The organism is Halomonas faecis, assembly GCF_010993975.1.
Classification (GTDB): domain Bacteria; phylum Pseudomonadota; class Gammaproteobacteria; order Pseudomonadales; family Halomonadaceae; genus Halomonas; species Halomonas faecis.
Window position 1 is genome coordinate 115,344 of record NZ_JAACZO010000058.1, and the last position, 89,667, is coordinate 205,010.

Annotated in this window: 84 protein-coding genes and 1 pseudogene (1 of these 85 cut by a window edge); 43 read left to right on the forward strand and 42 right to left on the reverse strand. The window is 65.9% G+C overall.

Going from position 1 to position 89,667, the window contains the following annotated elements:
• Positions 1-354, forward strand: the 3' portion of a protein-coding gene (locus GFD32_RS18540; protein WP_163578054.1) for a host attachment protein. The gene continues 75 nt to the left of window position 1, outside the view; 354 of the gene's 429 nt are visible here — the last part of the coding sequence; the start codon falls outside the window, past its left edge; the stop codon is at positions 352-354.
• A 44-nt stretch (positions 355-398) separates the two neighbouring features.
• On the opposite strand, the gene GFD32_RS18545 is transcribed toward GFD32_RS18540, so the two are convergent.
• Positions 399-1,325, reverse strand: a complete 927-nt coding sequence (locus tag GFD32_RS18545) for a LysR family transcriptional regulator (protein WP_163578055.1) — start codon at positions 1,323-1,325, stop codon at positions 399-401.
• Between the two features lie 142 nt (positions 1,326-1,467).
• On the opposite strand from GFD32_RS18545, the gene GFD32_RS18550 reads away from it, so the two are divergent.
• Positions 1,468-2,244 carry a ferredoxin--NADP reductase gene (locus GFD32_RS18550; RefSeq protein WP_163578056.1) on the forward strand — a complete coding sequence of 259 codons (777 nt, stop codon included), beginning with the start codon at positions 1,468-1,470 and terminating at the stop codon, positions 2,242-2,244.
• Between the two features lie 151 nt (positions 2,245-2,395).
• Here the strand turns inward: GFD32_RS18550 and glnK are convergent, their stop codons facing one another.
• The 3 genes from glnK to GFD32_RS18565 all read right to left on the reverse strand — a co-directional run bounded on the left by glnK (position 2,396) and on the right by GFD32_RS18565 (position 4,577).
• The gene (glnK, locus tag GFD32_RS18555) at positions 2,396-2,734 is read right to left on the reverse strand and encodes a P-II family nitrogen regulator (RefSeq protein WP_163578057.1); all 339 of its coding nucleotides are present in this window, start codon (positions 2,732-2,734) and stop codon (positions 2,396-2,398) included.
• 140 nt (positions 2,735-2,874) lie between these two features.
• Complete coding sequence (locus GFD32_RS18560; protein ID WP_163578058.1) at positions 2,875-4,200, reverse strand: ammonium transporter; 1,326 nt, start codon at positions 4,198-4,200, stop codon at positions 2,875-2,877.
• Between the two features lie 38 nt (positions 4,201-4,238).
• Entirely contained in the window at positions 4,239-4,577 is a 339-nt protein-coding gene (locus tag GFD32_RS18565; RefSeq protein WP_163578059.1) for a P-II family nitrogen regulator, read from the reverse strand.
• Positions 4,578-4,865: 288 nt separating this feature from the next.
• Here GFD32_RS18565 and GFD32_RS18570 point away from each other — a divergent pair, with 288 nt between their 5' ends.
• Together GFD32_RS18570 and GFD32_RS18575 are read left to right on the forward strand one after the other, a co-directional pair.
• Positions 4,866-5,201, forward strand: a complete 336-nt coding sequence (locus GFD32_RS18570) for an accessory factor UbiK family protein (protein ID WP_163578060.1) — start codon at positions 4,866-4,868, stop codon at positions 5,199-5,201.
• Positions 5,202-5,272: 71 nt separating this feature from the next.
• Positions 5,273-6,781 (forward strand): YifB family Mg chelatase-like AAA ATPase, encoded by a 1,509-nt coding sequence (locus GFD32_RS18575; protein WP_163578061.1) that lies wholly within the window; start codon positions 5,273-5,275, stop codon positions 6,779-6,781.
• Between the two features lie 20 nt (positions 6,782-6,801).
• Here GFD32_RS18575 and GFD32_RS18580 read toward each other — a convergent pair whose 3' ends face one another.
• Positions 6,802-7,290 (reverse strand): hypothetical protein, encoded by a 489-nt coding sequence (locus tag GFD32_RS18580; protein ID WP_240455706.1) that lies wholly within the window; start codon positions 7,288-7,290, stop codon positions 6,802-6,804.
• Positions 7,284-8,261 carry an alpha/beta hydrolase gene (locus GFD32_RS18585; protein WP_163578062.1) on the reverse strand — a complete coding sequence of 326 codons (978 nt, stop codon included), beginning with the start codon at positions 8,259-8,261 and terminating at the stop codon, positions 7,284-7,286. Before GFD32_RS18585 ends, GFD32_RS18580 begins: the two co-directional genes overlap by 7 nt.
• A gap of 264 nt (positions 8,262-8,525) precedes the next feature.
• Here GFD32_RS18585 and GFD32_RS18590 point away from each other — a divergent pair, with 264 nt between their 5' ends.
• Both GFD32_RS18590 and GFD32_RS18595 read left to right on the forward strand, forming a co-directional pair.
• Positions 8,526-10,700, forward strand: coding sequence for a malate synthase G (locus tag GFD32_RS18590; protein WP_163578063.1), 2,175 nt, complete (start codon positions 8,526-8,528; stop codon positions 10,698-10,700).
• Positions 10,701-10,849: 149 nt separating this feature from the next.
• Entirely contained in the window at positions 10,850-11,263 is a 414-nt protein-coding gene (locus tag GFD32_RS18595) for a PaaI family thioesterase (protein ID WP_163578064.1), read from the forward strand.
• 159 nt (positions 11,264-11,422) lie between these two features.
• On the opposite strand, the gene GFD32_RS18600 is transcribed toward GFD32_RS18595, so the two are convergent.
• A complete protein-coding gene (locus tag GFD32_RS18600) occupies positions 11,423-11,806 on the reverse strand; it encodes a DUF423 domain-containing protein (protein WP_163578065.1) in 384 nt (127 codons plus the stop codon).
• 97 nt (positions 11,807-11,903) lie between these two features.
• Here GFD32_RS18600 and thiS point away from each other — a divergent pair, with 97 nt between their 5' ends.
• Genes thiS through trmB form a run of 3 tightly spaced genes read left to right on the forward strand, consistent with a single transcriptional unit; the run spans position 11,904 to position 13,730 of the window.
• Positions 11,904-12,104, forward strand: coding sequence for a sulfur carrier protein ThiS (gene thiS / locus GFD32_RS18605; RefSeq protein WP_163578141.1), 201 nt, complete (start codon positions 11,904-11,906; stop codon positions 12,102-12,104).
• 54 nt (positions 12,105-12,158) lie between these two features.
• On the forward strand, positions 12,159-12,956 hold the full coding sequence (locus GFD32_RS18610; protein WP_163578066.1) for a thiazole synthase: 798 nt from the start codon (positions 12,159-12,161) through the stop codon (positions 12,954-12,956).
• Positions 12,957-12,983: 27 nt separating this feature from the next.
• Positions 12,984-13,730 (forward strand): tRNA (guanosine(46)-N7)-methyltransferase TrmB, encoded by a 747-nt coding sequence (gene trmB / locus GFD32_RS18615; RefSeq protein ID WP_163578067.1) that lies wholly within the window; start codon positions 12,984-12,986, stop codon positions 13,728-13,730.
• 281 nt (positions 13,731-14,011) lie between these two features.
• On the opposite strand, the gene GFD32_RS18620 is transcribed toward trmB, so the two are convergent.
• Entirely contained in the window at positions 14,012-14,929 is a 918-nt protein-coding gene (locus GFD32_RS18620; protein WP_163578068.1) for an AEC family transporter, read from the reverse strand.
• 123 nt (positions 14,930-15,052) lie between these two features.
• On the opposite strand from GFD32_RS18620, the gene GFD32_RS18625 reads away from it, so the two are divergent.
• Together GFD32_RS18625 and GFD32_RS18630 are read left to right on the forward strand one after the other, a co-directional pair.
• Positions 15,053-15,565: a hypothetical protein gene (locus GFD32_RS18625; protein WP_163578069.1), complete on the forward strand. Its 513-nt coding sequence runs from the start codon at positions 15,053-15,055 to the stop codon at positions 15,563-15,565.
• Positions 15,562-16,155 carry an SCO family protein gene (locus GFD32_RS18630; protein WP_163578070.1) on the forward strand — a complete coding sequence of 198 codons (594 nt, stop codon included), beginning with the start codon at positions 15,562-15,564 and terminating at the stop codon, positions 16,153-16,155. The genes GFD32_RS18625 and GFD32_RS18630 overlap by 4 nt, the downstream gene beginning before the upstream one ends.
• A 2-nt stretch (positions 16,156-16,157) precedes the next feature.
• Here GFD32_RS18630 and GFD32_RS18635 read toward each other — a convergent pair whose 3' ends face one another.
• The 7 genes from GFD32_RS18635 to GFD32_RS18665 all read right to left on the reverse strand — a co-directional run bounded on the left by GFD32_RS18635 (position 16,158) and on the right by GFD32_RS18665 (position 22,296).
• Positions 16,158-17,207, reverse strand: a complete 1,050-nt coding sequence (locus GFD32_RS18635; protein ID WP_163578071.1) for an alpha/beta hydrolase family protein — start codon at positions 17,205-17,207, stop codon at positions 16,158-16,160.
• Positions 17,208-17,214: 7 nt separating this feature from the next.
• Positions 17,215-17,898: an FKBP-type peptidyl-prolyl cis-trans isomerase gene (locus tag GFD32_RS18640; RefSeq protein ID WP_163578072.1), complete on the reverse strand. Its 684-nt coding sequence runs from the start codon at positions 17,896-17,898 to the stop codon at positions 17,215-17,217.
• Between the two features lie 150 nt (positions 17,899-18,048).
• Positions 18,049-18,492, reverse strand: a complete 444-nt coding sequence (locus GFD32_RS18645; RefSeq protein WP_163578073.1) for a universal stress protein — start codon at positions 18,490-18,492, stop codon at positions 18,049-18,051.
• A gap of 24 nt (positions 18,493-18,516) precedes the next feature.
• Positions 18,517-19,800 (reverse strand): TRAP transporter large permease, encoded by a 1,284-nt coding sequence (locus GFD32_RS18650; protein ID WP_163578074.1) that lies wholly within the window; start codon positions 19,798-19,800, stop codon positions 18,517-18,519.
• Positions 19,801-19,830: 30 nt separating this feature from the next.
• On the reverse strand, positions 19,831-20,409 hold the full coding sequence (locus GFD32_RS18655; RefSeq protein WP_163578075.1) for a TRAP transporter small permease: 579 nt from the start codon (positions 20,407-20,409) through the stop codon (positions 19,831-19,833).
• 204 nt (positions 20,410-20,613) lie between these two features.
• Positions 20,614-21,630 carry a TRAP transporter substrate-binding protein gene (locus tag GFD32_RS18660; RefSeq protein ID WP_163578076.1) on the reverse strand — a complete coding sequence of 339 codons (1,017 nt, stop codon included), beginning with the start codon at positions 21,628-21,630 and terminating at the stop codon, positions 20,614-20,616.
• A 102-nt stretch (positions 21,631-21,732) separates the two neighbouring features.
• The gene (locus GFD32_RS18665) at positions 21,733-22,296 is read right to left on the reverse strand and encodes a TIGR02444 family protein (RefSeq protein ID WP_163578077.1); all 564 of its coding nucleotides are present in this window, start codon (positions 22,294-22,296) and stop codon (positions 21,733-21,735) included.
• Positions 22,297-22,327: 31 nt separating this feature from the next.
• Between GFD32_RS18665 and GFD32_RS18670 the strand changes: the two genes are divergently transcribed.
• Positions 22,328-24,277: an ATP-binding cassette domain-containing protein gene (locus GFD32_RS18670; RefSeq protein ID WP_163578078.1), complete on the forward strand. Its 1,950-nt coding sequence runs from the start codon at positions 22,328-22,330 to the stop codon at positions 24,275-24,277.
• A gap of 210 nt (positions 24,278-24,487) precedes the next feature.
• On the opposite strand, the gene dtd is transcribed toward GFD32_RS18670, so the two are convergent.
• The 3 genes from dtd to thiD all read right to left on the reverse strand — a co-directional run bounded on the left by dtd (position 24,488) and on the right by thiD (position 26,723).
• The gene (gene dtd / locus GFD32_RS18675; protein ID WP_163578079.1) at positions 24,488-24,925 is read right to left on the reverse strand and encodes a D-aminoacyl-tRNA deacylase; all 438 of its coding nucleotides are present in this window, start codon (positions 24,923-24,925) and stop codon (positions 24,488-24,490) included.
• A 57-nt stretch (positions 24,926-24,982) separates the two neighbouring features.
• Positions 24,983-25,828 carry a universal stress protein gene (locus GFD32_RS18680; RefSeq protein ID WP_163578080.1) on the reverse strand — a complete coding sequence of 282 codons (846 nt, stop codon included), beginning with the start codon at positions 25,826-25,828 and terminating at the stop codon, positions 24,983-24,985.
• 82 nt (positions 25,829-25,910) lie between these two features.
• Entirely contained in the window at positions 25,911-26,723 is an 813-nt protein-coding gene (gene thiD, locus GFD32_RS18685; RefSeq protein WP_163578081.1) for a bifunctional hydroxymethylpyrimidine kinase/phosphomethylpyrimidine kinase, read from the reverse strand.
• Between the two features lie 45 nt (positions 26,724-26,768).
• On the opposite strand from thiD, the gene GFD32_RS18690 reads away from it, so the two are divergent.
• Positions 26,769-27,197: a YqaA family protein gene (locus GFD32_RS18690; protein WP_163578082.1), complete on the forward strand. Its 429-nt coding sequence runs from the start codon at positions 26,769-26,771 to the stop codon at positions 27,195-27,197.
• Between the two features lie 24 nt (positions 27,198-27,221).
• Here the strand turns inward: GFD32_RS18690 and GFD32_RS18695 are convergent, their stop codons facing one another.
• From GFD32_RS18695 to GFD32_RS18715, 5 genes are all read right to left on the reverse strand, one after another.
• Positions 27,222-28,625 (reverse strand): TRAP transporter large permease, encoded by a 1,404-nt coding sequence (locus GFD32_RS18695; protein ID WP_163578142.1) that lies wholly within the window; start codon positions 28,623-28,625, stop codon positions 27,222-27,224.
• Between the two features lie 10 nt (positions 28,626-28,635).
• Positions 28,636-29,202 carry a TRAP transporter small permease subunit gene (locus GFD32_RS18700; protein ID WP_163578083.1) on the reverse strand — a complete coding sequence of 189 codons (567 nt, stop codon included), beginning with the start codon at positions 29,200-29,202 and terminating at the stop codon, positions 28,636-28,638.
• Between the two features lie 64 nt (positions 29,203-29,266).
• Positions 29,267-30,130: an endonuclease/exonuclease/phosphatase family protein gene (locus GFD32_RS18705; RefSeq protein WP_163578084.1), complete on the reverse strand. Its 864-nt coding sequence runs from the start codon at positions 30,128-30,130 to the stop codon at positions 29,267-29,269.
• Positions 30,120-30,761 (reverse strand): thiol:disulfide interchange protein DsbA/DsbL, encoded by a 642-nt coding sequence (locus GFD32_RS18710; RefSeq protein WP_163578085.1) that lies wholly within the window; start codon positions 30,759-30,761, stop codon positions 30,120-30,122. Before GFD32_RS18710 ends, GFD32_RS18705 begins: the two co-directional genes overlap by 11 nt.
• Positions 30,762-30,930: 169 nt before the next feature.
• Positions 30,931-31,551: a c-type cytochrome gene (locus GFD32_RS18715; RefSeq protein WP_163578086.1), complete on the reverse strand. Its 621-nt coding sequence runs from the start codon at positions 31,549-31,551 to the stop codon at positions 30,931-30,933.
• 253 nt (positions 31,552-31,804) lie between these two features.
• Between GFD32_RS18715 and yihA the strand changes: the two genes are divergently transcribed.
• Complete coding sequence (gene yihA / locus GFD32_RS18720; protein ID WP_163578087.1) at positions 31,805-32,428, forward strand: ribosome biogenesis GTP-binding protein YihA/YsxC; 624 nt, start codon at positions 31,805-31,807, stop codon at positions 32,426-32,428.
• Positions 32,429-32,435: 7 nt separating this feature from the next.
• Here the strand turns inward: yihA and GFD32_RS18725 are convergent, their stop codons facing one another.
• The 7 genes and pseudogenes from GFD32_RS18725 to argH form a co-directional block, all read right to left on the reverse strand.
• The gene (locus GFD32_RS18725; protein ID WP_240455707.1) at positions 32,436-33,221 is read right to left on the reverse strand and encodes an HAD family hydrolase; all 786 of its coding nucleotides are present in this window, start codon (positions 33,219-33,221) and stop codon (positions 32,436-32,438) included.
• Positions 33,218-34,129 carry a tyrosine recombinase XerC gene (locus GFD32_RS18730; RefSeq protein WP_163578088.1) on the reverse strand — a complete coding sequence of 304 codons (912 nt, stop codon included), beginning with the start codon at positions 34,127-34,129 and terminating at the stop codon, positions 33,218-33,220. The genes GFD32_RS18725 and GFD32_RS18730 overlap by 4 nt, the downstream gene beginning before the upstream one ends.
• A complete protein-coding gene (locus GFD32_RS18735) occupies positions 34,122-34,841 on the reverse strand; it encodes a DUF484 family protein (protein ID WP_163578089.1) in 720 nt (239 codons plus the stop codon). The genes GFD32_RS18730 and GFD32_RS18735 overlap by 8 nt, the downstream gene beginning before the upstream one ends.
• 26 nt (positions 34,842-34,867) lie before the next feature.
• Entirely contained in the window at positions 34,868-35,701 is an 834-nt protein-coding gene (dapF, locus tag GFD32_RS18740; RefSeq protein ID WP_163578090.1) for a diaminopimelate epimerase, read from the reverse strand.
• A complete protein-coding gene (lysA, locus tag GFD32_RS18745) occupies positions 35,701-36,984 on the reverse strand; it encodes a diaminopimelate decarboxylase (RefSeq protein ID WP_163578091.1) in 1,284 nt (427 codons plus the stop codon). The genes dapF and lysA overlap by 1 nt, the downstream gene beginning before the upstream one ends.
• A 55-nt stretch (positions 36,985-37,039) precedes the next feature.
• Positions 37,040-37,150: pseudogene (gene lptM / locus GFD32_RS18750) on the reverse strand (LPS translocon maturation chaperone LptM); the annotation flags it as partial.
• On the reverse strand, positions 37,147-38,565 hold the full coding sequence (argH, locus tag GFD32_RS18755; protein WP_163578093.1) for an argininosuccinate lyase: 1,419 nt from the start codon (positions 38,563-38,565) through the stop codon (positions 37,147-37,149). The gene argH and the pseudogene lptM, both read right to left, overlap by 4 nt.
• A 406-nt stretch (positions 38,566-38,971) precedes the next feature.
• On the opposite strand from argH, the gene hemC reads away from it, so the two are divergent.
• Genes hemC through GFD32_RS18775 form a run of 4 tightly spaced genes read left to right on the forward strand, consistent with a single transcriptional unit; the run spans position 38,972 to position 43,515 of the window.
• The gene (gene hemC / locus GFD32_RS18760; protein ID WP_163578094.1) at positions 38,972-39,910 is read left to right on the forward strand and encodes a hydroxymethylbilane synthase; all 939 of its coding nucleotides are present in this window, start codon (positions 38,972-38,974) and stop codon (positions 39,908-39,910) included.
• Positions 39,910-40,701, forward strand: a complete 792-nt coding sequence (locus GFD32_RS18765) for a uroporphyrinogen-III synthase (RefSeq protein WP_163578095.1) — start codon at positions 39,910-39,912, stop codon at positions 40,699-40,701. The genes hemC and GFD32_RS18765 overlap by 1 nt, the downstream gene beginning before the upstream one ends.
• A gap of 13 nt (positions 40,702-40,714) precedes the next feature.
• On the forward strand, positions 40,715-42,265 hold the full coding sequence (locus GFD32_RS18770) for a uroporphyrinogen-III C-methyltransferase (RefSeq protein ID WP_163578096.1): 1,551 nt from the start codon (positions 40,715-40,717) through the stop codon (positions 42,263-42,265).
• Positions 42,262-43,515 (forward strand): heme biosynthesis HemY N-terminal domain-containing protein, encoded by a 1,254-nt coding sequence (locus GFD32_RS18775; protein ID WP_163578097.1) that lies wholly within the window; start codon positions 42,262-42,264, stop codon positions 43,513-43,515. The genes GFD32_RS18770 and GFD32_RS18775 overlap by 4 nt, the downstream gene beginning before the upstream one ends.
• Before the next feature lie 100 nt (positions 43,516-43,615).
• Here the strand turns inward: GFD32_RS18775 and ybiO are convergent, their stop codons facing one another.
• Positions 43,616-45,904 carry a mechanosensitive channel protein gene (gene ybiO, locus GFD32_RS18780; protein ID WP_407081086.1) on the reverse strand — a complete coding sequence of 763 codons (2,289 nt, stop codon included), beginning with the start codon at positions 45,902-45,904 and terminating at the stop codon, positions 43,616-43,618.
• A 251-nt stretch (positions 45,905-46,155) separates the two neighbouring features.
• Between ybiO and GFD32_RS18785 the strand changes: the two genes are divergently transcribed.
• Positions 46,156-46,536 (forward strand): fluoride efflux transporter FluC, encoded by a 381-nt coding sequence (locus tag GFD32_RS18785; RefSeq protein ID WP_163578099.1) that lies wholly within the window; start codon positions 46,156-46,158, stop codon positions 46,534-46,536.
• Positions 46,533-46,922: a fluoride efflux transporter CrcB gene (gene crcB / locus GFD32_RS18790; RefSeq protein WP_163578100.1), complete on the forward strand. Its 390-nt coding sequence runs from the start codon at positions 46,533-46,535 to the stop codon at positions 46,920-46,922. Before GFD32_RS18785 ends, crcB begins: the two co-directional genes overlap by 4 nt.
• 49 nt (positions 46,923-46,971) lie before the next feature.
• Here the strand turns inward: crcB and GFD32_RS18795 are convergent, their stop codons facing one another.
• A complete protein-coding gene (locus tag GFD32_RS18795) occupies positions 46,972-47,463 on the reverse strand; it encodes a methylglyoxal synthase (protein WP_163578101.1) in 492 nt (163 codons plus the stop codon).
• 354 nt (positions 47,464-47,817) lie between these two features.
• On the opposite strand from GFD32_RS18795, the gene gap reads away from it, so the two are divergent.
• Positions 47,818-48,822 (forward strand): type I glyceraldehyde-3-phosphate dehydrogenase, encoded by a 1,005-nt coding sequence (gene gap / locus GFD32_RS18800; protein ID WP_163578102.1) that lies wholly within the window; start codon positions 47,818-47,820, stop codon positions 48,820-48,822.
• Positions 48,823-48,934: 112 nt separating this feature from the next.
• Entirely contained in the window at positions 48,935-49,678 is a 744-nt protein-coding gene (locus tag GFD32_RS18805) for a sulfite exporter TauE/SafE family protein (RefSeq protein ID WP_163578103.1), read from the forward strand.
• 79 nt (positions 49,679-49,757) lie between these two features.
• Here the strand turns inward: GFD32_RS18805 and iolB are convergent, their stop codons facing one another.
• The 3 genes from iolB to GFD32_RS18820 are packed head-to-tail and all read right to left on the reverse strand — an operon-like array spanning position 49,758 to position 52,452.
• Complete coding sequence (gene iolB / locus GFD32_RS18810) at positions 49,758-50,561, reverse strand: 5-deoxy-glucuronate isomerase (RefSeq protein WP_163578104.1); 804 nt, start codon at positions 50,559-50,561, stop codon at positions 49,758-49,760.
• A gap of 16 nt (positions 50,562-50,577) precedes the next feature.
• Complete coding sequence (gene iolG / locus GFD32_RS18815) at positions 50,578-51,573, reverse strand: inositol 2-dehydrogenase (RefSeq protein WP_163578105.1); 996 nt, start codon at positions 51,571-51,573, stop codon at positions 50,578-50,580.
• Between the two features lie 15 nt (positions 51,574-51,588).
• Entirely contained in the window at positions 51,589-52,452 is an 864-nt protein-coding gene (locus GFD32_RS18820) for a MurR/RpiR family transcriptional regulator (protein ID WP_163578106.1), read from the reverse strand.
• A 207-nt stretch (positions 52,453-52,659) separates the two neighbouring features.
• Between GFD32_RS18820 and GFD32_RS18825 the strand changes: the two genes are divergently transcribed.
• From GFD32_RS18825 to GFD32_RS18855, 7 genes are all read left to right on the forward strand, one after another.
• Positions 52,660-53,598, forward strand: coding sequence for a sugar ABC transporter substrate-binding protein (locus GFD32_RS18825; protein ID WP_163578107.1), 939 nt, complete (start codon positions 52,660-52,662; stop codon positions 53,596-53,598).
• A gap of 52 nt (positions 53,599-53,650) precedes the next feature.
• Positions 53,651-54,781, forward strand: a complete 1,131-nt coding sequence (locus GFD32_RS18830; RefSeq protein ID WP_163578108.1) for an ABC transporter permease — start codon at positions 53,651-53,653, stop codon at positions 54,779-54,781.
• Between the two features lies 1 nt (position 54,782).
• Complete coding sequence (locus GFD32_RS18835) at positions 54,783-55,643, forward strand: ATP-binding cassette domain-containing protein (protein ID WP_163578109.1); 861 nt, start codon at positions 54,783-54,785, stop codon at positions 55,641-55,643.
• Between the two features lie 157 nt (positions 55,644-55,800).
• The gene (locus GFD32_RS18840) at positions 55,801-57,747 is read left to right on the forward strand and encodes a bifunctional 5-dehydro-2-deoxygluconokinase/5-dehydro-2-deoxyphosphogluconate aldolase (protein WP_163578110.1); all 1,947 of its coding nucleotides are present in this window, start codon (positions 55,801-55,803) and stop codon (positions 57,745-57,747) included.
• A 1-nt stretch (position 57,748) separates the two neighbouring features.
• Positions 57,749-59,596 (forward strand): 3D-(3,5/4)-trihydroxycyclohexane-1,2-dione acylhydrolase (decyclizing), encoded by a 1,848-nt coding sequence (gene iolD / locus GFD32_RS18845; RefSeq protein WP_163578111.1) that lies wholly within the window; start codon positions 57,749-57,751, stop codon positions 59,594-59,596.
• 71 nt (positions 59,597-59,667) lie between these two features.
• The gene (iolE, locus tag GFD32_RS18850; RefSeq protein WP_163578112.1) at positions 59,668-60,570 is read left to right on the forward strand and encodes a myo-inosose-2 dehydratase; all 903 of its coding nucleotides are present in this window, start codon (positions 59,668-59,670) and stop codon (positions 60,568-60,570) included.
• A gap of 175 nt (positions 60,571-60,745) precedes the next feature.
• The gene (locus tag GFD32_RS18855; protein ID WP_163578113.1) at positions 60,746-61,870 is read left to right on the forward strand and encodes a Gfo/Idh/MocA family protein; all 1,125 of its coding nucleotides are present in this window, start codon (positions 60,746-60,748) and stop codon (positions 61,868-61,870) included.
• Between the two features lie 20 nt (positions 61,871-61,890).
• Here GFD32_RS18855 and GFD32_RS18860 read toward each other — a convergent pair whose 3' ends face one another.
• From GFD32_RS18860 to GFD32_RS18875, 4 genes are all read right to left on the reverse strand, one after another.
• On the reverse strand, positions 61,891-63,177 hold the full coding sequence (locus tag GFD32_RS18860) for an aspartate kinase (protein WP_163578114.1): 1,287 nt from the start codon (positions 63,175-63,177) through the stop codon (positions 61,891-61,893).
• Between the two features lie 137 nt (positions 63,178-63,314).
• On the reverse strand, positions 63,315-64,481 hold the full coding sequence (gene nspC, locus GFD32_RS18865; protein WP_163578115.1) for a carboxynorspermidine decarboxylase: 1,167 nt from the start codon (positions 64,479-64,481) through the stop codon (positions 63,315-63,317).
• 3 nt (positions 64,482-64,484) lie between these two features.
• A complete protein-coding gene (locus GFD32_RS18870; RefSeq protein WP_163578116.1) occupies positions 64,485-65,684 on the reverse strand; it encodes a saccharopine dehydrogenase family protein in 1,200 nt (399 codons plus the stop codon).
• A gap of 182 nt (positions 65,685-65,866) precedes the next feature.
• The gene (locus GFD32_RS18875) at positions 65,867-66,898 is read right to left on the reverse strand and encodes a LacI family DNA-binding transcriptional regulator (protein ID WP_163578117.1); all 1,032 of its coding nucleotides are present in this window, start codon (positions 66,896-66,898) and stop codon (positions 65,867-65,869) included.
• Positions 66,899-67,099: 201 nt separating this feature from the next.
• On the opposite strand from GFD32_RS18875, the gene ltnD reads away from it, so the two are divergent.
• The 11 genes from ltnD (at position 67,100) to GFD32_RS18930 (ending at position 78,570) form a co-directional block, all read left to right on the forward strand.
• Positions 67,100-68,035 (forward strand): L-threonate dehydrogenase, encoded by a 936-nt coding sequence (gene ltnD / locus GFD32_RS18880; RefSeq protein ID WP_240455708.1) that lies wholly within the window; start codon positions 67,100-67,102, stop codon positions 68,033-68,035.
• On the forward strand, positions 68,032-69,339 hold the full coding sequence (otnK, locus tag GFD32_RS18885; protein WP_163578119.1) for a 3-oxo-tetronate kinase: 1,308 nt from the start codon (positions 68,032-68,034) through the stop codon (positions 69,337-69,339). Before ltnD ends, otnK begins: the two co-directional genes overlap by 4 nt.
• Positions 69,336-69,983: a 3-oxo-tetronate 4-phosphate decarboxylase gene (gene otnC, locus GFD32_RS18890; protein WP_163578120.1), complete on the forward strand. Its 648-nt coding sequence runs from the start codon at positions 69,336-69,338 to the stop codon at positions 69,981-69,983. Before otnK ends, otnC begins: the two co-directional genes overlap by 4 nt.
• A gap of 48 nt (positions 69,984-70,031) precedes the next feature.
• A complete protein-coding gene (gene otnI, locus GFD32_RS18895) occupies positions 70,032-70,835 on the forward strand; it encodes a 2-oxo-tetronate isomerase (RefSeq protein ID WP_089686823.1) in 804 nt (267 codons plus the stop codon).
• A 34-nt stretch (positions 70,836-70,869) separates the two neighbouring features.
• The gene (denD, locus tag GFD32_RS18900; protein WP_163578121.1) at positions 70,870-71,835 is read left to right on the forward strand and encodes a D-erythronate dehydrogenase; all 966 of its coding nucleotides are present in this window, start codon (positions 70,870-70,872) and stop codon (positions 71,833-71,835) included.
• Positions 71,836-71,998: 163 nt separating this feature from the next.
• A complete protein-coding gene (locus tag GFD32_RS18905; RefSeq protein ID WP_163578122.1) occupies positions 71,999-73,000 on the forward strand; it encodes a TRAP transporter substrate-binding protein in 1,002 nt (333 codons plus the stop codon).
• 58 nt (positions 73,001-73,058) lie between these two features.
• Positions 73,059-73,661: a TRAP transporter small permease gene (locus GFD32_RS18910; RefSeq protein WP_163578123.1), complete on the forward strand. Its 603-nt coding sequence runs from the start codon at positions 73,059-73,061 to the stop codon at positions 73,659-73,661.
• Positions 73,658-74,935, forward strand: coding sequence for a TRAP transporter large permease (locus tag GFD32_RS18915; protein ID WP_163578124.1), 1,278 nt, complete (start codon positions 73,658-73,660; stop codon positions 74,933-74,935). Before GFD32_RS18910 ends, GFD32_RS18915 begins: the two co-directional genes overlap by 4 nt.
• 23 nt (positions 74,936-74,958) lie before the next feature.
• Positions 74,959-76,419 (forward strand): aldehyde dehydrogenase family protein, encoded by a 1,461-nt coding sequence (locus GFD32_RS18920; protein ID WP_205599166.1) that lies wholly within the window; start codon positions 74,959-74,961, stop codon positions 76,417-76,419.
• A 24-nt stretch (positions 76,420-76,443) separates the two neighbouring features.
• Positions 76,444-77,520, forward strand: a complete 1,077-nt coding sequence (locus GFD32_RS18925) for a tartrate dehydrogenase (protein ID WP_163578125.1) — start codon at positions 76,444-76,446, stop codon at positions 77,518-77,520.
• 168 nt (positions 77,521-77,688) lie between these two features.
• Positions 77,689-78,570, forward strand: coding sequence for an NAD(P)-dependent oxidoreductase (locus tag GFD32_RS18930; protein WP_163578126.1), 882 nt, complete (start codon positions 77,689-77,691; stop codon positions 78,568-78,570).
• 54 nt (positions 78,571-78,624) lie between these two features.
• Here the strand turns inward: GFD32_RS18930 and GFD32_RS18935 are convergent, their stop codons facing one another.
• From GFD32_RS18935 to GFD32_RS18945, 3 genes are read right to left on the reverse strand one after another with little or no spacing between them, the layout of a single operon-like run.
• Positions 78,625-79,971: a four-carbon acid sugar kinase family protein gene (locus GFD32_RS18935; RefSeq protein ID WP_163578127.1), complete on the reverse strand. Its 1,347-nt coding sequence runs from the start codon at positions 79,969-79,971 to the stop codon at positions 78,625-78,627.
• Complete coding sequence (locus GFD32_RS18940; RefSeq protein ID WP_163578128.1) at positions 79,968-81,236, reverse strand: ribulose-bisphosphate carboxylase large subunit family protein; 1,269 nt, start codon at positions 81,234-81,236, stop codon at positions 79,968-79,970. Before GFD32_RS18940 ends, GFD32_RS18935 begins: the two co-directional genes overlap by 4 nt.
• A gap of 13 nt (positions 81,237-81,249) precedes the next feature.
• Positions 81,250-82,077, reverse strand: coding sequence for a phosphogluconate dehydrogenase C-terminal domain-containing protein (locus GFD32_RS18945; protein ID WP_163578129.1), 828 nt, complete (start codon positions 82,075-82,077; stop codon positions 81,250-81,252).
• Between the two features lie 216 nt (positions 82,078-82,293).
• Here GFD32_RS18945 and nanR point away from each other — a divergent pair, with 216 nt between their 5' ends.
• The 3 genes from nanR (at position 82,294) to GFD32_RS18960 (ending at position 89,374) form a co-directional block, all read left to right on the forward strand.
• The gene (nanR, locus tag GFD32_RS18950; RefSeq protein WP_163578130.1) at positions 82,294-83,028 is read left to right on the forward strand and encodes a transcriptional regulator NanR; all 735 of its coding nucleotides are present in this window, start codon (positions 82,294-82,296) and stop codon (positions 83,026-83,028) included.
• A 114-nt stretch (positions 83,029-83,142) separates the two neighbouring features.
• Positions 83,143-84,171, forward strand: a complete 1,029-nt coding sequence (locus tag GFD32_RS18955) for a helix-turn-helix domain-containing protein (protein WP_163578131.1) — start codon at positions 83,143-83,145, stop codon at positions 84,169-84,171.
• Positions 84,172-84,565: 394 nt separating this feature from the next.
• The gene (locus GFD32_RS18960; protein ID WP_163578132.1) at positions 84,566-89,374 is read left to right on the forward strand and encodes an autotransporter domain-containing protein; all 4,809 of its coding nucleotides are present in this window, start codon (positions 84,566-84,568) and stop codon (positions 89,372-89,374) included.
• The last annotated feature ends 293 nt before the right edge of the window (positions 89,375-89,667 follow it).

Sequence of the window (89,667 nt, forward strand, 5' to 3'; positions counted from 1 at the left end):
CGGCAGAGTCTGGTGCATGCCGAAGGGCGCCTTCATGAGGGCGACCTGGTGACGGACCGTGGCGGCGACGTGCATGAGTCGACGTCGACCACCGCCCGCTCGGCGGGTGGGGAGAGCGTGGCAACGCAGCACCATGCCGAGCTCTTCGCCAAGGAGGTTGCCGAATGCATTTACCGCGCGCGGGTGGACAACAGTCTGGAAAAGCTGATCCTGGTGGCGCCACCGCGATTTCTGGGGCTGTTGCGTGACAAGCTGGATGGTCCTTCCCGCAAATTGATCATCCACACCCTGGCCAAGGACCTTTCCAAGGCTAGCCTCGCCGATATCCAGCAAGCCGTCAGCGACATGCGCTGATCCTCTGGCCGTGGCCCGGCGTCGTCGCGTCGGGCTGCTTTCTCCTACGGTACGGACGGCAGATCGATCTCGTCGCTGCGCTTCACGCCTTCCGTCATTTGGCGGCACAGGCGGAGGAATTCGCGCATGCCGGTAGCCAGGTACTTGTGGCGGTGCCAGATGAAGGCGAACTGTCGGCTCAGGTCCAGTTCGGGGGTGTGGATGGGGACCAGGCTGCCGCGGCGAAAGGCGTCGCGCAGCGCCAGTTTCGACACGCAGCCGATGCCCAGTCCCGACTCCACGGCCCGCTTGATGCCCTCGGTATGCTCCAGCTCCAGCAAGACGTTGAAGCGCCCACGGCGATGGCGCGCCGCCTGCTCAAGGGTCAGGCGCGTCCCCGAGCCCTGCTCGCGCATGATCCACGCCTCGCGCAGTAGCCGATCGAGCTCTATCGGCCCCTGACCGGCGAGCCGGTGGCGGGGAGAGCAGAACACCGCCAGTTCGTCCTCGACCCAGGGCTGGGTGACCACGTCGTCTTCCTCGCAGCGTCCCTCGATCAGGCCGAGATCGAGCTGGTGATGACGCACGCTGTCGATGATGGCACGCGTGTTGCGCACCGAGAGGCGCACCCGGCTGCCGGGATGGCGCTGCATGAAGTCACTGATCAATAGGGTGGCCAGGTAGTTGCCGATGGTCAGAGTGGCGCCCACATCCAGCGAGCCGATGCCCTGCTGGCCATGCAGCAGCTCCTCGACTTCCTCGGCACGGTCGAGCAGAGCGACTGCCTTGGGCAGCAGCTGAAAGCCGAGGGCGTTGAGCTTGAGGCGCTTGCCGATGCGGTCGAGCAGGCGGCAGTCGAACTGGCGTTCCAGCTCGGCCAGCGCCGTGCTGGTGGCGGACTGGGAGAGTGCCAGGGCGCGTGCGGCGTGGGAGACGCTTTCGTGCTGGGCCACGGCCACGAAGACTTCCAGCTGGCGCAGAGTGAAATGCATGCCCCCTCCCGGTGGTTATCTATCTATAGTATAGATAAACGATATCCATACAATTCAATTAACAGATAAATACGGATCTCTTAGAATCCTCGATACACTTTTTAGGTGGCGTTATTCGCCAATAGAATATCGAGGAGCCGGCATGAGCAAGTTCGCCCTGGAAGATGTCCTGAGCGTCCATCACTGGAACGACACCCTGTTCAGTTTTCGCACCACGCGAGAGCGGAGCCTGCGTTTCAAGAACGGTCAGTTCGTGATGATCGGCCTCGAGGTGGAGGGCAAGCCACTGATGCGTGCCTATTCCATCGCCAGCCCCAACTACGAGGATCACCTGGAATTCTTCAGCATCAAGGTGCCGGATGGGCCGCTCACCTCTCGCTTGCAGCATCTCCAGGTCGGCGATCAGATCATGGTCAGTCGCAAGCCTACCGGAACGCTGGTCACCGACGATCTGCTGCCGGGGCGCAACCTCTACCTGCTCTCCACCGGTACCGGCCTGGCGCCCTTCATGAGCCTGATCCAGGATCCGGAAGTCTACGAGCGCTTCGAGAAGGTGGTGCTGGTGCACGGCGTACGCTCCGTGAGCGAGCTGGCCTACGCCGATTTCATCACCAAGGAGCTGCCGGCCCATGAGTACCTGGGCGAGGAGATCAGCGCCAAGCTGGTCTACTATCCGACGGTAACGCGCGAGGCGTTCCATACCCAGGGGCGGCTCACCGACCATATTCGCAGTGGCAAGCTCATCGCCGACACCGGCCTGCCGGCCATCGACCCCAAGCAGGACCGTGCCATGATCTGCGGCAGCCCGGCCATGCTCGACGACACCAGCGCCCTGCTCGACGATCTGGGCTTCACCATTTCGCCACGCATGGGCGAGCCCGGCGACTACGTCATCGAGCGCGCCTTCGTCGAAAAATGACCCGGCTTCCCCGGGAGCTGGAAGAACGCCCGCTTCGCGGGCTTAAGCTGGAAGCTTGAAGAAAAACCCTTGACCCGAATGCCGGGAGCGACTGGCTGATGTCCAGCTTCCAGCTTCCAGCTTCCAGCTTCCAGCTTCCAGCTTCCAGCTGTCAGACGGCATCCTTGCCGGTTTCGCCGGTGCGGATGCGAATGACCTGTTCGAGCGGGGTGACGAAGATCTTGCCGTCGCCGATCTTGCCAGTGTTGGCTACCTGGGTGACGGCATCGATCACCTTCTCGGCCATATCGTCGTCAACGGCAATCTCTACCTTCACCTTGGGCAGGAAGTCGACCACGTACTCGGCACCGCGGTAGAGCTCGGTATGGCCCTTCTGACGGCCGAAGCCCTTCACCTCGGTGACGGTGATGCCCTGGACGCCGATCTCGGAGAGCGACTCGCGAACGTCGTCGAGCTTGAACGGCTTGATGATGGCGGTCACCAGTTTCATGGTCTGCATCCTCATGGTCGGTCGGGGGTTCGTGACGGTGGACCCGTTAGGTATGGAATCGGGCTGGCTTCAAGCATACACCGCCCTTGGCGGGAAGAAAAAAGGCTCCCCGGGGGGAGCCTTGCTGGAGCATGGACGAGTCACTCGGTACGCGGCTGCCCTGCCGAGGTCGAGGCTGCGTATCCACCGGCCGAAGGGCGGCTGCCTCCGCCGCCATGGATCTTGGCGACGCTGAACTCGGGGTAGGCTTCCAGACCGCACTCGGCGAGGTCCACGCCTTCGTACTCTTCCTCTTCGCTGACGCGGACGCCCATGATGGCCTTGAGGATCAGCCACACGACCAGGCTCGCCGCGAAGACCCAGGCGAAGATGCCGATGATGCCGATGATCTGGGCCCCGAACGCGGCGTCACCGTTGGTGAGCGGTACCGCGAGAACGCCCCAGATGCCGACCACGCCGTGCACCGAGATGGCACCCACCGGGTCGTCGATCTTCAGCTTGTCGAGCATCACGATGGAGACCACGACGATGGCCCCGCCGATGCCGCCGATCAGGGTGGCACCCAGCGCGGAAGGCGACAGCGGATCGGCGGTGATGGCCACCAGGCCGGCCAGGGCGCCGTTGAGGGCCATGGTCAGATCGGCCTTGCGGAACCACAGCTTGGCCAGGACCAAGGCGAAGATCACCCCGCCGGCGGCGGCGGCATTGGTGTTGACCAGCACCTGAGCCACGTTGTTGGCCGAGCCGACGTCGGAGAGCTTCAGCTCCGAGCCGCCGTTGAAGCCGAACCAGCCCATCCACAGGATGAAGGTGCCCAGCGTGGCCAGCGGCAGGTTGGCGCCGGGAATGGCGTGGACGCTACCGTCTTTGCCGTATTTGCCTTTGCGCGGACCGAGAACCAGCACGCCGGCGAGTGCCGCGGCGGCACCGGCCAGGTGCACGATGCCCGAGCCGGCATAGTCGGAGTAGCCGACTTCTGCGAGCCAGCCGCCGCCCCATGTCCAGTAGCCGGACACCGGGTAGATGACGCCGGTCATCACCACGGCAAAGGCCAGAAAGGCCCACAGCTTCATGCGTTCGGCCACCGCACCCGAAACGATGGACATGGCCGTGGCCACGAACACTACCTGGAAGAAGAAGTCGGAGCGCATGGAATAGTAGGGGGCGTCATCGCCACCGGCCGTCACGGCATCCACGGTGTTCTCGCCACCGAGCAGGAAGCCGAAGCTGGGCAAAAAGCCCCCGGCGCTGCTGGAGTACATCAGGTAATAGCCCAGCAGCAGGTACATGGTGCAGGCGATGGCGAACAGGGCAATGTTCTTGGTGAGGATCTCGGCGGTGTTCTTGGAGCGTACCAGGCCGGCCTCGAGCATCGAGAAGCCGGCGGCCATCCACATCACCAGGATGCCGCAGATCAGGAAATAGAAGGTATCGAGCGCGTAGCTCAGTTCACTGAGTTCACTCATGGGGTTCTCTCCTCGGCGTCGTATCGGAAGCGGTAGGCTCAAACGGCATCGGCGCCGCGTTCACCGGTGCGAATGCGGATGACGTCCTCGAGCGGTGTGACGAAGACCTTGCCGTCGCCGATCTTGCCGCTGTTGGCGGCGCCGCAGATGGCGTCGAGCACGCTTTCCAGGCGACTGTCGTCGATGGCGACTTCGACCTTCACCTTGGGCAGGAAGTCGACCACGTACTCGGCACCGCGGTAGAGCTCGGTATGGCCCTTCTGACGGCCGAAGCCCTTCACCTCGGTAACGGTGATGCCCTGAACGCCGTTGTCGGCCAGCGCCTCACGGACGTCGTCGAGCTTGAATGGCTTGATGATGGCAGTGATCAGTTTCATCTCATCTCTCCGGCTGGCTGGGGTGGCATGGACCACCCGGACATGTCATGCCCTGCTTATGCGCAGAGCGTGCCAGTCGTGGTAAAAACAGCCTTTGATCAGTGCGTTGTGGATTGCGGGTCGAGGGATCTTCATGGCGCCGATGGAGGGTGTCGCCGGATGCTGCACCAGGCTGGTGCCGGTGTGTGGTGCAGATGCTCCAGCATGGCGCGCAACGGGAGAATGCGTGGCTGCTGCGCCTTGCGTATCCTGTAGGGATAGCCATCAGCGGTTCCAGGAGAAAACACCATGAGCAGTCAGGACCCCATCAGTCGGCTGGCCCAGCAGCTCGGCGAACGCCTGCAGGGCGCCTCCCAGGCCCCGGAAGAGTTCCAGAAAGCCGCGCAGCAGGTGGTGCGCGGCGCCTTCGATCGCCTGGAGCTGGTCTCCCGCGAGGATTTCGATATCCTCATGGACGTGCTGCAGCGCACCCGCGGGCGCGTCGAAGCGCTGGAGCAGCAGGTCGCTGCCCTTGAGGAGGCGGTAGCGGCGCAGCAAGCAGGCTCTTCGGCATTGCCGCCCGCCGAGAAGGAGAGTGCTCCGAAACCTGAAGAGGATGCCGGCGCGGGCGAGACCGGTCGCTGAGGGAGTGGCGAGCGGCCGATACCCTCGGATGCTAAGCTAGGGTCCTGGCAACCGGAACTGCGAGGGACCGCATGACGCTAGCGATCGTCGCCACGAGGGCGGGGCTGGGCCTGGAAGCGCCCGAGGTGCTCGTCGAGGTGCATCTGGCCAATGGACTTCCCGGCATGACCCTGGTCGGCCTGCCCGAGGCCGCCGTCAAAGAGAGCCGCGAACGGGTGCGCAGTGCCCTCACCAACGCCGGCTTCGATTTCCCCAATACGCGTCGCATCGTACTCAACCTGGCGCCCGCCGACCTGCCCAAGGTCGGCGGGCGTTTCGATCTGCCCATCGCTCTGGGCATTCTGGTGGCTTCCGGCCAACTGCCCGTCGAGGCGCTGGCCGGTATCGAAAGCGTCGGCGAGCTGGCACTCGACGGCCGGTTGCGTCCGATCAGCGGCGTATTGCCCCTGGCGCTGGCGGCACGCCGTGCCGGGCGCAAGCTCATCGTGCCGCGAGAGAATGCCGATGAAGCAGCCCTGGCCGGCGACCTGCCGGTGCTGCCCGCCGATCATCTGCTCGAGGTGGTGGCGCACTTGCTGGGGCAGACCCCGATCGCTACGCACCATCTTGGCAGGCCACCCATCGCCGAGAGCCGTGAGGGCGATCTGGCCGAGGTGCGCGGGCAGCATCAGGCGCGCCGTGCGCTGGAGGTTGCGGCGGCGGGGTCGCACAACCTGCTGTTCGCGGGCCCTCCCGGCACCGGCAAGACCATGCTGGCGAGCCGCCTGCCCGGCATCCTGCCGCCACTCACCGAGGAGGAAGCCTTGGAGGTGGCTGCCATTCGCTCCGTTTGCGGGTTGTCGCTGGCCGAACAGTGGGGAAGGCGGCCGTTTCGGGCTCCGCACCACACCGCCAGCGCCGTGGCGCTGGTGGGCGGCGGCTCCTGGCCGCGGCCCGGCGAGATTTCGCTGGCCCATCACGGCGTACTGTTCCTCGACGAACTCCCGGAGTTCTCGCGTCAGGTGCTGGAGGTGATGCGCGAGCCCATGGAGTCGGGGCAAATCCATATCGCCCGGGCCAGCCACGAGCGGCGTTTTCCGGCTCGTTTTCAGTTGGTGGCGGCCATGAATCCCTGCCCCTGCGGCCATCTGGGCGATCCGCGACAGTCCTGCCAGTGCACGGCGGCACAGATCCAGCGCTACCAGTCGCGTCTTTCGGGGCCGCTGCTCGATCGCATCGACCTGCAGGTGGAGGTGCCGGCCTTGCCCCCGGAGCAGCTCACTGCCCGAGAAACCGGCGAGGATTCCGCTACGGTGCGCGCACGCGTGCTGGCGGCCCGCGAGCGGCAATACGCTCGCGGCACCCTCAACGCCCACCTGAGCGGCCGGGAGCTGGAGTCGGCCTGTGGCCTGTCGAGCGCCGACCGTACCTGGCTGGCCGGCGTGCTGGAGCGACTCAGGCTCTCGGCACGGGCATACCACCGGGTGCTACGGGTAGCGCTGACGCTGTCCGATCTGGCCGGCAAGCCACATCCCGAACGCGACGAACTCATGGAAGCCATCGGTTATCGGCAGTTGGATCGGCAACTCCGTCAGACCTGAGTGGGCAGGGGGCGGCGTGGCTACAGCGCCGTGGCGTCGAAGGCGCCATCGATATGCGTCTCCCATAGCGCGGTATCGTCGTCGGGGCGCAGTAGCGTCAGTGTCAGGCGGTAGGGCAGCAGTTCGCGGTCGGAGAGCACGAGGCGTGGAGCGGAGGCCTCCAGGCGGCTCTCCAGACGCCACTGGTAGGGGTCGGTGCTGTCTGCCATGTCGGGTCGCCAGTCGAGTACCTGGGGTCCGGGGGCGGCGATGCCCAGCAGGGCGCGGGTCAGGCTCTCGCGCACGCGTTCGACGCCCAGGCCCAGTTCGGCGTCCACCTCGGGGGCGGCCAGCAGTAGCAACTGTTGCTCGAGCGGTTGCAGCGCGTCGACCGCGCCGATCTGCTGGGCGGCGCTGCTGCCGAGCCCCAGCAGCGCCTGACGGATCGGCTCGGCGCGCTCGGCCGAACCGGCACACCCGCCCAGCATGAACAGCGCCAGCAATAGTGCCGGAAGTCGCGACGTCAGCATGGCAGTTTCTCCGTTTCCAACTGAGCGATGAAGTCGTCCAGGGCGGCGAACAGTGCTCGGCGAATCGGCTCGGCCTCGTTGACCAGATGGTGACGGGCTTCGGGATGACGGTGAATATGGGCGTTGGGGAACTTGTGTGCCAGCACCGATAGGTTCCACTCCCAGTCCACGGTGAGATCCTGTTCGCCCTGCAGGATCAGGGTGGGCAACTGGCTGGGCGGCAGGGCGAGCAGTTGGGGCATCCAGCGGCGCATGGCACTGATCCAGTGCATGGAGAGACGGTCGGGCTGCAGCGGATCCTGCTCACGCAGGAAGGTGGCGAAGTCGTGATCGGTGGAGTTGGCGCGAAACTTGCGAGGCACCGAGCTCACGAAGGGGCCCACCAGGCGGTGCAGCCAGCTCGACTGGGTCCATCCCCAGGGGCGCACCAGGGGGGCCAGGAGGGCGAGTCCCGACCAGTGGCCATCGTCGGCACGGGTCAGGGCATCGGTGGCCAGAATCGCCGCACCGGTGCTCTGGCCCACGCCGAGCCAGGGGCGTGGCGCGAGGTCGCGCTCGCCGAGCTGATGCTGCAGGGCGCGCAGGCAGTCGGCATAGTCGGTGAAGTCGTCGATGCAGGCACGCCGGCCGCTGGACAACCCGTGGCCTGGCAGGTCCCACAGCACCACGCGCCAACGGTGCTCGAGCAGGCGCTCCAACAGGTGACGATAGAGCCCCAGGTGATCGAAGTAGCCGTGTACCACGAAGGCGGTTCCAACGGCTTGCGGCGGACTCCACACCTGGGTCCAGAGGCGAAATCGGAGCGTCTCCAGGTAGCCGACGTGCAATCCCACCTGCTCATTGAGCAGCGCCTCCAGGCCATAGTGGGCGAAGTAGCGAGCGAGAGAGTCACCGAGCGGGTGTGCATCGTAGGCGGTACTGTCGAAGGGCGCGATGGGCCCATGGGCCTGCAACGGGGAAAAGTCGGTCATCGCAACCTCCGGCGGGATTGGCGGGGCGTCACGCCAGGCAGCGTCGCCGAGCGGGCAGTTTACCTGGCCCACGCCACTCCTTTCGAGCGTTGCGGCGGCGTGGCCGGTCGTCATTGCGTCTCCACCCTATGTCTAGTGGCCGATCCAGGTCTTCGGGTTTACATGTGGAACGATTTTCCACAAAATCGTCGGCATAGCGTGGTCCCATCCCAACATCCGGCTGGCGAGCCATGGGCTCGCCAGCCGTGCACGAGGAGACTTCCCATGTCCCAACGCGTCACTCGCCACCGCCTGCAGGTGGCTGCCGAACTGGATCGCTTCATCAACGAACAGGCGCTGCCGGGCACCGGCGTCGATCCCGAGGCCTTCTGGTCCGGCGTGGATGCGCTCTTTCACGATCTGACCCCGAAAAATCGCGAATTGCTCGCCGAGCGCGATCGCCTGCAGGAGCGGTTGGATACCTGGCATCGCGAGAATCCCGGTCCCGTGCGCGACATGACCGCCTACCGCGGCTTTCTCGAAGAGATCGGTTATCTGGTCGAAGCCCCGGCCAGGGTCGAGGTCACTACCGCCAATGTCGACCGCGAGGTCGCCGTGCAGGCCGGCCCTCAGCTGGTGGTGCCGGTCAGCAATGCCCGCTATGCCCTGAACGCCGCCAACGCGCGTTGGGGTAGCCTCTACGACGCTCTCTACGGCACCGATGTCATCCCCGAGGACGGTGGTGCCGAGAAGACCGCCGACTACAACCCCAAGCGTGGCGAGAAAGTGATCGCCTACGCTCGCGGCGTGCTCGACCGCGCCGCCCCTCTGGCCACCGGTTCGCACCGCGATGCCGTCAAGTATGCGTTGCGCGATGGCCACCTGGTGGTGACCCTTGAGGGCGGTCGTGAGACCGGCCTCAAGGTGCCGGGCAAGCTGGTCGGCTATCGGGGCGATGCCGCCAGTCCCGAGGCGATCCTGCTGGCCAACCACGACCTGCATCTCGAGATCCAGATCGATCCGAGCCATCCCATCGGCAAGACGGACCCGGCCGGTGTCAAGGATCTACTGGTCGAGGCAGCGCTGACCGCCATCATGGACTGCGAGGATTCCGTGGCGGCGGTGGATGCCGAGGACAAGGTCGGCGTCTATGCCAATTGGCTGGGGCTGATGAAGGGCGACCTCAGCGAGGAGGTATCTAAGGGCGGCAAGACCTTCACCCGCCGCTTGCACGCCGACCGCACCTACACCACGCCCGACGGCGGCAGCCTGACCGTGCCCGGCCGGTCGCTGATGTTCGTGCGCAACGTCGGCCATCTGATGACCACCCCGGCGGTGCTCGATGCCGACGGCAACGAGCTGCCGGAGGGTATCCTCGATGGCGTGGTCACCGGTCTGCTCGCGTTGCACGACCTCAAGAAGGGGACGAAGGACCCGCGTAACTCCCGCGAGGGCTCCGTCTACATCGTCAAGCCGAAGATGCATGGCCCCAAGGAAGTCGCCTTCTCGAGTGAACTGTTCGGGCGCATCGAGGACATCCTCGGCATGGCCCGCGATACCCTCAAGATGGGCATCATGGACGAAGAGCGCCGTACCACCGTCAATCTCAAGGCGTGCATTGCCGAGGCGACCTCGCGGGTGGTGTTCATCAACACTGGCTTCCTCGACCGCACCGGCGACGAGATGCATACCGCCATGGAGGCGGGCTCGATGATCCGCAAGGGCGACATGAAGCATGCCGCCTGGATCCAGGCCTATGAGAAGAGTAACGTTCAGGTCGGGCTGGCCTGCGGCCTGCGCGGCCACGCCCAGATCGGCAAGGGCATGTGGGCCATGCCCGACCTGATGGCGGCCATGCTCGAGCAGAAGATCGGCCACCCCAAGGCTGGCGCCAACACCGCTTGGGTGCCTTCTCCCACCGCTGCGGCCCTGCACGCCTTGCACTACCACCAGGTGGACGTCAGCGAGGTGCAGCGTGAGCTGGAAGCCCAGGGCGAACCGGATTACTTGGCTGACCTGCTCAGCGTGCCGGTGGCCGAGAGCCCCGACTGGAGCGACGAAGAAATCCAGCAGGAGCTCGACAACAACTGCCAGGGCATTCTCGGCTACGTGGTACGCTGGGTCGAGCACGGTGTGGGTTGCTCCAAGGTGCCGGACATCCACGACGTGGGGCTGATGGAGGACCGCGCCACCTTGCGGATCTCCAGCCAGCACATCGCCAACTGGCTGCACCATGGCGTGGTCGACGCCGAGCGCGTGCGCGAGACTCTCGAACGCATGGCCAAGGTGGTCGACGAGCAGAACGCCGGCGATCCCGACTACACGCCGATGAGCGCCGATTATGCGGCTTCCACGGCCTTCCAGGCGGCCAGCGACCTGATCTTCAAGGGCCGCGAGCAGCCCGCTGGTTACACCGAGCCGCTGCTGCACCATTGGCGAGCCGTTCACAAGGCGAAATGATCAGCCACGGGCCACGGGCTGTGAGTGGCGAGTCATACTGACGCTCGTCGCTCGTAACGAGATGCGCCCCGGGTACCCGCCCGGGGCGTGTTGCGCTATGGTCAGCCGTCAGGCACCGATAACCACAACCCGCTGCCAGGAGCGCGCCGATGACCGTGATGACCGCCGCCGCCATCGAGGATTTTCTCGACGAGGTCTTTCCCCAGCGTATCGGCACCATCGAAGGTGTCGACGAGATGTGTGCCACCATGAGCCTGGCCATCGAGGACGAGCACCTGCGTCCCGGTGCCAGCGTCTCGGGGCCGACCCTGATGGGACTGGCCGACGTCTGCCTCTACGTGGCGATCCTGGCGCAGATCGGGCCGGAGCCCATGGCCGTGACCAGCGATCTGCATTGCCGTTTCCTGCGTCGCCCGCGCGGCGATCGCGACATCATTGCCAATGCGCGCATTCTCAAGCTGGGACGTCGCCTGGCGGTGGGCGAGGTGCAACTCTTCTCCGCCGGCCATGAAGCGCCAGTGGCGCTGGTCACCGCCACCTATGCGCTGCCGGACCCGGAGTGAGGGGAAGCACTGCACAAATGTCTGCGCGGGCAAATCGCTGCGTTGCGCGGTGCTGGTGCGCCAGCCCGGTCGGAATCCTCACCTATACCCCATAGGCTCCGTTTCCTGCGCTCCGTGCGCCTTGCGATTCACTCCGCTCGCCGATTTGTTCAGCGCTTCCTAAGGCGAGCGCCTCCGCCACACGCACACCAGTAGCGCCAACCACCCAGCGATCAGCAAGAGCCCGCCGAACGGGGTGACGAGCCCCAACCCTCCCCGCCCGCCCGTCAAGGCGAGCCCATAGAGCGAGCCGGAGAAGAGCCCGATTCCCACTGTCCAAAACAACAGCACCAGGCGCTGCCCTGTCAGAGGCGTGGCGGCACGCCACCCCAGCACGGCGAGCATTGCCAGAGTGTGCCACGCCTGGTAGCGCACGCCGGTCTCGAAGGCGGCGGCGAGGCGCGGCGCTAACTGACCCTCCAGGGCATGGGCGCCAAAGGCGCCGGCAATGACGGTCAGCGCCCCGGAAAGCGCTGCGAGGCTCCACCACAGTCGGTCGTGCATGTTCGCTCCTCGCTTGGCTTTGCCGTTACCGTACCCTGCTGCATCGCGAGCGGCTACAATGTGGGCCCGCAACAATGGTCAACGTAGAGAGGACGCCATGCAGATCCAGCTCAACGGCGAAGCCCGCGACCTGGTAGCCGGCCTCACGGTGGCGCAGCTGCTCGACGAGCTGGGCCTTGCCGGCCAGCGTATTGCCGTGGAACGCAACGAAGAGATCGTGCCCAAGAGCGAGCATGCTGCCACCCAACTGGCCGAGGGCGACCGTCTGGAGATCGTCCACGCCATCGGCGGTGGCTGAGCGTATGCCCACGGCGCTAGACCCTTGACCCTGAACCGATAGAAGGCAACTTCGATGACCGATTTCATCCAGGACCAGCCGCTGCGTATCGCCGGCCAGGCGTTCACTTCGCGGCTGCTGGTCGGCACTGGCAAATACCGGGATTTCGACGAGACCGCCGAGGCCGTGACCGCCTCCGGTGCCGAGATCGTCACTTTTGCGGTGCGTCGCACCAACCTGGGCCAGGAGGCGGGCGAACCCAACCTGCTCGACGTGGTACCGCCCTCGCGCTTCACTCTGTTGCCCAACACCGCCGGCTGCTACACAGCCAAGGATGCCGTACGCACCTGCAAGCTGGCTCGCGAGCTGCTCGACGGCCACAAGCTGGTCAAGCTGGAGGTGCTGGGCGATACGTCAACCCTCTACCCCAACGTGGTCGAGACGCTCAGCGCCGCCGAGGAGCTCATCGCCGACGGCTTCGAGGTCATGGTCTATACCAGCGACGACCCCATCGTCGCCCGCGAGCTGGAGCAGCTGGGTTGCTGTGCCATCATGCCGCTGGGCTCGCTGATCGGCTCCGGCCACGGCATCCAGAATCCGCACAATCTTGGCCTGATCATCGAGCAGGCCAAGGTGCCGGTGCTGGTGGATGCCGGCATCGGCACCGCCTCCGACGCCGCGCTCGCCATGGAGCTCGGCTGCGACGGTGTGCTGATGAACTCGGCGATCGCCCATGCCCGCCAGCCGGTGCTGATGGCCAGCGCCATGAAGAAGGCCATCGAGGCGGGCCGCGAGGCCTTCCTGGCCGGGCGCATGCCGCGCCGCCAAACGGCCGACCCCTCTTCGCCCTTCGCCGGTCGTATCAACGGCTGATCCGTCTTCCGAGCTTCGAGCCTACGCATGAATCCGTCGTCACACGACAGTCCCGAATCGACCACCGGCCCGGAAGGGCCCGACGCCCCGCTGCATCGACGCGGCATCAAGAGCTACGTGCTGCGCGCCGGGCGCATGACCCAGGCGCAGAAACGCGGCCTCGAGGAAGTCTGGCCGCGGCTCGGCTTGACGCTGGCCGACGGCCGCCAGGACCTCGACGCTCTGTTCGGGCGCGTTGCCCCGCGGGTGGTGGAGATCGGTTTCGGCATGGGGGCTTCACTGGTCGAACAGGCCGAGCGCCATCCGGAAACCGACTTCATCGGTATCGAGGTGCACATGCCGGGCGTCGGCAAGCTGCTCGACGAGGCCGACAAGCGCGGCCTGACCAACCTGCGCGTCTACCGCGAGGATGCCGTGGCTGTGTTAGAGCAGTGCCTGCCCGAGGCAAGCCTCGACTCGGTGCAGCTCTATTTCCCCGATCCCTGGCCCAAGAAGAAGCACCACAAGCGGCGCATCGTCCAGCCTGCCTTCGTGGCGCTGATTCGCACCCGCCTCAAGCCTGGCGGTACCCTGCACATGGCCACCGACTGGCAGGCCTATGCCGAGTGGATGGCCGAGGTGATGGAGGCCGCACCGGGCTTTGCCAACACGGCCACGGCCGAGACGGCGCCCTATGTACCGCGTCCCGCGTTCCGCCCGCTGACCAAGTTCGAAGCGCGCGGCGAGAAGCTGGGGCACGGCGTCTGGGATTTGATCTACCGCCGCATCGACTGACCCTCTGTCAATGAGGGGGAGAAACCAAAAAAAGCGCCCTCGGGGAGAGGGCGCAGGCAAGACCCTGACCTTGCGAAGAGCAGCAATAAGGGGGCCGTGTGCCAAGGCAAAAAAAAGCGCCTCCAGGGGAGGCGCAGGCAAGACCGTGACTAGCAATGAGGGGGAGAAACCATAGCGAGAAACGCGACGCTTCCCGCATGGGTGTGGCGCCTCATCAACGCCACACCTCTAATGTAGTGCTTCTCATTTGCGACGTCAACACAAATACGAATATTTTTTGTTTATCCGCCGGCCAGCCGTAGCCAGAGAGGCAAGGTGAACATGGCGAGCAGTGTCTGGCCGGTGATCAGCGCCGCCATCAGCTCGCTATCGCCACCCAACTGGCGAGCCAGGATGTAGGCGGAGGTAGCGGTGGGCAGCGCCGCGAAGAGCAATGCCACGTCGCGGCTGACCGGGTCGAGCCCGGCGACCCATGCCAGGAGCAGCACCATGGCGGGAAGTACGACCAGCTTGACGAGATTGGCGACCCAGACGCCCCGGTCGTGGCGTATCAACGCCTGAGGTCGCAGAGCCACGCCCACGGCCACCAGACCCAACGGCAGGGCAGCGCGCCCCAGCAGTTCCACCGTCGCTTGACTCCAGCCGGGCAGGCCGACTCCGGAGAGGTTCAGGGCGATGCCGGCCAGGCAGGCGAGAATCAGCGGATTGCGCACCAGAGCGGCCAGGCTCTTACCCAGGCTCGAGGAACCGAGGGTGCCGGCGGCAATGAAGCAGAGCACGCACAAGACGTTGATCACCGGCACCATCAGGGCCACGGCGACGGCGGCGACCGTGGCCCCGGGCGCGCCGTGAAGCGCCGCGGCGCCGGCCACACCGACATAGGTATTGAAACGGATCGCTCCCTGGAAGAGCGAGGTGAAGGTAGCGCCATCCGGGGCGAGCCGATGGCGAAGGCGCCACAGAACCACGGAGAAAACTAGAAGGGCACCCAGCAGCACGGCGGCGAGACGTCCGATGGGTACCTGCGAGACGTTGGCCGTGGCCAGGGTGGCGACCAGCATGGCGGGAAACAGCAGGTAATAGATCAGCCGCTCCAGCTGCGGCCAGAAATCGCCCCCCGGCTGCTTGAGCCGACCCAGCAGTGCGCCGAGCAGGATCAGCAGAAACAGTGGGCCCAGTGCGCCGGCCACGTCAGTCATCGCTACCTCCCTGTTGTATCGTCTGGTCGATTTCGCCTGCGACAACCGTCCGCGTTCAGCGGCCGGCCAATGCTGATAAGCTTATCGTCCATTCTCGTTCATTGAAGGGCTGCTGCCGCTGCCATGAATCTCCCCTCGTTGCCTTCGTTGCGCTCTTCGGGGTTGCCGACCTTGCGTTTACTGGCCGTGGCGACTCTGGTGGCACTGTCCACGGCGCTGTGGTATCTGGTATCGCACCAGTTGCGCGATGAGTCCGACATCCGGTGGTTTTCCGCCCCCCCGAACTGTGACTTGCATCGTGCGCCCTGCACGGTGACGCTGGGGGAGCACGGTTTCCTCGAACTCACGGCGATGGCCGACGGTCGTATCCAGGCGCTCGAGCCCTTGCCGTTGACGGTGGCCGTGGAGGGGGTGGAAGCCCGTTCCGTGCGTGTCGACCTGGTCGGCCGCGACATGGACATGGGGCTGCATCGCTTTCCCCTCGAGTGGCAGGCCGATGGACGTTTCCACGGCGAAGGACAGGTGCCGATCTGTACCGAAGCGCGGATGGACTGGCAGGCTCGAGTGGTGGTGGAAACCTCAGATGGCCGCCTGGGCGGTCGATTCGATTTCACGGTGGAGCGAAGCACGCCATGACACGTAAGGCACTCTTGGCAGCATTCGTGCTGCTGGTCGCGACCCTGGCAGTGGGGGCCTATGCCTGGTATCAGCAGCAGACCGGGCAGGGTGACGAGCCGTTGGGCGGTCCGGTGGAACTGCCTTCTACGCAGGGGGGCTTCTCGCTCGACCAGCTCGAGGCGGATCAACTGGCGGTGATCTTCTTCGGCTACACGCAGTGCCCGGACGTCTGTCCCATGAACATGGCGGTGATGCGCCAGGTGATGCAAAGCCTCGACGAGAGCCAGCGTCGACGCATCGTGCCGGTGATGATCTCGGTGGACCCGGAGCGCGACAGCCTGGAGCGCCTCGCTGAGTACGTCGGCAACTTCGGCGAGTCGTTCATCGGCGCCACCGGCTCCCTCGAGCAGCTCGAGGATATTGCCGACCGCTACGGCGTGGTGTGGCGCCGTGTCGAGACGCCGGATTCGGCGATGGGCTACACCGTCGACCATACGGCGTCGCTGTTCCTGGTCGATCGCCATGGCGAAATCCAGCGGCGCGTGCTCTACTCGCCGACCTCCGGGGCGTTGCAGGCAGCGGTGGAGGAGGCCTTGGCCAGCGGTTGACCTCACGGCGAAGCGGGCGCTTCCATCAGCCGCTCGAGCATGGCGATCAGCGCTGACACCTGAGTGCCTTGCCGGGTGTCATGCAGCGGGTGAAGCTGCCAGGTGCTCTCGGCGAACCCCCACCAGTCCCAGCATCCCTGAGGATTGGCTAGGCTGGTCTCCGCCTGGGGATAGAGCACCACACGGTCATTGGCGGCTGCCCAGGCGTTGAGCCCAGTGTGACGCACGAAGGCCTCGCCGATCTGTTCCGCCCCCATGGCACAGCCATGTAACGCCAGGGTGAGGTCGCAGCCGCCGTCTTGGCAGCTGTCCGGCACGTACAGGTACCCGGTATCGGCTAGCCCCCTGGCCCCGAACTCTGCCTGATCGAACGCCAGTAGTTCCCCAGCGTTTGCCGTCTTCTCGGTCGGCGCGGTCAGGTCGCCATGCAGCCAGCTCAGTGCCGTGCCGGCCAGGTCCGTGTCGCAGGCCAGCAGGTGGGTGCCGCCGCCGCGCTGGCAGTCGCCGAGCTGCTCCGGCGGGATGTCGCGATCCTGGGTACGTATCGGCCATCCATGGCCAGTGGCCGAGGCGTGTTGGTGGAGCAACTGCTCATCGGGATCGGCCAGCCAGTCGCTGAGCTGTGTGGCCAGGGCTTCGCCGAGCGTGGGATCGACCACGTCATCGTCGTTGCCGTGCCAGACGAAGGCGCGCAAGTCGGCGAAGGCAGCATCGCTGCCTACCAGGTCGCGGGCCTGGTAGTCGCGGCGGCGGCGCGCCAGGGCGTCCAGGTCCGGAGGGCCATCGCGGGTGTCCATGCACTGCCCCAGAGCTTGCCCCAGGCTGCCTTCGGCGCAGCTCCACGGTCCCGCGGCAAGCACGCCAAGCCCGGAGAAACGCGACGGCCAGGCCACCGCCAGTTGAGTGGCCATGTAACCGCCGGAAGAAATGCCGATCACGCTGACGGCAGTGTCGTTCAGGGCCAGCGGGGGCAGGTCGTCAGGGCGCTCATCACCCCAGGCATGGCCTACGGTGGCCACCAGGGTGGCGGCGAGGAGTGTCGCGGTTCGCATTGGCGGTTCAGTCCATGACGTCCAGCAGCTCGATCTCGAAGATCAGCGTTTCATTGGGGCCGATGGGGCCCTGTCCCTGAGCGCCGTAGCCGAGCTCGGGGGGAATGAACAGCTTCCAGGTGTCGCCGACCTGCATCATCGGCAGTGCTTCCTGCCACCCCTCGATGACCTGGTTGACACGGAAGGTGATCGCCTCGCCGCGGTCGTGGGAGCTGTCGAAGACGGTGCCGTCCACCAGCGAGCCTTCATAGTGTACCTCGACGGTAGAGGTGGTATCGGGGGAGGGGCCGTCGCCAGATTCCAGCACTTCATACTGCAGGCCGGACTGCGTGACCTGAACGCCCTCATGTTCGGCGTTTTCCTCCAGGAATGCCTCACCCTCGGCCTGGTTGCGCTCGGCGAGGACTTCCGACTCGGCCTGGCGTGCGGCCATGGCTTCCTCCTGGAAGCGGCTCAACGCCTCGCTCATCGCCTCGTTGTCCATGGCCAGTTCGTTGTCTTCGATGACGTCTCGGATGCCCTCGGCGAACGCATCGACGTCGAGGTCGGCGAAGTCCTGGGCGATGCTCTGCCCATAGGCCACGCCCAGGCTGTAGCTCAACCGCTCGTCGTCGCTTTCCGGCGCGGCGCTGGCCAATTGTCCCGTCAGCGTCAGTGCGGCCGCACAGGCAGTCGTCAGCAGTGTCTTCATGCAAGCATCCTCGTAGAGTCCAGGGGCGAGCTCGCTTTGTCTGCAGCGGCCCCGATTGCCAATCACTCGCGGCATCGGCCCGCCAATGGCGGGCCGATGCACGGTTCATCGGACTCTATCAGGGCGGATAACGTTCCGCACGCTCGGGCGTCAGACCACCAGAGTCGGGCAGTGGGCCGATCCGGCAACGCGCTGGGCGACGCTGCCCAGCAGCAGGCTCTTTTCGCCATTGGTGCCCTGGGCGCCGATCACGATAAGGTCGCACTCGCGCTTGCGGGCGAAGCGCACGATGGTTCGTGACGGTCGCCCCCCCTTGACGAAGGCACGTACCTTGCTTTGTTCGGCGCCCAGCTCTACGGCCTCGTTCTTGGAATGCACCGCGACCTCGGTGGCGTACTCTTTGAGGGCGTCGTCGGGAATGTCCAGTTTGTCCGGGCGCACCATGGAAAGCGAGGCCTCGAGCAGACTGTGGTGCTTGAACACGCACAGGATGTAGAGCTCTGCCCCGGTCAGCATCTGCAGGCCAACGGCCTTCTGCAGGGCCTTCAGTGCCCCCTTGGAACCATCCACCGGTACCAGTATGCGATTGAACATCGGCTTGCTCCTGAGGTGGCTGGGTTAGGCATAGGCGAGATCGCGCAGAAAGAGCGCAATCTGCGGGAACATGATCAACAGTGCCGCGGCCAGCACCAGGATGAAGATGAAGGGTGGCGTTCCCTTGATCACGTCCAGGTAGGGCCGTTTGAAGATGGCGATGGCGGTGAAGATATCACAGCCAAAGGGCGGCGTTGCCGAACCGATCGCCACCTGCAGGGTGATCAGGATGCCCACCAGCACCGGGTCGAGGCTAGTGGCTTCGACGGCCGGAGCGAAGATCGGCGTCAGCACCAGGATGACGACGATGGGGTCGACGAACATGCAGGCCACGAAGAAGGCGATGCAGATGGCGATCAGCACGCCCGTGGGACCGGCCTCTTGGATGCCGACCGCGGCCAGGATCTCCTGTGGAATCTGGGCGAAGGAGATGATCCAGGAGAAGCCGTTGCCGACGGCGACCAGAATGAACACCACGGCGGTGATCAAACCGGTGGACTTGGCGATGGCGTAGATGTCGGCGGCCTTCAGCGAACGGAAGATGACGAATTCCAGGACGATCGCATAGAGCACGCAGGCGGCGGCCGCCTCGGTGGGGCTGAAGATGCCGCCATAGATGCCGCCCACGATGATCACCGGAAAGCCCAGTGGCCAGAGGGCGTCGCGCACCGACAGGGCACGGGTGCGCCAGGTCGAGCGTGGCTCGGTGGGCACGTCCTTGACGATGGCGTAGATCACGCAGTAGGTGGCGAACATCAGCAGGATCAGCAGCCCGGGACCGATGCCGGCGATGAACAGTTCGCCGATGGAAGTGCCCGAGATGACGCCGTAGATGATCATGCCGATGCTTGGCGGGATCAGGAAGGCGATGTCGCTGGCGTTGATGATCAGTGCCAGGGTGAAGGAGTCGGAGTAGCCGGCCTTGAGCATCTTGGGGCGTAGCGGCGAGCCGATGGCGACCACCGTGGCCTGGGTCGAGCCGGAGACGGCACCGAACAGGGTACAGGAAGCCGCGGTACTGACCGCCAGGCCGCCCTTAACGTGGCCGATGAAGGACATGACCATGTTGATGAGGCGTTCGGCGGACTGTCCGCGGGTCATGATATCGGCGGCGAGGATGAACATGGGCACGGCGATCAGCGAGGCTGGGCGAATGCCCGCCATCATCTGCTGGATCAGGGTATCCATCTGCCCCAGACCGTTGAACATCATGAAAAAGCCGATCACTGCAGCGGTGATCAGCGGGATCATCATCGGAAAGCCCAGCAGCAGCAGGGCGATCATCGTGGTGACCATTATCGTCGTCATGGTGAGTTCCCCCGGGCGCTGTGCCCTGCGTCAGACTTCCGTTTCCGTGTCCTTGTAGCCATCCAGCACGCCCGTCGACAGATAGACGTCCCGCGATGTCAGGTTCTTGATGGCGGTCAGCAGGTACTGGATGCCGGTGATCAGAAAGCCCAAGGGCACCCAGACGTAGATGATCCAGATCGGCAGGCCCAGAGCGGGCAGTACGCGACCCTTGGAATAGAGATCGACGATGTAGACGATCGAGTAGTAGAGCAGGAAGAACATCACCAATGAGGTGAACAGCGAGATGACGATCATCAGGGCCTTGCGCCCGCCCACCGGTAGCGCATCGTAAATGGCCGACATGCGGATGTGGCGGCCGTGGCGTGCGGCGTAGCCGATGCCGGCGAAGGTGATCATGATGATCAGGATTCGGTTGATCTCACCGGAAAAGAAAATGCTGGAGCCGAACACGAAGCGGCCGACGACGTTGGCGATGGTGTTGGTGGCCATCAGCAGCACGCCCATGGCGAGTATCACTGACTCGAGCTTGCTGATGAAGGTATCGATGGTGCCGAGAAAGCCCGGGAGACCGGAGCGGTAGTGCTTTTCGGAGTCTTCTTCGGTCATGGCGAATCTTCCTGTCAGCGAATGAGCGGCCATCGAAGCCCTGGCCATCATCAGGGTATCGGGCTCTGGGATGCAGAGCGGCGTTGAGTCTCAACGCTCAATGGACGTTGAGCCACCTGCCTGCCCTGGCAGTGCGGTAGAGCACCGCTTGAAACAAGTCGGGGGCAGCGAGTGCTGCCCCCGTGTGGTGGCGAAAAGTTCGCCTTACTCTTCGGTGACCGCTTCCAGGTCGGCCTTGAACTGCTCGAGCAGCGCGGCACCGTCTTCTTCGGTCATCTCGAGGAAGCGCTCCTCGACCTGTGGCGCACGTTCACGGAAGGTCTGGATTTGTTCGTCATCGAGACGCGTCACGGTGCACTCGTCGCAGGCTTCCATGATCTTGTCCAGCGACGCTTCGGCGAGCCCTTGGATGTGCTCGATGGTGTGGTCGTAGGCGGCTTCGGAGGCTTCGCGAATCAGCGTTTGATCTTCCTCGGACAGGCCGTCGAAGAAGTCCTTGTTGGCCATCATGGCGGTGGTGAACCAGCCATGGCCGGTGAAGGTCAGGTGCGGAGACACCTCGTACAGACCGCCGGACTCGATCCAGAAGATCGGGTTTTCCTGGCCGTCGAGGATGCCGGTCTGCAGGCCGCCGTAGACCTCGCCCCAGGGCAGCGGGGTGGGCGTGGCGCCGAAGGCGTTGTAGGTCTCCGACAGCAGCGGATTGGTCATCACGCGGATCTTCTTGTTGTCGAAGTCCTCGGGTGAGGTGACCGGTTCGTCGGCGGTGACCACCATCTCCCCTTCCGGGTACATCTGGAGCAGCTCCAGACCGTGCTCGGCGTAGAGCTCGGGGAACATTTCGTTGATGGCCTTGCTCTCGTCGAAGAACTCGAGAACCGTCTCCATGTCGGTCGGCATCAGATACGGAATGAAGAAGATCTGCGCAGCCGGAATCAAGGAGCCGGTGAAGCCGGGCGACTGGTTGACGAACTGCAGGATACCGTTCTGGGTCTGCTCCATGATGTCGTCGGATTCGCCCAGTTCGCCGAAGCGGTAGACCTGAACGGAGTGATCGGAGTTGTCTTCGATGTGCTCCTTGAAGGCGTAGGCGAACACGTCCTGAACGTCACCTTCGAATTCCTCATGCGCATAGCGCCACTCGGCAGCCTGCACGGCACCGGTCATGCCGAACAGCAGGGCGCCGACACTGGCAGCGGTCAACAGCTTGGTTGCCTTCATTCTTGTGTTCTCCTTGCAGGTTGGAGCCCGAAAAACCTCAGCGTCCTCAGGCATCTTGATCAGCACGATGGCTGGACAGGTAATTTCAGGCTAGCGTGGCCCCTATGGAGGGTCAAGCCGGCTTTCCAGGGTTTGCAGGGCCATAAGTTGCGATTTTTTCTGCACTTGCCAACGCGCCGCCAACGTTGAAGACAATGATGCGGGCGGCTGGGGAAGAGGTTCGAGGTGTGTCGTGCGCTCGCTGAGGCGCTGGAGCTCGGTCAGGACGTGGCATTCGGCGGCGAGTTCGGCACGCTTGATGTTGTGGCGGACTCCCGCAACGCCGGCATCGCCGTGCGCCTGGGCCTTGAGTCTCCGGCGCAGGGTGCGCAGCGGTCGGGTGACCTCTCGCTGCCAGCGGTGCAGCTCGGCGAGTTCCGGTGTCTCGCTAGCGAGTCGTGCGCCGTGATGGTATAGCCAGGCGTGCCACAACACTTCGCAGACGTCGAGTCCGGCATCGTCCTGCAGGGTGAGGCAGGCTGCTTCGACCCCCTCGCGAGCATACAGGGCCAGGGCGAAGTCGATGAGCGGCATATCGCACAGACGGCTGCGCAGTCCCTCGCCCCATGCGGTAGAATCGTGTGCCTCGCTCGGGCGGCGGCTGCCTCGTTGGCCGTTTCCCGTCATCGCTTCATCCTTCATGACGCGCGGAGCCTGCATGATTGCACTACGCCAGGTCACCCTGCAACGCGGCACCCAGCGCCTGCTGGAGGGCGCCGACCTGACCCTGCACGCCGGCCACAAGGCGGGCATCGTCGGTGTCAACGGCACCGGCAAGTCGAGTCTGTTCCAACTGCTGCTGGGTGAGCTGGCCACGGATCGCGGTGAGATCGAAATGAGCGGCGGGCAGCGCATCGCCCACATGGCCCAGGAGGTTGCGTCTCTCGACCGCCCCATCGTCGACTACGTGCTCGACGGTGATCGCGAGCTGCGAGCCACCGAGGCTGCGCTGGCCGAGGCTCAGGCGGCGGGCAATGCTCACCGCGAGGCGGAGCTGCACGGTGCGATCGAGGCGCTGGATGGCTACAGCGCGCCAGCCCGCGCCGCTCAACTGCTGGTCGGCCTGGGTTTCACTCAGGCCGACCTCGTCCGCCCCCTATCGGACTTCTCCGGCGGCTGGCGTATGCGCGTGGGGTTGGCTCGCACGCTGTTCATGCCCTCGGATCTGCTGCTGCTCGACGAGCCTACCAACCACCTGGACCTCGATGCCCTGCTATGGCTCGAGCAGTGGCTGATTCGTTATCCGGGGACGCTGCTGCTGATCTCCCACGACCGCGACTTTCTCGATGCGGTGTGCGATCACATCGTGCATTTCGACCGCCAGTCGCTGGTCCTCTACCGTGGCAACTACTCCACCTTCGAACGCACCCGTGCCGAGAAGCTGGCGCTGCAGCAGGCCGAGGCTGCCAAGCAGCAGGCGCGGCGCGAGGAGATCGAGCGCTTCGTCGCGCGGTTCCGCTACAAGGCGACCAAGGCACGCCAGGCACAGAGCCGGCTCAAGATGCTCGAGCGCATGGGCGATATCGCCGTGGCCCATGCCGACTCGCCCTTCCATTTCACCATTCCCTCGTCGGACAAGACCTCCCATCCGCTGCTGGTGCTCGACGAGGCGCGGCTGGGTTATCGCGATGACGCAGGTCATGAGACGGTCCAGCTGGACGATGTCAAAGTGACGCTGCTGCCCGGCCAGCGCATCGGCCTGTTGGGGCCCAACGGGGCTGGCAAGTCGACGCTGATCAAGTCTCTGACCGGTGAGCTACCACTGCTTTCGGGGAAGCGCGTGGCCGGCGAGCATCTGGCCATCGGCTACTTCGCCCAGCATCAGCTCGAGAGCCTCGATCTGGCGGCGACGCCCTTTCAGCACGTGCAGCGTCTCTCGCCCACGGCAGCCGACTTGGATATCCGCAACTTCCTGGGTGGATTCGGCTTCCACGGCGATGACGCCTTCGCTGCAGTGGCTCGTTTTTCCGGCGGCGAAAAGGCGCGCCTGGCACTGGCACTGGTGGCCTGGCAGAAGCCTAACCTGCTGTTGCTCGACGAACCGACTAACCACCTCGATCTGGAGATGCGCGAGGCGCTCACCGAAGCGTTGACGAGCTTCGAGGGGACGGTGATCCTGGTCTCCCACGACCGTCACCTGCTGCGTGCCACCGTCGACGAGTTCTGGCGGGTGGCCGACCACTGCGTCGAGGCCTTCGACGGCGATCTGGAAGACTACCGTGCCTGGCTCAAGGCACGGCTGGAGGGCGAGCGCCGCGAGGCCCGTGCCGAGAAGAGCGACCGCAAGGCCGAGAGCCAAGCTCCCAAGGAGGATCGCAAGACCGCACGCCGTGCCGCCGCCGAGCTGCGCGAACGGCTGCGCCCGCTCAAGAAGGCGCGCGACCGGGCCGAACGCGCCATGGACGAGGTCCAGGCCGAACTCGCCGCCGTGGAGGAGGCGCTGGCCGACGCCGAGCTCTACACCGACACGGCGCGCAAGGGCGAGCTCACCGAGCGCCTGGCCCGCCAGGGCGAACTCAAGTCGCGGCTGGAGGCGCTGGAGGCTGACTGGCTGACCGCCGAGGAGACACTGGAGGCGATGGAGACCGAGCTGCAGGGTAACGCTTAGCCATGCTGACATCGCGGCTTTTCCGGCGACAGGTCCGCGCGGGGGCGCTGTGAATCCCTCCCTGCACGCTACTTCTTCCTTCCCTGGAAGAAGACCCCCGCTTCGACCTATCCCCGGCGCCGCTCGCGTCAGGCGTCAGCCGCTATCCTCCTGAGGTGCTCGGTGCTCGGTGCTCGGTGCTCGGTGCTCGGTGCTCGGTGCTCGGTGCTTTCAGCTTTCCAGCAGAAACGTTACCGGTCCGTCGTTGATCAGTTCGACCTGCATGTTGGCCGCGAACTCGCCGCTCGCCACCTGCGTCCAGGCGGCCCGGGCCCTCTCCAGCAGGTAGTGGAAGAGCCGTTCGCCCTCGGCGGGCGGGGCGGCGCTGGAGAAGCTGGGCCGCAGCCCCTTGCGGGTATCGGCGGCCAGAGTGAACTGCGATACCAGCAACAGGCCACCGTCCACTTGTTGCAGATTCAGGTTCATCTTGTCGTCGGCATCGGCGAACACCCGGTAGTGCAACAGCTTGTGCAGAAGCTTGTCGGCGGCGGCTTCGTCGTCGCCCTTCTCGATGCCGATAAGGGCCAGTAGGCCTCGTTCGATGCGGCCGGTCTCACGGCCATCGACCGTCACGCTGGCATGACTAACCCGTTGGATCAGGGCGCGCATGGCGGGCTTCCCTCCGTGTGGCGAAAGCGCCGAGGGTAGCACGCGGGTCGGGAGCTCTCACCAGGCGCGACACAGCATGATGTCGCAATGGGGCTCGGTGAGCAGCGCCTCGGTGATATGGCTCTGACGGCCCAACTGGCCGCGGCTGCCCAGCGCCAGCAGATCCGGGGGGTGGCGGCGCAGGCGAGTCAGCAGCACCTCGAGGGGCTCGCCCTGCTCCAGCACCAGTTCCAGTTCGGGCACGTCGTCGAGCTCGCCCATCAGTTGGTCGATCTCGCGTTCCAGCTGGTTACGCAGGCGCCCGACTTCACGATCGCGCCAGCGGGCATAGTCGCCCTGGGAGCCCAGCTCGCGTTCGCCGGGAATGTCCCAGGCATGCAGCAGGGTCAGGCGAGCGTCGGGGAATCGCTTGAGGGCCTCGCGCAGGGTGTGGCGGCAAGCCAGCGAGAAATCCACCGGCACCAGGATGTCTTCCCAGTCACGGCTGGCCGGCTGACTGACCGATAGCACGGGGCAAGGGGCACTGCGCAGCACCCTGGCCAGCGTGGTGCCGGCCACCAGGTCGGGCTGGCCGCGCTTGCGGTGGGAGCCCAGCACGATCATGTCCACCTCGCGGTCGTGTGCCTCACGAACGATCTCGGCATAGGGGGCGCCAGCCACCGTTTGCAGCAGAGTGCGCGGCTCGGGAAGGGCATAGTCTTCGCGGATGTCAGTCAGAGTGGCCTGCATGTCGGCGACCACGGCATCCTCCAGGTCGTGTAGCACGCGATGGGGCAGGTAGGGGTCGAGTACGTGGACGACATCGAGGCGCGCGCCGTTCTCGGTGGCCAGGCGAATGGCGCGGGCGAAGGCGGCACGGTTCTCGGCGGACAGGTCGCAGGCGAAGAGCAGGGTCTGGGTCATTGTGACTCCCTCCCATGTCGGATGATCCCGGCGGGACAGTCTCAGCATGGGCGGGGAGGGGCGGCACTGCAAGCTTGCGGGATCACCACCAGGCGTGGAAGTGGTGGACCGGCCCCTGGCCCTGACCCACGTCCAGGCGCGAGCTCGCCGTCAGTGCGGCTTCGAGCCATGCCTTGGCGGTGGCCACGGCATCGGGCAGGGCGTCGCCATGGGCCAGGCGAGCGGCGATTGCCGAAGAGAGCGTGCATCCCGTTCCGTGTAGGTTGGCGGTATCGACCCGTGAGCCCTCGAGCCAGATCGCATCGCCAGCGGTGATCAGGAGGTCGGGGCACTCCCTCCCGGGTAGGTGGCCTCCCTTGAGCAGGGTCGCTCCGGCACCCAGGTCGCGCAGTGGGCCGGCCAGTGCTTCCATCGCGGTACGGCTGTGTGGCGTCGGTCGATCGAGCAGCACCGCTGCTTCCGGTAGGTTGGGAGTGACCACGTCGGCGAGCGGTACCAGAAGGTCGCGCACCGCAGCGATGCCGGCATCGTCGACCAGCACGTCGCCACTCTTGGCCACCATGACCGGATCGAGGACGATCCACCGCGGCCGGCAGCGTTCGAGTGACGCACGAATCGTCTCGGCGACGTCGCGGCTGGCCACCATGCCGATCTTCACGGCGTCGATGGTGACGTCGTCGAGCAGCGTGGCGAGCTGGGCGTCGATGAAGCCGGACGGTATGGGGTGCACGCCGCTGACGCCGCGCGTGTTCTGGGCGGTCAAGGCGGTGATCACGCTGGTACCATAGACGCCGAGTGCCGAGAAGGTCTTGAGATCGGCCTGGATGCCGGCGCCGCCACTGGGATCGGAGCCGGCAATGGTCAGTGCATTGGGTATCGTTCGAGACTGTATCATGAGGTCAAGGTATCGCAAGGCGGTGTCAAAGCGTGAAAGTCACCCGTGCTGAGTCTATTCGTGGTGTCGCTGGTCAGCGCTACCCTGCTGCCGGGGGGCTCCGAGGTGTGGCTGGCCCGGCTCTGGTGCCGGGGTGAGCACGTGCTCATGCTATGGGCGGTGGCTACGTTCGGCAACACTCTGGGCAGCCTGATCAACGTCACCTTGGGGCGCTATGCCAGGCGCTTCCAGGACCGCCGCTGGTTCCCCGCCTCACGCGAAGGGCTGGTGCGCGCCGAGCGTTGGTACCGGCGCTTCGGCGAGTGGAGCCTGCTGGCTTCCTGGGCGCCGATAGTGGGTGACCCACTCACGGTTCTGGCCGGCGTGCTGCGCTTGCCCTGGTGGCGGGCTCTGCTGCTGATCGCCCTGGCCAAGGGGAGCCGCTATGCGGTCGTGCTCCTCCTGGCTCAGGCGTGGCTGGCTCCGCTCTGCTAGTAGTTCCTTGTCCGAATCCCTTTCCTACAGAACCGAAGGCAGCCAGGTGGCCAGGCCCGGGAACAGCGCCAGGGCCAGAAGCATGGTGAGCTGCAGCAGGATGAAGGGAATCACGCCTTTGTAGATCGCTGAGGTGGGTACCGATTCCGGTGTCACCCCGCGCAGGTAGAAAAGCGCGAAGCCGAACGGCGGGGTGAGGAAGGAGGTCTGCAGGTTCACCGCGATCATGATGCCCAGCCAGATGGGATCGATATCCATCATCAGCAGTACCGGGCCGACGATCGGCACCACTACGAAGGTGATTTCGATGAAATCGAGGATGAAGCCGAGCAGGAAGATCACCAGCATCACCACCAGGGTGGCGCCCACCACGCCGCCCGGCAGCGATTCGAACAGTTCGGTAACCAGCGCCTCGCCGCCGAAGGCGCGAAACACCAACGAGAAGAGCGCGGCACCGATCAGGATCATGAACACCATGCTGGTCACCTGGGCCGTGGCGTAGACCGATTCGCGCAGCATGGACAGGTCGACGCGACGGTTGGCCAGTGCCAGCAACAGCGCGCCGGTTGCGCCGACCGCCGAGGCTTCCGTGGGCGTGGCCAGGCCACCGAGTATCGAGCCCAGCACAGCGATGATGAGAAGCACTGGCGGTATGAGTCCCTTGATCAGCAGCGGCCACAGGCTGCCGGCATGGCCGAGCTCCGCCATCAGTGCGTGGCGGTCGGCTGGCGGCGCCGTCGCGGGTCGTAGCCAGGCGGTGATCGACACGTAGAGGATGTAGGCGACCACCAGCAGCAGGCCGGGAATCAGCGCACCGATGAACAGATCGCCCACCGATACCGTCTTGGGGCTCCAGACGCCCATCGCGAGCTGGGCCTGCTGGTAGGCGTTGGAGAGCACGTCGCCCAGCAGTACCAGGGCGATGGAAGGCGGGATGATCTGACCCAGAGTGCCGGTGGCGCAGATGCTGCCGGTGGCAAGCTGTGGGGAATAGCCGCGCTTGAGCATCGTGGGCAGCGAAAGCAGGCCCATGGTGACCACCGTGGCGCCGACGATACCGGTGGAGGCGGCCAGCAGCATGCCCACCAGCACCACGGCGATGCCCAGACCGCCGCGCAATGCGCCGAACAGCAGCGTCATGGCGTCGAGCAGCGTCTCGGCAACCCGCGACTTCTCCAGCAGCACCCCCATGAGCACGAACAGCGGCACGGCTAGCAGAGTCTGATTGGTCATGATGCCGTAGAGGCGGTTGGGCATGGCTTCCAGGTAGCGCGACTCGAAAGGTACCGGCACGCCCAGTTGCTGCAGCAAATGGCCGAGGCCGGCGAACAGCAGAGCGGTACCGGCCAGCGTCAGCGCCACCGGGTAGCCGAGCATGAGGACCGCGCAGACGGTAGCAAACAGCAACAGCGGCAGGAGTTCGAGCAGCACCTCCACGTCAGATTCCCTCCTGATGATCGGGGGTGTCCGGTCGAGCCGGGGGATCGTGAGGGGAGCAGCCGCGCAGGATCAGCCACTGGCGTAGCGCCTGGGCGACGCCCTGTACCAGGAGCAGGGCCACCATGACCAGGATCAGCGACTTGAGCAGAAAGACGCCGGGAATGCCACCGTCCGGCGAACGCTCGAGGATCGCCCAACTGCTCAGTACGTAGTCCAGGCTGCTGATGCCGATGAACAGCGTGACCGGCAGCAGCAGCAGCAGGGTGCCGGCGAGGTCGATGCCGGCACGGCGGCGCGCCGACAGCCTGCGGTAGAAGATGTCCACGCGCACATGGCCGTCACGGCGCAGCGTCCAGGCCGCGCCCAGCAGGAAGACGGCGGCATGCATGTACATGACCGACTCCTGCATCACGATGCTATGAATGCCGAAGACATAGCGCATGACCACGATGGCGAACTGCAGCAGCATCATGATCAGTACCAGCCAGGCGACGTAGCGCCCCACGGCCTCGGTCAGGCCATCGAGCCGCCGCAGCACAGCCCGTTCACGGTTCGTGGAGGGCATGAAGACTCTCTCGTTGCTTGATGCGGATAGCGGGAGGGCATCATCGCCGATTCGCTGCGATGAGTCATCCCTGCGCCTCAACGCCGCGTTGCCAGGCCCTATCGTGGATGAGGGCGGAAAGGGTCTCGCGGCAGTCCGGCGGCAGCTCCACATCGACGGCGATCGGCAGGTGGTCGGAGAAGAGGTGGTCCAGAACGCGCACGTGGCGTGCCGTCAGGGTCTTCGAGATCAGGATGTGGTCGAGGGCCCGTCGCGGTTGCCACGAGGGGTAGCTGAGCAGCGGGCGCACCGGATGGAGAGGCAGGGATGCGCAGAAGCGCTGGTGGCCGTGCAGTTGCTCCGGCGTGCAGTTGAGATCCCCCATCACCACGACGTGACGTAGCGGCAGAATGAGTTCGCTCAGGTAGTCGAGCTGGCGCACGCGCCCACGGTGGCTGAGTGCCAGGTGCGCAACGAACAGGTGCAGGGCATCGGGCCCCTCGCCGAAGCGTGCATGGATGGCGCCACGGCCGGGCAACGTGCCGGGCAGACGGTGCACTTCCAGGCTCGAGGGGCCCAGGCGCGAGAGCAGGCCGTTGCTGTGCTGGGCGATGCGGCCCAGGTTGCGGTTGAGCTGCTGATAATGATGTGGAAAGCCGGCATGGTTGGCCAGGTACTCGACCTGGTTGACATGGCTGGAGCGGAAGCTTCCTCCGTCGACCTCCTGAAGGCCGACGATGTCGAAGCGTCCCAGCACCTCGCTGACCATGTCCAGGCGCCGCTGGCGCCGAGGGTGAGGCAGGAGGTGCTGCCAGCTGCGCGTCAGGTAGTGGTGATAGGCCGAGGTCTGGATGCCGACCTGCAGGTTGAAGGTGAGCAGCCTGAGCCGCCCGCCTTCCAGGAGCGGTGAACGGGCCTCGGCCAAGTGTGACGAGCGCTCAGTCTGCACGTTCCTCACGAACCTTTTCGACCAGGACCGCGGCGATCTGCGGCATGTTGTCGAGACTGCCGGCGCTGCTCGGCGTGACTAAGTAGCGGCCGTCGACCATCAGAGCCGGTACGCCCCTGAGGCGCATGTCGCGCATGCGTGAATGGGCTCGATTGACATGGTTCTTGACGCCGAAGGCATTCAGGGCGTCGCGGGCTTCCTCTTCGCTCACTCCGTAGTCGCTGAACAGCTCGGCGACCTGATCCATGTCGGTGAGCGAGCGGCCCTCCTCATGGATGGCGTGAAAGATGTCGGCGTGAGCCGCTTCGCGGATGCCCAGTTCTTCGGCAGCGTAGAAGACCTGTGCATGAATGTTCCAGTCGCCACCCATGGTAGCCGGCAGGTGCACGATCTCGACGTCGTCTTCCAGGGTTGAATACCAGTCACGGACATGGCTTTGCAGGTTGTAGCAGTGGGGGCAGCCGTACCAGAAGGCTTCGGTGACCTCGATCTTGTCCTCGGCGACCTGCGTCTCGACCGGCTCGTCGAGCACCTCGTAGTGTTCGCCTTCGACCAGCGATTGAGCTGTGGCCAGGGTGGGCAGGGCGAGGGCGGCCAGCGCCATGGCCATTAAAGGGATCGTCTTGCGCATGCAGCATGTCTCCATTGGTGGGACGGTCGATGTGCCGAGTGGGCATCGCTTCCTTGGAGCCGGGAAGTGCAGCCGGGTTCCCTGCCCACGAAACGACGAAGGCGGCCGAGCGCCGCCTTGGTGAAACCTCGGCCGGAAGCGGCCCGCCGCGACACGATTACGGCATCGCTCAGTGCAGCCCCAGGATGTAGTTGGCCACGGCTTTCATGTCGTCATCGCTCATCTTGGACGCGATGTCACGCATGATGGCGTTGGGATCGTTGGCGCGCTCGCTGGCGGCGAAGTCCTGCAGCGTGCTCACCGTGTACTCGGCGAACTGACCGGAAACGGCCGGGTAGACGGCGGTGCCGATGCCCTCGCCGGTGGGCGTGTGGCAGGCCGCGCAGGCCGGGATGCCTTTGGCCATGTCGCCGGCACGGTAGAGTTCCTCGCCGCGGGCCAGCAACGCTTCGGCGTCCTCCGCCTGGCCGACGTTGGCGTCCTGCTCGGCGAAATAGGCGGCCACGTCCCAGGCATCCTGATCGGAGAAGTCGTCGACCTGACCGGCCATTTCGGCCACTTCGCGGTTGCCATCGCGAATGTCCATGATCTGCTTGGCCGTGTAGGACATCTTCTGGCCGGCGAGATGCGGGAAAGAGGGGCTGGAGCTGATGCCTTCCTGCCCATGGCAGGCAGCGCAGGGTTGCGCTTTCTCGCTTCCTGCAGCGGGATCCGCGTCCGCTGCCATATCCGCGTGGGCGGCGCCGACGGCGCCCATGGTGAATGCCAGGCTTGCCAGTAACTTTCTCATTGCTGATCCACTATGCCGTTGTGTTTGATTACCGGTACGCATCCTGGGTGCCGCCCAGATCCCGCTGGTGCCAGGCCGGGCTCGCCCTGTCGCGCTATAGCGACCCTCCCCACGGTCGCTGCCGACAAGAGCACGGTGGTACACTAGCGCGCCCAGGTCGCAGACAAAAGACACTGCATTATAACGAATCCCCTGCCTATCGGGAATGCAGGGTCACGCGCTGGGCGACGACCCTTTGCCGCATAGTGATGCCATGCCTCGACTCAACTACCAAACTGCACGTTTTCTCACCAGTTCGCCGACGCTCGACCAGTGCCCGCCCGACGCAGGGGCCGAGGTGGCTTTCGCGGGCCGTTCCAATGCCGGCAAGTCCAGCGCCATCAATGCATTGACTCAACAGAAGGCATTGGCCAGGACATCGCGCACGCCGGGACGAACGCAGCTGATAAACTTCTTTACCGTGGCCGGCGATACCGCGCTGCGGCTGGTGGATCTGCCGGGCTACGGCTATGCCAAGGTACCCGAGAAGGTCAAACTGGAGTGGCAGCGCCACCTTTCCGACTACCTGCGTGCGCGGCGCTCGCTCAGGGGCGTGGTGCTGATGATGGATGTGCGCCATCCGCTCACGGAGTTCGACCAGATGATGCTGGGCTGGGCCGACGAACAGGACATGCCGGTACGTATCCTGCTGACCAAGGCCGACAAACTGAAACCGGGTGCGGCACGCAGTGCGCTGCAGCAGGTCCGCCATCGTCTGCAGGAGTGGGAGGATTTGGTGAGCGTGCAGCTCTTCTCGGCCCTCAAGCGTCAGGGCGTGGACGAAGCGTCGGCGCAACTGGACGACTGGTTGCTGGCAGCGTCGGAGAGTGAGGCCTGAGCGTTGACTAGAGTCGCCACAGGGGCGACGTGCTCGTGTGGCGATCCAGCCGGGTGAGCAGCGTCGGCAGCTCACGGACGTGCGTCAGGTGGTGTACGCCGGACGGCAAAGGGTGTGGCGGAGCCTCGGCGGCGATCCAGGCCGTCTGCATGCCTAGGCGCCGTGCTGGCTCCACGTCGTCACGCCAGGAATCGCCGACATGCAGTGTCCGAGCCGGTGGCGTGCCCAGCCGTGCCAGGGCGGTGAGAAACGGGCGAGGATGCGGTTTGGGTGCGAGCAGCTCGCCGGCGGCAATGGCGACCGGAAAATGGGCGGCCAGTGGAAGCCGCCGGACGTCGACGTTGCCGTTGGTGATGCTGGCCAGTCGGTAGCGCCGGCCCAGCCGGGCGAGCAGATCGCCCACCTCGGGATAGGGCGTGATTTGGTGGCGCAGGGTCAGGAAGCGTTGCATGGCAGCGTCGGCCCAGCGTTCGGCATCCTCGTCGGCGAGACCGAACTCGGTCAGCAGCGCGCGTAGGGCCTGGGTGCGTAGCCAGGTGAAGTCGCCGCGGCGCAGAGGGTGTGCCTCGGCGAGTGCCTGGCGGCGTGCCACGTAGGCTGGCAACGGAAAGCGTTCGCTGAAGCGCGGCATCGTGGATCGGCCTCGCTCGCAGAGCCACCGGGCCAGGGCGGCATCGAGCCAGGCGTAATGGCCGGATTCGGTGTCGACCATCACCTGGTGGTTGTCCCACAGGGTGTCATCCAGGTCGAAGGTGAGTGCGTCGAGGCGTGGCGCGGCCGGCATGGTGCTCATTCGGGGCTCGGGTCGTGACGGCGGCGGGCACGCGGGTGGGTAGCATCGTAGCTCTCGGCCAGGTGCTGCCAGTCCAGCCGCGTGTAGACCTGGGTGGTGCTCAGGTTGGCATGGCCGAGCAGCTCCTGTACGGCACGCAGATCCTGACTCGACTCCAGCAGGTGGCTGGCGAAGGAGTGGCGCAGGCGGTGCGGATGCAGGTGCTCGGGCAAACCGCGGCGGCGTGCCAGTTCGGTGAGGCGCTTCTGGATGGCGCGATGGCCGAGACGAGAGCCTCGGGTGCCGACGAACAGCGCCGGTTCATCGTCGTCGGCCAGCTGGCTGCGTACCGTCAGCCAGGCGGCCAGGGCCTGGCGGGCTCGCCTTCCCACCGGTACCTGACGAGGTTTGCCGCCCTTACCGGTGACGCGCACACGCTGCGGTTGCAGGTCGCCGAGATCGGCCCCGGCTAGCTCGGCCAGGCGCAGGCCGCTGGAGTAGAAGAGCTCCACCATGGCTTGATCGCGTCTGGCCAGCGGGGTGTCGTCATGCGGCGCATCGAGAAAGCTCGCCAACTGGTCGGCATCCAGGGGGGTGGGCAGGTGTGCCGGCTGACGCGGCGCCGGGACGAGGCTCGCTGGGTTGTGGGTCAGCACGCCTTGGGCCACCAGGTGTGCGGCGAATCGGGAGACGGCGGCACGGCGCCTTGCCAGGCTGCGTGGCGCCAGGCCGCGGGCGCGCTCGGCACCCAGGAAACGTCGTACCCGCGCCGCATCCAGCTCGCCGGCATCATGGATCCCCTGGCTTTCCAGAAAGCCGGCCAGTGCCTCGAGGTCACGGCGATAGGCGCTTACCGTGGCGGGGCTGGCTGTGGCCGCCAATTCGGTGAGGCAGGCGGCGATCTGGCCGCGCAAGGCGCTGTCAGCCATGCAGCGGTGCACTCCGTAGCGTCAGCAAACGGGCCAGGACGTCGCTCAGGTATTCGGTGAACAGGGTATCCATGCTCGCGCGGAAGTGGTCGGGGTCGGGACTGGCCAGTATCAGATAGCCCAGCGGCTCACCGAGGGCCAGACGGGACAGGGCGCAGGAGCCGGACTGGCGCGGGGCATCGGTATGGGGCAGCAGTTGGGCCCAGTCGGTGGGAGTGAGGCGCGTGCAGCGGCTGGTGCGACCGTCGAGCAGGGCCGACAGGCGAGCGCGGGCATGATCGTCGAGCACCTGACGCGGCGGTTGTGGGGGGCGCGGTTCGCGGTCGGTGAGCGAAGGCTCGCACCACAGGGCCACCGTCGGGATCTGGAAGCGTTCGGCCATCTGGGTGGCCAGTGCCTGGCCCAGGGCGTCGTTGTCTTCGGCCTCGAGCAGCCCCAGCACCAGCTCGCGGGTACGGCGGTATTGCGCCTCGTTGTGGCGGGCCGACTCCAGCAGTTGCTCGAGGCGCCATTCGGCTTGTTCGGCGCGGTGGCGCAGGTCGTGTACCAGGCGTTCGAGCAGCGATGTGGCGCCACGCGCTTCGGGGTGCGGCACCTTGAGCTGCTGAAGCAGGCCCTCGCGTCCCACGAAGAACTCCGGGTGTCGGGCCAGCCATTCGGCCACTCGATCGGGATCCAGGGTCTTGCGTGGTTCAGGTGCGGATCGGGGCATGCTGGACTCCTTGGCTGTGGGGCGCGTTAGTAGAGAATGATGCGCCCGTCGAAGACGCGTTCGGCCGGGCCGGTCATGGTCAGCGCAGTGGCATCGCCGGACCACGCGATGCGCAGGTCGCCGCCGCGCAGATGCACGGTGACCGGGCTCTCCAGAAGCCCCTGACGAATGCCGCACGCTACGGCCGCGCAGGCGCCGGTGCCACAGGCCAGCGTCTCGCCGCTGCCGCGCTCGAAGACGCGCAGGCGTATCTCGTGGGCCGAGACGACCTGCATGAAGCCGACGTTGACGCGGCGGGGAAAGCGCGGGTGACTCTCGATGGCCGGCCCGAGGCGGGCCACCGGCGCCGTTTCGACGTCATCGACGCGGAGTACGACGTGGGGATTGCCCAGGGAGGCCACGCCGACCTGCAGGGTTTCGTGCGCCACCTCCAGCGTGTGGTGCAGCCGGTCCTGCGCCGCCTCGAAAGGTAGCGACTCGGGAGCGAAGCACGGCGTGCCCATCTCCACCGTGACCTGTTCGTCGTCCTCGACGCGCAGCGTCAGCGGCCCGCCCGCCGTCTCGACGCGGATCTCGCGCTTGTGGGTGAGACGCTGGTCGCGCACGAAACGGGCGAAACAGCGTGCGCCGTTGCCGCAGTTCTCCACTTCGCTGCCGTCGGCATTGAAGATGCGGTAGCGGAAGTCCATGTCCGGGTCGCGGGGCGGCTCGACGACGAGCAACTGGTCGAAGCCCACACCGAAGCGGCGGTCGGCGAGGCGCCGTATCTGCTCGTCGCGCAGCCGGGCGCGCTGCGTGACCAGGTCGATCACCATGAAGTCGTTGCCCAGGCCGTGCATCTTGGTGAAATGCAGCAGCATCAGCGTTCCCCCTCGCCGAGGTCGTCAGGCAGCCGCGACTCGCCGGCCCAGAGGTCGGCCAGCGATTCGCGCTGGCGGACGACATGGTAGCCGGCGCGATCCACCATGACTTCGGCGGGTCGTGGGCGGCTGTTGTAGTTGGAGGCCATCACGAAGCCGTAGGCGCCGGCCGAGCGTACCGCGAGCAGATCGCCCTCGGCGATGGCCAGCGCTCGATCCTTGCCGAGGAAGTCGCCGGTCTCGCACACCGGGCCGACCACGTCGTAGGTGGCGCTGTCGCGCACGGGGCGGGTGTCCACCGGGAGGATCGCCTGCCATGCCTGATAGAGCGAGGGACGAATCAGGTCGTTCATGCCGGCGTCGACGATGGCGAAATTCTTGCTCTCGCCTGGCTTGAGGTACTCCACCCGGGTGAGCAGCACTCCGGCGTTGGCGGCGATGGAGCGCCCGGGTTCGAAGAGCAGGGTGAGTCGCTCGCCGCCCTCCCAGCGTGCCAGGCGTTCGAGCAGCGAGGCGGCGTAGTCGAAGGGTTGCGGTGGGCGCTCGTCGCGGTAGGGCACGCCGAGCCCGCCCCCCAGGTCGAGGTGCTCGACGTCGATGCCCCGCTCGCGCAGCCGCTCGAGCAGCACCAGCAGGCGGTCCAGGGCATCGAGGAAGGGAGCGAGCTCGGTGAGCTGCGAACCGATATGGCAGTCGAGCCCGACGATGCGCAGGTGGGGCAGCGTGTCGGCGAGCTCGTAGACTGCCAGCGCCTCGTCCACCGGAATGCCGAACTTGTTGTCCTTCAGCCCGGTGGAGATGTAGGGATGGGTGCCGGCGTCGACGTCGGGATTGACGCGCAGCGATACCGGCGCCACGACGCCGTGGCGTTCGGCAACCCGGTTCAAGCGCTCGAGTTCGGGGCGCGACTCGACGTTGAAGCACTTGATGCCCACCTCCAGGGCTCGGGCCATCTCCGCTTCTTGCTTGGCCACGCCGGAGAAGACCACCTTGGCGGGGTCGCCGCCAGCGGCCAGCACGCGCTCCAGCTCGCCGACGGAGACGATGTCGAAGCCGGCGCCGAGGCGGGCTAGCAGGTCGAGCACCGCCAGGTTCGAATTGGCCTTGACCGCATAGCAGATGAGGTGCGGGTGACTGCCCAGTGCCTCGGTGTAGGCGCGGAAATGGCGGGTGAGCGTGGCCCGCGAGTAGACGTAGCAGGGCGTACCGACCTCGTCGGCGATCCGGGTCAGGGCGACCTGCTCGGCGTAGAGTACGCCGTCGCGGTAGTCGAAGTGGTCCATGTCAGTCGCTGTCCTCGTCGGCGGGCGTATCCTCAGCGGGAGCGTCGCGGTCGTAGCGCTCGGCGGCAGCCTCGTCGTCGGGCAGGTAGAGCGGCCCCTTCTGTCCGCAGCCGGCCACGAGCAATGCCGCAAGCAGGGCGGCGCTCAGTGCCAGGCGCGCCGTCATGCCGGACGCTCCAGGTTGGCCAGGGCGTCGCGGGCCCGCTGGGCGGCGGCGCGCACCTGATCCGGCGCCGTGCCGCCGATGTGGTTGCGGGCGGCCACCGAGCCCTCCAGGGTCAGGACCTCGAAGACGTCGGCCTCTATGGCATCGGAGAACTGGCGAAGCTCGGCCAGCGTCATCTCGGAGAGATCCTTGCCCTGTTCGATGCCGAACGCCACCGACTGCCCCACGATCTCATGGGCATCGCGAAAGGCCACGCCGCGGCGTACCAGATAGTCGGCCAGGTCGGTAGCGGTGGAGAAGCCGCGGCGGGCGGCTTCGGCCATGTTCCCGGACTTGGCCTCGATGGCCGGTACCATGTCGGCGAAGGCCTTGAGGCAGTCACGCACCGTGTCGACGCTGTCGAACAGCGGCTCCTTGTCCTCCTGGTTGTCCTTGTTGTAGGCCAGCGGCTGAGACTTCATCAGCGTCAGCAGGCCCATCAGGTGGCCGTAGACGCGCCCGGTCTTGCCGCGCACCAGCTCGGGCACGTCGGGGTTCTTCTTCTGCGGCATGATCGATGAGCCGGTGCAGAAGCGGTCGGGCAGGTCGATGAAGTCGAACTGGGCGCTGGTCCACAGCACCAACTCCTCGCTCATGCGCGACAGGTGCATCAGCAGGATGCTGGCGAAGCCGGTGAACTCGATGGCGAAGTCGCGATCGCTCACCGCGTCGAGCGAGTTTTCGGCCGGGCGCTCGAAGCCGAGCAGTTCGGCGGTGACGTGACGGTCGATGGGATAGGTGGTGCCGGCCAACGCAGCAGCACCCAGCGGCAGCACATTGGCGCGCTTGCGGCAATCCAGCAGCCGCTCGTGGTCACGGGCCAGCATTTCGTGCCACGCCAGCAGGTGGTGGCCGAAAGTGACCGGCTGGGCGGTCTGCAGGTGGGTGAAGCCGGGCATGATGGTGGCGGCCTCGCGTTCGGCCAGTTCGATCAGCCCCTGACGTAGACGCGTGAGCTCGGCCGCCACGCTGTCGATGGCATCGCGCAGGTAGAGGCGGATGTCCGTGGCCACTTGGTCGTTGCGCGAGCGGCCGGTGTGGAGCTTCTTGCCGGTGATGCCGATCTTCTCGGTGAGACGCGCCTCGATGTTCATGTGCACGTCTTCGAGCGGCACCGACCACTGGAAAGTGCCCGTTTCGATCTCGCTGCGGATCTCGTCGAGGCCGGCCACGATGGCGTCGCGCTCGTCGTCGGTCAGTACGCCGACCCGCGCCAGCATGGTGGCATGGGCGACGGAGCCCCGGATGTCCTGCAGGGCGAGGCGCTGGTCGAAGTCGACCGAAGCGGTGAAGCGTTCGACGAAGGCGTCGGTGGGTTCGCTGAAGCGACCGCCCCAGGACTGATTGGTGCCGGGGTTCGGGGAACTTGGGGTCATCGGCGTGAAATCCTGCGTGTTACTGGGCAACGGAAACGGGTGGTGATGTGCGGACGGGCCGGCGCGGCGGCTTCCGGTCATGGTCTCGCAGTGTACCAGAGTCGGCGTGACATCAGAGCCCTGGCGGCTCGTTTGGCGATCCATCGGCAGCGCTATGCGCAGGCGCTGGGAACCCATCCAGGGCGCTGCATTGGCCATGCTTGGCGAATGCGCTCCGCTACGACCCGTTCCCCGGCACCTCGGCGCCATGGGCGATTGTCAATGCCTTGTGTCAGGGGTGCGAGTTTTTCCTGCTCCCCCGGGTGCTTTATGATGTTGGCAATGATTCGAGATGTCCGCGGTCGCGACCGTCTGCGGCAATTACCGCTCAGTCGGGCCCGTCGGGCCCCAGCATGGGGAGAACCACGTGCGATCCATCGATACGCTGCGTATTGCCACCCGCAAGAGTCAACTGGCCATGTGGCAGGCCGAACACGTTCGTGATCGGCTCATGGCCGAACACCCCGGCCTGGAAGTGGAACTGGTCGCATTGTCCACCCGTGGCGACAAGATCCTCGACACGCCGCTGGCCAAGGTGGGCGGCAAGGGGCTGTTCGTCAAGGAGCTGGAAGAGGCGATCCTCGACGGGCGTGCCGACATTGCCGTGCACTCCATGAAGGACGTGCCCATGCACTTCCCCGAAGGGCTGGGCCTGTCGGTGATCCTCGCTGGTGCCGAGCCCACCGATGCCTTCGTTTCCAATGACTACCGCTCGCTGGACGAACTGCCCGAAGGCGCACGCATGGGAACCTCCAGCCTGCGACGCGCCCTGCAAATGCGCGAGGCGCGCCCCGACCTGGAGATTCTCAACCTGCGCGGCAACGTCCAGACCCGCCTGGGCAAGCTGGACGCCGGCGATTTCGATGCCATCCTGCTCGCCACCTCGGGGCTCAAGCGCCTGGGCCTGGAGGAGCGTATCGCCATGGAGCTGCCGCCCGAGGTATGCCTGCCGGCTTGTGGCCAAGGGGCCCTGGGCATCGAGTGCCGCATCCACGACCCCGAGCTGATCGGCTTGCTGGCGCCGCTGGATGACTCCAGCACCGCTACCCGGGTGCGTGCCGAGCGGGCCATGAATACCCGTCTCGAGGGAGGATGCCAGGTACCCATCGGCGGCTACGCGACCTTCGAGAACGACGGCCAGACCCTGTGGTTGCGCGCTCTGGTCGGCAACCCCGAAGGTACCGAGGTTCTGCGTGCCGAGGGGCGAGGCTCGATCCACGAGCCGGAGGCGCTGGGCATTCGCGTGGCCGAGGATCTGCTCGATCAAGGGGCCGGTGAGATCCTTGCCGAGGTCTACGGCGGCTGATGACCGCCTCCCGGCCGGTACTCATCTGCCGTCCGGGCGAACGGGCCCGGGCGTTGGCTGCCGCCATCCAGGCGGTGGGTTTTCCCGTGGCCCATGTCGAGGCCATGACGCTGGAGACGCTACCCGAGACACCGGCGATGCGCAGCGCCTGGCTCGATTTCGATCACTTCCAACGGGTGGTGGTGGTCAGTCCCTTCGCCGGCGAGTGCCTCGCCAAGGCACTCGATCGCTACTGGCCGCAGCTACCGGTGGGCACCGCCTGGTACGCCGTGGGCCGGGCCACCGCCGCTACGCTCAATGAACGCCTCGGGGTACGCGTCCACGTGCCGCCGGCAGACGCCGGAGAGGACACCAGTGAGGCGCTGCTGGGCCTGGGGTCGCTGCGTGCGCTCGATGGGCAGCGAGTACTGCTGGTCGCTGGCGAGGGCGGGCGTACGCTGCTCGCCGATGCGCTGTCGGCCCGCGGTGCGCATGTCACCCGACTGGCGCTCTACCGGCGCTGCCTCGTACCGCCGCCGCCATCCGTGGCGGCGCGCCTGGCGGATGGCGACTTTCGCGCGCTGGTGATCAGCAGCGGAGAATTGCTGCAACATCTGGCAAGATGGTGCACCGAGTCGACCTTGAACCAACCGCTAATCGTGTCCAGTCGTCGTTTGGCTACACTGGCCGTCAACCTGGGGTTTTGCGCCCCCGTGGTGGCGTCGGGTGCCACGCCGGCCGCACTGGCCGACGCGGTGGCCGGGGCCTGTCACCCCGAAGATGCCGATGTCGATCACGAAGATCTCGAATAAGGGCTAGCGACTGATGAGCAAACAAACCAACGAGCAGGACGAACGCAAGTCGCCATCCGGCGAGGCTCAGGGCAGCGAGCGCCGTGAAGCCACCGCCCAGGGCGGCGGCACCGAGGACAAGCGTACCGCAGCGCGTGACAAATCGTCGCAGCAGGATGGAGCCGACGACAAGGCGTCCAAGGCACCTCCCAATCGTTCGGGGTCGAGTCGTGATACGCCTGCCGCAAATCCATCGGCGGACCCGGCATCGGCAGGCAAGCAGAGCAAGCCGGCTCGCGACAGCAAGGCTTCGTCGACTGCCGATAAGTCGGCCGCCAGCAAGGCGAGTACCCAGGCCGACAAGCCACAGGCTGGCAAATCGCCAGCGAGCCAGTCGGGTGCCCAGGCCGGCAAGTCGCAACCCAGCAAGGCGGCGGACGGCAAGTCCGGCAAGACCGAGCCCCCCCGGTCAGGTGGCGGCTCGGGTGCCGGCAAGGCCGGCCATGTACCCACCGCCGCCGGCGGTGGCAACGACGGTCGTCGCCAGGGCAGCAAGAGCGGTGCCCTGGCGCTGGTGCTGGTCGTGGTGCTGGCCCTGGCCGTGGGGTTCTTCGCCCAGCGCATGTGGCAGCGCGTCGACGCCCAGCAGCAGCGCCTGGTCGAACTCGAATCGCGTGCCGACGGTGCTGCCACTCAGGATGCCCTGGCCGAACTGGAAGCCCGGCTGGAAGAGGGCGAGAGCGAGCGCAATGCCGAGTTGAGCGCCGCCCTCGACGAGCTGGAAGCGCGGTTCAACGACTACCGAGGTGAAATCGACGGCACCCTGGACCGGGTGCTCGACGAGCTTTCCAGCGAGCAGGAGCCCGATGCCCGCGAGTGGCTGCACGCCGAGGCCGCCTACCTGCTGCGCCTGGCCAGCCAGCGCTTGCAGCTCGAGCGCGACGTCGAGGGCGCCATCGCCCTGCTGGAGACCGCCGACGAGCGCCTGAGCGAGGCCGACAATCCCGCACTGCTCTCCGTCCGCCGTTCCATCGCCTCGGAGATCGCCATCCTCGAGGGTGTCCCTCAGGTCGATCGCAGCGGAATCTACCTGGCCCTCAACGCCCAGCAGGAACGCCTCGCTCAGCTGCCGCTATCCCGCGAGTTGGAGGAGATTCCGGCGCGTTCGGGCATGCAGGAGGCGCCCAGCGGCGGCTGGCAGCAGCAGCTGTCGCGCTTCGGCGAGGAGCTCAAGGACTTGGTGGTCATCCGCCACCACGACCAGGCGCTGGAGAGTCTGATCAGCCCGGAACAAGAGTCCTACCTGCGCCAGAGCGTACGCCTGGTGCTCGAGCAGGCCCAGCTGGCGCTGCTCAAGGAAGAGCAGGATCTCTATGAAGCGAGCCTCGACAAGGCGTTGGCGCTGATCGACGGTTACTATGCCACCGAGCGCGAGGAAGTGCAGGCCGTCACCGATCGCCTGGAGGCGCTCGAGAAGGAGACGATTCGCCCCGAGCTGCCCGACATCAGCGGTTCCCATGAGGCACTCGAGACCTTCATCGATCGCCGCTTCGGCTCGCGCGACGAGCAGGGAGATGACGCATGAGAAAGCTGATCCTGATCGTCGTCGTCGGCCTGGCGCTGGGTGCGCTGTTCGGCCAGCTGATGGTTTCCGTACCGGGCTATTGGCTGATACGGGTGGGCGAGACGTCCGTGCAGACCTCGTTCTGGTTCGGCCTGGTGCTGCTGCTTGCCGCCTTCCTGGCGTTGCACTTCACCCTGCGCATCCTGGCCCGTCTGTCGCGTCCGGTCAGCCGCTTCAAGGTATGGAACAGCCGGACCCGCCACCGCAACGCCATGCGGCGAACCGTGCGTGGCTTGGTCGCCTTGGCCGAGGGGCGCTGGAAGCGCGCCGAGAAGTCGCTGGTCAAGGCGGCGGACGATTCCAGCACGCCGCTGGTCAACTACCTCTCCGCGGCGCTCGCCGCCCACTATCAAGGGCGCTTCGAGCAGGCCGACACGCTGCTCAAGCGCGCTCATCTGAGCACTCAGGGTGCCGACACCGCCGTGGGGCTGATGCAGGTGCAGCTGATGCTCGACCGTCAGCAGTACGAGGAAGCGTTGGCCATCCTGACCCGGCTCGATCGACAGCTGCCCAATCACCCTCAGGTGCTCAAGCAGCTCAAACAGGCCTATCTGAGCGTCAACGACTGGGAAGGGCTGCGGCGTCTCATGCCGCGGCTGGCTGCCCGGCAGCTGGTTTCTGCCGACGAGCGCAACGAGCTGGAGCTGCGTGCCTACCGCGAGCTGTTGATTCAGGAGGCGCGCGATCCCAGTCACGTGGAGCGGGTCCGCAACCTGTGGGCCGACATGCCCGACAGCCTGCGCGGCAACGTCGAGCTGATCGCGCTATACACCGAAGCCCTGGTACGTGGCAAGGAGGAAGGGATCGCCGAGCGCCTGTTGCGCCACTCCCTCAAGGAGCACTGGGACAGTCGTCTGGTGCTGCGCTACGGACTGCTCAACGTCGACCCCGCTCGTCAGCTGGTTCACGCCGAGAAGTGGCTCCAAGAGCGTCCCAACGATCCCGATCTGCTGCTGACCCTGGGCCGCCTGTCCCTGCGCAACGCCTACTGGGGCAAGGCGCAGGAGTACTTCGAGGCCAGTCAGCGGCAGCGTCCCAGTGGCGTTGTGTGTGCCGAGCTGGCGCGCCTTTATGCCAATCTCGGCGAGCACAACAAGAGCCAGCTCTATTATCGCCAGAGCGTGGAGCTGCTCGACAAGTCGTTGCCGTCGCTGCCCCAGCCGGCAGAGACAGCCACCAACGGTGGAGACAAGGGCCGCAAGGCCAGCTGAGCCGGCCAAGCCCCCCTAAACGATGACTCATGCAGAGCGGGGCTGCCCATGGCAGCCCCGCTTGGCGTTGAAGACTCCGACCACAAGTGGTCTGCGGCAGTCAGGTCTGGTCGACGTCATCGCCGCTGGGTTTGTCGTGGTCCGAGTGGGCGGTTTCCTGAATTCCGTGCTGCGAGTCGTCGGCCCGAGCCGGGGCTGAATTCGCCGCCTTCGACCGCGATTCCAGTACTCTCACGTTGGCAGCAGGCGAGTTGCCCTGCTTGTCTTCGCCGAAGTAGAGAGTGGTGTGCGGGAAGGGGATCTCGATGCCCGCCGCGTCGAAGCGCAGCTTGACCAGGCGGTTGTAGGCGCGTCCCACGGCCCACTGATCGCCGGGCGTGGTCTTGATGATCACCCGGATGTTGACCGAGCTGTCGGCCAGCGCGGTAACGCCAGCCACGTTGAGCGGCTCCAGCAGCTTATGGCCGTGCTCGTCGCTGGCCTTGAGGTCCTCGAAGGCGTTCTTGAGCTGTTCGATGGCCTCGTCGATGCTCTCACGGTAGGCGATACCGTATTCGCCGACGTGGTTGCCGAACTCGCGCATGTAGTTGGAGACGGTATCCACGCTGGAGAATGGCACCAGATGGTAGGTGCCCGAGAGGTCGCGGATGCCCACCGAGCGGATGCTGAGCTTCTCGGCCGTGCCGGTGATGCCGCCCACCGTGACCACGTCGCCGGTGTTCATGGCGTTCTCCACCTGGATGAAGATACCGGTGATGATGTCCTGAACCAGCTTCTGGGCACCGAAGCCGATGGCCAGGCCGAGTACCCCGGCACCGGCGATCAGGGGACCGATGTTGATGCCGATCTCGGCGAGTACGATCATCGCCGTCATGGTGATCAGGGCGATGGCCAGGGCGTTGCGGAACAGGGTGAGCAGCGTTTGGGCGCGAGCCGAGGGGACTCCGCCGCCGGTCTCGGGGTTGAGTTTATGCTCGATCAGGCTGGCCAGCGCCAGCCATGCCATGACGGCGATGACCAGGATCATCGCCACGCTGACCAGCTTGCCGACCAGGCCTCGGCCGGCCTCCGAGGCGTACCAGGCCGCCAGGTCGAAAACGTTCCAGGCGTTGAGCACCACCATCACCACCAGCACCACGATGACGGTGCGTATCACCCTCAGCGCGTTGGGTACGTAGCTGTTGAGACGCGCTTCGAGTAGCGGCAGCTTGCGGCGTAGGTCGTCGGTCAGGCGGATCCGGCGACCGATGGTCTGGGTCAGGAAGTTCGAGGCCAGCAGCCCCACCACCACGGCGGCGATGGTTTTCAGCGTGGCGAACAGCACGAAAGGCAGGGCATCCACGGGTCGCGTCAGGGTTACCGTCAGCACCATGACGAAATAGGCCAGGGCGAACAGATGCCAGATACGTGCGAACAGCTGCAAACTGACCCGGCTGGCCGCCATGGTGGCCTTGTCGGCCTTGGCGTTGATGGCATCGCGCAGGCGGGCTCGGTTCTTGAGCACCACGATCACGGCGTACAGGAAGGCGCCGATCATGATCAGCGTCCCCAGCCCCTGGCCCACTGCGGGCGCTACATAGGCATTGACCAGCGGCACCACGACCATCAGGCCATAGCCCACCAGGCCGATGAGGCGAGCGATCCAGCGATTCCAGTAGGAGGCTTCGCCGGCGGTGATGGGCAGCAGGCGCAGCCCATCGTAACGCGAGGCGAACAGCATGCGTATGCCGGCCTTGAGCAGTTCGATCACCAGGAAGGCATTGAGGAACAGCGAGGCGCGGGTGGAGAGTTCGCCGGTCTCGCCGATGGCGAAGGTGGCGATGAGATTGCCGCCCAGGTAGCCGAGGGCGACGATCAGCACGTCCACCACCGCGGCCAGCGCCACGCTGATCACCAGGCGCAGGATGGGCGTCAGCCCGCTACCGTTGAGCGACCACTGGCTGATACCCGCGAACAGCGGCTTGGCAAGGCGGCGAAAGACAACGAAGAGGACGAAGGTCGCCAGTATCACCAGGCCGAGGTTGATGGCGGCCGTGGTGAAGGCGGCCACATCGAAGGTGTTGTCCAGGTCGCTCGAGAACATGCCGCCGATGGCGGAGACGACGGCCTCGAACTGACTGCCGATATCGCTGCCCACGCGGCTGGTGAGCTCGGCCAGCTGGCGGGGAAGCGAGGGTTCCTCGGCGGTCTCTTCGGCGCTTGTCGAACCGGCCACGTCGCCAGCCATGCCGCGCAGCTGGTCGATCAGTTGCTGGCGTGTTTCCTCGTTTTCCAGCAGGTCGGCCAGGGTGGCGTAGGCAGGCGGCTCGCCGCCGCTCGCATTGTCCGACTGCTGGGCTTGGGCGGGGGCGGCGAATGCCATTACGGCAATCAGCAGCCAGCCGAGCATCAGGGGTAGGGCTCGCAAGGGATTCACGCTGTGACCTCCGTCTCGTCGCGTGGGCGCGGTGATATTGGCATGCTCATGATACGGGCTTTACGACCCGACCACGAGCGATGGCATGTCATTCATGTACAGAAATTGTACGTCATGAGCTGGTTGAGTCATACCGGAGGGTGGCTCGGCCTGCCGATGCCCCGCCTGGCGTGCGATACTCGTCCGCCACTCGCTCGGCGAGGCGTTCTTGGCAGGAGTTGGCGATGCAGGTGGATGGAGTGGAGTGGCTGGCGGTGATGCTCGGCGGCGCGGTGGGCGGCATGGCCCGACTGGCGGTGGGCGACGCGGTGGGGTGTCGACTGGGCACGCGCTTTCCGTGGGGCACCCTGGCGGTCAACCTCAGCGGTGCCTGGCTGATGGGAATGCTGGCCGGTGTGTTCGGCCTGGAGGCGGGGCCGACCTGGTCGCTGCTGGCCATCGGGGTGCTGGGAGGCTACACCACCGTCTCTTCGTTCAGCCTGCAGGCCCTGACGCTATGGCAGCAGGGTAGCGAGCCGCTGGCCGTTGGTTACGTGGCGGTCACCCTGCTGGCGGGCCTGGGTGCCCTGGCGCTCGGTGCCTGGCTGACCGGAGGTCTGACATGAGCGGCTGGAGAGCTTACGCCGCCGTCGGCCTGGGCAGTGCACTGGGTTCGCTGCTGCGCTATCTGGTTTCGCTGGCGCTGGCAGGATCGTCCTTCCCCTGGGCGACGCTGGCGGTGAACGCCATTGGTTCCGGGATGATCGTGGGATTGGCCACCTATGCGGCCCGGCGCCATCGCGGCCGAGTCGCTCGCTGGCAGCCCTTCCTGATCGCCGGCTTTTGTGGTGGCTTCACCACGTTCTCGCTGTTTGGCCTGGAAACGCTGCAGCTGTGGCAGGTCGGTCGCTCCTGGCTGGCATTGAGTTACGTGCCGATCAGCGTGGCGGTATGGCTCACCGCTGCCTGGCTGGGGCATCGACTCGGGCAGCGCGCGGCGGTACGGTCCTGAGTCGCCCAGTCCCGGCGGCAGGATGCGCCCGGTGTACGTTGACGGCATGTCAGCCGGTACCTCGATCATCGGCGCGCTCGGCGGCCCAGGCTCCGGCATCCGGGATGGCCATTTCGTAGGGCTGGTCGAGCCAGGGGGAGCTGACCAGGAAGTCGGCGCTGGCGGCGTTGCAGGCCACCGGCACGTTCCACAGTGCCGCCAGGCGCAGCAGTGCCTTGACGTCCGGGTCGTGGGGTTGCGGCGCGAAGGGGTCCCAGAAGAAGATCAGTAGGTCGAGCTTCTGCTCGCTGATCAGGGCGCCGATCTGTTGGTCGCCGCCCAGAGGTCCGCTCATCAGTCCCTGCACGGGGAGGCCCAGCGTCTTCGATACCCGGCTTGCCGTGGTGCCGGTGCCGGTCAGCTCGTGTTGACAAAGGGTCTCCCGCCAGCGCGCCACCCACTCCAGCAGCTCAGCCTTCTTGCCGTCATGGGCGATCAGGGCAATGCGCTTGCGCGCCGGCAAGGAGCGTTTCACGGTGCGCCGTGGACGTGGATCGCTCATGATGTCGTTCCTCTTCGAAGTCGACTGTCGTCAGGCTACAAGGATAGTCGCCGAATGGTAACTTTACTACATTGACGAGTTGTCCTCTCCAGCCGCCGTGGTGCAGCAGCGACAGTCTTTGTGCAAGGAATTTGTTCAGGGATCGGTTCTTCAGCTATGGTGTAAAATCAGGATTTTGCCAGATATGTTGTAAAGTTACTAAAAAATCCTTGAGTCACTGATCGGATTGCGCGACATTGTGGTCCCATGCAATGAGCCGCGGGTCACCAAGCCGGTTCCCAAGACGCGCGCCGGATCTCTGCCAGCAGGCTCTGCCAACATTTCTGTAAAGACGCCACTGGAGGAGCAGAGGACATGACGCTCAAGATCGCTATCAACGGCTTCGGACGCATTGGCCGCAACGTGTTGCGCGCCCTGTACGAGAACGGCTACCGCGATCGCGTTCAGGTCGTGGCCATCAACGACCTGGGCGACCCCTCCCTCAATGCGCACCTGCTGCGCCACGATACCGTGCACGGCCACTTTCCCTTCACGGTGGAGCATGACGAGGAGAGCCTCACCGTGGATGGCAGCCGCATCGCCATCCTCTCCGAGCGCGATCCTGCCGCACTGCCCTGGCAGTCGCTGGGCGTCGACCTAGTGATGGAGTGCACGGGGCTGTTCACCAAGCGCGAGGCCGCGGCCAAGCACATCGAGGCCGGCGCCCAGCGCGTGCTCATCTCCGCACCCAGCCCGGATGCCGATGCCACCGTGGTCTTCGGGGTCAACGAGGACGTGCTCACCGCTGGGCACCAGGTGGTCTCCTGCGCTTCTTGCACCACCAACTGCCTGGCGCCGGTAGCCAAGGCGCTCAACGACAGCGTGGGCATCGAGAACGGCCTGATGACCACGGTGCATGCCTACACCAACGACCAGAACCTATCCGACGTCTACCACAAGGATCCCTACCGGGCGCGCAGTGCGACCCACTCGATGATTCCCACCAAGACCGGCGCTGCCGCCGCGGTGGGCCTGGTGCTCCCGGAGCTCGCGGGCAAGTTCGATGGCCTGGCGGTGCGCGTGCCGGTGATCAACGTCTCGCTGGTGGATCTGACCTTCACCGCCGGCCGCGAGACCACCAAGGAAGAGATCAACGAGATCGTCGCCAAGGCGGCGGAGACCTCCCCGGTACTGGCGGTCAACGCCCAGCCGCTGGTCTCCATCGACTTCAACCACGATGCCAATTCCTCCACCTTCGATGCCAACCACACTCGGGTGAACGGCCGCCTGGTGAAGATCATGGCCTGGTACGACAACGAGTGGGGCTTCTCCAACCGCATGCTCGACACCGCCCTGGCGATGCACGACGCCTGCCGCTGAGCTTGACCTGCGGGCCGAGATAGCCTGAGATCGAACGCCGGGGTGTTTCTGCGCCCCGGCGTTTCTGCGCCTGTAGCGCTTGCCATACTCACCGCCGCGCAAGGAAGCCGCCATGTTGCCCGACTACTCCTGGCTGGCCTGGACCCTGATCGTTGCCTCCACCTATCTGACCGGTGTCTCCAAGGGCGGCTTCGCCGGTGGTTTCGGGACTCTCTCGGTGCCGCTGATGGCCTTGGCCATCGGGCCCATGGAAGCCGCCGGGCTGCTGTTGCCGCTGCTATTGGCCATGGATGCCTTCACCGTCAAGGCCTGGTGGGGCCACCAGGCCGGCGCCGAAGTGCGGCGTCTGGTGCCGGGCATGGCCATCGGCGTGGTCATCGGTACCCTGCTGATCGGCAGCCTCGACGAGAACGGCGTACGTCTGCTGCTGGGTCTGGTCTCCCTGGCATTTGCCGCCTACATGTTGGCGCGCCCGGCTGCCGCCCGGCCCATCTCCGCGCGCTGGGCGTGGCCCGCCGGCCTGGGCTGTGGCTTCACCAGTTTCCTGGCCCATGCCGGCGCCCCGCCGCTCAACCTCTACCTGATCCCGCGACGCCTTTCCAAGGAGGCTTTCATCGCCACCATGGCCGTGTCCTTCGCTCTCGTGAACCTGATGAAGGTGGGGCCTTACCTGTGGCTCGGCGAGATCAACCTGACCAGTGCCTGGGCCTCATTGCTGCTGGTGCCGGTGGCTTGGGGCGGCGTGCACAGTGGCATCTGGCTGCAGCGTCGGGTCAGCGAAGTGCTGTTCTACCGGCTGGTGATCGTCGCCATGGCCGCCGTCGGCGTACAGCTGGTGGTCAAGGCCCTAGGGTGAGGCCGAGCGAAAAAGGCCCCGCCGTGGCGGGGCGAAGCGACGTCAGGACGGGGAGCCTGACGAGGCGGGGATTGCCCGCTCATTGCTTGGTGATCCAGTCGTGGTCCGGGTCGTTGGTGAATTTCCAGACACGCTGGGGGCCGGCCATCACGTTGAGGTAGTAGAGCTCGTAACCGTGGGGCGCCCCCGCTGGGTGATAGCCGTAGGGCACCATCACACAGCAGCCGTTCTCCACCGCCATGGTCTCGTCCAGGCTGCGGTCGTCGGTGTAGACCCGCTGGAAGGCGAAACCCTGAGAGGGGTTCAGGCGGTGGTAATAGGTTTCCTCGAGCTTCGATTCGTTGGGCAGGTCGTCCACGTCGTGCTTGTGGGGCGGATAGCTGGACCAATTGCCGGCCGGCGTGAATACCTCCACCACCAGCAGGCTGTCGGCCGGTTCGGTCTCCGGCAGGATGTCCTGGATGTGGCGGGTGTTGGTGCCGCTGCCGCGGGTGCTGCGCTTGATCCGGTCGGGGCCGATCAGGCGCGGCTCGTGGTTGCCGAAGCCCGGGGCGCTGCACACCGCCAGCTCCAGGTCGGTGGTGGCCTCCACCGCGAAGCTCACGCCGTCGGGCAGGTAGACGCAGTAGGGCGGCACCTTCTCGAAGACGTCCATGCGCTTGCCGATGTCCTCCCAGCGGTGCTCGCCGCAGGTGACGGTGGCGCGGCCGGAGACCAGCACCAGGCAGTGCTCGCGGCTGCCGGTATTGGCCTCGATACGCTGTCCGCGGGTCAGCCTGTGGACGCGGAAGCCGACATACTCCCAGCCCGCGGACTCGGGGGTGACCTCGAGTACCTTGCCCTGGGTGTCGGGCTCGTGGGGGCGTACCAGTAGTGAACTCATGGAGGCTCCTGTCGAATCAGTCAATGGAATCCAGCGAGATGCGGCGCCCCTTGCGCAGGGAGCGTTCGGCGGCCTCGGCCAGGCGTAGGGCCTCCAGGCCGTCATCGGCAGCGGCCAGGGGGGCGCGTCCCTGCTGCCAGGCGTCGACGAAGTCGCCGATCTCACGGCTGTAGGCCGCGGCGTAGCGCTCCAGGAAGAACCACAGTGGCTTCTCCTCGATCTGGCCGGGCTTGCCGGTGAAGCGCAGGCGCGTCTCGGTCTCGTTCTGGGCCTGGAGCATGCCGATACTGCCGAAGGCTTCGATGCGTTGGTCGTAGCCGTAACTGGCGCGGCGCGAGTTGTTGATGTGGCAGAGCCGGCCGCTGGCCGTGACCAGGGTGACCATGACGGTGTCCACGTCGCCGGCCTCGCCGATGCCCGGGGCGATCAGGCAGCTTCCCTCGGCGTTGACGGCGGCGATGGGTTCGTCGAGCAGCCAGCGGGCCATGTCGAAGTCGTGGATCGTCATGTCGCGAAAGATGCCGCCGGAGGCGCCGATGTATTCAGCGGGAGGCGGTGCCGGGTCGCGGCTGATGATGGAGAGCGTTTCCAGCTCGCCGATCCGCCCCTCCGCCAGTGCGCGCTTGAGAGCGGCGAACTGCGGGTCGTGGCGGCGGTTGAAGCCCAGTGCACAGGTCACTGGATGGGCATCCAGAACCTTTAGGGCATCGCGGGTACGGGCCAGGTCCAGGGCAATGGGCTTCTCGCAGAGCACCGCTTTGCCGGCACGGGCGGCCCGCTCCAGGTAGTCGGCGTGGGTGGGCGTGCTGGAGGCGATCAGTACGGCGTCGATCTCGGCGTCCTCGAAGACGGCATCGGCGTCGAGCACCCGAGCGCCGTAGTCGGCGGCCAGGGCCTCGGCGGCCGGGGTATGGTAGTCAGCCACGGCGGCCAGGGTCGCTTCGGGATGAGCATCGATGGCCCGGGCGTGAACCTTGCCGATGCGGCCGGCGCCGATCAGGGCGAGTCTCATAGGAGCTATCCTCGGTTATGCGTGTTCGATGCTGTCGTCCGGTGCCGGCCGGTCGCGGGCCTTGTCCTGACGAACGCCCAGGGCGATGGCTAGCGTCTGGGTCAGGCACAGTGAGGCGGTCAGGCCGCGGAAGCTCTTGACCTCTGCTTCGTGCACCACCAGCGAGACATCGGCGATGCGGGCCAGCGGGCTGAGGTTGGAGTCGGTAATCACCACCAGTGGGATGCCGCGCTCTCGAGCCTCGGTGGCAAGGTCGCGAGTCTCTTTGGCGTAGGGAGAGAAGCTCACCACTAGCAGGGCATCGTGGTTACCGATGGCTTTGACTTGCTCGCCGTACATTCCTCCCAGGCCGTTGATCAGGAACGCGCGCTTGTCGACGTGATGCAGCGCATAGGTCATGTAGCTGGCCACCACGAAGCTTCGCCTTGCCCCCATGACATGGATGGTCTCGGCTTGCTCGAAGATATCCAAGGCGCGCTCCAGCTGATAGGGATCGATGCGCCCCGGTAGCTGTTCCAGCACCTCTCGGTTGGCCTCGGCGAACTCCCACAGTAGCTGAGTGCTGTCCGGCGTTTCGCCGGTGGCACTGCGCACGGCGCGGATACGTTCCGTGTAGTTGGGCAGTTCGTCCACCAGCCGAACGCGGAACAGCTGTTGCATCTCCGAGAAACCCGAGAAGCCGAAGTTGTTGGCGAAACGGATCAACGTCGAGGGGGTAACGCCGGCCCGCTGAGCTAGCTTGGCCACCGTCGCAAAGGCGACCTCCTGGGGGTGGTCCAGCAGGAAGCGAGCCGTCTGCTGCAGTCGACGGCTCAGCGACGGGTAGTCGGTGGTGATGCGCGCTTCCAACTGACTGTAGTCCTGCGGAATCTCACTCATTGGGTCTTTTCCTTAGCCCGTGCCGTCGGGCGCAAAGGCTGGCAGTGACGTTGCTGGCAGTCTAGAAGATTTAGAACGTATGTTCTAATTATACCAAAGTAGAGAACAAAAAGTTTGAAGAAATGTCTATGTGGAATCTATATTCCATTATGTCACTGCGTTGACGCAACGATTCATACAATGATAAGCGAAAGAGGAAGTTCACCCATGGCACGTCTATCCCATTGGCTGCTGGCCTCGGCCACCGCTGCGGCGCTCATGGCCGGCACGGCACACGCACAGGAAGAGAACCGCTTCGTCATGGTGACCCATGGCGTTCCCTCCGACCCCTTCTGGTCCGTGGTCAAGAACGGAGCAGAAGCGGCTGCCGACCTCGTTGGTGCCGAGCTCGAGTATCGAGCACCCTCCTCCTTCGATATGGCCAAGATGCAGCAGCTGGTCGATGCGGCGGTGGCCTCGGACCCTGACGGGTTGATCGTCTCCTTTACCGACGAGGATGCGCTGGGCGGGGTCGTTCAGCGGGCCGCCGACAATGGCATTCCGGTGATCACCATCAACTCCGGGGGCGATGTCGCGCACCACTACGGGACCCGTCTGCATATCGGGCAGAGCGAATACGAGGCGGGCAAGCAGGCCGCCGAGCGCATGCAGGAGATGGGGGTCGAGAAGGGCCTATGCGTCAACCACGAGCAAGGTAACCAGGGGCTCGATCAGCGTTGTGACGGCTTTCTGGAGGGGTTCGACGGCAACGCCGAGCAGCTGGCGACCACCTATGATCCGACTGCGATCCGCAACGCAATCGTTGCCTATCTCAACGAAAACAGCGATGTGCGCGGCATCTTGACCCTGGGGGCTCTGGCTGCCGAACCCATGATTCAGGCCATGCGCGAGCAGGGTGCTACCGACATGTTCACTCTCGGCACCTTCGATCTCTCACCCGGCATCCTGGAGAGCCTGGAGAAGGGCGAGCTGGACTTTGCCATCGACCAGCAGCAGTACCTTCAGGGCTACTTGCCGGTCATGTTCCTCGATCAGTACGCCAGGAACGGCCTGCTTCCTGCCGGCGATGTACCCACCGGCCCGGGGTTCGTGACCCAGGAAAATGCGGCCCAGGTCATCGAACTGAGCGAGCAGGGCATCCGCTGAGATCCACGTAACCGAACGGGCTCGGTCGTCCGGGCCCCAGGAGTCGGCCGTCATGAATTCCAACTCATCCTCCCATTCTGCCACTGCGGTGGTGGAGCCACGGGACGAGCGCCTCCAAAAGGTGTCGTTCTGGAAAAAGGCCCTGAGTCGCCCCGAGCTGGGTGCCTTGGCTGGGACCGTTCTGGTGCTCGCTTTCTTCATCGTTGCAGCCAGCGGCACCGGCATGTTCACGCCGGCCGGCATTATCAACTTTCTCGAAGTGTCGGCGCAGTTGGGCATCATCGCGACCGCCGCCGCACTGTTGATGATCGGCGGTGAGTTCGATCTTTCCATCGGTTCGATGATCGGACTGGCGGGTATCCTGATTGCCATTCCCGCCGTGGAGTATGGTTGGCCCCTGTGGGCGGCGATCCTTCTGGCCTTCTCTTGTGCGGCTCTGGTGGGCTGGATCAATGGCAACCTGGTCAACAAGACGGGCCTGCCGTCGTTCATCGTGACCTTGGGGTTTCTGTTCATTCTGCGTGGCCTGGCCATCGGCATCAGCCGCCTGCTGACCGGGCGTACCCAAGTGGGCGGCGTGCACGATCACATTCCGGGGGACTGGTTCGCTGGCCTGTTCTCCGGGGAAGTGGCCACCGGGCTGTTTGCGTGGATGGCCTCTCAGGGTTGGATTGACACCAACTTCGCCGGCAATCCGGTGGTCACCGGCATTCCGGTTTCCATCGTCTGGTGGCTTGGCCTCACCGCCGTGGCGACCTGGATCCTGCTCTTCACTCCCTACGGCAACTGGATATTCGCCAGCGGCGGCGATGCCAGTGCCGCGCGTAACTCCGGTGTGCCGGTGCATCGCGTCAAGATCTCGCTGTTCATGTTCACGGCTCTCTCCGCGACCATTTTCGCTTGTCTTCAGGTGATGGACACCGGCTCGGCGGACACCATTCGCGGCCTGCTCAAGGAGCTCGAGGCGATCATCGCGGTGGTCATCGGTGGTGCCCTGCTCACCGGCGGGTATGGCTCGGCCATCGGGGCCGCCCTCGGCGCGCTGATATTCGGCATGGTGCAGATGGGCATCTTCTACACCGGCGTCAATACCGATTGGTTCCAGGTCTTTCTTGGCGCGATGTTGTTGGTGGCCGTGCTGTTCAACAATTACATGCGCAAGAAGGCGATGGAGGCCAAGTGAGATGAGCGATCGCATGCCCATGATCGAGATGCGCAACGTCAGCAAGCACTTCGGCAGCGTCATCGCCCTGAGTGACATCTCGATGAAAGTCTATTCCGGTGAAGTCATGTGCCTGTTGGGGGACAACGGCGCCGGCAAGTCGACCCTGATCAAGACCCTCTCGGGTGTTCATCGTCCGACCCATGGCGAGATGTTGCTGGGCGGTGTGCCGACGCGCTTCAAGTCACCGGCCTATGCTCTGGACGCCGGTATCGCTACCGTTTTCCAGGATCTGGCGATGATTCCCCTGATGTCCATCACTCGCAATTTCTTCATGGGGCGCGAGCCGACCGTTGGCTGGGGCCCTTTGAAGCGCATCGACTGGAAGTATGCCGACCATGTCGCCAAGCAGGAGATGGCCAAGATCGGCATCGACGTGCGCGACCCCAGTCAGCCGGTCGGCACTCTTTCCGGCGGGGAACGTCAGTGCGTGGCCATTGCCCGGGCGGTCTACTTCGGTGCCAAGGTGCTGATCCTGGACGAGCCGACCTCGGCGCTGGGGGTCAAGCAGGCCTCGGTAGTGCTGCGCTATATCGCCAAGGCGCGGGCCGATGGCCTGGCGGTGATCTTCATCACCCACAATGTTCATCACGCCTTTCCGGTCGCCGATGCCTTCACCCTTCTGGCGCGCGGCGGCAGCCTGGGCACCTTCCGCAAGGAAGACATCTCCCGCGAGGAAGTGCTCAACATGATGGCTGGTGGTGCCGAGATGGAAAGCCTCGATGCCGAACTGGCCGAGTTCCAGCACAGCGACAGAGAACGTAAAGCGAATCGTGAGAGTGCTGCGGCCCTGCAGGGAGCGTCGAGCGCCTCCGGCGCATAGGGTGAGCACGCAACGTTTCCCTGGAGCTGGGCGATGAACCAAGGCGCTGGATACGCTCCCTTCACCCTTCAACACTTTTCTAATGGAATGGCGTCGTAGCGCTAGCCGGAACGCCGGCCCGATGGGCGCCGCATGACGAGCGACGCGGAGAATCACTATGCAAGAGATGAATGCCGACAACGGACCTCTGGATCTGATCTGCTTAGGCCGCGTCGCTGTCGACCTCTATGCACAGCAGATCGGCTGCCGCCTGGAGGACGTCTCGAGTTTCTCCAAGTACCTGGGTGGCAGCTCCGGCAACATGGCCTATGGCACCGCACGGCTGGGACTCAAGTCTGCCATGCTCTCGCGCGTCGGCAACGAACAGATGGGAAACTTCGTGCGCGAGGAGCTCGAGCGCGCGGGCGTCGATACCACGGCACTGCAAACCGATCCGGAGCGCCATACCGGCCTGGTGCTGCTGGCGCTCAAGGATCGTGACACCTTTCCGCTGCTCTTCTACCGCCGCGACTGTGCCGACATGGCCATCGACCATGAGGCCATCGACCCCACTTTCATCGGCCGAGCCCGTGCCTTGGCCATAACGGGGACCCATCTTTCCACCGAGATCACCCGTCGTGCCTGTCGCAAGGCGCTGGACGCGGCCGCCGAGCATGGCGTCAAGCGGGTACTGGACATCGACTATCGCCCGGTGTTGTGGGGGCTGACCACGCCCGGCGACGGTGAGACGCGTTTCATCGCCGATGAGACGGTCACTACCGACCTACAGGCGTGGCTTCCCGACTTCGACCTGATCGTCGGCACCGAGGAAGAATTTCATATCGCCGGTGGCAGCACCGACACTCTCGAAGCCTTGCGTGCAGTGCGCCGGGTCACCGGGGCGACTCTGGTGTGCAAGCTCGGCGCCCAGGGCTGCGTGGTCGTCGAGGGCGAGATCCCTGAGCGCATCGAGGACGGCATCCTGGTGGAGGGCGTCGAGGTCGAGGTGCTCAACGTGCTGGGCGCCGGCGACGCCTTCATGAGCGGTCTCTTGAGAGGATGGCTGCGTGGGGAGCGCTGGGAGGTCAGTGCCGGCTATGCCAATGCCTGCGGGGCCCTTGTCGTCTCGCGCCACGGCTGCGCACCGGCGATGCCCACCGAGGAGGAGCTGTTCGATTACTTGGCGCGTCGCGGTGAGGTGCCGCGTCCCGACAAGGACGTTCGTCTCAACCACCTGCATCGCGTGACAACCCGTGTGCCAGCCGAGTGGCCCGAGGTATGCGGGCTGGCCTTCGATCACCGCCGCCAGCTCACCGACATGGCTCGCGACGAGCATGCCGATCCTGTGCGCCTATCGGCCCTCAAGCGGTTGCTGGTTCGAGCCGCCGAGGCGGGCGCTCAGCGCGGCGGACTGGACAAGCCGGCGATTCTGGTGGACGACGTGCTGGGCCAGGAGGCTCTCAACGCGGCCAGCGGTCGCGGTTGGTGGATCGGCCGCCCGGTTGAGCAGCCGGGCTCACGCCCACTGCGCTTCCAGTACGGTGACGACCTGGGTAGCCGACTGCAGCACTGGCCGGCCGAGCACATCATCAAGTGCCTGGTGTTCTATCATCCGGACGATGCCATCGAACTGCGCTTAGAGCAGGAAGCACGCCTGCGTCAGCTCTACGAAGCGGCCTGCGCCAATGGCCTGGAGCTGCTGGTGGAGGTGATTCCGCCGGCTGGTATGGCGGTGGATGACACCACCCTGCCACGCAGCCTTCAGCGCCTCTACAACCTGGGGATTCGTCCCGACTGGTGGAAGCTTCCGGCGCTTTCCGATACTGCCTGGCACGCCGTGGGATGCATCCTCGACGTGGAGGACCCTCACTGCCGTGGCGTGGTGCTGCTGGGCCTCGATGCGCCCATGGAGGAATTGAAGCGCGGCTTCGCCCCAGCTGCCCGTCAGCCCCACTGCAAGGGATTTACCGTGGGGCGCACGCTGTTCGCCGCGGCCAGCCGTGAGTGGCTGGCGGGCCGCATCGGCGATGCGGAGCTGGTGACCCGTGTTGCCGACAATTATGCCGAACTGATTCAGGAGTGGCGGCACCTGCGTCGTATCGCCCCACAGTTGGAGGAAGCCTGATATGAGCACCATACGTCTGACCATGGCCCAGGCTCTGGTCAAGTACCTGGCGGCCCAGCGCATCGAGCACGAGGGGCGGGAGTTTCCGCTGTTCGAAGGCGTCTTCGCCATCTTCGGCCACGGCAACGTGGCCGGCCTGGGCGAAGCGCTCTACCATGTCAGAGAGGAACTGCCGACCCTACGTGGCCACAACGAGCAGACCATGGCTCATGCTGCCATCGCCTTTGCCAAGGCCAACGGCAGGCGACGGGTGATGGCGGCCACCAGCTCCATCGGGCCGGGGGCCACCAACATGGTGACCGCCGCGGGTTTGGCCCATGCCAACCGTCTACCCATCCTGCTGCTGCCCGGGGATACCTTCGCTACCCGCGATCCCGACCCGGTGCTGCAGCAGGTGGAGCACTTCGGCGACCCGACCGTGACCGTCAACGACTGCTTCCGTCCGGTGTCGCGCTATTTCGACCGCATCACTCGCCCGGAGCAGCTGCTGTCCAGCCTGCCTCAGGCCATCGCCACCCTGCTCGACCCCGAGCACTGCGGGCCGGCGACTCTGGCGCTGCCCCAGGACGTGCAGACCTTCGCCTACGATTACCCGGAAGGCTTCTTCGCGCCCCGGGTACATCGCATCCGGCGCCCCCAGCTGGACCCCCGCGAGCTGGAGACGGCCATCGCCGCCCTTGCCCGCGCAGAACGTCCGCTGATCATCGCCGGCGGTGGAGTGCACTATGCCGGAGCCTGCGAGCGCCTCGCCGATTTCGCCAAGGCCCACGGTGTGCCGGTGGCCGAGACCCAGGCCGGCAAGGGAGCGCTGGCCGATGCTCATCCCTGTGCGGTGGGAGGCATTGGCGTCACCGGTAGCGAGGCGGCCAACCGCCTGGCCGTGGAGGCCGATCTGATCCTGGCGGTGGGTACCCGCTTGCAGGACTTCACCACCGGCTCCCGGGCACTCTTCGAACGCGACGGCCTGGCCCTGGTGGCGCTCAACGTGGGCCGCTTCGACAGCTTGAAGCATCATGCCTTGCCACTGATCGGCGACGCCCTCGATGGCCTCGCGGCGCTGGACGCCAGCTTGGCCGAGTGGCGGGCTTCCGATGCTTGGCGCGAGCGAGCCGGTAGCCTCAAACACGATTGGGCGGAGGTGGTGGCTCGCGTCACCGCCGGCGTGGAAGCGGAGCTGCCAACTGACGCGCAAGTGATCGGGGCGGTCAATCGCCAGGCCGGTGAGGACGGCACCGTAGTGTGCGCTGCCGGCGGCCTGCCTGGCGAGCTGCACAAGCTGTGGCAGTGCTCGGGCCCCGGTAGCTATCACGTGGAGTATGGCTACTCCTGCATGGGCTATGAGATCGCCGGCGGATTGGGCGTGAAGATGGCCCGCCCCGAGCGTGAGGTGTTCGTGATGGTGGGTGACGGCTCTTACCTGATGCATAACTCGGAGCTCGCCACCTCGGTGATGCTGGGGCACAAGCTGGTGGTGGTGGTGCTCGACAATCGTGGCTTCGGCTGTATCAACCGCCTGCAGCAGGCGACCGGCGGTGCCGGTTTCAACAATTTGCTCGAGGACTGTCGTACGGTGCCCGAAGGCGCCCCCAAGATGGACTTCGCCGCCCATGCCAAGAGCCTGGGCTGCCAGTCCGAAAGCGTGCGCGGCATCAAGGAGCTGGAAGAGGCCCTGGTACGCGCTCGTCACGCCAGCACGACCTATGTCATCGCTCTGGATACCGATCCGCTGCCCAGTACCGCCGAGGGCGGCGCCTGGTGGGAAGTGGCGGTACCGGAAGTCTCACGGCGCAAGCAGGTCGAAGTGGCCTATGCAGGTTATCGCGAAGCCAAGCGGCGCCAGCATCGCTGATCCATCCCCCTAGTCACCGATCATCAACCACGCATTGGGGCAAGCCACTCCTTGCCCCCAAGGAGCCTGCCATGTCCGCCGTACGCTTGGGCATCAACCCCCTGACCTGGACCAACGACGACATGCCGTCGCTGGGCGGTGATACCCCGTTGGAAATCTGCCTCGCCGAGGGCAAGCAGGTCGGCTTCTCCGGCTTCGAACTGGGTCACAAGTTCCCCCGTGACCCCACGGTATTGGGGCCGATCCTCGACGAGCACGGTCTCTCCCTGGTCTCCGGGTGGTATAGCAGCGAACTGTTGACTCGCACGGCCGAGGCGGAGATCGAGGCGCTCGAGCCACACCTGAACCTGCTCAAGGCACTGGGCGCCAAGGCGATGGTGTTCTGCGAGGTCACCCACTGCGTGCACGGCCAGCGCGACGTGCCGCTTTCCCAAAGCCCGCGCATGAGCGAAGCGGAGTGGCAGACCTTCCTTCCGCGCTTGAACCAAGTGGCCGATCACTGTTTGGAGCAGGGCGTACGCATTGCCTACCACCATCACCTGGGCACGGTGATCGAAACCGAGGAGGAGATCGACCGGTTGATGGCGGAGACCAAGCCGTCCGTCGGCCTGCTGCTGGACTCCGGCCACCTGGTGGGCGCCGGTGGCGAACCGGTCGCCGTGCAGAAACGCTATGCCGAACGCATCAATCACGTGCACTGCAAGGACATCCGCCAGGAGGTGCTGGCCGAGGTCCGCAACCGCGATCTCAGCTTCCTGGACGGCGTGCTGAAAGGCATGTTCACGGTGCCGGGCGACGGCCACATCGACTACACGACCCTCTTCGAGGGCCTGCGCGAGAGCGGCTACGAGGGCTGGGTGGTGGTCGAGGCGGAGCAGGATCCCGCCGTGGCCCATCCGCTGACCTATGCCCGCTTGGGCCATGACAATCTCCAGCGTTTCTGCGACGAGGCGGGACTTTGCATCACCAAGTGATGCGCGAGTTCGAGAGGCGTCTCCCTCGACGAATGTTCTGGGCAACTCTAGCGATGGCCCAGCGACGAGCGTTGGTCATGCGGTTCGAGACGATCAACGCTCGTGAATTCGGCAATGCATGGCGCTCTTCACCCGCGACGGCTGGTGTGGCTGGGTAGGAATGAGGACACGTATCATGCAGACGCTCAATATCGGCCTGATTGGCACCGGTTTCATGGGTAAGGCTCACGCCATTGCGCTCAAGGCCACTCCCACGGTTTTCTCCCTGCCCGCGATGCCGGTCTGCGATCTGCTTGCCGAGGTCGATGATGAGCTGGCTGCGCGAAAGGCTCGCGAACTCGGTTTCGCCCGTTCCACGGGTGACTGGAAGACCCTGATCGAGGATCCCGCCATCGATGTAGTGGATATCTGCGCACCGAATTTCCTGCACAAGGAGATGGCGTTGGCTGCCATTGCTGCGGGCAAACACGTCTATACCGAGAAACCACTGGCGCTCTCTGCCGCCGAGGCTCGGGAAATGGTCGAGGCGGCCGAAAAGGTTGGCGTGAAGACCCTGGTAGGTTTCAACTACATCCGCAACTCGGCCACCCAACTGGCCCGGGAGATCGTTCAGAGCGGCGAGATCGGCGAGCTGGTTCACTTCCGCGGCCGCCACAATGAAGACTACATGAGCGATCCTGAAAAGCCGCTGGACTGGCATGTTCAGCGAGCCACCGCTGGTGCCGGGGCACTTGGCGATTTGGGATCGCATATCCTCAACATGGCGGAATACCTCACAGGCCAACGCATCAGCGAGGTGTTCGGCCAGCTGCAGACGGTGATTCCCAGGCGTCCCGTGCCCGGCGGCAGTGGCGGCCTGGGAGAGGTCGAGAACGACGACCAGGCCCAGGCGCTGCTACGTTTCGACAGCGACTTGATCGGCAACATCGAAACCTCTCGGGTGGCCACCGGACGCAAGATGGGGCTGGCCTATACCCTTACCGGCACCAAGGGTTCGATCCTCTTCGACCAGGAGCGCATGAGCGAACTGCAGCTCTACAGGCATGCAGGACCGGAGGGGCGCCGGGGGTTCAGCACCTTGCTGATCGGCCCCGAGCATCCCGATTATGCGGCCTTCAGCCCAGCCCCGGGGCATGGACTGGGTTACAACGACCAGAAGATCATCGAGATTCGCGATCTGGTCGAGGGGATCGTCAATGACAGGCCGCTATATCCAGACTTCCGCGAGGCCTGGCGGATCAATCGCATGATCGATGCCATTGAAGCCTCCCATTCACGGGGTTGCTGGGTCGAGATCTGACGAGTTTTCGAGCGAGCCGCTTACGGCAGTCGCCAGCGTTCGGGGCACTCCTCGCCCGGGAAGAGCCGCTGGGCGGTGGTGGCGCTGCGCATTTCGGCGACCCTTGCCATGCCCCCGCTGAGTGTCTGCAGCAGGGCGTCGCTGGGGTGGCGTACGGTGAGCAGCGTCAACCCGGCCTGGCACTCGATCCGGTACTCTTCCCTCAGCTCGCTCAGCAGCGCCTGACGTTTCGCCGGTTTATCGTCGATGGCCAGGCGCAGGCGCATCGCCTCGCATTCCAGGAAGTTGGCGTGCAGCCCGTGATGGGCCAGGCAGGCGAGCACCCGGCCGAGACGAGCTTCGTCCATGAAGCTGAAGTCGTGAGGGGCGACATCGAGCAGCACCTGGTCGTCGCGCAGGATGCAGGCGGGCTGGCGGTCACCGTCGCCTGCCTCGGAACCGATGCGAGTCGGCGCGGCATCGGGTTCCAGAAAGGAGCGCACGGTTAGCGGAATCGACTTGCGCTGCAGCGGTGCAAGGGTGCGCGGATGAATCACCTTGGCGCCGTGCCAGGCCTGTTCCACGGCCTCGCCATAGCTGAGTCGAGCGATCTGGCGGGCATTGTCGAAGCGCCGCGGGTCGGCGTTGAACAGCCCCGGCACGTCCTTCCAGATGGTCAGGCCTTCGACGTCGAGGCAGTGGGCGAGAATGGCAGCACTGAAGTCGGACCCCTCGCGGCCCAGCGTGGTGGTCACACCCTCGACCGTGGCGCCGATGAAGCCCTGCGTCAGCAGCAGCCCGCCCTCTCGGTCAGCGAGCTCGACGAGCCTCCTGCAGGTCTCGGTCCAGTCGACTTCGGCGGCCTGGTGATGATCGTCGGTGATGATCAGTTCCCGGGCGTCGCACCAGTGGGTGGCGATGCCGATCTCGTTGAGCCAGGCGGCCACCAGAGTGGTGGAGAGCAGCTCGCCGAAGCCCACTGTCCGGTCGTAGTGAACGGGATAGTCGGCGTTGCCGTGGCGGTGGGCGGCATCCAGGTCGTCGAGCAGCCGTTCCAGGGCGGCGGCAGTGATGGAGTCCGCGCCGAACAGAGCCTCCGCCGTCCTCAGGTGGGCCTGGCGGATCGCCTCGAGCCGCTCGCGATAGGCATGCGTGTCATCGGAACGGGCCGCGTCGAGCAGGGCTTCCAGGGCGTTGGTGGTCTTGCCCATGGCCGAGACGACCAGGGCGCGGGGGCGCAGGTCGTGGCGGGTCAGCAGCTCGCCCAGGTGGCGAATGGCGTCGGCGTCCTGGATCGAGGCGCCGCCGAACTTGTAGACCTCGGGCATCACGGCTTCCTGTGCAGTGGCTTTCCACTACCATAGAGGCCGCAGGCGCAGCGGGGAAGGGACGCGGTGTCGTGGCCGAAAAACCGGTGCCGGAAATGAAAGAAGCCCCGCGAGGGGCTTCTTTGGCGGCGTTCGGCTCAGCTCAGTCGCTGCCTGTAGTCCACGTAACCGAAGGTCTTCACCGTGCGCACCGTGCGGCTCGCCTCGTCGATGCGGCAGATCGACGGCAGGCGGATGCCGTTGAAGGTGGTATTCTTGACCATGGTGTAGTGAGCCATGTCGGTGAACACCAGGCGGTCACCGATCGACAGCGGCGCATCGAAGCTGTACTCGCCGACGATGTCGCCGGCCAGGCAGGTCTGGCCGCCCAGGCGATAGGTGTGGGCCTTCTCGCCCGGCTTGCCGGCACCCACGATCTCGGGGCGGTAGGGCATCTCCAGCACGTCGGGCATGTGCGCGGTGGCGGAGGTGTCGAGGATGGCGATGGGGCCGTCGTTGTCGACGATGTCCAGCACCGAGCAGACCAGATAGCCGGTATTCAGCGCGATGGCCTCGCCGGGCTCCAGGTAGACGGTGAGGTGCGGGTGGCGTGACTTGAAGTCGCGGACCACTCGCACCAGCCGCTCGACGTCGTAGTCGGCGCGGGTGATGTGGTGGCCGCCGCCGAAGTTCATCCACCGCAGGCTCGCCAGGTAGTGGCCGAAGCGTGCCTCGAAGGCTGCTAGGGTTTCCTCGAAAGCGTCGCTGTTCTGCTCGCACAGGGCATGGAAGTGCAGCCCCTCGATACCCTCCAGGTCTTCCGGCTCGAGATCCACGGCCCGGATGCCGAGCCGCGAGCCCGGCGCGCAGGGGTCGTAGAGCGGCACCGCGCCGGTGGAGTGCTCCGGGTTGACCCGCAGGCCGCAGGAAACCCGGCGCGGCGCCGCCGCGATGCGCTCGCGGAAGCGCCGCCACTGACTCGGCGAGTTGAAGCTGAGGTGGTCGGCGTAGCGCAGCACGACGTCCATTTCTGCATCCCCGAAGGCCGGCGAGTAGACGTGCACTTCGCCGCCGAAGGTATCAAAGCCGAGGCGCGCCTCGTCCTGGCCGCTGGCCGTGGTGCCCACCAGGTATTCGCGGATCAGGGGGAAGCAGTCCCACATGGCGAAGCCCTTGAGCGCCAGCAGGATGCGTGCGCCGCTGCGCTCCTGGACCTGCCCGAGCAGCTCCAGGTTCTTGCGCAGCAGGGCATCGTCCACCACATAGGCCGGAGAGGGGCAGGCCTGGACGTCGAAGTCCAGGCCCTGCTCGCGTGCGTTCGCCATGGATCAGGCCAGCGGGTCGTGGTCGGGGTCGAGTTCGACCACCTGCCAGGGCAGGCCCGTGTCGCCGATGCGCGCCATGAAGGGGTCGGGGTCGAGTTGCTCGACGTTGAACACGCCCTCGCCCTTCCAGATGCCCTCGAGCATCAGCATGGCGCCGGTCACCGCCGGCACGCCGGTGGTGTAGGAGATGGCCTGGGACTTGACCTCCTCATAGCACGCCTGGTGGTCGCAAATGTTATAGATGTGCACCTTGCGACGTTTGCCGTCCTTGATGCCATCGGCGATCACGCCGATGTTGGTCTTGCCCTTGGTGCGCGGCCCCAGCGAGGCCGGGTCGGGCAGCACCGCCTTGAGGAACTCCAGCGGGGCGATCTGCTGGCCCTGGAACTCGATCGGCTCGATGCGGGTCATGCCGACGTTTTCCAGCACCTTGAGATGGGTGATGTACTTGTCGGAGAAGGTCATCCAGAAGCGGATGCGCTCCAGGCCCTTGATGTTCTGGCTGAGCGATTCGAGCTCCTCGTGGTAGAGCAGGTAGAGGTCCTTCTCGCCGATGCCGTCGAAGTCGAAGGTGCGCTTCTCGGCCAGCGGCGCGGTCTCCTTCCACTCGCCCTTCTCCCAGTAGCGGCCGTTCGCGGTGATCTCGCGAATGTTGATCTCGGGGTTGAAGTTGGTGGCGAAGGGATAGCCGTGGTCGCCACCGTTGGCATCCAGGATGTCGATTCGGTGGATCTCGTCGAACAGGTTCTTCTGAGCATAGGCGCAGTAGATGTTGGTCATGCCCGGATCGAAGCCGCAACCCAGGGTGGCCATGTTGCCCGCCTTGGCGTAGCGCTCCTGGAAGGCCCACTGCTCCTTGTATTCGAACTTGGCCTCGTCGGGGTGCTCGTAATTGGCCGTGTCCAGATAGGGCACGCCGGTACGCAGGCACGCCTCCATGATGGTCAGATCCTGATAGGGCAGGGCCACGTGGATCAGCACGTCGGGCTTGAACGACTCGATCAGGGCGACCAGCGCCTCGACGTCGTCGGCATCCACCCGAGCGGTCTGGATGGGGCGATCGAGTTGGGCGGCGATGGCCTGGCACTTCGCCTCGTTGCGGCTGGCCAGCATGATCTCGCCGAAGACGTCTGGGTGCTGGGCGCACTTGTGGGTGACGACACCGCCGACGCCGCCGGCGCCGATAATCAGGACTTTGCTCATGGGTACGAATCCAGATCGGGAAAAGGGGAAGTGTCTTGGCCTCGCCCGGGGCCCGTCGTCTCGGTGGACCGGCGAGAGGGCGCAGATGATGGCTCCCCCTGAGGCTGGCCGCAAGGGGTTTTTGCGTCAAGGCTAATGCGAAAGTCGAAGCAAGGCGTAGTCCGCCCGAATGCCTCGTCACCTCAGGTGCTTTCGCCCTCCAGGAGGTGAAAGCCCACGTCGTGGCGGCGCCGGTTCACGCGGCTTCCCGCCAGGCGCTTGATCACCTCTCCGGCTGCGATGCGTCCGATGGTCTCTCGCGGTGACTGGATGGTGGTCAGCCGCGGAGTGACGTGCTGCCCCAGCGACAGGCCGTTGAACCCGGCGATGGCGATGTCCCCGGGGACTCGCAGGCCGAGGCGCTGAGCATGGAGCAGCGCTCCCGTGGCTAGGTCGTCATTGGCGAAGTGGATGGCCTCGGTGTCGGGGTGATCGTTGCGGACCTGGTCCAGGCCCTGGGCGCCCGCTTCCAGACTGCCCAGTCGCTCGAGCTCGATGAGGGAGGGCTCCAGGCCGGCAGTCTCGAGTACCTTGCAGTGCCCTTCGTAGCGCATGCGGGCGCGATAGTCGTCGGCCATGCGTGCCCCGACGTAGACGACATGGCGGTAGCCGCGTTCCAGCAGGTGGCTCGCCATGCGACCTCCGGCCGCGTGATGGTCCAGACCCACGTTCAGGTCCACGGCCTCGCCCAGCTCCATCACTTCCATCACCGGGCGGTCGCAGCCGGCGAGCAGCTCGCGACACGCCGGGGTGTGCTTGAGCCCGGCGGTCACCAACGCCGAGCAGGACCAACCGAGGAAGGTTCGCACCAGCTGGTGTTCGCGCTCGGTATCGTAGTCGGTGTTGCCCAGCAGGATCTGATAGCCGGCGGCATCGAAGGTGGCCTGCAGGCCCTGTATGACCTCGATGAACACGGTGTTGGCCAGGGACGGGATGATGACGGCAATGAATTTCGACCGCGCCGATGCCAGGCTGCCGGCCACCAGATTGGGGACGTAACCGATGCGTTCCATGGCACCGAGGATGCGTTGGCGAGTGGCTTCGTTGACCCGTTCAGGATCATTGAGTGCCCGCGAGGCGGTGATGGGGGAAACGCCGGCGAGTTCGGCGACCTGCGCCAGAGTGGGATGGGTCGATCCTCGTCTGTGGCGTGAAGGGGGTTTCCGTTTAGACATTGGTCGTACCTCGCGCCGGCTCGCTTGTCGGTCGAATCGTCATCTACTAGAACCAATGGTAGCGCTAACATGATAGCGCTACCAATCGCTATCGTTCATTCACGCGATCATTGCGTTGGCGTCGGTGGTAAAGGCGACGGATGGCCTCTCGGGCCGGCTGGTCAGTCACTCGGCGACGCCATCCTCGAAGAGGAGAAACAGGTGAGCCAACCAACCCGGAGTCAGCGCATCGGCGTCATCGGCCTGGGAGCCATGGGCCGGGGGACGGCGCTGGCATTGCATGAGCGCCGGTTCGATGTCACCGGCTGCGACATCGCCGCCCATGCACGCCAGGCGTTCGAGGTAGAGGGAGGCCGCAGCGTTGCCATGCCCTCGGAGCTCGCAGCGTGCGATGTCGTGGTGTTGCTGGTGGTCAACGCCGAGCAGGTGGAGGCCGTGCTGTTCGGCGAACGGGGCGTGGCGGCGCAGCTGGCGCCGGGGAGCCTGGTCATCCAGTGTGCCACCGTGGCGCCCTCCTATGCTCGAGAGCTCGGGGCGCGCCTCGAGAGCATGGGGCTCGCCATGCTCGATGCCCCGGTGAGCGGAGGAGCGGCCAAGGCGCGCAGCGGTGAGCTCTCGGTGATGGCTTCCGGCTCGCCGAGGGCCTTCGACCTGGCAGCACCGGTGCTCGATGCCATGGCCGCCACCGTTCATCGGCTGGGCGAGGCCGCCGGCGTCGGCTCCAGCATGAAACTGGTCAATCAACTGCTGGCCGGCGTGCACATCGCTACCGCCGCCGAGGCCATGGCGCTGGGCATTCGTCTGGGACTAGACCCGCACAGCGTCTATGAGGTGATCACCCACTCGGCGGGCAACTCCTGGATGTTCGAGAATCGGGTGCCGCACATCCTGAACGGAGACTATGCCCCGCTCTCGGCCGTGGACATCTTCGTCAAGGACCTGAATCTGGTGCACGAGACCGGCCGCGAGCTGGCCATGTCCACTCCGGTGGCGGCCAGCGCCCTGCAGCAGTTCACCGCGGCCAAGGGGGCCGGCTTCGGTCGCCAGGACGACTCGGCGGTGATCAAGGTCTATCAACGGCTGTCGGGCATCGAGCTGCCCGAGGCCGCCAACGATGCGGGAGGTCCGAAGGCATGACTCTCGTGCTGGGCGCCATTGCCGACGACTTCACCGGTGCCACCGACCTCGCCAACAACCTGGTGCGTTCCGGCATGCGCTGCGTGCAGACCATTGGCGTACCCGAGGCTGCTCTCGACCTGGCCGACGTGGATGCCGTGGTGGTGGCGCTGAAGTCGCGCTCCACCCCGGCCGAGCAGGCAGTGGCGGATTCGCTGGCAGCGCTCGATTGGCTGCAGGCCCGCGGCGCCAGGCAGTTTTTTTTCAAGTATTGCTCCACCTTCGATTCCACTGACGCCGGCAATATCGGCCCGGTGGCCGATGCCTTGCTGGAGCGGCTGGGCGGCACCCAGACGGCGATGGTGCCGGCGTTTCCGGCCAACGGCCGCACCGTCTACCAGGGGCATCTCTTCGTCGGCGACCGCCTGCTCAACGACAGTGGCATGCAGCACCATCCCCTCAACCCGATGCACGATGCCGATCTGGTACGCGTGCTGGGCCGCCAGACGCCGCATCCGGTGGGCCTGGCGGCGCGTTCGACGCTGGCGCAAGGCGGCGATGCGGTCCGCCGGCGCCTGGAAGCGCTCGCCGCCGAAGGCATTCGCCATGTGATCTGCGACACCCTGGACGATACCGACCTCGAGGTGCTGGCCGAGGCCTTGGCCGACTATCCCTTGGTCACCGGTGGCTCGGGGCTAGGCCAGGCGTTGCCCGGGCAGTACCGCCGACGCGGCTGGCTGGCCGAGATGGACGAGCCGGGAAGCCTGGCACCGGCTTCCGGCGGTGCCCTGGTGCTCTCGGGCAGTTGCTCGCGGGCCACTCTGGGGCAGGTGGCGCATTTTCTCCAGCGCCATCCCGGGGTTGCCCTCGATCCCCTGGCACTCGCCGAGGGCGAGAAGCACGTCCGGGCGGTCCTGGCCTTCGCTCGCGAGCATCTCGCCGCGGGTGACCCGGTACTGGTCCATGCCTCCGCCGACCCCGAACGGGTCAAGGCCGCCCAGGCGGTGCTGGGGGTCGAACGTGCCGGTGCGCTGGTCGAACAGGCCCTGGGGGAACTGGCTCAGTGCCTGGTCGCCGAGGGCGTCGGGCGCCTGGTGGTCGCCGGCGGCGAGACCTCGGGTGCGGTGGTCTCGGCGCTGGGTATTCGCCAGCTTCGCATCGGCGATCAGATCGACCCCGGCGTGCCCTGGACTCAGGCTCCGCTGAGCCACCGCGAGGGGCCGCTGTCTCTGGCGCTCAAGTCGGGCAACTTCGGCGGTGAGGATTTCTTCTCGCGCGCATTCACGGTTCTGGACGAGCTGACCGGAGAGGAGGGCTCAGCATGAGTGGCCACGACGAGACCCGCTTGCGCGAACGGATCGCCACGTTGGGCCAGTCGCTGTTCGACAGGGGACTCACCATGGGCTCCAGCGGCAACATCAGCGTACGCCTGGAGGATGGTGGCTGGCTGATGACGCCCACCAACGCCTGCCTCGGGCGTCTCGATCCGTCGCGCATTGCACGTCTCGACCGCGACGGGCGCTGGCAGGGCGGCGACAAGCCCACCAAGGAGCACTTCCTGCACATGGCGATGTATGCCGAGCGGCCCCGGTCCGAGGCCATCGTGCACCTGCATTCGACCCATTCGGTGGCGGTCTCCTGCCTGCCCGACATCGACCCCTGCGACTGCATTCCGCCGCTCACCGCCTACTACGTGATGCGGGTCGGCAGGCTGCCGCTGGTGCCTTATCACCTGCCGGGCGATCCGGCGCTGGGGGATGCCGTGCGTGGGCTGGCAGGACGACACAGCGCAGTGCTGCTCGCCAACCACGGCCCGGTGGTGGCCGGCAAGAGCCTGGAGGCGGCGGTGTATGCCACCGAGGAGCTGGAGGAGACCGCCAAACTGTACCTGCTGCTGCACGGTCGCAACCCGCGAGCACTGACCCCCGAACAGGTGGCCGAACTGGAAGCCCGCTTCCCCCGCGACTAGGCCGTTCCCGAAAACTGACAGTGTCCGCCCATACAGTAGGAACCGACGATGATCCGACTGGCCGCCAACCTCAGCATGCTGTTCACCGAGCATGATTTCCTCGAGCGCTTCGCTGCGGCCGCCGAGGCCGGTTTTCGCGGCGTGGAGTATCTCTTTCCCTACGCCCATGCCCCGGAGGCACTGCGAACCGCGCTGAAGGAAAGCGGCCTCGAGCAGGTGCTGTTCAACCTGCCGCCCGGTGACTGGGAGAGCGGCGAGCGTGGGCTGGCCAGCCTGCCGGGGCGCGAGGCGGAGTTTCGCGATTCCGTGGTAGAGGCGCTGCGCTATGCCGATGTCCTGGGCTGCCCGCGGGTCCATGCCATGGCAGGGTTGCTGCCGCTGGCTGCCGATGACGAAACGCGGGCCGTGCATCACGCCACCTACGTAGCGAACCTGCGCTTCGCCGCCCGTGAAGCGGCGAAGTGCGGCCGCGAGTTGCTGGTCGAGCCGATCAACACCCGTGACATGCCGGGCTTCTTCCTCTCGCGCCAGGCACAAGCGATGGCGGTGCTGGAGGAGGTAGGCGAACCCAACCTGCGTCTGCAGTTCGACCTCTACCACTGCCAGGTGATGGAGGGCGATCTGATCCGGCATCTGGAGCGGCAGTTTTCGGCCATCGGCCACGTGCAGATCGCCGGCGTGCCGGAGCGTCACGAGCCGGATGTCGGCGAAGTGCATTATCCAGCGCTGTTCGCACGGCTCGAAACGCTCGGCTATGACGGCTGGATCGGTTGCGAATACCGCCCGTTCGGGGCGACTCGTGCCGGTCTCGGCTGGGGACGGGATCACGGGCTGCGGCCCTCTCAGCAGTAACCGCCACAAGGACAACCACAGGAAGCACGACACCATGCATATCGCCATCACCGGCGCGGCCGGATTTCTCGGCCAGCGCTTGATCCACCGCCTCCTCGAGCGCGGCGAGCTGCGGGGCGAGCCGATCCGCCGGCTGACCCTGATCGACCAGAGCGAGGCCGCCACCCCCGAGGCGGCTGGCGTCGAGGTCGTCGCCCAGGCCCGCGACATCACCGCCCCCGGGGCCTTCGACGCTCTGCTCGATGCGCGGCCCGACGTCATCTATCACCTGGCCGCGGTGGTGAGTTCCGCCGCCGAGGCGGATCTCGATCTGGGCTTGGCCGTCAACTTCGACGCCACCCGTGCCCTGCTAGAGGGCTGCCGTGCCCGTGGCCTGGCCGCCACGCGCCTGGTGATGGCGAGCTCGGTAGCGGCCTATGGCGGCGAGTTGCCCGAGATCCTCGATGACATGACCGCCCTGCAGCCGCAGAACTCCTATGGCACCCAGAAGGCGATGTGCGAACTGCTGATCAACGATTATAGCCGTCGCGGTCTGGTGGACGGCCTGGTGCTGCGCCTGCCGACCATCGTGATCCGCCCTGGGCGGCCCAATGCGGCCGCGTCGAGCTTCGCCTCGAGCATTCTGCGCGAACCCCTCAACGGCGAAGAGGCCGTCTGCCCAGTGCCCACCGAACTCGAACTGTTCGTGATGTCGCCCGAGACGGTGGTCGCGGCGCTGTTGCATGGCGCCGAGGTCGACGGTGAGGCCATCGGTGCGTTCCGCGCTTTCATGTTGCCGGGCATCACCGTCAGCGTCGCCGAGATGATCGCGACGCTGCGCGAGGTCGCCGGCCCGACGGCCGTGGAGCGTATCCGTCACGATCCGGACCCGCGCATCCAGGCCATCGTCGGTAGCTGGCCGACCCGTTTCCACACCCGGCGCGCCGAGGCGCTGGGATTTCCGCGCGATACGGATTTCCGCGAGATCGTCGAGGCGTTCCGGGTGGTTTCGACGAGCTAGATTCTGGCGATGACGCCCCTGACAGCGCCATGTATTGGCACTTTGCGACCATGGTCGTATTTGACAGAGTCAGGTGATTATCATGTCATTATACCAGTTTGCAGTACCCCGACGGCTGCCGCCGTCGGTTTTCACCCAGCCGCAAACCCAAGGGGATACAACAATGACCAAGCGCTTTGCTCACAACGCCCTGCATGCCGCCATTGCCGGCGTCTCGACCCTGGCTCTGGCCGCCACCAGCCTGGGAGCCCTGGCGGCTCAGTCGATTACCGTGGGACATACCACATCGGATAGTTCGCACTATTCGGAAGGCATCGATGCCTTCGCGGCCAAGCTCGACGAGCTCAGTGGCGGCGAATTCACCGTGGAGGAGCACCCCTCCGGCGCCCTGGGCGGTGAACGCGCCATGATCGAGGGGTTGCAGATCGGCACCATCGACGTCGTCGTCACCTCGACCGGCCCGCTGGGCAACTTCGTCCCGGAAACCTATGTGCTCGACCTACCGTTCCTGTTCGAGGACTACGACCAGGCTCGCTGCGTGCTGGATGGTGAGATCGGCCAGGAGCTGCTCGACCGGATGGGCAACCACGATCTGGTGGGGCTGGCCTGGACCGAGAATGGCTTTCGCCACCTGACCAACAGCCAGCGCGACGTGCAGACGCCGGAGGACGCCGAGGGGCTGAAGATCCGTACCATGGAGAACGAGATGCACATGGCGGCCTTCCGCGAGATGGACGTGCATCCCACGCCGATGGCCTTCCCCGAGCTCTTCACCGCGCTTCAACAGGGCACCGTGGACGGCCAGGAGAACCCCATTTCGGTGATCCTCACCGGCAACCTGTGGGAGGTGCAGGACCGCCTCTCGCTGACCGGCCACGTCTATTCGCCGGCCATCATGCTGGCTTCTCCGATCATGTGGGATGGCCTGAGCGATGAGGAGAAGGGCTGGTTCACCGAGGCCGCCCGTGCCGGGGCCGAGGCGACTCGCTCCATGGTTTCGCGGCTCGAGACCGAGGGCGTCGAGGAGCTCAAGGAGAAGGGCATGACGGTGGTCGAGGACATCGACAAGTCCCAGTTCCAGCAGGCCGTGGAGCCCTCCTACGAGGTCTTCACCGACGAGTACGGCAGCGAGATGCTGGATCGTATCCGCAACAGCAGCTGCTGATCGGCCCGTTCGCCGGCCCCGGTGCGTCTGCCGGGGCCGGCCCTGCTAGGTGAACGCCATGGTGGAACTCCTCCTGCGTATCGAGCGCCAGCTATCCCGGGTGGCCCTGGCCGGGGCCGCGCTGATGCTCGTCGTCTCGGTGACCACGGGCTTCTACCAGGTGCTGACGCGCTTCGTCTTCGATGCGCCTTCGACCTGGTCCGAGGTGGTGGCTCGCTCGTCGATGATCTGGTGCGTCTTTCTCGCCGCCGCAGCGTGTTTCCGGGGTGGCCACATGATGTCCGTCGAGGTCATCTACAAGCTGATTCCCGCCCGGCGATTGATCCTGCTCGAGGCGGCGATCGCTCTGGGCTGCCTCATTGCCCTGGCCGTTCTGGTCTACTTCGGCACTGCCATGACCTTCCGGGTGCGCAACCAGATGCTCTCGGGGCTGGGGATCTCGATCTCCTGGGTCTATGCGGCGATTCCCATCGGGGCCGGTTTTTCGCTGTTGTCCGTGGTGGCGCGATTGCTGGCACAGGCAACAGGGCGCGAAGCCGTCGGGCTGGCCGACGTCGAGGCCGAGGCCCTGCCTCGCGAGGCGATGCCACCGGTTACTGACGCCGCCACGCTACCGAATGGCGACGATCCCGCTCAACCGACTCGGAGGTCCGGCCAGTGAATCTCGCTATCGGTCTGTCGCTGATCATCTTCTTCGCTCTCGGCGTGCCCATCGCCGTTTCCATCCTGCTGGCCTCGATCATCGGCATCGAGTTCTTCTCGCGCTTTCCGCTGCTGATGGTGCCCCAGCAGATGTTCGTGGGGATCGACAACTTCCCGCTCATGGCGATTCCCTTCTTCATCCTGGCTGGCAACCTGATGGCTGCCGGCGGCATCTCGCAGCGCCTGGTGGACCTGGCCAAGTCGCTCGTCGGCGGCCTGCAGGGGGGCCTGGCGATGACCTGCGTGCTCACCTGCATGCTGTTTGCTGCGGTGTCGGGGTCCAGCGTGGCGACCACCTTCGCCATCGGCTCGATCCTGATTCCGGCCATGGTCAAGCACGACTATCCCAAGCCACTGGCGGCTTCCATTCAGGCGTCATCGTCCGAACTGGGCGTGCTGATTCCCCCCTCGATACCGCTGATCCTCTACGGGGTCAGTACCGATACCTCCATCGGCCGGCTGTTCATCGCCGGTATCGGCCCGGGGCTGCTGATCGGCAGTGCACTGCTGATCTTCCTCTACCTGTTCTGCAAGGTCCGCGGCTACGGCCTGCGCGACCGGGATGACCGGGTACCCTTCACCACGGCCTTCCGGCGCGCCTGGGCGGCGCTGCTGATGCCGGTGGTGGTCATCGGCGGCATCTACGGCGGTGTCTTCACGCCAACCGAGGCGTCGGCGGTGGCGGTGGTCTACGCGCTGATCGTCGGCGGCCTGGTGTATCGCGAGCTGTCCCGGTCCGAACTGTGGCCGATCCTGCGTCAGAGCGTCATGGCCACCGCCACGGTGATGCTGATCATTTCCGCGGCGGCGCTGTTCAGCTTCCTGATCAGTCGCTCCGGGTTGCCGTCCCAGGTGGCCGACTGGGTGAGCCTGGTGTTCGAGAGCCCGATCACCTTTCTGCTGGCGGTCAACGTCATGCTGCTGATCATCGGCATGTTCGTCGAGACCTCGGCGGCGATCCTGGTGCTGGCGCCGATCTTCACCCCGATCGCCGTGCAGTACGGCATCGACCCGGTGCATTTCGGACTGATCGTCGTGGTCAATCTGGCGCTGGGCATGTTCACCCCACCGCTCGGGGTCAACCTGTTCGCCGCTTGTGCGGTGGCCAAGCTCTCCATCGATCAACTGATTCCCTGGCTGCTGCGCTTCGTGCTGGTGGTGCTGGCCTGCCTGATGGCGATCACCTACCTGCCGTGGATCTCGCTGGGGCTGGTCGACCTTCTCTACGGATAACGACAAACATAGGAGACTTTCACATGGCAGCACTCCCAAGCATGCCTCGTCGCCAGGCCCTGATCGGCGGCGACTGGGTGACGACCCAGTCAGTCATCGAGGTCGAGGCGCCCGCGCGCGGCGAGGCGATAGCCAACATCGCGCGCAGCCAGGCAGCGGACGTCGACGCGGCAGTCGCCGCGGCCGGCCAGGCCTTCGCCGGCCAACTGGGGGACTGGGCCGGCTGGAGCGCGCGCCGGCGCAGCGAGTGGCTGCTGGCCTTCGCCGCCGCCATCGAGGCCGACCACGAGCGGCTCGCCGCCCTGGAATGCGCGGATACCGGCAAGCCCATGACCCAAGCTCGTGGCGACATTACCGCCTGCGCGCGCTACTTCCGCTTCTACGGCGGGGCCGCCGACAAGCTGCATGGCGAGACGATCCCCTTCGAGAGCGATTTCGCGGTGCTGACTCTGCGCGAGCCCTATGGCGTCTGCGCCCAGATCATTCCCTGGAACTACCCCGCCCAGATCTTCGGGCGCTGCGTGGCGGCGGCGCTGGCCGCCGGCAACACGGTGGTGCTCAAGCCCGCCGAGGACGCCTGCCTGAGCGTACTGCGTCTCGCCGAGCTGGCCCTGGAGCAGGGACTGCCGCCCGGCGCACTCAACGTAGTGCCGGGCCTGGGCGGCGAAGCGGGGGCCGCGCTGGCGGCGCATCCTGGCATCGATCACCTCTCCTTCACCGGTTCGCCAGAGACCGGCACCCGAGTGGCCCAGGCCGCGGCGGAGCACCACGTGCCGGTGACCATGGAGCTGGGCGGCAAGTCGCCTCAGCTTCTCTTCGCCGATGCGGACCTGGAGGCGGCGCTGCCCTTCGTGGTGCGCGGCATCATCCAGAACGCCGGCCAGACCTGCTCCGCGGGGAGTCGCCTGCTGGTGCAGCGCGACATCGCCGATGAGGTGCTAGGACGACTGGCCGAACGGTTCGAGGCCTTGCGTTGCGACGCCGGCGAGGCGGACGCCGACTGCGGCCCACTGATCAACGCCCGCCAGAAGGCCAAGCTGGAGGCTCGCCTGGAGGCGGCTCGCGACGATGGCATTCGTACCCTGGCTCGCGGTCGACTGGCAGAGGGAGTACCCGCGGGAGGGCATTTCGTGGTGCCGCAGGTGTTGAGCGACATCCCCGAGGGCCACGAGGTGCTGCGCGAAGAGCTGTTCGGGCCGGTGCTGGCCGTGCAGGTCTTCGCCGATGAAGCCGAGGCCTTGGCCCAGGCCAACGGCACCGACTTCGGCCTCTGCGCGGGCATCTGGACCCGCGACGGAGGCCGCCAGCTGCGCCTGGCCAAGGGCGTGCGCAGCGGTCAGGTGTTCGTCAACAACTACGGAGCGGCGGGCGGCATCGAGCTGCCGTTCGGTGGCGTCGGCCGCTCCGGTCACGGTCGCGAGAAGGGCTTCGAGGGGCTGAAGAGCTACACGCGGCTCAAGACGGTGGCGATCCGCCACGGTTGATTCACCCCAACCGGGAGACATGAGATGACTCACAAGATCGCGGTACTGGCAGGGGATGGCATCGGCCTGGAGGTCGTCCCCCAGGGTCTGAAGGTGCTGGAGGCGGCGGCGCGCCGCTTCGACTTGCCGCTGGCGTTCGAGCACTTCGACTTCGCCAGCTGCGCCTACTACAGGGAACACGGCGACATGCTGCCGGACGACTGGTACGCGACCCTGACGCGGTTCGACGCCATCTTCTTCGGTGCCGTGGGCTGGCCCGACAGCGTGCCGGACAACGTTTCGGCCTGGGGTTCGCTGCTCAAGTTCCGGCGGGCCTTCGACCAGTACGTCAACCTGCGGCCGTGTCGGCTGATGCCGGGCATCGAGAGCCCGCTGAAGGGGCGTGAACCCGGCGATATCGACTTCCTGGTGGTGCGCGAGAACACCGAGGGCGAGTACTCCCAGCTCGGCGGGCGTGCCTTCGAAGGCACCGACCGCGAGGTGGTGCTGCAGGAGACGCTGATGACCCGCACCGGCGTCGACCGGGTGCTGGACTACGCCTTCGAGCTGGCTCGCTCGCGGCCGAGGAAGAAGCTCACCTCGGCGACCAAGTCCAACGGTCTGTTCATCTCGATGCCCTACTGGAACGAGCGGGTGGCGGCGATGCGGGAGACGTACCCCGACGTCGCGGTCGACCAGTACCACATCGACATTCTCACCGCTCACTTCGTGCTGCATCCCGACTGGTTCGACGTGGTGGTGGCCAGCAACCTGTTCGGCGACATCCTCTCCGACCTGGGGCCGGCCTGTACCGGCACCATCGGCATCGCCCCCTCGGGCAACATCAACCCGACGCGTGAGTATCCGAGCCTGTTCGAGCCGGTTCACGGCAGCGCCCCGGACATCGCCGGGCAGGGCATTGCCAACCCCATCGGCCAGATCTGGTGCGGTGCCATGATGCTCGAGCACCTCGGCGAGGCCGAGGCCGGGGCGGCGATCGTCGGCGCCATCGAGGCGGTGCTGGCGGTGAGCGACCCGGCGGTGCTGACCCCCGACCTCAAGGGCAACGGGACCACCGAGACCCTGGGGCGCGCCATCGCCGAGGCGCTGGACGGAGCCTGAGCTAGGATGGGCGCCGGGGCAAGGTGAAGCGAGGGTCTTTTGCCAGGGATGGCAAAAGTAGCGCCCATGGAAGGGTTTACAGCGCCCTCGCGAAGCCTTGCCCGCGGGAAGCCCATCCCATCTGTAGGGGCGTACTTGGCGTTCTTACCCACTGGGAGGAGAAACGAGATGAGCAAGACCTATCGGGTCGGCATGGTCGGCGTAGGGCTGATGGGCCACGGCATCGCCGCTAGCCTGTTGCGCGCCGGTCACCGGCTGAGTTTTCTCGACCACCCCGGCAACCAGCCGGTCGACGACCTGCTAGCCGCCGGCGCCGAGCGCCGCGCGAGTGGCCGGGAGGTCGCCGCTGATGCCGAGGTGGTGATCCTGTGCGTCACCGGCACGCCCCAGGTGGAGAGCGTGCTGTTCGATGCCGGCGGCGTTCTCGAGGGGTTACCGACCGGTGCGGTGGTCGTCGACTGCTCGACGGCGATTCCGAGCTCCACCGAGGCGATCGCCGGTCGCATCGCCGAGGCCGGTGGCCGGTTCATGGACGCCGCCATGACGCGCACTCCAAAGGAGGCCGCCGAAGGGCGCCTCAACCTGATCGTCGGTGCCTCCGACGCGCTGTTCCGCGAGCTGCGGCCGCTGCTCGAGAGCTTCTCCGAGCACATCACCCACGGCGGGCCGGTGGGCTCGGGCCACAAGCTCAAGCTATTGCACAACTTCGTGTCGCTGGGCTTCACCGCGGTGCTCGCCGAGGCGGCGGCGGCCTCGCGACGCGCCGGCATCGACGATGCCGTCTTCCTCGAGGTGCTGGGCAACGGCGGCGGCGGTGGGGTGGTGCTGGAACGCCTGCGCCCCTTCATCGCCGCCGAGGACCCTTCGGGCTTTCGCTTCAGCCTCGCCAACTCGCTCAAGGACGTCGGTTACTACCATGCCATGGCCGAGGATCTGGGTGCGTCGCGCGGCGTCGCCGAAGCCATCGATGCCCTGTATCGCGAGATCAACGCGCGCGGCCATGGCGAGCGCCTGACGCCCGAGTTGGTGACCCTGCTCGGCGAGACTTGATCTGCGGGCTGCGGGCTGCGGGCTGCGGGCTGCGGGTGCCGGCATCCGGCATGGTCAGTCGAACTGGGCGTCGCGGATCCGCACGAAGTAGGCGTCGTCGCCCACCTGGCCGCCCTTGAAGGCGATCTGCAGGCCGTCGAAGGCGGGCTCGCTGCTGTGCGCGGTGCACAGCGGCGAGCCCGGTGTCTGCGGCAGTGGCTGGCAGGTGATCAGCGCCTGGATGCCGAGTTCCTGGATGGCGTGGCTCGAGGTGTCACCGCCAGCGACCACCACCCGGGACAGGCGCTCGGCGCTGACCAGGTCGCGCAGCAGGCTGCCCAGTCGGCGGCCGATGGCATGCGCGCCATCGCCGTCGGGTAGGGTCGTCAGTCCGGCGTCGGGGCCCAGGGCGGTGTAGAGCACCACGCTGCGCCCCGACGCGAGCGCCGCCAGGGCCTGCTCGCGGGCTGTGGCGAGTTCGGCGTCGGCCTGGGGATCGTCTGCCAGTCGCGCTGCATTCACTCGGATGCCATGAAAGCCGTGATCTTCGGCCCAGCGTATCTGGCGGGCGGTGGTGTCGGAGCAGCTTCCCGAGACCACGGCGATGCGCTCCACCGGACCGGGGTTGGCGAACGTGGCGCTGGGTGACGTGTCGACCAGCCCCTGGCGGCGCCACTCGGCGAGCAGGGCATACTCGACCCCCGAGGAGCCGACGACGAAGCCGCCGTTCGGCGGCCGGGTGCGCCACAGCTGGCGTCCCACCGCTGCCTGGCTGGCGGGGTCCAGCACGTCGTAGAGCAGCGCGGCATGGTGGGGGCGCGCGGCATCGACCCGGGCATCGACGTCGGCGTCGGCCAGGGTCGCCAGATCGATCAGGCCGATGTCGAGGTCGGTCTGCTCGCTCAGGTGGCGGCGCAGGTCCGCCTCGTGCATCGGCGTCACCGGGTGGCGCGACATGATCGGGTGGCGGTCGATGCGGTACACCTCGCCCTGGGCGGCAGCAAAAAGATGGCCGAAGGCGGTGTAGCGGCGCAACTGCGGCGCGCCGACCACGATCGGCACGCAGCCCTGGTCATGCAGGCGGCGACCGATCTCCAGCGCGCGACCGATGCTGCCGACCTGGGGGGCGCTGTCGAAGGTCGAGCAGGTCTTGTAATGACACAGCGCTGCGCCGCGCTCGCGCAGCCAGACCAGCGCCGGTGTCAGGTGATGCTCCATCCAGGCCGGCGTCTCGCTGCGGCTGGTTCCGGCCAGGCCGATGGCCCGGCAGTGGCGGAAGCGCGCCAGCTGGTCGTCATCGGGAATGGCGGTGAACAGCACGGTGTCGACGCCCTGGCCGGCAAGGGCCTCCATGACGTCGGTGGAGCCGGTCAGATCGTCGCCGTAGTAGGCGATCAGCGGCGCGGTGTCGGTCGGCGTCATCGGCGAAAGGTCTCCAGGGCACGGGCGAGCTCGTGATGCTCGCGGGCATAGGCGTCGACGTCGATGCCCGCCACGGCGGCCTCCCAGGCCTGGCGGAGGCTCTTCACCCCAGCGCCGATGCCGTCGGGATGGGCCATGATGCCGCCGCCGGCGCAGAAGATCAGATCGGTGCTGGCGATGGCAGCGTAGGTGTCGGCGGCCTGGTCGGCAGTCTGGCCGGAGGAGAACACCGGCATCACCTCGCAGCCCGGGGTGGGCGGATCGAACATCGGCGTCAGGCAGGCACGGGCGCTGGCGATCACGCTGGCGTCCTCCTCGCTGAACTTGTTGCGCAGGCCGTTGACGTGAATGTGGTCGACGCCGGCCAGGCGCCACAGCTTCTGGTAGGCCACGAAGCTCATGCCCAGGTGCGGCGAGCGGCTGAACAGTCCCCAGCCGGCACGGTGACCGTGCAGCGCTACCCGGCAGTGGCGGCGCAACTGGGTCACCCCGGCAAGGCCCACGGCATTCAGAGCGATCATCACGCAGCTGCCGCCGGCGGCGGCTACGTAGTCGTGGTGCTCGCGCATCTCGTCGGCCTCGCCGGTGATGTTGAAGGCGTACATCACCTGGCGCCCGGTGTGCTCGGCGTGCTCGCGGATCACCGGCATCACCGCGTCGACCCGCGCCTCGAGCGGATTGTGCGGGCCGTTGGCCTGCAGTTCGTCGTCCTTGATGAAGTCGATGCCGCCGGCCACCAGCTCGCGGACCACCTCGGCGGTGGCCGCCGGCGACAGCCCCACGCTGGGCTTGATGATGGTGCCGATCAGCGGCCGTTGGGGAATGCCGGTCAGCTCGCGGGTGCCGGCGATCCCGAACTGCGGGCCGGGGTAGGCATCGGCGAAGGGCGCCGGCAGCGTCAGGTCAAGCAGCTTCAGTGCCGAGAACTCCTTGAGCTCGAAGAGATTGCCGGCCACGGTAGCGGCGAGCGTGGGTAGTGATGGGCCGAGGTTGGCGAGCGGCCAGGAAAGCGTGACCCGGGCCCGCCGGTAGACCGGCGTGCCGGCCCCGGCCGGTGGCGCCGGGATCGGCAGCGAGGGCGAATCGACGCTGTCCAGCGGTTCGATGTGCTCGACCCGTGCGCCATGCGCCTCACGCAGCGCGTCGGTCTCGCTGGCCAGGCGGGTGAAGGTGCCGCAGGATTGCTCCCCGGCCATCACCTCGACGGCGCGCTCCAGCGGGTAGGGAGTCTCGATCAGGTAGCTGGCGAGGATGCGATCGCTCATGGGTCGGCCTCGTTCAGGTGATGCGACGGATGCTGTCGGCGATCTCGTCGGGCTCGAACACGCGCTTCCAGTCGTCGCGCATCAACATCGGCTTGCCATTCTCGATGGCCTTGTTGCAGGCGTCGGAGAAGGCGCCGGACTGCACGTCGAAGGTCACCGCGCCGAGGATGTTCATGTGGCCGAGCAGGAAGTCGCGGGCGCACTCCTCGGAGACGCCGCGATTCACCACCTCGTCCATGGCTTCGCGCATCACGGCCAGCAAAGTGGCGCAAACCGTCTCGGAGAGACCTGGTTCGAGCAGCGCCATCTGCTCGACGCTGACCCGATGGGAGCGGCCCACTGGGGCGTAGATGGTCCGCGCGACCGCCTCGCCCAGGACGTAGCTCTCCTCGGGACCCTGCATCAGTGCGCTGACGATGTGCTGGGTGGCCTTGTCGCCGCCGAAGTAGTCGCGCTTGGCCTCGAGCTCGGTCTCGTCATTGAAGATCGACGGGTGGCAGGGGTGGCTGACGAAGTACACCAGGTCCTCGCGCTCGGGCAGGTGTCCGGCGAAGGGAGCGGCGGCGTCCAGGGTGACCAGCAGGGTGCCGCTCTCCATCAGCGGCGAGAGCTGGTGGGAGATCTTGCCGATCAGGGTGTCGGGAACGGCGAGGATGACCACCTCGGCCCCGGGAACCGCCTGCTCGACATCGACGCAGTCGATGTCAAGTTCTTCCGCGAGGCGGCTGCGGCCGGCCTCGCTGACTTCGACGTGGCGGACCTCGAAGTCCGAATTTTTTAGGTTGCGGGACAGGCGGAAGCCCATCTTGCCGCCGGCGCCGATCAGCGCGATGGTGGTCATGTCGTTTCCTCTCTATCGTCGGGCGGTGTGCGTTGTGGTGATTCTGCGAAGGCACATCGTCGCTTCTGAAAGCAGCATGATGGCCAGCTAACTGGTATAATGACATGATAATCACCTGACTCTGTCAAATACGACCATGGTCGCAGCAGCGCTACCTGGCGGCGTCCTCAACGCGTAAGCTGCGCTCCTGCTGCCACTGACGAAGGCTAACGACCGATGAGTGACCCCCTGAAGATCAGCCGTCGCAAACTGTCCGATGAAGTGTTCGACCGGCTCTATGCCATGCTCCTCAATGGCGACTTCATGCCCGGTGACCACCTGCCCTCGGAGAGAGCGCTCATGGAGATGTTCGGCGTGGGCCGTCCGGCCATTCGCGAAGCGATGCAGTCGCTGGAGCGCCTGAGCCTGGTGACCATCCAGCATGGCCAGAGACCGCGGGTGACGGCACCGACCGCCGAAGGGCTGATATCGCAGATCGAGCTGACGGCGATGCACATGCTGTCGAGCTCTCCGCAGTCGCTGGAGCATCTCAAGGAAGCGCGTGCCTTCTTCGAATTGGGGATGGTGGCGCGAGCGGCGCGGTCGGCCGTCGAGACGGACGTTGCCCGCCTGGAGGAACTCGTGGCGCGTCAGCGTGGCGAGCTGAATCGCGACGCCGGGGCCTTCATCAAGGCCGACATGGACTTCCATCGGGCCATTGCCCGGATCACCGGCAACCCCATTTTCATCGCGGTCAGCCATGCCATGCTCGACTGGCTGGCGCACTTCCACTCATCGATGCTGCACTGGAAGGGCAACGAGGAGATCACCTTGGAAGAGCACCAGCGAATCATCGAAGCGATTCGCCGGCATGACGAAGCGCTGGCAGTGAGCGAGATGCGCTCTCACCTGGATCGGGCGCGATCGCTGTATGTCTCTGCGCATAAAGGCAACGACAACTGGCAAGCGTAGCCGATAGCGACAGTGGTACTGGCGGATGAACGCGCAGCCGAGAGTGAAGGGGTGTGAGGAGCATGCCGCCTTGGGATGCTGAAATCCTTGGTATCGTGTGTCACTGGGAGGGATATGGTTGATGAGCCCACGATTCCCGCTGTCCGGTTCGACAGCGAGGGGCTCGAGCCGAATGACCGTTTCGAGGCATGGCGTGAAGCCATCGCCCCGGTATTCGACGTCGAACCCCTGCGGGTCAGGGATGGCGGAAGCCCCGTCAGATTTGCTTCACGCATCGAGGCCTACCACCTCGGCAACATGTTGGCGGCCAGCGTCCACACCGGTGCACAGCGCTTCTACCGTGCGCGGCCCAATCATCGTGTCGATCATCTGCTGGTGCAGGTGCATCGCCAAGGCGGCTATCACGGACGGCTCGATGACTCGGCGGTGAGGGTGGCACCCCGACACGTCTCGTTGATCGATCTCGACCGTCCTCTGCATACCGAATCGGGTGAGACGGACATTCTCAACGTGATGCTGCCGCGCGACCTGTTCAGTGGGCAGCCGGCTTTTCTGGATGGGCTGCATGGTCTGGTGCTAGAGCCGGCACGCGGCGCTTTCCTGGCCGACTATCTGGCTGCCCTTATGAGACGGCTGCCGAGTGTCAAAGCGCACGAAGCGCCGGAGCTGACGCGAATCACTCGGGACATGGTGCTGGCTTGCTGCGCTGAGGATGCCGAAGCCAGGGCGCGCGCGCAGCCATCGATTCAAATGATCGTGCGCCGTCGTTTGGAGGGCCTCATCGAGAGGGAGCTCGCCTCGCCTCGATTGACGCCGGATGCGCTGTGTCGGGCTGCCGGAATGTCGCGCACGCAACTCTATCGGCAGTTCGAGATGGATGGCGGCGTGGTTCGCTATATCCAGCGACGACGCCTGGCACGGGTCAAGCGGTGCCTAGACGACCCCCGGGAGTATCGCTCCATCGGAGAACTCGCCGAAGCCCATGGTTTCCGGAGCCTGGCCCATTTTTCCCGCTGTTTCCGTGAGCGTTACGGCTGCTCGCCTCGTGATGCTCGGGACCTGGCCAAAACGCCGACCGTGTCATCCGAAGCGGATGCCGGTAGCACCGTCAATGACTGGGTGCGTCGTCTGAAACGTCGCTGAAGTCTGCCCTCCGTTTGTTTGCGCGTCCCTCATTTTCACCTTGTTTTGATGCTGCGTCCCAATGCGTCGGAACACGCATTGTCGACGCTTTTCGCGGTTGATAGCGTCGCGGACAAGCACTAACGAAACCATTAATGATTCAGCGGCCTACCGGGCCGCTTTCTTCTGTTACGGCAGGCTGCCATGTATCCGAGGGCCAAATAGCGCAGCGGCAATGCGCTGATGATGGCCGCCGAACTAGTTCAGACCGTGAAGCAGTCCCGGAACCCGAATGGCCGGCAGAATGAAATACGCCCTGAATCATCAAAAATTCTTTTAAAAATAATTTTTTATATAACCCGGACGGGCTGGGTACAAGAACTAACTACCCTGCTGCTGGAACGGAGCCCTGACCATGAATCGCAAGTATCGTCTGATCTGGAACGCGACCCTCCATCAGTGGCAGGTGGCTGCTGAAAATGCCTGCCGTCGAGCCGTACGGCTGACGGTCCGGGGTGGCTTGGCTACCCTGGCACTGTGGGTTGGCACGGCCCAGGCGGTGGACTTCACGGTAAGCAATCTCAACGACAGCGGGGCGGGTAGCCTGCGCGAGGCGGTGCAGAATGCCAACGCCGATACCTCCGAAGCCCATACCATCACTGTGGACTCGGGCCTCAGTGGCGAGCTGACACTCTCCAGTGCCATCACCATCAGCAGCGACGTCACCATCCAAGCCGATGGCCATGCGATTCTCGCCGGGAACGGCGAGCGAGTGTTCCGTGTGGGGGACGGCAGTGCTGATACGGCAAATGTCACCTTGAGCGGGCTTACCCTCACCGGTGGCCGGGCCCATGGCGGCGACGGTGGCAGCGGCAGCGGCGGCGGCGGCGGGGCCGCGGGCCTGGGCGGCGCCATCTACGTGGATGCCAACGGCGATCTCACCCTGAACGACATAGATTTCGCGGACAACCGCGCCGAGGGCGGTGATGGTGGCGCCGGGGGCAAGGGCGACCCGAACGGGGAACGCACCGGCGGCGGGGGCGGCGGCGGGCTGGATGCCGCTTCCGGCGACGAGGGTACGATCTTCGATCCCAGTTCCGGGAACGGTGGCGAAGGCGGTGATGGCGGCGGCCTAGCCGGTGGTAGCGGCGGCGCGTTCCCTTACAGCGGCAATCCGGGCAACTCCGGCGGCGACGGCGGCGAGGCCAGCGGCGGGGGCGGCGGCTCGCCGGCCATTCATGAGACTGGCGGAGCCGGTGGCGGCGCGGGTTTCGGCGGTGCCGGCGGCGGTGGTGGCAGCGCCTTCAATGATAACGCTGGCCACGGCGGCGATGGCGGCTTCGGTGCCGGCGGCGGCGGTGGCGGTGAAACAGACGCCCACCTCGACGGCTCCGGGGGCTCCGGGGGCACCGGCGGCTACGGCGCCGGCCGCGGGGGTAACGCTGGCGGCACCGGCGGCGGCGGCGCCGGGCTGGGCGGCGCGGTGTTCGTGCGCGAAGGCGGCTCGGTACGCATCGAGAACAGCAGCTTCGCCGCCGACAATACCGCCCAGGGCGGCAACGGCCACCAGGACGGCGCCGGCGAAGGTGGTGCGCTGTTCCTGCACGGCGGCGGCAGCCTGGATTATGACGTAGCCGGCACCCAGACCCGGTACCTGAATAGCAGCGTCGCCTCCGACCAGGCACTGGGCCTGAACAAGGCCGGCGAAGGCACCCTAGACATGAACGCGGCCAGTGACTTCGGCGACGGCGTCACCGTGACGGCGGGCACTCTGCGTGGCGACAGCAGCACCCTGATCAGCGATACAGATATTGCCAGTGGCGCCACACTCGAATTCGATCAGGGCGTCGATGGCAGCCACGATGCCGCCCTGTCCGGCGACGGTGAACTACGCAAAACCGGTGATGGCACGCTGACGCTCGACGGCAACTACACACACGCCAGCACCTCGGTCGATGAAGGTATCCTGCGTGGCGACAGCACCACCCTCACCACCGAAACCGAGATCGCCGGCGGCGCCACGCTGCAATTTGACCAGGACAGCGACGGCACGCATGACGCCGCTCTGTCCGGGGATGGCGAGCTGCTCAAGACCGGCGACGGTAACCTGACACTCAGCGGCAGTTATGAGCACGGCGACACCCTAGTGAGTGGCGGCGCCCTGGAAATCGACCAGCTGGGTGATCTTGGCAGGGGCGCGGTGCGCCTGGACGACGGGGCCCTGCACCTGGGTGCGGGCAACACCCCCTCCTCCGGTGTACTGGAGCTTCTCGAAGGTGGCGGCACCCTGCGGGTGGAAGATGCCGCCGACACGGCCGTCGTGGATCGAATCCTGGAAGGCCCCGGCGAATTACGCAAGACGGGCGAAGGCGCCCTGGAGCTCAGCTATAACCCCATTTACGAAGGGGGTACCCGTGTGCTGGCGGGCACTCTGGAAATGGGAGACATGACCAATGAGCTGCGCGGTGAAACCCATATCGCGGACGGTGCCCGCCTCGAAACCGGGAGCGGTCTCATCCTGCACGAACTGAGCGGTGCCGGTGAGCTGCAGTTCGCTGGCCCCCCGGACATCGTGGTCCGTGAGGGCAGTTTCAACGGCGGCATCAGCAACCTCGGCGGTTACGGGCGGCTGACCAAAGAGGGTGACGGCACCCTGAGTCTCACCGGCCCGCTCAGCCTCGATGCGGGCATCCTGATCAGCGAAGGCACCCTGGAACTGGACGAGGATGCCGACACCACCGGGCTTCTGAAAATAGACGATGGCGCGACGCTCGCGACCGGCGGTAAGGAAGTCAATATCCCGCGTATCCTCGGCACGGGGGTACTAGACATTGGCTCTGGTGGTGTGCGCGTCGGCGAAGGTGGTGACGTCACCTTCGACGGTAGCACCGCCGGCACTGGCGCGTTGATCAAGGACGGCGCTACCCGGCTGACTCTCAGAGGCACGCTTGATCACGACGCCACTACCGTGGATCAGGGTATCCTCGCACTCACCGGCGACGCCCAGACCCCCGGTGACGTGACCATCAACACCGGTGCCGTGCTGGAAACCGATGACCAGGCGGTGAGCCTGAGCGGCCTGGCCGGCGGCGGTGAGCTGCACATGGGCAGCGGCGGCGTGCGTCTGGACACTGATGGCAACGCCAGCTTCAGCGGGCGAGTGGCAGGCGATGGCGCGCTGGAAAAGGATGGAGCGGGCACGCAGGAGCTGAGCGGCAACACCGCGTACACGGGCAATACACGGGTGCGCGCCGGCACTCTGGAGCTGTCAGGCGACGCCGATAGCCTGCAAGCCGTGACCATCGACAGCGGCGCCACCCTCGCCACGAACACCCAGGCGGTGAACCTTGGCGCACTGGCTGGCAATGGTGAATTGCGCCTCGGCGATGGCGGCCTGACGCTAGGCGCCGGTGATGAGCCCAGCGTCTTTGGCGGCAGCCTGGTCGGCAGCGGCGCCTTCACCAAGACGGGCGACGGTCAGCTCACCCTCATCGGTGACAGTAGCGCTTACGACGGCCAAACAACCCTGGACACGGGGCTTGTCCGGATCTTCGGCGAACTGGGCGGCACCGCCACCGTGGCAGACGGTGCGATCCTGACCGGTGTCGGTACCTTGGGGGACATCACGGTCGACCAGGGCGGCATGCTCGCACCAGGCAACGCCGTCGGTGCGCTGAGCGCGAATGCCGTGACTTTCAGTACGGGGAGCGAATTCGTCGTCCGCGTCGATAGTGGAACGGCAGGCCGCCTGGTCGCCACCGGCGATGTCCGCATCGATGGGGGGGATGTTCTTGTCGTCAGCTTGGAGCCGGATGGCGACGAGAGCGTGCTGGGCGATCACACCATCCTGACTGCGGATGCCATCGATGGCGAGTTCGACGCCGTCGCCGCCAACTACGCCTTCCTCGATCCTTCTCTGAGCTACTCCGATCAGGCGGTGGAGTTGACCCTGGCACTTGCCAATGATGGAGAAGATGACGGTGGCCCATCGTCTCCTCCCTCCCCCGGCGGTCTGCTGTCCGAGCATGCTACCAGCGATAATTCGCAGCGGTTCGCGTCGGCACTGAATACGGTCGATGCTGGTGCACCGGGATACCAGGCCTTCGCGAATGCCCTGCTGTTGCTAGAATCCGGGGAGGCCGGCCAGGCCGCCGAGGAGTTGGCCGGCAGCGACATTCCCGTCAGCCAAACGGCAATACATCAGTTGACTCAGTCCTTCTCATCCTCGCTGCAGGGGCGCATGAGCGGTGCCAGCAGCGAAACGCCGCTGGCGGCAGCCGCCTTGCAGCAGCTGCATCGGGGCGATGCCGCCTATGCACCGCAACAGCTATCGATGCTGGAGTCGGCCTTTGCGCCACCGTCTCGACACAATCGCGAAACGGTCGGTCCCCGCGGCTATGCTCCCGCTCTGAGTCGGCCAACGGGGCCGGTGAGCTGGGCGCGGGCCGTCAGCAGCGACAGCCGACTGGGTGCCGATGGCGACTTGCCCGGCGTCTCTTCACGCTCGACCGGGGTGCACGCCGGCAGCGAGCTGTTTCTGGATACCGAGCTGATGGTGGGTGTCGCCTTCGGCATCGAGCGGGGCCAGGTCAGTGGCGGCAGCGCCCAGAGCGATTTCGATACCTACTCGGCAGGGCTGTATGCTCGCCAGGAGCTCGGCGACTGGCGGCTGTCGGGGTCGGCCAGCATGGGCTGGCTGGATCTGGGGAGCGAGCGTTCCGTAACCGGCTTCGGCCAACACCAGGCCGATTATGACGCTCGTGTCGGCACGGTCGATGCTGAGCTGGCGTATGCCCCGTCGTCGGAGGAGAGTGACTGGCGCGTTTCGCCCCTCGTCGGCCTCACCTATAGCCATACCCGCCGCGAGGGTTTCCAGGAAGACGGACTGGTCGGTCTCGATGTCGACGCTTCCCGCGATGACAGCGTGCGCGGCCGGCTCGGTGCCGAGATCGCCTATCGGGTCTCGGACAGTGCCGCGATCACCGGGCGTCTGGCCTGGAGTCATGAGTTGGGCAACCCTGAGGCCTCTGCCGAAGCCTCGCTGTTGGGGAGCGACCCATTCACCATTGAAGGCCAGACGCTGCCGACCGACCTGATGGACGTGGGTGTGGGTATGGAAGCCCGCGTCACCGACCGAGTGGATGTGTACGCCGCCTACGACGGCCGCCTGGGCAGCGACTACGAGGATCACGCCGGCCAGGTAGGCATGCGCTGGCGGTGGTGATGATCGTCTCCCGCCGCAACGAACATCCGTGTCGGTCATCCCCTGGCTGGGTCGAGAAAGCGCTACCAGGCCAATTGGGTAGAGACGGTCTCACTGGAGAATGGATGCGCAAGGAGTTTCATTCAGAGTCTGTCGCCGCCGGATCTGGGGTGGTGTAAAGAAAAAAGGTTCTTCGCAGACTGGCGTGAAATGAGCAGGGCGCTGAGCGAGGTCAGGATAGAGAAACGGCGGTAAATCCGAGTAAGCTGATATTCGCCAAAACGTCAGCCTACGGACACCGCCGTTGCCATGGA

What these genes read in the sequence shown, in the direction of transcription:
- GFD32_RS18545 (WP_163578055.1), bottom strand. Translation starts at nt 1,325, where the DNA reads ATGCATTTCACTCTGCGCCAGCTGGAAGTCTTCGTGGCCGTGGCCCAG.
- GFD32_RS18550 (WP_163578056.1), top strand. Translation starts at nt 1,468, where the DNA reads ATGAGCAAGTTCGCCCTGGAAGATGTCCTGAGCGTCCATCACTGGAAC.
- glnK (WP_163578057.1), bottom strand. Translation starts at nt 2,734, where the DNA reads ATGAAACTGGTGACCGCCATCATCAAGCCGTTCAAGCTCGACGACGTT.
- GFD32_RS18560 (WP_163578058.1), bottom strand. Translation starts at nt 4,200, where the DNA reads ATGAGTGAACTCAGTGAACTGAGCTACGCGCTCGATACCTTCTATTTC.
- GFD32_RS18565 (WP_163578059.1), bottom strand. Translation starts at nt 4,577, where the DNA reads ATGAAACTGATCACTGCCATCATCAAGCCATTCAAGCTCGACGACGTC.
- GFD32_RS18570 (WP_163578060.1), top strand. Translation starts at nt 4,866, where the DNA reads ATGAGCAGTCAGGACCCCATCAGTCGGCTGGCCCAGCAGCTCGGCGAA.
- GFD32_RS18575 (WP_163578061.1), top strand. Translation starts at nt 5,273, where the DNA reads ATGACGCTAGCGATCGTCGCCACGAGGGCGGGGCTGGGCCTGGAAGCG.
- GFD32_RS18580 (WP_240455706.1), bottom strand. Translation starts at nt 7,290, where the DNA reads ATGCTGACGTCGCGACTTCCGGCACTATTGCTGGCGCTGTTCATGCTG.
- GFD32_RS18585 (WP_163578062.1), bottom strand. Translation starts at nt 8,261, where the DNA reads ATGACCGACTTTTCCCCGTTGCAGGCCCATGGGCCCATCGCGCCCTTC.
- GFD32_RS18590 (WP_163578063.1), top strand. Translation starts at nt 8,526, where the DNA reads ATGTCCCAACGCGTCACTCGCCACCGCCTGCAGGTGGCTGCCGAACTG.
- GFD32_RS18595 (WP_163578064.1), top strand. Translation starts at nt 10,850, where the DNA reads ATGACCGTGATGACCGCCGCCGCCATCGAGGATTTTCTCGACGAGGTC.
- GFD32_RS18600 (WP_163578065.1), bottom strand. Translation starts at nt 11,806, where the DNA reads ATGCACGACCGACTGTGGTGGAGCCTCGCAGCGCTTTCCGGGGCGCTG.
- thiS (WP_163578141.1), top strand. Translation starts at nt 11,904, where the DNA reads ATGCAGATCCAGCTCAACGGCGAAGCCCGCGACCTGGTAGCCGGCCTC.
- GFD32_RS18610 (WP_163578066.1), top strand. Translation starts at nt 12,159, where the DNA reads ATGACCGATTTCATCCAGGACCAGCCGCTGCGTATCGCCGGCCAGGCG.
- trmB (WP_163578067.1), top strand. Translation starts at nt 12,984, where the DNA reads ATGAATCCGTCGTCACACGACAGTCCCGAATCGACCACCGGCCCGGAA.
- GFD32_RS18620 (WP_163578068.1), bottom strand. Translation starts at nt 14,929, where the DNA reads ATGACTGACGTGGCCGGCGCACTGGGCCCACTGTTTCTGCTGATCCTG.
- GFD32_RS18625 (WP_163578069.1), top strand. Translation starts at nt 15,053, where the DNA reads ATGAATCTCCCCTCGTTGCCTTCGTTGCGCTCTTCGGGGTTGCCGACC.
- GFD32_RS18630 (WP_163578070.1), top strand. Translation starts at nt 15,562, where the DNA reads ATGACACGTAAGGCACTCTTGGCAGCATTCGTGCTGCTGGTCGCGACC.
- GFD32_RS18635 (WP_163578071.1), bottom strand. Translation starts at nt 17,207, where the DNA reads ATGCGAACCGCGACACTCCTCGCCGCCACCCTGGTGGCCACCGTAGGC.
- GFD32_RS18640 (WP_163578072.1), bottom strand. Translation starts at nt 17,898, where the DNA reads ATGAAGACACTGCTGACGACTGCCTGTGCGGCCGCACTGACGCTGACG.
- GFD32_RS18645 (WP_163578073.1), bottom strand. Translation starts at nt 18,492, where the DNA reads ATGTTCAATCGCATACTGGTACCGGTGGATGGTTCCAAGGGGGCACTG.
- GFD32_RS18650 (WP_163578074.1), bottom strand. Translation starts at nt 19,800, where the DNA reads ATGACGACGATAATGGTCACCACGATGATCGCCCTGCTGCTGCTGGGC.
- GFD32_RS18655 (WP_163578075.1), bottom strand. Translation starts at nt 20,409, where the DNA reads ATGACCGAAGAAGACTCCGAAAAGCACTACCGCTCCGGTCTCCCGGGC.
- GFD32_RS18660 (WP_163578076.1), bottom strand. Translation starts at nt 21,630, where the DNA reads ATGAAGGCAACCAAGCTGTTGACCGCTGCCAGTGTCGGCGCCCTGCTG.
- GFD32_RS18665 (WP_163578077.1), bottom strand. Translation starts at nt 22,296, where the DNA reads ATGACGGGAAACGGCCAACGAGGCAGCCGCCGCCCGAGCGAGGCACAC.
- GFD32_RS18670 (WP_163578078.1), top strand. Translation starts at nt 22,328, where the DNA reads ATGATTGCACTACGCCAGGTCACCCTGCAACGCGGCACCCAGCGCCTG.
- dtd (WP_163578079.1), bottom strand. Translation starts at nt 24,925, where the DNA reads ATGCGCGCCCTGATCCAACGGGTTAGTCATGCCAGCGTGACGGTCGAT.
- GFD32_RS18680 (WP_163578080.1), bottom strand. Translation starts at nt 25,828, where the DNA reads ATGACCCAGACCCTGCTCTTCGCCTGCGACCTGTCCGCCGAGAACCGT.
- thiD (WP_163578081.1), bottom strand. Translation starts at nt 26,723, where the DNA reads ATGATACAGTCTCGAACGATACCCAATGCACTGACCATTGCCGGCTCC.
- GFD32_RS18700 (WP_163578083.1), bottom strand. Translation starts at nt 29,202, where the DNA reads ATGCCCTCCACGAACCGTGAACGGGCTGTGCTGCGGCGGCTCGATGGC.
- GFD32_RS18710 (WP_163578085.1), bottom strand. Translation starts at nt 30,761, where the DNA reads ATGCGCAAGACGATCCCTTTAATGGCCATGGCGCTGGCCGCCCTCGCC.
- GFD32_RS18715 (WP_163578086.1), bottom strand. Translation starts at nt 31,551, where the DNA reads ATGAGAAAGTTACTGGCAAGCCTGGCATTCACCATGGGCGCCGTCGGC.
- yihA (WP_163578087.1), top strand. Translation starts at nt 31,805, where the DNA reads ATGCCTCGACTCAACTACCAAACTGCACGTTTTCTCACCAGTTCGCCG.
- GFD32_RS18725 (WP_240455707.1), bottom strand. Translation starts at nt 33,221, where the DNA reads ATGAGCACCATGCCGGCCGCGCCACGCCTCGACGCACTCACCTTCGAC.
- GFD32_RS18730 (WP_163578088.1), bottom strand. Translation starts at nt 34,129, where the DNA reads ATGGCTGACAGCGCCTTGCGCGGCCAGATCGCCGCCTGCCTCACCGAA.
- GFD32_RS18735 (WP_163578089.1), bottom strand. Translation starts at nt 34,841, where the DNA reads ATGCCCCGATCCGCACCTGAACCACGCAAGACCCTGGATCCCGATCGA.
- dapF (WP_163578090.1), bottom strand. Translation starts at nt 35,701, where the DNA reads ATGCTGCTGCATTTCACCAAGATGCACGGCCTGGGCAACGACTTCATG.
- lysA (WP_163578091.1), bottom strand. Translation starts at nt 36,984, where the DNA reads ATGGACCACTTCGACTACCGCGACGGCGTACTCTACGCCGAGCAGGTC.
- argH (WP_163578093.1), bottom strand. Translation starts at nt 38,565, where the DNA reads ATGACCCCAAGTTCCCCGAACCCCGGCACCAATCAGTCCTGGGGCGGT.
- GFD32_RS18765 (WP_163578095.1), top strand. Translation starts at nt 39,910, where the DNA reads ATGACCGCCTCCCGGCCGGTACTCATCTGCCGTCCGGGCGAACGGGCC.
- GFD32_RS18770 (WP_163578096.1), top strand. Translation starts at nt 40,715, where the DNA reads ATGAGCAAACAAACCAACGAGCAGGACGAACGCAAGTCGCCATCCGGC.
- GFD32_RS18775 (WP_163578097.1), top strand. Translation starts at nt 42,262, where the DNA reads ATGAGAAAGCTGATCCTGATCGTCGTCGTCGGCCTGGCGCTGGGTGCG.
- ybiO (WP_407081086.1), bottom strand. Translation starts at nt 45,904, where the DNA reads ATGCTCGGCTGGCTGCTGATTGCCGTAATGGCATTCGCCGCCCCCGCC.
- GFD32_RS18785 (WP_163578099.1), top strand. Translation starts at nt 46,156, where the DNA reads ATGCAGGTGGATGGAGTGGAGTGGCTGGCGGTGATGCTCGGCGGCGCG.
- crcB (WP_163578100.1), top strand. Translation starts at nt 46,533, where the DNA reads ATGAGCGGCTGGAGAGCTTACGCCGCCGTCGGCCTGGGCAGTGCACTG.
- GFD32_RS18795 (WP_163578101.1), bottom strand. Translation starts at nt 47,463, where the DNA reads ATGAGCGATCCACGTCCACGGCGCACCGTGAAACGCTCCTTGCCGGCG.
- gap (WP_163578102.1), top strand. Translation starts at nt 47,818, where the DNA reads ATGACGCTCAAGATCGCTATCAACGGCTTCGGACGCATTGGCCGCAAC.
- GFD32_RS18805 (WP_163578103.1), top strand. Translation starts at nt 48,935, where the DNA reads ATGTTGCCCGACTACTCCTGGCTGGCCTGGACCCTGATCGTTGCCTCC.
- iolB (WP_163578104.1), bottom strand. Translation starts at nt 50,561, where the DNA reads ATGAGTTCACTACTGGTACGCCCCCACGAGCCCGACACCCAGGGCAAG.
- iolG (WP_163578105.1), bottom strand. Translation starts at nt 51,573, where the DNA reads ATGAGACTCGCCCTGATCGGCGCCGGCCGCATCGGCAAGGTTCACGCC.
- GFD32_RS18820 (WP_163578106.1), bottom strand. Translation starts at nt 52,452, where the DNA reads ATGAGTGAGATTCCGCAGGACTACAGTCAGTTGGAAGCGCGCATCACC.
- GFD32_RS18825 (WP_163578107.1), top strand. Translation starts at nt 52,660, where the DNA reads ATGGCACGTCTATCCCATTGGCTGCTGGCCTCGGCCACCGCTGCGGCG.
- GFD32_RS18830 (WP_163578108.1), top strand. Translation starts at nt 53,651, where the DNA reads ATGAATTCCAACTCATCCTCCCATTCTGCCACTGCGGTGGTGGAGCCA.
- GFD32_RS18835 (WP_163578109.1), top strand. Translation starts at nt 54,783, where the DNA reads ATGAGCGATCGCATGCCCATGATCGAGATGCGCAACGTCAGCAAGCAC.
- GFD32_RS18840 (WP_163578110.1), top strand. Translation starts at nt 55,801, where the DNA reads ATGCAAGAGATGAATGCCGACAACGGACCTCTGGATCTGATCTGCTTA.
- iolD (WP_163578111.1), top strand. Translation starts at nt 57,749, where the DNA reads ATGAGCACCATACGTCTGACCATGGCCCAGGCTCTGGTCAAGTACCTG.
- iolE (WP_163578112.1), top strand. Translation starts at nt 59,668, where the DNA reads ATGTCCGCCGTACGCTTGGGCATCAACCCCCTGACCTGGACCAACGAC.
- GFD32_RS18855 (WP_163578113.1), top strand. Translation starts at nt 60,746, where the DNA reads ATGCAGACGCTCAATATCGGCCTGATTGGCACCGGTTTCATGGGTAAG.
- GFD32_RS18860 (WP_163578114.1), bottom strand. Translation starts at nt 63,177, where the DNA reads ATGCCCGAGGTCTACAAGTTCGGCGGCGCCTCGATCCAGGACGCCGAC.
- nspC (WP_163578115.1), bottom strand. Translation starts at nt 64,481, where the DNA reads ATGGCGAACGCACGCGAGCAGGGCCTGGACTTCGACGTCCAGGCCTGC.
- GFD32_RS18870 (WP_163578116.1), bottom strand. Translation starts at nt 65,684, where the DNA reads ATGAGCAAAGTCCTGATTATCGGCGCCGGCGGCGTCGGCGGTGTCGTC.
- GFD32_RS18875 (WP_163578117.1), bottom strand. Translation starts at nt 66,898, where the DNA reads ATGTCTAAACGGAAACCCCCTTCACGCCACAGACGAGGATCGACCCAT.
- otnK (WP_163578119.1), top strand. Translation starts at nt 68,032, where the DNA reads ATGACTCTCGTGCTGGGCGCCATTGCCGACGACTTCACCGGTGCCACC.
- otnC (WP_163578120.1), top strand. Translation starts at nt 69,336, where the DNA reads ATGAGTGGCCACGACGAGACCCGCTTGCGCGAACGGATCGCCACGTTG.
- otnI (WP_089686823.1), top strand. Translation starts at nt 70,032, where the DNA reads ATGATCCGACTGGCCGCCAACCTCAGCATGCTGTTCACCGAGCATGAT.
- denD (WP_163578121.1), top strand. Translation starts at nt 70,870, where the DNA reads ATGCATATCGCCATCACCGGCGCGGCCGGATTTCTCGGCCAGCGCTTG.
- GFD32_RS18905 (WP_163578122.1), top strand. Translation starts at nt 71,999, where the DNA reads ATGACCAAGCGCTTTGCTCACAACGCCCTGCATGCCGCCATTGCCGGC.
- GFD32_RS18910 (WP_163578123.1), top strand. Translation starts at nt 73,059, where the DNA reads ATGGTGGAACTCCTCCTGCGTATCGAGCGCCAGCTATCCCGGGTGGCC.
- GFD32_RS18920 (WP_205599166.1), top strand. Translation starts at nt 74,959, where the DNA reads ATGGCAGCACTCCCAAGCATGCCTCGTCGCCAGGCCCTGATCGGCGGC.
- GFD32_RS18925 (WP_163578125.1), top strand. Translation starts at nt 76,444, where the DNA reads ATGACTCACAAGATCGCGGTACTGGCAGGGGATGGCATCGGCCTGGAG.
- GFD32_RS18930 (WP_163578126.1), top strand. Translation starts at nt 77,689, where the DNA reads ATGAGCAAGACCTATCGGGTCGGCATGGTCGGCGTAGGGCTGATGGGC.
- GFD32_RS18935 (WP_163578127.1), bottom strand. Translation starts at nt 79,971, where the DNA reads ATGACGCCGACCGACACCGCGCCGCTGATCGCCTACTACGGCGACGAT.
- GFD32_RS18940 (WP_163578128.1), bottom strand. Translation starts at nt 81,236, where the DNA reads ATGAGCGATCGCATCCTCGCCAGCTACCTGATCGAGACTCCCTACCCG.
- GFD32_RS18945 (WP_163578129.1), bottom strand. Translation starts at nt 82,077, where the DNA reads ATGACCACCATCGCGCTGATCGGCGCCGGCGGCAAGATGGGCTTCCGC.
- nanR (WP_163578130.1), top strand. Translation starts at nt 82,294, where the DNA reads ATGAGTGACCCCCTGAAGATCAGCCGTCGCAAACTGTCCGATGAAGTG.
- GFD32_RS18955 (WP_163578131.1), top strand. Translation starts at nt 83,143, where the DNA reads ATGGTTGATGAGCCCACGATTCCCGCTGTCCGGTTCGACAGCGAGGGG.
- GFD32_RS18960 (WP_163578132.1), top strand. Translation starts at nt 84,566, where the DNA reads ATGAATCGCAAGTATCGTCTGATCTGGAACGCGACCCTCCATCAGTGG.